Consider the following 112950-nt stretch of genomic DNA (forward strand, 5'->3'; position numbering starts at 1 on the left):
GAGGGCGCAATCGACGCCGTCCGATGTCTCGATTTGCAGTGTTGCGTGGCCGATGCCGAAGCGGCGCTGCAGTTCGCGGCAGGTTTCGGTCAGAAATGCATCGCCGGGATTTCCCGCCGGCATGACCAGATGCGCGGTCAGCGCGGTTTCGGTGGTGCTCATCGGCCAGATATGGAGGTCGTGGATCGACGCAACGCCGGGATGCTCGCCGAGGAAGGTGCGCACGGCGGCCGGATCGATGCCGGAAGGCACCGCCGCCAGCGTCATCGCGGTGCTTTCGCGCAAAAGACCCCACGTGCCCCAGACGATGACGGCGACGATGACGAGACTCATCGCCGGATCGAGCCACAACCATCCCGTCATCATCATCGCCGCGGCGGCGAGAACAACGCCGAGCGAAACGGCGGCATCCGCCATCATGTGCAGGTAGGCACCGCGAATATTGAGGTCGGTCTTGCGGCCCGATGCGAACAGCCATGCTGTGATGCCGTTGATGACGATCCCGATCGCGGCAACCACCATCACCGTCAGGCTTGCGATCGGTTCGGGATGGATCAGCCGCTGGATCGCTTCCAGCAGGATCGCGCCGCATGCAACGAGCAGAAGGATTGCGTTCACGAGCGCGGCCAGGATCGAGGTTTTGCGCAGGCCATACGTCAGGCGTGGCGTCGGCGGGCGCCGCGACAGCACGGCCGCGATCCACGCAACAACCAGTCCGAGCACATCGGACAGATTGTGTCCGGCATCCGCGAGCAGCGCCGTGGAATTCGCGGCGAAGCCATAGCCGGCCTCGACAAGAACGAACGCTGAATTCAGGCCGATCCCGATGAGGAAGGCGCGGCCGAAGTCAGTGGCGTGGGCATGGCCGCAATGACCATGCGCGCCATGATCGTTCCCATGGTGCGCATGATCGTGATCGGAATGGTCGTGATGATGGCTGCCCTGCATATGCCAAGTCTAGAGCCTTTTCGCTTCTGATGGTATCAGAAGCGAGGCTCTATGATTTTTGTTTTGACGCGTTTTCTTGACGTGAACCGGTATCCACTTCGCTCGAAAACGCTTGGCATGCGCCGGGAGTTCTGGCGACGGCGGCAGGCGCGGTCATCGCAGTGATATTTTATGCAGTGATATTTTATAACGTAACGTGCCTATTGGCGCTTGCGCGAGAATAGGCACGTCGCCGCTGCTATCCGAGGTCGGCGATGCCGGGCGGCATCAACCGACGGCGCTCACCGTCAGCGAACGCCATCCGCCGGATGGCGTCTGGAACTCGATGCTCTGTCCCGCGGACAGGCCGATAAGCGCCGCCCCGATGGGCGTGAGGATCGAGATCTTGCCGGCGTCGACGTCGGCGTCTTCCGGGTAAACCAGAGTGACCGTTCGCTGCTGGCCGCTGATGTCGTCGACGAACGTCACTTCGGACTGCATCGTCACGATATCGTGCGCCGGTCGATCGACCGGAATGATTTCGGCGCGATCGATTTCGCGCGCGAGGAATTCCGCCGTCGTCGGATATTTTTCCATCGCAGCTTCGGCAAGAAGGCGCAGGCGGTCGACATCACGCGCACTGATGGCGATGGCGGGAAGGCGGGTCTGCAGATGGTCCAGCATGTTGTTCACCCACGAATTGGCCGTGTCGGATCGATGCGATCACGACCGGGGTGGCACGGCTTGCGACGCGCGACGCATCGCTCAACGTGCCGGGAATATTAAAAGTGTTCGGTTGGGGATGCAGTCGAACTATCCCGGACGGCACGGACGCGCGCGTCCGTCCGGGTCACCGTCCTGCTTGGAGGTGACCTGCGCGCAGCAACAAACGGTTATTGCAAGCGTTCGACATCATCATTCAAAAGTAGGACGATCCGCAGGGATGTCAATGCACGGACCGCGACATCTTGGCGCGAGCAGTGGCGATCTAGGCATCGCTCGCCTTTATCTGATGCCGTTCACGCCGCCCGCGACAGCGGCCGCCGGCGCGCATAATCCTTCCTTGCTCCCGCCGCAATAACGCCGGTCGCTTTGATCAGACCCGAGGCGCCTTCCAGCGCGCCTGCGCGCAGTTCGAGCGCCAGCAGCCGGTCGCGTTCGAACGGGCCGGGCAGGGACAGGCTGCCGGTTCCGAGCGCGGAGAAGCCGAAGCGCGAATAATACGGCGCATCGCCGAGCAGGATAACCGCGCCATGGCCGCGCGTCCGCGCGACACCGAGCGCACGCGTCATCAGCGCTGCGCCGACGCCAAGTCCGCGGCAGGATGCGTCGACCGCGAGCGGCCCGAGCACCAGCGCCGGAGCGCTCCCGGCGTTGATGTGCCACAATCGCACGGTCCCGATCAGCGTGCCCTGACGCGTGGCCGTAAAGGCGAGACCTTCGGCCGGTTTCCGTCCCTCACGCAGGCGCTGACAGGTGCGCGCGTGCCGCCCCTCGCCGAAACTCGCGTCGAGCAGCGCCTCGCGCGCGGCGACGTCCGACGCGCGCTCGGCGCGGACGACGAACGGAGCGGTATCGGTGTGATCGGCGATCCTGGTCAGAACAGCGGCCATGACACGTCAGTCCTCACTCCAGCGGACAGGTGACCGCGGAGTCGTCGGCAAAACGATTGTGACGGGGTGGAAGCCGGCGGCCCGGCTTCCGGTACTCGTTCATCTCCCGCAACGGGCGAGCTTGCGCTCAGATGTGGTACGTCTTCAGCGGCGGGAAGCCGTTGAAGGCCACAGACGAGTAAGTCGACGTATAGGCGCCGGTGCCTTCGATCAGCAGCTTATCGCCGATCTCCAGCGTCACCGGCAGCGGATACGGCTGCTTCTCGTAGAGCACGTCGGCGGAGTCGCAGGTCGGCCCGGCCAGCACGCACGGCGTCATCTCGGCGCCGTCATGCCGCGTCCTGATCGCGTAGCGGATCGACTCGTCCATGGTTTCGGCAAGGCCGCCGAACTTGCCGATGTCGAGATAGACCCAGCGGTTCTCGTCGTCGTCGCTCTTCTTCGAGATCAGAACGACTTCCGCCTCGATCACCCCGGCGTTGCCCACCATGCCGCGGCCCGGCTCGATGATGGTCTCCGGGATCTGATTGCCGAAGTGCTTGCGCAGCGCGCGGAAGATCGACCGACCGTACTGCACGACCGGCGGAACGTCCTTGAGGTACCTGGTCGGGAACCCCCCGCCCATGTTGACCATGGTCAGGTTGATCCCGCGCTCGGCGCAATCGCGGAACACCTGCGAGGCCATCGCGAGCGCGCGGTCCCACGCCTTCACCTTGCGCTGCTGCGAGCCGACATGGAACGAGATGCCGACCGGCTCGAGGTTCAGGCGCTTGGCTGCATCGAGCACGTCGACCGCCATTTCCGGGTCGCAGCCGAACTTGCGCGACAGCGGCCACTCGGCGCCGGCGCAATCATAGAGGATGCGGCAGAACACCTTCGCAGCCGGCGCGGCGCGCGCGATCTTCTCGACCTCGGCGGTGCAGTCGACGGCAAACAGGCGAATGCCGAGCGCGTAGGCGCGCGCGATGTCGCGCTCCTTCTTGATGGTGTTGCCGAACGAGATGCGGTCCGGCGTCGCGCCGGCGGCCAGCGCCATCTCGATCTCCGCGACGGTTGCGGTGTCGAAGCACGAGCCGAGCGAGGCAAGCAGGCTCAGCACCTCGGGCGCCGGGTTGGCCTTCACCGCATAGAACACGCGCGAATCCGGCAACGCCTTCGCGAAGGTCTGGTAGTTGTCGCGCACGACGTCGAGATCGACCACGAGGCAGGGCTCGGTGTCGTTGCCTTTGTTGCGGCGATCGCGCAGGAATTCCTGAATGCGTTCGGTCATAGCACCCTCCAAACGGTCCAGCGACGGACTCGTTCAAAATGATGTCGGTGTGAACGTTCAGGCCGTGCCGCACGATGGAGGCGCGACAGAGCCTTGCGTTCAAACCAACTGTGCTGCCGTGGATTGGTTGGGATGATCCCGCCCGCACACCTGGCAATGAAGGACAAGCCTTTTCAGTAGCCCGCGCCGGCGGTGGAAGGCCGGTAGAGACCAAAAAAGCCCGATCCGTCGTTGCTTTAAGTCGCGTCCCCCGTTGAGAGCGGGGTGCGCCGGTTCGCCTCCGGCTGCCAGTCACGGTTGCAAGGAGCAAAGCGCCTTGACGGCATCCCTGGAGAGAGATGCTGGCCTCTCAGTTCGATCGGATCGGACCGACCTGAGCGACCTCGGCGACTTCACCCTTGGCGGCTGTCCGGCCTCTTGTCCGGATACCTACCGACTGACACACGACCACAGGCACGTGCGAAATTGGGCAGAAGCGGAGATATGTCTTTTGACCCGGCTTCGCAAGAATTTTTTTGCCGCGGAGGCGGGTTTCTCCACGATGCGGTCATCCGGAGCGTAGAGCCGCGCGCCGAAGATGAATGGATGTTTAGATTGTTTAATGAAGCGTAAGGAGCGTGCGCTTGCAGGCGAGCAGGTTAGCCCTGTGCCGCAGCGGTTTCCGTCAACCGCGACGCACGAAGGGTTCGACGCGTTGGGCGGCGCGGATGAAGTTGATCATCACGAACACGCCGATCACGAACAGCACCGCCTGGAGGATGTGTGCCTCCATATCGCTGAGACCGAACAGGATGGCGAGCGCCCAGCCGCCGGCGAACGCGGCGCCGAACACTTCCGCGCCGATCAGAATCGCCGCAGAGATGACGGTGATGACGCTCGGCCAGACGATCTGGCGCGAGGTGGAAGCGGAGGGTTGCGAGCTCATGTCAGGGGTCCCGTTATCGGCGGCAATCTCTCCGAAAATGCCGCCCGCGGCAAGCGCCAATGGACCAAAAAGGTCGCATCGCGTGTTATAGTTCCGATGCCTTGCGGATAGCGGCAAAATGTGCGGCGACGGCAAAGGCAAAAGCAGGAGCTTCATGTCAGACACGTCTCAATCGCCGCCTTCGGCTTCCACCCCGGACAACCCGCTGCTGAAGGCATGGCAGACGCCCTTCCAGACCCCGCCGTTCGGTGAGATCGCGCCCGAACACTTCCTGCCCACTTTCGAGCAGGCGTTCGTCGATCATGCCGCCGAGATCGCCGCCATCACCCACGATCCCTCGGCGCCGGATTTCGCCAACACCGTCACCGCGCTGGAGCGTTCGGGCAAGCTGCTCGCGAAGGTGTCTGCGGTGTTTGACGACCTGGTGTCGGCGCACTCAAATCCGGCGCTGCTCGAGATCGACAAGGACGTCACCCTGCGGATGGCGCGGCACTGGAACCCGATCATGATGAACGCGGTGCTGTTCGGCCGCATCGCGCAGGTTCATCAGAATCGCGTGTCGCTCGGCCTGACGGCGGAGCAGTTGCGACTGCTGGAACGCACCTATATCCGCTTCCACCGCGCCGGCGCCGGCCTCGACGAGGCCGCCAAGACGCGAATGGCCGAGATCAACGAACGTCTCGCGCAGCTTGGCACCACCTTCAGCCACAATCTGCTCGGCGACGAGCAGGCCTGGTTCCTCGAACTCGGCGAGGATGATCTCGACGGCCTGCCCGACAGCTTCGTCGCTGCGGCGCGCGCTGCCGCCGAAGAGCGTGGGCTCGCAGGCAAGGCTGTCGTCACCACCTCGCGTTCGTCCGTCGAACCGTTCCTCAAGAGCTCGCGTCGGCGCGATCTGCGCGAAAAGGTCTACAAGGCCTTCACCGCCCGCGGCGACAACGGCAACGCCCATGACAACAATGCCGTGATCCCGGAAATCCTCGCTCTTCGCGAGGAGCGGGCGAAGCTCCTGGGCTACCCGACTTTCGCTGCATATCGCTTCGAGGACTCCATGGCGGGGACGCCGGAAGCCGCTCGCAACCTCCTGGAGCGGGTCTGGAAGCCGGCGCGCGAACGCGCGCTCGCGGACCGCGATGCCCTGCAAGGCCTGATCGCGGAGGAGGGCGGCAACTTCACCCTCGCGCCGTGGGACTGGCGCTACTACGCCGAGAAGCTGCGGCAGATCCGCGCCGACTTCGACGACGATGCGATCAAGCCGTATCTGACGCTGGAGGGCATGATCGCCGCTGCCTTCGACTGTGCGCATCGGCTGTTCGGCCTTACCTTTTCCGAGCGCAAGGATGTCCCGGTCTGGCATCCGGATGTCCGGGTCTGGGAGGTGAAGAACGCCGCCGGCGAGCATCAGGCGCTGTTCTATGGGGATTATTTCGCGCGGGCTTCGAAGCGGTCCGGCGCGTGGATGACGTCGCTGCGCGACCAGCAGAAGCTCGACGGCGACGTCGCGCCGCTGGTGATCAACGTCTGCAACTTCGCGAAAGGCTCCGAGGGCGAACCTGCGCTGCTGTCGCCGGACGATGCGCGCACCCTGTTCCATGAGTTCGGCCATGGCCTGCACGGCATGCTCTCGAACGTTACCTATCCCTCGCTGTCGGGCACCAGCGTGTTCACCGATTTCGTCGAGTTGCCCTCACAGCTCTACGAACACTGGCAGGAGCAGCCGCAGGTGCTGCGGCAATTCGCCAGGCATTACCAGAACGGCGAACCGTTGCCCGACGATCTGCTCAGGCGTTTTCTCGCCGCGCGGCAATTCAACCAGGGTTTCGCAACCGTGGAATTCGTCGCCTCGGCATTGATGGATCTGGAGTTCCACAGCCAGCCCGCGTCGGCGGTTCGCGATGTCGGGGCTTTCGAGCGTGCGGAACTGGAGAAGATCGGCATGCCGGCGGAAATCGCGATGCGGCATCGTCCGACCCAGTTCGGCCATATCTTCTCCGGCGATCACTATGCCGCGGGTTATTACAGCTACATGTGGTCGGAGGTGATGGATGCCGATGCCTTCGGCGCCTTCGAGGAGGCCGGCGACATCTTCGATCCGGCAACCGCGAGGCGGTTGCACGACGACATCTACTCGTCGGGTGGCTCGCGCGATCCCGAAGAGGCCTATGTCGCATTCCGCGGCCGCAAGCCGGAGGCCGACGCGCTGCTGCGCCGTCGTGGCCTGCTCGAGACACCGCAGGCGGCGTAAGGCAGCGGGTGAGAGCCCAGCCGACGCCGTTAGCCTGCTAGGAAGCCAGTCAGCGCCGGATCAGCGGCAGGAAGAAGATCGCGGTGTTGATCGCAAAGCCGAGGCCCCAGAGGATCGACCGCAGCGTCGGCCGGTCGCCGATATAGGTGAAAACGTAGGCGGCGCGAACGATCAGGAACAGGACCGCCAGTTCGTCGATCAGGTGCTGGGGTGCGGCGCGAAATTCCGCAAGCAGGACGGCCGCCGCGAAAAATGGAAAGGCCTCGATGCCGTTCAGGTGCGCCCCGAGCCCGCGGGAGCGCAGCGGATCGGCGTAGAATCCGGGATCGCGCGGACGGGCGTTGTCGAAGCCGGGAGACCCCAGCGCCTTGAACGGCACGATCGTTACCAGATACAGGACGACCGCTCCGAAAACGCACCATTCGGCGATCGTCATGGCAATTCCCTTCACGCCCAGTTTCGATGACAGTACCGGCAGTTGCGCGGGCTTGACAATAACGGGCAAGCGCGCGAATCCAGTCGGCATGACGGTCGTTATTCCTATCGGAAGGGCCACGAGCGGGGAGGGCACCCCACGGGGACGTGTGGGCGTTCTGCTCGTCAATCTCGGCACGCCCGACACCGCCGACGCCCGCGGCGTGCGCATCTATCTGAAGGAATTTTTGTCCGATCCGCGCGTCATCGAGAAGCAGGGCCTGGTTTGGAAGCTGGTGCTGAACGGCATCATTCTGAATACCCGCCCGCGCCGCAAGGCGCTCGACTACCTGAAGATCTGGGACGCCGAGCGCAACGAGTCGCCGATCAAGATCATCACGCGGGCGCAGTCGGACAAACTCGCGGCGGCTATCGCAGATCACGATCACGTCGTCGTCGACTGGGCGATGCGTTATGGCAATCCCTCGATGCAATTGCGCATCGCGGCGCTGACGGCCCAGGGTTGCGACAGGCTGCTGGTGGTGCCGCTCTATCCGCAATATTCGGCGGCGACTTCCGCCACCGTGTGTGACGAGGCATTCCGCGTGTTGAGCGACATGCGCGCGCAGCCGACGCTGCGGGTGACGCCGCCGTATTACGACGATCCCGACTATATCGATGCGCTCGCGGTTTCGATCGAGAAGCATCTCGCCTCGCTGCCGTTCACGCCCGAAATCATCATGGCCTCGTTCCACGGTATGCCGCAGGCCTATATCGAAAAGGGCGATCCCTACCAGGGACAATGCGTCGCGACCACCGAGGCCCTGCGCAAGCGGATGGGACTCGATGCGTCCAAACTGATGCTGACGTTCCAGTCGCGTTTCGGTTTTGACGAGTGGCTGCAGCCCTACACCGACAAGACCGTCGAGAAGTTGGCGAAGGACGGCGTGAAGCGCCTGGCCGTCGTCACGCCGGGCTTCTCGGCCGATTGTCTGGAGACGCTGGAGGAGATCGCGCAGGAAAATGCGCATATCTTCCGCCAGAACGGAGGCGAGGAGTTCACTGCAATTCCATGCCTGAACGACAGCGATCCCGGCATGGACGTGATCCGGAAGCTGGTGCTGCGCGAGCTTCAGGGCTGGATTTAGAGCAGATTGTCATTCCGGGGCGGTGCGAAGCGCCGAACCCGGAATCCGGCCAGATCGAATGCGTCATTTGATTGCTTGATTGCTGGATTCCGGATAGCGGCTTCCGGAATGACGGTGCTTTGTCACCGCCTCTCCCTTTCCGGCAATCGAACCTTACATCTTCCGGTGGCGACCAACCGGGAGTTTTGCCGCTTTCAATCCGCGCGAGACAGTGCGGCGCGCCTCGCGGCAGGGCGATCCCTGCAGGAGACATTCATGACCGGGTTCGATATTTTCGCGATTGTTTTCGTGGCGCTTGTGGTGCTGACGCTGCTGGCCGGCGTCAAGACTGTGCCGCAGGGCTACGACTGGACCATCGAACGGTTCGGCAAGTACACGCGGACGCTCGATCCCGGCCTCAATCTCATCGTGCCCTATATCGACCGCGTCGGGCGCAAGATGAACATGATGGAGCAGGTGATCGAAATTCCCAAGCAGGAGGTCATCACCAAGGACAACGCGACCGTCACCGTGGACGGTGTCACTTTCTATCAGGTGTTCGATGCCGCCAAGGCGAGCTATGAGGTGGCGAACCTCAACCAGGCGATCGTGACGTTGACCATGACCAACATCCGCTCGGTGATGGGCGCGATGGACCTTGACCAGGTGCTGTCGCATCGCGACGAGATCAACGAGCGGCTGCTGCGGGTGGTGGACGCCGCGGTGTCGCCGTGGGGCCTCAAGGTCAACCGCATCGAGATCAAGGATATCGTGCCGCCGGCCGACCTCGTGCAGGCGATGGGTCGTCAGATGAAGGCCGAGCGCGAAAAGCGCGCCGACATCCTTCAGGCCGAAGGCCAGCGCCAGTCGGCGATCCTCAAGGCCGAGGGCCAGAAGCAGTCGCAGATCCTCGAAGCCGAAGGCCGCAAGGAAGCCGCCTTCCGCGATGCCGAGGCGCGCGAGCGGTCGGCGGAAGCGGAGGCCAAGGCGACGCGGATGGTGAGCGAGGCGATCGCCAAGGGCGACGTGGCGTCGCTGAACTACTTCATCGCTGACAAATACATCAAGGCCTTCGGCCAGCTTGCCAACTCGCCGAACCAGAAGGTGGTGATGCTGCCGCTCGAAGCCACCAGCATGCTGGCCTCACTGGGCGGCATCGGCGAGATTGCCAAAGCGACTTTCGGCGAGAGCGCGGCGACGGCTGCCGCCACACGGCGGAGCGCGGTGCCGAATGCGGGCGCGCCGGCCCAGCCGGTCCCGCCGCAGGGGTAGGATTAGGGAGCGTTTTTTATGGCCGACATGTTTGCCTCACTCGGAACTTGGAACTGGCTCATCTTCGGTCTCATCCTGATGGGACTCGAATTGCTGACACCGGGCGTGTTCCTGTTCTGGCTCGGCCTCGCCGCGTTCCTGGTCGGCGTGCTGTCATTCGCCCTCGATCCGGCGTGGCAGATGCAGATCCTGATGTTCGCGGTGTTCGGCGTTGCGGCAGTGCCGCTGTGGCGGCGCATGGCGCGGGCCAAGCCGGGAGCCGCCGACAGTCCGTTCCTCAACAAGCGCGCCGACGCGCTTGTCGGTCGCGTCTTTACGCTGGAAAAGCCGATCGTTGACGGGACCGGCACGGTGCGCATCGACGATACCGTCTGGCGCGTGGCAGGACCGGATGCGCCGGCGGGCAGCCGGGTGAAGGTCGTGAAGGCTGACGGCGCGCGTCTGACGGTGGCGGCGGCGCAGTAATCCGTCTCGCGACGATTACGCCACGCCGGCGCGCAGCAGGTCGTGCAGATGCACGATGCCGACGGGCTTTTTTTCGTCGGTCACGATCACTGCGGTGATCTTCGACGAGTTGAGGATTTCCAATGTCTCGCCGGCCAGAAGGTCGCGCCCGATCGTCTTCGGATTTCGGGTCATGACGTCGTCGACGCGCGCGGTCATCAGGTCCGGGCGCATGTGACGGCGCAGGTCGCCGTCGGTGACGATGCCGACGAGGTGTCCCTGGTCGTCGACGATGCCGACGCAACCGAACCCCTTCGAGGTCATCTCGACCAGCGCATCGGACATTTTGGTGCCGAGCGGCTTCAGCGGAACGGCGTCGCCGCTGTGCATGAGGTCGCGGGTGTATTTCAGCAGCGCGCCGAGCTTGCCGCCCGGATGCAGCATGCTGAAGTCGACCGAGGTGAAGCCGCGGCCCTCCAGCAACGCGATGGCGAGCGCATCGCCGAGTGCAAGCTGCATCAGCGAGGACGTCGTCGGCGCGAGATTATGCGGGCAGGCTTCGCGCGCCTTGGGCTGCACCAGCACGACATCGGCCGCCTTGCCGAGCGTGGACTCGCGGTCGGCGGTCATCGCGATCAAGGCGATACGAAAGCGATTGGCGTAGGTGATGAGGTTTTTCATCTCCGGCTGCTCGCCGGACCACGACATCGCCAGAATGACGTCGTCGGCGGTAATCATGCCGAGGTCGCCGTGACTGGCTTCCGCCGCATGGACGAAAAAGGCCGGCGTTCCGGTCGAGGCGAAAGTCGCCGCGATCTTGCGGCCGATGTGGCCGGACTTGCCGAGACCGGTGACGATCAGCCGTCCCTTGGCGCTGCGGATCATGTCGGCGGCCGCGGCGAACGCAGGCCCGAGATCGGAGTTCAGGGCTGCGGCAAGCGCAGTCACGCCGCCGGCCTCCGCCTCGAACGTCCGCAACGCGGATTCGATCGCGGCCGTCGCCTGATCGGTCATGGCGGATGTTGCCGGTCGTGATTTTAGCGAAGTCATGCCTGGTTCCGCGATGAGACGGACGAGTGTCGTTGCGATCTGCTTTAGCACGCCGGCGCGTACCATGCGATGCAGCATTCCCGTCTCAACGGCCCATTAACCATAATTGTTTTAACTCCATTAACGATAGTCGCGCCTCACGGCGCGCCTTTGCAAGCATAAGTTCCTGCTGGAGTTTTCGGGTCGTGACTTTGGGTCCAGCGACGGGCCGCCGCCAGCGCGCCTCCCTGTGGCGCGCGGTTTTGGCCTGCCTTGTCCTCATCGGTCCCGGATGCCTGACGGCCGAGGCGCAAACGCTCACCCGCGATCTGATGAATCCGGTCCGTGGCGGATTCTTTCAGCCGCAGGATTCCGATTTGCGCAGGATCAGCGACGCCGGCGCGGACGATGCCGCGCCTGCCTCGTCGACGGCAGCCCCATCGCGCATCGGCCGGATTCCGGATTACGGCGTGTCTGCCGCAGCGGGTGCGGGCGACACCGGTTACGACTCGCTCAATCGACGCCGCAAGAAGCCGAAGCCTTATTCCGGCGCGCCGAAACCGAAGCAGCCGCCGGGGCCGGGCAACTTCATTGCCGTTCCGCCGCCGCCGCCATTGTCGGTGCCGCCGTCATCGACCGCGAACAAGCCTCCCGTCGCGCCGGCGATGGCGGGAAGGGTGGACGGACAACCCGCACGCCGCCGCTTGAAGCGTGATGACGATCCGTTCGGCGCGGTCGGCAATTATGTCGGCGGTTTCCTCGTCAAGTCGGCGGTGGAGTTGTCGGGCGGCTACGACACCAATCCTGGCCGGTTCGACAAGCCGAAGGGGTCGGCGTTCTATATGGTGTCGCCCGAATTCGTGGCGGCATCCGACTGGGAACGCCATTCCCTGCTCGTCGATCTGCGCGGCTCGTTTACGGGTTACGAGAGGACATTTCCTCCGGGATTCGACAATTCCGGTCAGCCGGTCGCGTCGCCGGTGCCGACCAACGTGGATCGGCCGGATTTCACCGGAAAGGCCGATGGACGCCTCGATGTGACGCACGATACCCGCCTCAATTCGGAGCTGCGGTTGCGGATCGGCACCGACAATCCCGGCAGCCCCAACATCCAGGCCGGCCTCGCGCGGTATCCGCTTTATGCGACCACCGGCGGGACGGCCGGCATCGAGCACGACTTCAACCGCCTGCAAGTCTCGCTGAACGGGACCGTGGACCGCACGACGTATCAGGACTCGCGGCTGACTGACGGCACCTCGACGCCCAATGACGACCGCAACTTCAACCAGTACGGCGGCATCGCGCGCGTCAGCTACGATCTGATGCCTGGGGTCAAGCCGTTCGGCGAGGTCGAAGCGGACACGCGCGTCCACGACACGCGGCTCGACCGCAACGGCTTCCAGCGCGATTCCAGCGGCGGCTATGCCAAGGCCGGGACCAGCTTCGAGTTCACGCGGCTGCTGACCGGCGAAGCCTCGATCGGCTACGCCGCGCGGAGCTACGCCGACCCGCGCCTCAACCAGTTGACCGGCCTGCTCACCAGCGCGTCGCTGGTGTGGTCGGCGACGCCGTTGACAACCGCGAAGTTCATCTCCGTCACCTCGGTGGACGAATCCACGCTGGCCGGCGTCTCCGGCGTGCTGACGCGCACCTATACCTTCGAGGTCGATCACGATTTCCGCCGCTGGCTGAGCGCGGTCGGCAGGTTCACCTACGGCACGCAGGACTATCAGGGCTCGACACGCTCCGACGAGATCTACTCGATCTCCGGCGATCTCGTTTACAAGCTGACCCGCGAATTCCAGATCAAGGCGCAGGTGCGCCGCGACATTCTCAGTTCGAACATTCCCGGCGCGGGTTCGGCGTCGACCGTGGTGATGCTCGGCGTCCGGCTGCAGCGGTAGGTGTTGGTGTCCGTCATGCGAGCCGCGACAACGCTTGGCGATGCTCGTGCATTAACAGGAACGCACGATAGCGGCGCTCGAAGAAGTCGCGCGACGCGGGGGTCGGCTGCACGGTGCGGCCGATCCGGGTCATCTCCGCCGCGGCGGCCGTGAGCGACGGATAAAGCCCGCAGCCGGCGGCCGCGACACATGCTGTTCCCGAAAGCACGCCGTCGGGTTGTTCGGGCAGGGATACCGAGACCCCGGCCGCGTCGGCGTAAAGCCGGACCAGCAGCGGGCTCGCGGCGTGGCCGCCGGTCAACCGTATCTGGTCGATGGCGTAGCCGGCGTCGTTCAGGGCATCGATGATATGTCGTGTTCCCAGCGCGATGCCGATCGCGGTCGCGAAATAAAGCCGGGTTAGCGAATCGGCGGAGGCATCGAGGCGCAGACCGTGGATCACGCCGACGGAATCGGGATCGGCGAGCGGGGAGCGGTTGCCGTGAAAGTCCGGCAACACATGCAGGCCCTCGACGAACGCCAGGCCGTTCTCGGCCAGCGCGGCCTCGATCCGTGCCGCCATCACCGCGTGTCGGTCCGCGCCGAGCGATTGTCCCTCGGCGTGGAGGTCGAGGATGTGATCGAGCAGCGAGCCTGTGGCGGACTGGCCGGCCTCGTTCAGCCAGTAGCCCGGCAGCATCGCGTCGTAATAGGGACCCCATACGCCTGGGATTTGCCTCGGATCGGGCGAGGCCGCCATGTGGCATGAGGAGGTGCCGGCGATCATGGCGAGCGTCTCGTTGAGCCCGGCGGCGTCGAGCCCGCCGAGGACACCGATGCCGCCGGCATGCGCATCGATCGCGCCGACGCCGACGATGCAGTCGCCGGGCAGTCCAAGTTCGGCGGCGCTTTGGGCTGTCAGGGGACCCGCGCTCGATCCGATCGATTGCGTCAAGGCGGGAAGCGACGCCCTGTCCTGCAAATCGTCCAGCCCGATGCACGACAGGAAATCGCCTTGCCAGCCGGGTTTCTCGTGGGCGAGATAGGTCCATTTGCACGTCACGGTGCAGGTGGAGATCGCGGCCTGTCCCGTCGCCTTCCATGTCAGGAAGTCGGTAAGGTCGAGCACAAGCCCATAGCGGCTCCACGCATCCGGACAATGCCGCTTCAGCCAGAGCAGCTTGGGAATTTCCATTTCCGGCGACATCACATTGCCGACATGGTCCAGCACGCGATGGCGGGTGGCCGTGATCTGTTCGGCTTCCGCGGTGGCGCGATGGTCGGCCCACATGATGACGTTCCAACGGTCCTCGCCGGTCACCGAAACGGTGACCGGCCGGCCGGCGCGGTCAAGGGCGACGAGCGAGCAGGTGGCGTCGAAGGCGATGCCCTTGACCTCATCCGCGGCGATGTGTCCGACCGCAACGGCTCCGCGCACCGCCTGGCAGACCGCGGTCCAGATTTCGTCCGAACTGTGTTCGGCATGATCGGGCAGAGGGTGTGCGGTCGAAAACGGAGCTTCGGCGCGCGCAAGCAGGACGCCGCGCTTGTCGAACACGCCGGCGCGCGCGCTGCTCGATCCGACGTCCACCGCGATCACGAGACCTCGCATGCAGGCATCTACAGATGAAGCGCCGCGGTCGTGTCAAGAAGGTTGTGCCGCCGGGAGCCTATTTGAAGATCTCGCAGACCGTTGCGCGATCGGGTCGGCGCAGGCTGGCGTTGCGGGCCGATACGAGGCGCCACCACGCATCCAGCGATTCGCGGTCGCAGTGCAATTTGACGGTCATGCCGCCGGCGAACGTGATCCAGTCTGAAAAATGGTGGGCCGGCACCGCGATCACCACCGGAATGTCGGCGCCGAGCGCGTGTGCGATCAGGTGGGCAAGGCCCTTGCCCTCGCGCTCCTGGCGGCCGAAGCGGTTGACGATCAGGATATCTGCGCCTTCGTCGAGGATTCTCGCAATCCGCTCGCCGACGCCGGTCAACTGTCCGACGTCGAGCCGGCACCCCGCCGAAGCGTTCCTGTCCTGAAATAGTTGAAGTTGCTCGCCGGTAGGAACAAGCGTCGCCGACAGGCTCGCATCGGGACAGTAACGGCCGAGTTGAACGATGCCCACGGCCCGGTGGCCGTTGGCGTTCAGACCCGAGGCGAACTCACGCAGGATCGCGTCCGGATCCTGACCTTCCGTATAAACCAGGGCAGCGAGGTCGCATTGGGCGTCGAACATGATTCGCCTCCTCGATCAACGTCGCGGCGGCGCTCGCCGCGATTTTCCGGCCAAGTCCTGACGTTATAGCCAGATATATATCACGTAAGGGAGGATCAGGCCAGCGCGGAACGCTGCCGGCGGTCGACTGTTTGGCTGGGCCTCGCCGGTCGCTCGACGTCGTGGCGCTCCGGATCAACGAGCCCTGGTGTCTTTGTCTCGTTCCACGTTTTTTTTCGGGTGCCGGATGTCGTTCCGCAGCGCCTCGAGTTCCTTGTGGACGGCAGTTGAGGCATCGCGCTCGATCTTGCGATAGCGAGCGACCAGGGAGACCCCGAACGGGGTCAGGACCGCGCCGCCGCCATTCTTGCCGCCGGTCTGCCGCGCGACCGCGGCCTGCCGGCAGATGCGGTTTATTTCATCGACGAGATCCCAGGCGCGCTTATAGGACATGTCCATGGCGCGTCCGGCGGCCGAAATCGAACCGCAAGCCTGTATGCTCTCGAGCAACTCGATTTTGCCCGGTCCAATACGGCCCTTTGGGTCGAGATCGATCCGCAAGCTCAACGAGGGGATTGATTTGTTGGATGAAGCCTGCATGTCACGCCCGATGGTATCTGGAAACAGAAACTATACATCATTCCATGTTGAACGTCAGCTTTCGAATGATGCTATCGAGTGCGCTTGCCCTTCGAGAAGAGCGGGCGGTACTAATCCACGATCACCTTGCCGTGTTGGAAGTGATTCGCGCGCACAGTGGCCACGAGCGCGCTATGGCGCGGCGGACCGTTCGGTTCCGGGCAAGCCTCGTCCGGCCAAGTCTTGTGTCGCCAAGTCTTGTTCGGCCAAGTCTCGTGCGGCCAAGTCTCGTGCGGCCAGGTCTCGTCCGGCCACGTCTCGTCCGGCCAGGTCGCGCACCAGCGCCTCGATGCGGTCCAGATCCCGCACATGCAGATCCCGTTGAGGGTTGGGAAGGTTGATTCCCTCCTTGCGGAAGCGTTTGAGTATCTGGAGCCTGACCTCGTTGGCGGCACCGGCGTCGATGCCGATATGCGCGACGTGAAAGAACACCGTGAACTCCAGGGCGTCGGCGCCGAAATTGCCGAGAACGGCAAACGGCTCGGGTGATTTCAGCGCGCGCGGATGGTGGGCAACGATATCGAGCAGGATTGCGATAACCTTGTCCGGATCGGCATCATAGGAGGTGCCGACCGCCACCGAGAGGCGGGCCGAATAGCTGCCGTGCATCCAGTTGACCACCTGCCCGCTGATCAGGTCCGCGTTCGGCACGATGACCGAGACGTTGTCGTAGGTCGCGATTTCGGTCGCGCGCACGTTGATGCGTTTCACGACGCCCATGCGGGTGCCGACCTCGATGCGGTCTCCGACCTTGATCGGGCGCTCCACGAGGAGAATCAGTCCTGAAACGAAGTTGTTGATAATGGATTGCAGTCCGAAGCCGATGCCGACCGACAGCGCGCCGGCGACGATGGCGACATTTTGCAGGTTGAGGCCGACATAGGACAGCGCGATCAGGGTGGCGAGAATGACGCCGGCATACCCCGCGCCGGTGCCGATCGAACTGCGAACGCCGACATCGAGACTGGTTTCCGGCAGGAAACGCTCCTCAAGCCAGCGCTTGAGCGCGCGCGTGGCTACGACGCCGATGATAAAAACCGCAACCGCGCCGAGAATCACGGACGGCGCGATGGTGATATTGCCGATCTGGATGCTGAAGAACGCCGTGGACATCGACGTGGCGAGGTCGTCGGAACGGATTCCCCAGGTCGTGAGCACAACGAAGGCCGTCAACCCGATCAGCGCCAGTTGAACGAGGCCGCCGAGCACCGCCGCGATCTGGCGGACCGCGCTGCTGCCCAGACCCGCGGTTTGCCGCAAAAAGCGGCCGACCGCGCCATGAAACGCAAAAGTCGCATTGACGAGAACCGCTGCGAAGCGGCTCAGCAGCACGAAGCTCATAAGCGCGGCGATCACCACCACCATTTCGATCGTGATAAACCGGCCCAAGGCGGCATATCCCGCGAGCGGTCCGAGAATGGCGGCCATGGCCATCACCCAGCCGACCGGAATCAGCAGGCGCCACGCCGACTTGTTCACGGCGGTCGACGGGGAGGGGGTGGTTTCGTCGTCGGCTTCGGTTGTGGCCGCGACGCGAAGCGCGCCCATGAAGAGAAGTGCCTTCGCAATGGCGACCACGCTCCGGCTTGCAATCGAAAGTTCGATCGGCGCCCTGATCGCGAGGTTGATGGCGTCCACAACCACGCCGAACGCGATGACCATGGCGAGCAGCACCGCGTAGGATATCAGGCCGTCGGCAGCGGCATTGTCCATTTCGATCAGACGCCAAGTCGGACGTCCCGGCGCCAGCACCGCGATCGTCAGGCGGACGAAGAAGAAGCCGAAGGTGATGCCGATGAACGAGGCGCGAACGATCGGACTCACGTCGTCGGGCAGGACTCCCAGCATCATGAGCGCCTGATAGAGCACGAGCAGCGAGACGGCGGTGAGCGCGGTGTCCGCAAGGACGATGACGGCGGCCGACCCGGTCTTCCGCAGCGGGCTCGGACTGGCGATCTCGGGATCGCGTTTGGTCCAGCGCGACCACCAGCGCCGGCCCGGCGACAGGAAGAACCCGAGCACAACGACGGCAGCGATTGCGAAACCCGACGCCGCGCGAAGCGGTTGTGACGCCAGCACCCGGCCCCATTTGGACAGAAGATCGGTCAAGTGGCCGGCGGCAACCGGAACGGCGGTTGCGGCGGTGATCCAGAACGTGGGATTGACCAGGCTCGCGGAGCGCTGCAGTACCGAATCGTTGAACATCGCGCGCCGTCGATCGGAAATCGCCTCGATCGTCTGCTGAGCCCGCACGTTGATGAGCTTGGCCTGCTGAATGATGCCCTGCCGCGCGGCAACTTCAGCCAGCAACTTGGCGCGCTCGAGTTTCACATCGTCAGATGGCGGAGCGGTCGCGTCGGGACTTGGCGCGAGTTCGGCCGCCCGTGCAGTCGCTGCTTCGAGCGGCGGCGTGATTTCAGAGATCAGGTCGCGCGCTTCACCCTGCGTGGCAGCGGTCCGGTTTCGCAGATTGTTCAACACGGCATCGTCGATCACATGGGCGCCGAGGACAGCTTCGATCTGATCGAGCGTCTGCTTCCAGCCGTCGAGTTTCGACTGCGCTTGAGGAAACTGCGGTGCCGGAACGGACGGCAGATCTTCAGTAGGAGCCGCCGGCGGAGGCGCGGCCGCCGGGCTTGCCGGCTTGGCGGTGCCGCCATTTCCGGGAGCCGGCGTTCCGGCGTGCAACGGCAGCCACGCTAGAAACACGATGAAGAAAATTGCCGCGCGGATTATCTTCATGGCTCTCTTGCCTATCGTAACAGTGCTGAAATTGACGATGCAGCCTTCCGGAACGGAAGGCGAAGCCGGCCATGACGGTTGGTGTCCGGCTATGCGATGCGCGTGAGGCGCGCCATTTTGGTTTGGCGGTACGATAGGCAGAAATCCGCCTATTGTATGTATTTCAGTTCAGCCGCTGGTTGCTTGAATGGCAGGCGCAGCCGCGTCCCGTCAATGCCTGCATCCGTTCGTCGATGCCCGGCTCGATTCGTTGATGCAAATAACCTGAACCGAACCGGTCCTGCTGAGCTGACATGCCCGCGGGCGGTTCGGCGATTTCGCCGGATGGCGCATATACCTTATTGATATTATTTGTATTTATTTGGCTCTGGCCTGAGTGATGAACCTCACGGTCTCCCCGGCACCGATGATCCAGGATGCGCCATCGACAATGGCCGCAGAGTTCATCGCAATCGAGGAGCCAAAGATGACCACCATTCGCACCGGGATTTTCCGTCAGATCGCCGTGACCCTGACTATCGCAGGTTTATTCGTCATGCAGGCCAGCGCGAGCCACGCCTTCACGGCCGAAGCGCAACGGCAGTGCACCGGCGATGCGTTCCGCCTGTGCAGCTCTGAAATTCCGGATATCGGCCGGATCACCGCCTGCATGGTCAAGAATCGCCCCAGCCTCAGTTCGGGCTGCCGCGTCGAGCTCGACAAGGGTTTGGCCGCTGCGAAATCGCACAAGGTCGCCGAGCAGTAAGCGGTCGCGCGTCTTCGCCGGTTGCTATCGGTTGGTGATCCCCGTCATACTCGCCTATGATTGGGCAAGTACCGCAAGGTGTCCGTTGCGCAGCGGACAATGAGGATTACCAGATGGCAGGTATCAGCCCGCCAGCGAATCCGTCGTCAGAACCGGATTACGACGATAACTATGCCGCCATGATGGCGCGAGCACGGGCGCTCGTGCCGCAATTGCGCGAGCGGGCCGCGAGGACGGAAGAGTTGCGGCGGCTGCCACCCGAGACCGAGAAGGATTTTCATGCGGCCGGCTTGTTCAGGATTCTGCAGCCCAGGCGGGTCGGCGGCTCCGAATTCGACTACGTGGCTCTCGTCGACTTCGCGGAAGCGATCGCCATGGCCGACGCATCCGCCGCGTGGACGCTGGCGAACCTTGCGAGCCATCACTGGATGCTCGGCATGTTCGAAAGCCAGGCGCAGGACGCCGTCTGGAGCAAGGATGCGACCGCATTGATCGCTTCATCCTTCGTATTTCCGTCAGGCCGCGCCAGGAAGGTCGAGGGCGGTTACCGGTTGCAGGGCCACTGGCCGTTTTCGTCCGGTGTGGATTGCTGCGACTGGAACATGCTCGCGGGGATCGTCTCATCCGATGATGAAGCCGACGGCATTGAGTACAGGATTTTTCTGCTTCCCCGCGAAGACTACCGCGTTATCGACATGTGGAACGCCGCCGGCCTGAAAGGAACGGGCTCCAACGACGTCGCTGTCGACGACGTTTTCGTCGAAGACTGGAAAACGCTGTCCGTTGCCGAGATTGCCGGTGGTCCGTCGCCCGGCAGCGCCGTCAATCCAAACCCGCTTTATGCGCTGCCGGTATTTGCACTGTTTCCCTTCGTGCTGTCCGGGGTGGCGCTTGGTAACGCCCGGGGCTGCCTCGAAGACTACATCGAGGTCGCACGCCATCGCGCAACCACCTATAGTCGCGCCATGCTCGGCGATCTTCAGTCCACGCAGATCAAGATTGCCGAAGCGTCCGCGAAGATCGACGCCGCGCGGCTCGTCATGCGCTCGATTTGCATCAGGGCGATGCGTGATGCGCGGCGCGGACTGATCCCGGACATGGCGGTCAAGACCGCATGGCGTCGCGACGGCGCCTATGCGGTGAACCTGTGTACCGAGGCGGTGTCGCTGCTGGTTGCAGCGAGCGGGGCGCGCGGGTTGTTCGCCGGCTCGCCGCTGCAGCGGCAGTTCCGCGATGCGAACGCGATCAATTCCCACATCGCGTTCAGCTTCGATGCGGCGGGCACGGATTACGGCCGGGTTGCTCTCGGTCTGCCGTCAAAAAATCTGACGCTGTGAGGTCGTCTGATGACAGGCGGTCCTGACTTCCCCGGCGCGCCGGATCCGGCCAATGAACTCGCGAGCGACCAGTCCTCGCTCGATCCGCGCGACTTCCGCAATGCGCTCGGAACCTATGCGACCGGCGTCACCATCATCACGGCCGCCGACGACGCGGGAAACCCTCACGGGCTGACGTGCAACTCGTTCACATCGGTCTCGCTGAATCCGCCGCTGGTGCTGTGGAGTCTCGTGGTCTATTCGCGGAACATGAGCGTCTTCCAGAACGCCAGCCATTTCGCAGTCAACGTGCTCGGCACCTCGCAGCAGGCACTGGCCGTCAAATTCGCGACGCCGTCGAGTCGCAAGTTCGAAGGGGTCGAATGGACGCCGGGTCTCGGCGGCGCTCCGCTGCTGTCCGGCGGCGTTGCGAATTTTCAATGCCGCACCGTCGATCGCTATTACGGCGGAGACCACGTCATCTTCCTCGGCGCCGTGGAGTCCTACAGCTACAACCGGCACGAAGCGCTGTTGTTCGCCCGCGGCAAATATGGCCGTTTCGTCGGCGAATGATTGGGAGCACATCGATTTGAGAGCACCGTGGCCGATCCGATCCTGATTGCTGGAATTCCCCTCGATTTCGTTCTCTTTGGGTTCATTCTGCTCGGCATCGCGCTGTTTCACCGCCATGCGCTTCCGATCGCCGTGATCGGTCTCGCTGTTATCATCAGCTACAAAGTCGGCTTCACCGGTTTCAAGTCCGGCGCAGGGTGGAGCGGGCTCGGCCGCCACATGGTGCACGAGTGGGTCACGCTGGCGAACCTGTTCCTGCTGCTGATGGGATTTGCCATTCTGTCGCGGCACTTCGAGGAAAGCCGGATACCGGACGAAATGCCGGCGCTCCTGCCCGATGACTGGAAAGGCGGTGCCCTTCTTCTCGTCATCGTTTTTGTACTGTCGAGTTTTCTCGATAATATCGCGGGAGCGCTGATCGGCGGTACGGTCGCGCGCCACGTTTTTCGGGGCAAGGTCCACGTCGGCTATCTCGTCGCGATCGTCGCGGCCTCCAACGCCGGCGGCTCCGGCAGCGTTGTCGGCGATACGACGACGACGATGATGTGGATCGACGGCGTCAGCCCGCTCAGCGTCGTGGAGGCCTATGTCGCGGCCGTGGTGGCGCTCGCGATCTTTGCGGTTCCGGCCGCGATCAGGCAGCATCGCTTTTCGCCGATCGTGAAGAAGTCGCCGAGCGGCTTGCGCGTGGACGGCGCCCGGGTCTTCATCGTGGCAGTCATCCTGATCGCGGCATTGGTCGCAAACGTGACCGCGAACCTGAAATTCCCGGCGCTGCTCGATACGCTTCCCGTGCTTGGGCTTGCAGTCTGGGCCGCGATCCTGCTGACCGCGTTCTTGCGCGCGCCGGACTGGACCATCATGCCCGAAACCTTCAAGGGCACAATCTTTCTTCTGGCGCTCGTGACCGCCGCCTCCGTGATGCCGGTGGAGACGTTGCCGGCAGCATCGTGGCAAACGACGCTCGGCCTCGGCTTTGTGTCGTCGGTGTTCGACAACATCCCGCTTACCGCGCTGGCGCTCAAGCAGGGCGGCTATGACTGGGGATTTCTTGCTTACGCCGTCGGCTTCGGCGGCTCGATGGTCTGGTTCGGCTCCTCCGCCGGCGTGGCGCTGTCGAACATGTTCCCCGAGGCGAAGTCGGTGGGCTCATGGCTCAGGCACGGATGGCCCGTCGCGATCGCTTACGTTGCCGGCTTCTTTGTGATGCTCGCCGTTCTCGGCTGGCATCCCGATCAGCCGCATTGAACGCCAGTCTCAATTCAAACGTGAACGGGAGAATGGACGCGGCCGGCATGTCCGAACACGCGCAGGTAGCGTTCGATCTCCGAGGGCTCGCCGCTCGCCTTCTCAGGATTGTCCGACAGTTTCACGGCGGGACGACCATTGACCGACGTCACCTTGCAGACGATCGAGATCGGGTCGAGGTCGGCGGTGCCGTCAGGCGAACATCCCACGAAGTCGTTGGTCAGGTTGGTGCCCCAGCCGAAACTTAACCGGACACGCCCGGCGAAATGCCGGTGCGTCTCCTCAATTGAATCCACGTCCATGCCGTCGGAAAATACCAGCATCTTCTCCCGGGGATCGCGCCCCTTTTGCTCCCACCACTTGATGATCTGTTCGCCGGCCGCGATCGGCGGAAGGCTGTCCGGGCGGAAGCCGGTCCAGTCCGCCACCCACTCCGGCGCGTCGCGCAGGAAAGCCTTGGTGCCGAAGGCGTCGGGCAGGGCGACCAGCAGGTTGCCCCCATAGGTGTGCCGCCATTGGTCGAGGATGCGATAGGGCGCACGGCGGAGCGCGTCGTCGTCGTCGGCCAGCGCGGCCGCGACCATCGGCAGTTCATGCGCGTTGGTGCCGATGGCCTCCAGATCGCCGTCCATCGCGAGCAGAACGTTCGACGTGCCGGTGAAGGCGGGTCCCAGTGCTTCCTTGGCGGCTTCGACGCACCAGCGCTGCCAGAGAAAGCCGTGACGCCGCCGCGTTCCGAAGTCCGACAGCCGCAGGTCGTCGAGCTTGCGCAATCGTTCGAGTTTGCCCCACAGCTTTGCCTTGGCGCGCGCATACAGCACATCGAGCGCGAAACGACCTTGGCCCCTGGTCACCTGGCGGGACCGCAACTCGTTGAGAATGGCGAGCGCCGGAATCTCCCACATCGTGGTGTGGGTCCACGGCCCGTGGAAATGCAACTCGTACTGGCCGTCGACCTTCCGCAATTCGTATTCTGGAAGCCGGAACGCCGCGAGCCAATTGATGAAGTCCGGCGTGAACATCTGGGTTTCGCCGTAAAACGTGTTGCCCGCGAGCCAGATCAGCTCCTTTTTACTGAAGGCAATGCTGCGGGCATGGTCGAGTTGCGCCCGCAATTCACCTTCGTCGATAACCTCGGCAAGCCGGACATGACGGCTGCGATTGATGACGGAAAAGGTGACATGCTCGTTCGGATAGAATTCCCGGATCATCTGCAGCATGAGCAGCTTGTAGAAATCGGTATCGAGCAGGCTGCGCACGATCGGATCGAGGCGGAAGCCGTGGTTATAGGTTCGCGTCGCGATATCCGTAACGGTCATGCCCTAAACTATAAGGCAGACGCGTGATCGCGAACAGGCCGGTTTGGCGTCGCGCGGGCACGCGAAAGCGCAAACCCGGAAATCTGGTCCGTGGGTCGTCCGGGTTTGCCGATGCGCCGTTGTACATCGGTGATCGCCGCTGAGGCGGCATCCGTTTCGAACCTTGACTAAAATCCGCCTCCCGGAAGGAAACCGTATTCCGGAAGGCGCCGTTGCGCATCCGGAGACAGCAGGTAGAGCGCGAAGCGATACGCAGCGTCCTTGCGGCCCGCGTCCTTGATTGCCGTCAGGATCGTCAGGCCGTAGTTGATGGGCATCGCGAGCGGCGGAGGCACTTCAACCCGCGTCAGCGGCAGATCCGACGGCTTTTCAGTTTCGACGCCGATTTTTGTATGCGAACTGCAGTAACCGATGAAGACATCGGCCTCGTGCCGTGTAAAGAAATAATGCATCGCCGTTTCGCCCGCCGGCAACTTGGGGCTCGCTGGTCCTCCAACCAGTTGATGCGCGTTTCTGATGAGAGTGTCCTTCGCGCCGGCGCGAACCGTCTCTGCTCGATCGAAGAATTGCCAGGCGTAGTCACCGCCCGGATCGGCACCGGGCGTCGACGTGCCGATTTTTACTGACGGCTCAAGCAGTTTGTCGAGCAGGTTTGCTTGAGTGAGGCCAAGCTCCGCGCGGCCGGTCACGCATAGTCGGTTCCTGGCGAAGATGACCGGTCGCGTACCGGCGTCTTCGACGAAAAGGCGCTGCGGATGCTCCATGTTGGCGGAAACGTAAATGTCCGCGCCGCCTTCCTTCTGAATCCTGTTCAGGAGCAGACCTGCCGGGCCGAATGTGAATTCAAACTTCTGGCCCGTCGCCCTGGCATAGTCCTCCGCAATTGCGGGGAGGATGCCTCGCGTGCTTCCCGCCGCGTAAACCCGCAGTGCCGGCGTCTGTTCCTCCGCTTCCGCCCGGCAGACCCATGAGCCGACGATCGTCGTCAGAGCGAGGACGCTAGCATATGTGACCGCGATAGCCCGGCTCTTCATAGTTCAACCTGTAACGACGCGCGGAAAGTCCGCGGCGCGCCCAAAGTGCCGGTCGCTGAACCCGTCGCGTTATACCCATTCTGAGCGGCCGGCGTCACGTTGGCCCAATAATGAGCATCGGTGACATTGAAAGCATCGAATCGGAACGTCACCCGCTTGTCGGCAATGAGTTGCGAATAGCGCATGCCAAGATCGAGCAATGCGTAGCCGGAAACGAATGACGTGTTCGCGTAATCCGTCGGCCGGTTCGTCGCGTAGGTGACGTTCCCGGTGAATGTCAGTCCCTGGACAGTAGGAACATGATATTCGACCAGACAATTCGCGACGAATTGCGACAAGCCCAGAATGCGTTGGCCGTCAGTTTGCGGTGAGCCCGTATTGTAGAGCCGTGGGTCAATGAACGTCATCCCGCTGAATACGGTCCATTCGTCGTTAATGGCGCCTGACGCCATCAGTTCAATGCCACGATTGATCTGCGTCCCTTTCACGGAAAAAACATTGTCCGTCCCGGTGTAGGCATAGGGCCGTTCGATTCTGTAGAGCGCGGCGTTCAGGTTGAAGCGCCCGAAATCGAATTTGACGCCAAGTTCATTTTGATTGCTTCGATAAGGGGCCAGAGTCTGGCCCTGGTTGGCGGTGCCAGCCGGCGCACTGTCGCCTTGCTGCAAACTATCGGCATAGGTGTAGTAGGTGGTTATGTCCTTACGTGGCTTGAACATGATGCTGCCGAGCGGACTCCATCCCGTAGCGCTGGACGCGCTCGTGAGGCTGCCAACCGAATTATAGTTGTGGGTGTCGATCCAACTGTCGCTGATGGCGCCCAACACCGACCATTGATCGTTGAAAGCAACGGTGTCACCCAAGGTGAGCGACTGCTGGAAGGTGTTCACGGATCTGTAGCGGTTTTTGAAATCCGGAAAATTCGGCTCGGGATAGATCGACGGATTGTCGAGGCTGGCGCTTCCAGCCGTGATTGTTCCTCTCTGGAACGGCGTGTAGCGATCCCAGGAGAAACCGTTGGTGGCGAGAACCAGATCGTGCTTGAGCGAACCCGTCTCGAAACGGCCGTTCAGCGCGGCTTGATTGCTGTCCACTGTGTCAAGGCTATAGGTCGTCGTCGCCGCGGTGGTTACGTAATTTCCAGCGTTGTTCGTGATCGTATTTGTCGGAACGGTAGAGGCGCGATCGCTTGTATTGCGGGAGACTCCGGCGGAGAAGCTCCAGTTATCGTTAAAATCGTGCTTGATGCGGCTACTCAAGAATGTTGTCGTGTTGTCGTCTCCTCCCCACGGCTGGCCGTAACCAACCTTTGTCGGGTCGACCGCTGCCGGAAAGAGGACGCCCTTTGCAACGGCGAACGTTCCAGGCAATCCCTCCGTCTTGTAATGATAGATACTCGCATTCGTCTCGAGCACCGTGTCGGGGCTGAAGTGAATATCGCCGCCGAAGCTGGCGAGTTGACGCTGCAGCCGGCTGTTGCGGACGTAGCTTTCGCCATCCTGATCGAGAAGGTTCAGTCTATAGCCGAAGCGATGCTCCGGGTCGGCGAAGCCGCCGAGATCCGCATGCGCGAACCACTGGCCCGTGGAAAGATAGCCTGCCGTCAAACGCTGCAAGGGATCGACGGTCGGGCGCTTCATAACGTAGTTGAAGGTTCCACCCGGTTGAGCCGGGCCAAACAACGCGCCGGCAATCCCGTTCAAGACGTCAATGCGCTGAAATTGTTCGATCGGATATTCGGTCGTGGCGGCGATATTCAGCCCATCGATGCGCGTGTTTTGCACGACGCTCGCCTGAACACCGCGCGTCTGCGGACGGACGTTCTCGCCCTGAACCGAAGGAATGAAGCGGAACGCTTCACGCACGCTTTGGATCTGCTGGTTCTCGGCGAAACCTTCTGAAATCGTATTGACCGAGAAAGGCGTATCAATCAGCGGCTTCTTGCCCAGCGGCCCGAGTTCTACGCGGTTGACCTTGTAATCAGGAGTCACGTCGGAAGTTTGTGACGCATCGCTTCGGACATCGATTGTCGGAAGCATTTCTTGAGCCGATGCGCTTCCACACAGCGCTACCAGGATCGACAATGAAGGAACTCTGCGAAGGCGGTAACGCCTGGGGCGACGGGCAGACGACATCTGGTCTCCTTAGCGGCAAATATTGCTATATTCATACAAATATATCGATGGCGCTGCATAGGATGAAAATGTCACAGTGTCTGACTCCGTGACGAAGACCGGTGGTATGCCTCGAGGCCGTATCGCGGGAGGGGTCCTGCGGCGCATCCGGATGTCCCTGAAACGCATCCGGCGCTATAACCGGCCTTGCCGGTGATCGTTGTTGACGGCAAAAGAATTGACAGGAACGGCGCGGTCACGACATCTGCTAGCATTGCGGTTGCGCGGCCGAAGAGGTCGCGCGGACTTTTCCCTGGAACGCAGACCTGATTGCCGGGCAGGAGAGAGATGATGCGAAAGTTTTTGACGGTGCTGGTGGTGCTCGCCACCTTGAGCCTGACCAATTGCGGCTACAACGCCATCCAGTCGCAGGACGAGCAGATCAAGTCCGACTGGTCCGAGGTAGTCAATCAATACCAGCGCCGCGCCGACCTGGTGCCGAACCTCGTCAACTCGGTGAAGGGCTTCGCACAGCAGGAGAAGGACGTCCTGCTCGGCGTCACCAATGCACGCGCCAAGGTCGGCAGTATCCAGGCGACGCCGGAAGTGCTCAACGATCCGGCCGCGTTCCAGAAATTCCAGGCCGCCCAGGGCGAGCTTTCCAGCGCGCTGTCACGCCTTCTGGTCGTCACCGAGAATTATCCGCAGCTCAAATCCGACACGCTGTTCCGCGACCTGATGAGCCAGCTCGAAGGCACCGAAAACCGCATCACGGTGGCGCGCAACCGCTACATCAAGGCGGTGCAGGACTATAACGTCACCGTCCGTTCGTTCCCCACCAACCTGACCGCCATGGCGCTGGGTTACAAGGCCAAGCCGAACTTCACCGTCGGCAACGAGAAGGAGATATCGACCGCCCCGAAGGTCGATTTCAATCCGGCGCCGGCCGCGCCGGCGAAGTAACCGGCACAGCCGGTGACGGTGATGCGCATCCTGAAGGCGGCGCTGTTGGCGCTGATGCTGTGCTGGATCGGCGCGGCATCCGCCGATGTCGCGGTGCCGCCTTTGACCGGGCGCGTGGTCGATCTGACTGCGACGCTGAACAGCGATCAGAAGGCGTCGCTCGAACAGGAACTGAAGACGTTCGAAGACCGCAAGGGCAGTCAGGTCGCGGTGCTGATCGTGCCGACCACCGCGCCGGAAACGATCGAGCAATATTCGATCCGTGTTGCCGACCAATGGAAGATCGGCCGCAAGAAGATCGACGACGGCGCGATCCTGGTCGTCGCCAAGGACGACCGCAAGCTCCGGATCGAGGTGGGTTACGGCCTTGAGGGCGCACTGACCGATCTCACCTCGAAGCGCATCATCGACGAAGAGATCGTGCCGAAATTCCGCAACGGCGATTTCGCTGGCGGCGTCTCGGCCGGCGTGGATCGCATGTTGCGCGTGATCGACGGTGAGCCGCTGCCCGCGCCAAAACCGCAGGGACAGTTTGCGAACAATTTCAATGTCGATGATCTCTTCAATCCGTTCGTCATTGTCGGCGTGCTCGTCCTCGGCGGAATCTTCCGGAGTGTCCTGGGTCGGCTGATCGGCTCGGTCGCGACCGGCGTTCTTGCCGGCGTCGCGACCTGGATATTCGTCGGCTCGCTGATGGTTGCCGGGATTGCCGCGGTGCTGGCGTTCGTTTTCACAGTCGTGGGCGACACCATTATCTCCAGCGCGGGGCGGGGTGGCGGCACCTGGATCGGCGGCGGTCGGGGAGGTGGGTCGTTCTCCGGCGGCGGCGGCTTCAGCGGTGGCGGCGGCGGCTTCGGTGGCGGCGGCGCATCGGGGAGCTGGTAGGATGGGCATCGGGCGCATCGGCAGGCATCTGATCGGGCATCGCTGGCGGGTGCGAAAGCATTTTCCGCCTGACGTGATGGCCGCGATCGAGCGCGCGATCCGCGCCGGCGAGAGCACCCATTCCGGGCAGGTGGTGTTTGCCGTGGAAGGCGCGCTCGATGGCGTCCCGCTGTTTCGCGATCAGCCGGCGCGCGAGCGGGCGCTCGACGTGTTCGCGCATCTTCGGGTCTGGGATACGAAGCACAATAATGGCGTGCTGATCTATCTGCTGCTCGCCGACCGCGACGTCGAGATCGTCACCGATCGCGGCATTCATGCGAAGGTCGGCGCGGCGGTCTGGAAGGCCATCTGCGCCGCGATGGAGGCCGAGTTCAAGCAAGGCCGTTTCGAGGCCGGAGTCGTGAAAGGCATCGAAGCCGTTTCCCGGCAGCTTGCAGAACAGTTCCCGAAGCAGGGAGCCGGCCCGAACGAACTTCCCGATGCGCCGGTCGTGATCTAATCGGGTCGTGGATGGCCGAACGTCGGCCGCATGGCGCGTCGAAGCCGATTATTCCGGCTTCCCCCTCAGTCGTTCTTGTAGATCACGCCGTCCTTCATGATGAGCCGGAAGTTTCTCTGCGGATCGGCGAGGAGATCGATGTTGCTGAGCGGATCGCCCTCGACGAGGAGAAGGTCGGCGAGAGCGCCGACTTGCACAACGCCGAGCTTGCCGGGATAGGGTGAGCGCGGGCCGCTCAGCGCCAGGAGCTGGGCATTGTCGTAGGTCACCAGCCGGAGAATTTCGGCAGGGGAGAACCACTGCTTCAGCGACAGGATCAGGCGATTCTGTTCGGCGTTGAGTTCCGGCTCGAAGAGGATGTCCGTGCCCCATGCGAGCTTGACGCCGTACTTCTTTGCCAATGGCCAGATGCGGGCGTTGCCTTCCACGATGCTTTTGCGCTTCGCGCGCCGCTCCGCCGTCATGTTCGGCGAATCTGCAATCAGGTTCTGGGCGCTCAGCCAGATGCCTTTCTCAGCCATCAGCTTGACGGTCGGCTCGTCGAGCAATTGCCCGTGCTCGATGCACTTGACGCCCGCCTCCATCGCCCGGCGGACCGCGCGGGGCGTATAGGCGTGGACGGCGACATAGGTATTCCAGTCGGAGGCGGCATCGACCGCGGCCTTCATCTCGTCGAGAGTATATTGCGTGACGTCGATCGGATCGTAGGCCGACGACGTACCGCCGCCGCCCATGATCTTGATCTGGCTTGCGCCCATTCGCAGGTTTTCGCGCGTCGCGGTCAGGACCTCGTCGCGACCGTCGGCGATAAAGGTCGCGCCTTCTTCCTCGGCGCGAGAAGGTTTGCCGAAGAAGCGGCGCGAGCGCTCGTCCGGTGTGCGGAAGTCACCGTGCCCCGAGGTCTGCGAGATGATCGCGCCCGACGGCCAGATCCGCGGTCCCCGCACTTTCCCGCTGTCGATCGCCTTCTTGAGCGGAAAGATCGGGCCGCCCATGTCGCGAACGGCCGTAAAGCCGCGTAGCAGCATCTCGGTCGCCGATTTCGCCGCGGCTGCGCCGAGCTGCTCGGCTGTCGTCTTCGGATCATAGAGATCGCTCAGCAAAACCGCTCCGAACGTCATATGGACATGCACGTCGATCAGCCCCGGCATCAGCGTGCGACCTTTGCCGTCGATGATTTCGGCCTTGGAATCGGCGTCAGCGGATGGTCCGATTGCGGCGATGGTATTACCGCGGATCACGACGCTGGTCGGCGGCCCGAGATGACCCCCGACCACGTCCAGCACGCGCACATTGCGGAAAATCGTTTCGGCGACGGGCTGCTGCGCCGCGGCCGGCACGGGGGACAGTGCGAGAAACGTGGCTACGACCAACGCGGCTCGACAAGAGTGATGGATGCGCGATTTATTCAACATGCCCAATACGCTCCCCGTATGCTTCCCTGTGGCCCTTATATGGCTGCGTCACGAGCGAGCTCGTGGCGCGCTTCGCCGGCCTCGGTTAAACCGTTTTGTCGGTCGGAAAAAATCCTAAAATTTCCGCAATGGTGCCGAAGGTAACGATTCCGCAAGCAATGAAAAGTTACCAAATGGTCAACCTATCATGGAGGTTTCTAACGTGAGCGACCATTCGTCTGATCGGGCCGATAGCGGCCCCCGTGACAAAATTGCCGGGTTGGACATGTCGTCACGCGCCGCGTCTCCGGAGCTTGCGCCGGAGCAGGAATTGTCCGCGCCGCCGCCCGACGACATCGTGGCGCCGAAAGCCGAAGCGTCCGAGCCGGGGCTCGATGCTGAAACCGCGAAGGTAGAGGCATCCCCGGTCGAGCCTGAGCTTGAGGCCAAAGCTCCGGAGGCGGCAGCGCCATTGACCGAGCCGCAGGTTGAGGCAGATGTGCCGATGGCGGAAGCGCCGTTGATGGAGCCGAAGATCGAGTCCGAGGCTCCGAAGATGGATGCCCCGATAATCGAGCCGAAGAACGAAGCCGGGACCGCGAAGGCGGAAGCACCCCCGATCAAGATTGAGCCCGCGGCTCCGAGGGCGGATGCACCCTCGATCGAGTCCAGGCTCGAACGTGAAACTCCGAAGGTGGACGCGACGCGAGAGACCGGCAAGCTGGTGATGGTGCCGCCGTCTCGCAATACGTCATGGGATCGCCCGGCGATGGATCGGGGAGCGGCGGCAGATCGCGGTGCGCAGCGGTCCGGGAAGCGACGCCTCGCGGCGATCGCGGCGACCGCAGTCTTGGCCGCGATCACCGGCGCCATTGGCGGCTCGCTGGCGACATCCGGCCTTCGTCATGGCGTTGCGAGCGAGCAGTCGTCGGCAACGGCTGGTCAGACCCAGGCTCTGGAAGCCACGATCAGGCAGCTCCAGTCCGAGGTTGCCACGCTGAAGACGGGCATCGACCGCTCGGCCAAGGGCGATGCCGGCCAGTTCGCCAGGATCAACGATCGCCTGGACCGGGTTGAAAAGGCGCATGCGGAGTCGGCGGTCAAGCTGACCAGGCTCCACGAGGCACTCGACAAGCAACATGCGGCCGTCGCGCCAGTCGTCTCTCCTGCGACCGCAACGCCAACGGCCGCCGCGACGAACGTGACCGGGTCGATTCCAGCGGCTGCTGCTCAAACTGCCGCCACCGCGCCGGTGCCGTTGCCGGCGCCGAAGCCCGCTGTCGCACGTTTGCCCGCGGTCGAGGGCTGGGTGTTGCGCGATGTCACCAACGGCGGCGCGTTGATCGAAGGGCGCGGCGGTCTCTATGAGGTCTATGCCGGCGATCCGGTGCCAGGGCTGGGCCGCGTCGACGCGATCCGCAAGCAGGACGGCCGCTGGGTCGTGGTCACCAGCCGAGGACTGGTCGTTTCGCACTGACGGGCGGCAGCGGCCTCGCGACCGGATAGGCGCGCCGGAACTATTTCGTCCGTCGCGGTTTGATGCGCAACGATCTATCCGCGGGGCACGCAGTGATGAACGAGCCGGAGCAGAGCGTAAAAGAGCGCAATCGCGAGATTGCTCAGAACGAGCGCGAGCGCACGGCGGATAGTGCCGTGCGCCTCAGTTCGTGGGCAATAGGTGCTGCCGTCATTCTGGGTCTGATCGCGCTCGGGCTCGCGTCGCCGTGGCTGGGCCGTTAGAGCATGATCCCGAAGCGTGGAAACCGGTTTTCGGAAAAAGATCATGCTCAAACAAAAAGATGAGCGACGAGTCTGATTCACCGCAGTTGAAACAGACTCAAGCGAAACTCCCTCGTCATTTCGGGAACGTCGCGAAGCGACGAACCCGGAATCCAGTCGTCTCATGATTCTGGAATTACTGGATTTACAGATAGCCGCCATGCGGCTTCTGGAATGACGACGGAGAACTTCGGTCATCGTTCGGGTAGAACTCGCTCTCGCCACCATCCCCGCCGCACGCAGTGGTTTTGGCGTAGTCGTTGCCCCGATGGATGTCGGCTACCCATCTCCGCTCATCAGCGCGGCGTTGCCGCCGGCTGCGGCGGTATTCACCGTCACGGTCTGTTCGGTCGCGAAGCGCGCGAGATAGTGCGGGCCGCCCGCCTTTGGGCCGGTCCCCGACAGGCCGTGACCGCCGAACGGCTGCACGCCGACCACAGCGCCGATCATGTTGCGGTTGACGTAGATGTTGCCGACTTCGAGACGATCCACGATCGCTTCCACCGTGTCGTCGATGCGCGAGTGGATGCCGAGCGTCAGGCCGTAGCCGGTATCGGCGATCGAGCGCAGAACCGCGTCGAGACCGGACGCGCGATAACGCACGACGTGAAGGATCGGGCCGAACACCTCTTCGGTCAGTTGCCGGGCGTCGGCCAGCTCAAAGATATGCGGCGCGACGAAATTGCCGGACGCGGGCGCTCGCCCGGCGAAATGCACGCGGGCCTCGCGCGTCATGCGCGCGATATGCGCATCGAGCCGCTCCTTTGCCTCGCGGTCGATCACCGGGCCGACATGCGTGGCGGGGTCGGACGGATCTCCGATCTTCAGTTCGCGCGCGGCTCCCGCGATCGTCTCGATCATGCGGTCGGCCACGTCCTCCTGCACGAACAGCAGCCGCAATGCCGAACAGCGCTGACCGGCCGAGCGAAACGCCGAGGTCACGACATCGTCGGCGACCTGCTCGGGCAGCGCGGTGGCGTCGGCGATCATGGCGTTGATGCCGCCGGTCTCGGCGATCAGCGGCACGATGGGGCCGTCCTTGGCGGCGAGTGCGCGATTGATCGACCGCGCCACCTCCGTCGACCCTGTGAAGACGACGCCGGCGATGTCGCGGTGCGCGACAAGCGCTGCGCCTGTCCGTCCATCGCCCTGAACTAGGTGAAGCGCCGCTGGTGGAATGCCGGCCTGGTGCAGCAGGCGCACGGCCTCCGTTGCGATCAGCGGCGTCTGCTCGGCGGGTTTCGCGACCACCGTGTTTCCCGCCATCAGCGCCGCCGTCACTTGTCCGGTAAAGATCGCCAGCGGGAAATTCCACGGCGAGATCGCGGCAAAGACGCCGCGCCCGCGCAGCCGCAGCGTGTTGCGTTCGCCGGTCGGCCCGGGCAACGGCTGTGCATCACTGAACAGCTTGCGACCCTCCGCGGCATAGTAGCGGCAGAAGTCGGCCGCCTCACGCACCTCCGAGACGGAATCGTCCAGCGTCTTGCCGCCCTCCCGCTGCAGCAGCGCGATGAAATGCGCCGAGCGCTGCTCCAGCAAATCGGCTGCTCGTTCCAGCGCGGCTACCCTGGCCGCAGCCGGCGTGCGGCTCCATGCAGCAAAGCCATCGCGCGCCGCTGCAACGGTGCGGCTCACGTCCTCCGGCGCGTTGTGCTTCACCGTGATGGTGGACAATTTTTCCGCCGCGACGTCGGCAACCAGCCGGTTCAGCGCCGCGCGCTCGCCGAATTCGATGCCGCGCGAATTGACGCGTCCGGGCCGGAACAGATCGCGCGGCAGCGGGATCGTCGCATTCGCCGCGTCGTCGGCTTTGCCGACGATCTCGGCGGGCCTGCGAAGCAGCACGTCTGCCGGCACACCGGGATCGGAGGCCATCGCGACGAAGGACGAGTTGGCGCCGTTTTCGAGCAGACGCCGCACCAGATAAGCGAGCAGGTCACGGTGACTGCCGACCGGCGCATAGATGCGGCAGGCAAGACCCGGGCGATCCTTCACGAGTTGCGCGTAAAGCGCCTCGCCCATGCCGTGCAGGCGCTGGAATTCGTATCCCTCGTCGCCCTCGGTCAGTTCAAGAAGCGTGGAGACGGTGAGGGCGTTATGGGTCGCGAATTGCGGAAAAATCCGCGGACGCAGCGCCAGCAGTTGCTTCGCGCAGGCGATGTAGTTCAGATCGGTCATCGCCTTGCGGGTGAACACGGGATAGCCGTCGAGCCCGCGTTCCTGCGCGCGCTTGATCTCGGTGTCCCAGTAAGCGCCTTTCACGAGACGAACCATCATCCGCCGGTTCAGGCGTCGCGCGAGATCGTCGATATAGTCGATCACCGCCGAGGCTCGCTTCTGATAGGCCTGGATGGCGAGGCCGAAGCCGCTCCAGCCGGAGAGCGAGGTCGCCGCGGCGACAGCGGCAATCACGTCGAGCGACAATTCCAGCCGGTCGGCTTCCTCCGCGTCGACCGTGAAGTTGAGATCGCGCGTCTTGGCGCGCGCGGCAAGATCGACGACACGCGGCACCAGTTCCGTCATCACGCGTTGCCGGCTCACCGCCTCGAAGCGGGGATGCAGCGCCGACAGCTTGACGGAGATGCCGGGGCGGTCGGGCAGGGGGTTGTCGCCGGCGCGCTCGCCGATCGCCTGGATCGCGGCGGCGTAGGAGTTGAAATAGCGTTCGGCATCCGCTTTGGTGCGCGCGCCTTCGCCAAGCATGTCGAAGGAGTAGCGGGCGTGATCGGCCGAGTGCGCGTGAGTGCGCGCCAGCGCCGCCTCGATGGTCTCGCCGAGCACGAAATGGTTGCCCATCAGTCGCATCGCCTGTCGCGTCGCTGCTCGTACCGCCGGAACGCCGATCCGCTTGGCGAGCCGACCGATGGTACCCTGCGGCGTCTCGCCCGGCTGGATGACGAGCGCGGACAGCCCGAGCGCCCAGGCGGATGCGTTGACAAGGAATGCGCTGGACCTGGTCTCGTGATGGATGAAGTCGCCTTGTCCGAGCTTGTCCTCGATGAACCGGTCCGCCGTTTCGGCATCGGGCACGCGCAGTAGCGCTTCTGCGAGCACCATCAGCGCGAGGCCTTCCTTGGTCGACAGTGAAAACTCGCGCAGCATGTCTTCGACGCCGCCGAGCGGATCGTCGTTCCGCCGGATGGCGTCGATCAGGCCGCGCGTGGTGCGATCGATCCGCGCCTCCCGTTCAGGCGCGAGCTGCGCCTCGGCCAGCAGCCGCTTCGCCATGGCCCGGTCGTCCGGCGCATAGGGAGCCGAAAACGGCGGTGGAAGCTGGGATGACATCGGCTATTCCTCGGCCTTCCGCAAAACTGCCGTTTGAAAAAGTCATGCTGGTCGTACGCGCGCGACGCGAATCTGACATGCTGTTGCGGCCGCGTGACCCTTTCTCCAAGTGAACAAGCTAAGCTCGATCCGGCATGGAGCCAATGGGGCGACGGTACCCGTGAATGCATGAGGCGTGATGGCAAGCTTTCCGAACCGGCGAACCGACGCACCGCACGCGTGCGGTATTTGGCGTTTGTTGGCGGCGGCGACGATGCTGCTCGCGGCGCAAGCCGTGGATGGTCGTGCGGGGGCGGCTGAACTCAGCCCCGGCATCGCGCAGCTTTACACCTCCGTCTCGATCTATCCGCCTAGCGCGAAATCCATGACGGTCTGCTACGGCTTCGTCTGCCGTCGCCGGGAGTCTCTCGATTTCACGTCTGCCGACCGCGGCGCACTGACACGGATTCTGGCGTCAGGCCGGTCGTCGGCTGCCGCGGAGCGCCGGGCGGTTCAAAAGGCGGTGGTCTGGTTCGATCGCCGCATGGGGCCGGTACTCGGAACGGACAAGCGGGTGGCGCGGGCCGATTTTCGCGCCGGCGACGACAGCCACAACTTCGATTGCTGGGACACCACGCGCAACGTCACCAGCCTGTTGCTGGTCCTGCAGGACTGGGGGCTGCTCAAATTTCATACCGTGGGGAATCCGCATTATCGCGGCAATACGCTCGCGCTGCAGACCCCGCACAATACAGCGGTGCTGGTCGAGCGCGCCACGCATGCGGAATGGGTCGTCGACATGTGGCCACGGGGCTACGCGCAATTGCCCGACGTCATGACCCTGGATCGATGGATCAAGGAAAATTGATCAACGCGATGCCGCGCGGTCGCCAGCTTTGCTGGCCGATCGTCGTCGCCGGCGGATCGAATCTACGGTGGCGTAGACCTGATTGCGTCGGCGGAGCCGGTGTCGTTTGCCGCGGAGTGCGTCCCGTCGTCGGAACGCGACTTACCCGGGAGGATCGCGTCGTCGCGTCAAACCTTGAGGTTTTCGGCAGAGGTTTTGCCGCGGTTGGCAACTTCCTCGAATTCAACCGTCTGACCTTCGTTGAGCGTGGAAAGACCCGCTTTTTCGACGGCCGAAATATGGACAAATACATCCTTGCCGCCACCAGCCGGCTGGATGAATCCATAACCTTTGGTCGGGTTGAACCACTTCACAGTACCCTTAGCCATTCCCAAGTCTCCGCAGGATTGAAAAAGTCGTCGGCCCCCCGGAAACCGGCTTGTCCGACGGCGGACAAGATACGCGGTCTCGGCCCGGCTTGGTAGATCAAACACAAGATTGAACTATCTGAACCAACTCTATCCGCAGACGGTGCAATTTTGCCACAATTCTGGGCATCTCCGCCCTGAGTGGCAAGCCGTGGAGTTTCAACGGGTTTTCCTCCGGCAGACCGAATCGACCGGCGTGCGGTCCTGTGTTGGCCGGTCGTCCGCGACCCGAATGACGACATGGCGTTCAAAGCGGCGGTGAAAGATGCCCTCAGTTTTGCGGGGCTGCGCGCTCTTGCGCGCGGCTCACCGTTGCAGACGGCACGCATTTCCATCGCGCCATGGTCACCGCCAGCCTTCCAGCGCGAGTTTCAGATCGCCCTCGGTTTCGACAATGGCGTCAAGATCGACGTTATGTTTATATTGTGATAACGATCGATTCATGTCGCGACAACCCCGCCGGCCTGTTCAGCCGGGCGGATCGAAGGAAACAGCAAGTCCTTATGGCGCGTCTGATCTTTTTGCCTCTGTTGCTGGTCGGCGCGATCCTGTTTGCCCTCACAATCGGTCGCTATCCGCTCGGGATTGGCGACGTCGCTGCGTTCTTTCAAGCTTCGGCCGGATTGAAGCCGATGGCACCGGATCGCTATCAGCTGCTTCACAACATCATCGTGGAAATCCGCCTGCCGCGGATTCTCGGCGCGGCGCTGGTTGGGGCCGCTCTCGCGTCATCCGGCGCGGCATTTCAAGCGGTGTTTCGTAATCCGCTGGTTTCGCCGGGAATTCTCGGCGTCCTCGGCGGCGCCAGCTTCGGCGCGGCTTTGGGAATCCTGCTGTCAGGCAACTGGGCGTTGATCCAGCTCTCGGCCTTCGCGATGGGACTTGTCGCGGTCGGCGTTGGACTTTTGATCGCCAACATGTTCGGCCAGGGCTCGATGATCATGCTGGTGCTCGGCGGCATGATTTCCGCCGCGCTGTTCACCTCGGCGCTCTCGATCGTCAAATACACCGCCGACCCCTATGAGCAGTTGCCGGCCATCGTGTACTGGCTGATGGGCAGTCTGGGCGGCCTGGACATGACCCAGATCCGCTGGGCTGCAATTCCAGTCGCCGGCGGCCTCATGGTGCTCGCGCTGTTCGGCCGCGCGCTCGATGCGCTATCGATGGGAGACGACGAGGCGCGCGCGCTCGGCGTGCCGGCACAGCAGGTGCGTTATGGCGTGATCGGCGCCGCGACGCTGGTCTCCGCGCTATCGGTGTCGCTCGCCGGCATGATCGGGTGGGTCGGCCTCGTGGTTCCGCATGTGGTGCGCCTCGTGCTCGGGCCGGGCAATGCGCGGCTGCTGCCCGCCAGCGCGTTCGCCGGCGCTATTTTTCTGATCGCCGCCGATTGCCTTTCGCGTAGCATCACGCGATCCGAAATCCCGATCGGGATTCTCACCGAACTGCTCGGCATTCCGGCCCTCATCATCGTGCTGCATCGGGCCCGGAAAGGCTGGACATGATGACGCCCGTGGTCGTCAGCGAATGTATCGAGGCGCGCGGTGTGCATTTCCCGCGCGGCACGCGCATTATTCTGAACGACATCACCATCGGCCTCCGTTCGGGCGAGATCGTCGCGTTGCTCGGAGCCAACGGCGCCGGCAAGAGTACGTTGTTTCGTATCATGCTGGGCTTTCTCAAACCCGAGCGGGGCGAAGTCCGGCTCAACGACAGGCCACTTTCGGAATTTTCTCGCCGGGCGATGGCTCGGCGCATCGCCTATGTGCCGCAGGCGCACGTCGCGCCGTTTCCCTACAAGGTGCGCGATGTGGTGCTGCTCGGTCGCCTTGCCGAGACGGGTATCTTCCGCGCCCCGCAGGCCGCCGACCATCGGGCCGTGGATGAAGTGCTGGAGCGGCTGGCGATCACGCACCTTGCCGCGCGTCCCTATACCGAGATTTCAGGCGGCGAGCGGCAACTGACCCTGATCGCCCGCGCGCTCGCGCAAGGCGCCCGCATCCTCGTCATGGATGAGCCGATGACCGGGCTCGATTATGGCTATCAGGTCCGGCTGCTGCAGCATCTGGTCGACCTCGCTGGCGGCGGCCGCACGATCCTGATGAGCACTCACAATCCGGAACACGCGGTCCAGGCCGCGACGCGCATCGCCGTGCTGCGCGACGGCGCGATCATGGCGGACGGTCCGCCGGCAGACATCATCACACCATCGCTCATTCGCGCGCTCTACGGCGTTGAGGTCTCGACTTTGACGAGCGCCGAAGGCCGGATGGTGATCGTACCGGCAATGGAAGGGGTGCTGCCGCCAAGGGCATGAGCGGACTGGCGCATCAGCATCCTCAGGGGCGGCCGCTGAGGATGTCCTCGATTTGCTGTCTTGTCAGCGGCGTCTTGAAAAACGCCGCGTAGAACGCAGCGACCTCGTCGCGGATATCCCAATCCTTGAACAGGTCGGGGTGGATGAGGTGCGCCGCCCACAACACGGTCAGCGGCTCCTCCACAGTGCGGTTGCCCCACAGGTGCACGCCGGTCGGAATGGCTGCGACACGGCGGTTGCGAATGGCCGAGACGGTGCTGAGGCGCGGGTCGGCGTAGGCTTCGGCAACCTCGGCTGCGCTGCTGAGGATCATCACTTCCGGGTCCCATGCCAGAAGCTGCTCGCGGGTGAAGGTCAGCGCCTCGGTCGAACGTTCGCCGTCCGTAACGCTGCGGCCGCCGGCCCTGGCGATCCACCACTCGGCTATGAGGTGTGGCTGGGTCATGCGTTTGAGGTTGGCATAGAGCACGCGTGGTCGTTGCGCCGGGTGCCGTGCCAGCCGCTCGCCGATGTTGCCAAGCGTGGCATCGAAGTAGTTGCAATAGGCTTGTGCCGCCTCGGCCTTATCGTAGATCCGGCCAAGCAGGCGCATCACCGCCTTCACGTCTTCCGGCTGCCGCCATGCGAGGAATACCGCGGGGGTGTGGGCGCGGGCCATAAGATCGATGGTCTGTCGGTCCATGGTCAGGACGACGTCGGGCTTCGTCTCGACAAGGCCTTCGACAAGCGGGGCGCCGCCGCCGCCCTGCAGCACCGGCAGCCGGGCGATATCGGGATCGACCAGGTATTGCAGGCGCCAGCGCGGACCGGACAGGTTCGGCGGCAGGCCGTTGACGATCGATTTTGCCTCGCCAAGCGCGAACACGAAGCTGTTGAGTACCGGGACCGGACCGATTGTCGCTACCCGCGTCACGCGATCGGCGATGACGACGCTGCGGCCGGCCATGTCCGTGATCGTGCGGTCGGCCCATGCGGACGCCGTCTCGATGAGGAGCGCTGTCACGCACGTGAAAAGTGTAGTCGTTATCCGCGCGGCTATCCTACGTTGAGCCAAAACAGGATCTCCATATCACAAACGAAATTTTTGCAGGCTTAAGCCTGACTTTGCATGGGCGCTGCTTGACGCCGGGAGTTCCATTCTATACGCGATATTTTTATAAACATAACGATTTGAAGTATTCGCATCGCGGTGCTTCAGACCTTCCCGCTTTCCGGTCGGGAGCCGCGTGCTTGGCGCGCGGGAACGGTCGCGTCGGATTGAAATCCGCGGACCGTACCGGGGCGGGTGACTGTACCGGGGGGTACAGCAGCTTTTCACAAATGTTGCGAGCGAAGCGACACATTGCGCGTCGTCGCGCGGAATATGGGGGTAATCGTGAAGAGGATATTGTTCGTCGGTGTCCTGCTCAGCAGCGGGTCGTACGGCACGCTGGCCGTGGCGCAGGATTCACAGAGTTCAAAGAAACTTCCGCCGGTGACCGTGACTGACGACGGCCAACCGAAAAACGTGCGGCAGAACGGGACACGAAATACACGAGGCCGGACCGCGCGACGCTCGCGCCAGGCTGCGCCGCAAAATCAGCAATTTGCGCCGCAGCAGCAACAACAGCCCGTCGGGGTGCTGGCACCGCAAAACCAGATTCTCAGCACCGTGCCCAGGCCGGCCGGCGCCAGCAGCGTGACACAGCAGGGCATCGCCATTCTCGGCGGCCCGGCGCAGACCAGCTTCTATCAGGCGTTGACCATGGTGCCCTCGGTGCTGGTCGAAAGTCCTGATCCCTATGGTCTCAGCCCGACTCGCAATATCAACATTCGCGGCAAGGGCGACTTCCACCTCTCGAAAAATATCGAGGGATTGCCGCTGGCGGGCATCGTCGGCGGCACCGACCTTTACGACCTGGAAAACATCCGCAGGATCGACGTCTATCGCGGCGCGGTGCCATCGGATCAGGGTCTTGGTCTTTCGAATGCGTCCGGCGTCGTCAACCAGCTCATTCTCGGCCCGCAGGACAAGGCCGGGGTCACGGGGCGTCAAGCCTTTGGCTCCGATAACTTCTACAAGACATTCGTCCGCGTCGACACCGGCCTGTTGAAAGAAACCGGGACCAGTGCGTTCGTCTCCGTCTCGAATATCAGCGCCGACAAGTGGAAGGGAGCGGGCGATAACGAGCGCCAGAATCTCACCTTCGGCATCAACCAGGCGATCGGCGAACGGATCACGGTGGACGTCAACGCCGTCTACAACAAGTTCGACGGCAATACCTATCGCGCGCTGAGCTACGCTCAGGCGCAGGATATCGGCCGCAACTACAGGTTCGACTACAACACGGTGCTGACGGGCGTCCCCGCGACCGACGTGAACTACTACAAATTCAACCGCGTCACCGCAGAGGATTTCGCCATCCTGGGCAAGGTGGATTACAATTTTGCGCCCGGCCAGCATCTGTTGATCAAGCCGTATTTCTGGAACAACAACGGTTACAGCTATGGGGCGGCGGGCAATCAGGTGCAGATCTGGCGCCAGCAGAACCAGAATGTCGGCAACGTCTTCGAATATACGGGCAAGTTTGCGACCGGGACCGATGTAGTCGCCGGCTATTGGTGGCAATCGATGCAGCCGCCGCCGCCGCCCACCGACCAGCGCCGTTTTAACGTCAATGCGGGCAACCTGGTTTTCGCCAACTGGCAGAGCCTTGCGAGGATCGACGACTTCACGGTCAACAGTCCGTATTTCCAGGTCTCGCAGAAGTTCGGCGACACCTTCGTGACCGCCGGCGTGCGCTACATGATCCTCGGCGGCCCGAAGATGCAGTATTACAACACGATCGGCATTCCGGACGGCAGCTACGATCAGGCGCTGGCGACCAATCCGGCGCTCTATCCGGACGCAACCGTACAGGCGCGCGACTACACTGCCTGGTTGCCCAACATCGCCATCCGGCAGGATCTGAACTCCGTCCTGAGCGCCAACCTCTCCTACGGCCGCAGGTTCGGACGCCCGGACTGGGGCCCGCAGGCAAGCAATTATATCCAGAATCGCGGCGTGTTCTTTGCCAAGGGCTACACGCTGCAGACGCTGGTGGACAAGGTTCGGCCGGAGATCGCCGACCAGTTCGACGCATCGCTGCGTTACAGCAACAACGGCCTCACCATCGTGCCGGGCGCATTCTACGCCAAGCACCAGAACAAGCAGGTCAAGATCGTCGATCCGTCGATCGGGCCGAACATCGCCTACTATCAAGGCACAGGTTCGAGCACCGAATACGGCGCCGAACTCGAGGCGTCGTATGCACTGAACACTTACCTCGCAGTATTCGGCACCGGGACATGGGCTTCAGAGACGTTCGATTCCGATACGCCGACACTCGGCGGTGGCGCCACGCTGGCGACCAAGGGCAAGCAAATCCCCAACGCGCCGCAGGTCATGGTGAAGGGCGGCGTCACCTACCAGTGGGCCGGTCTCTCCGTCTCCCCGATCGTTCGCTACATCGGTCCGCGCTACGGCGATGCGGCGAATACGCAACGCGTTCCGGGCTACACCGTGGCGGACTTCACGGCGTCCTACGACTTCGGCGCGCATTTCGGCATTGAATCGGTGAAGGCGGGCATCTCGGTGCTCAACATCTTCGACCGCCGCTATGTCTCGGAAATCTCGCCGAACGACACCGACCTCAGCGCCGGCGCCAACTACTACGCCGGCGCGCCGCGGACGGTGGTGGGATCGCTGTCGATGAAATTCTGATAAAAACGGCGCGCCCTGCAGGCCGTGCGGGGCGCGCCGTTTCCACTCCGATACCGGATCAGGCGGTCGCCAGCGCCTTTTCAAGACGCGGGCGCAGCACCGTCCCCATCAGGTTCAGCGAACGCTCAAGCAGCGGCAACGGCAGGAAACCGAAGAACGCGGAGAGCGCATTGAGATAGGTCACGCCGAGTTCGTCGTGCAGCGCCATGAATTTCTCGGCGCAGGTTTCCGGCGAGCCGGCGATCACCATGTCGCGATAGAAATTCTCGGGTTCGAGACGCGCTTCATCGATCACGCCCTCGCGCCTGAACAGTCCGAAGCCCTTCAGCCGTGTGGTCAACTTCTCGACGGTCGGCCACAATTCGTTGCGCGCAGAAGCATCGGTTTCGCTGACGTAGACGAATCGCCCGAACGGAACGCCGGCCGGATCGCCGCCGGCATCGACATAAGCGCGCATCAGCCGACGCTGGTTCGGCATGCTGATGATGCCGTGGCAGATGATCTTGTGGCCGTTCTGCGTCGCCCACGCGGCGGTCTCATCGGTGTTGGTGCCGACATAGATCGGCGGGTGCGGCGTCTGGATCGGCTTCGGCTCGATCGAGTGACTGGCTTCGCCGAATGGAAGCGTGCCGACCGCCCAGGCGCGGGGCAGGAATGTCAGCATATCCTTGAAATGGGCGGCGGTGCCTTCCGGCTTCACGCCGTAGGCGTTGAGATACCGGGGGTTGTTGCCGCGGGAAATGCCGAGGTCGACGCGTCCGTCCGAGATCACATCGAGCGTCGCGATCTCCTCGGCAAGACGGACCGGATTGTGAAGCGCTGCCAGCAGCACGGAAAAGCCGACACGCAACCGCCTGGTGCGCGCCAGCATCGCGGACGCCAGGATCAGCGGGGAGTGGCACCGCCGCCCCTCGACCTCCACGATGCTGCCCTGAAAGTGTTCCTCGTTGAGCCAGACGCCGGTGAAGCCCAGCGCCTCGACCTTCTCGGCCAGATCGAGGATCTGGGAGGTCGAAATCGATTCAAGGCCGCCTCCGCAGCCGGATAGGCCGAGCTTGAAGGATCGTACGGCGTTGCCCGTGTGGGGTACCGGACGAGCGATTTCCGGACCCACGGTTGACGCGTATACGCTGTCAGTCATCAGGATTGTCTCGCATGCGAAATGTTACGCGGCAAATGAGCGCCGTCATATCCAATATATACGCGTATATATAACAGAAGTCACGGCGCGACAACGCGATGAGGTGCGCAATAATGCCGCTTCGCGGCGCAAGGCTGGGAGCAGGCAGGCGTTAATAGTCTACCCGCACCAGATATAGTCCGTCGGGCGGGGCGACGGGACCGCAGGCCTCGCGGCGGCGCGCGGCCAGCGCGCTGGACAGGTCGTCAGCGCTCCAGCGGCCATGCCCGACCCACACCAATGATCCCACCATCGAGCGCACCTGGCTGTGCAGGAACGAGCGCGCCGAGGTGATGATGGTGACGTTGTCGCCGTTCCTGACGACGTCGAGTTGATCGAGTGTTTTCTCCGGCGATTTCGCCTGGCATTCGGTGTCGCGAAACGTCGTGAAGTCATGCTTGCCGATCAGCCGCTGCGCTGCCGCGTGCATCGCCTCCGCGTCGAGCGGCCGGGCCACGCGCCAGACGCGGCCGACATCGATGGCGAGGTTCGCGCGGCGGTTGGCGATGCGATAGACGTAATGTCGCCTGAGCGCCGAGAAGCGCGCCTCGAAGCTGTCGGGTACGATCTCGGCTTCGAGCACCCCGATCGGATGCGGTCGCAGGTGCGCGTTGAGCCCGTCGCGCAGCCGGTTCGGCGCGAAGTGCTTGGCGATATCGCAATGCGCAACCTGCGCCAGCGCATGGACGCCTGCATCGGTGCGGCCCGCGCCATGCACGCGCACGGCGTCGCCGCAGATCGCCTTTACCGCCGCCTCCAGCGCGCCCTGCACCGAGGGACCGTTGTCCTGATACTGCCAGCCGCAGAACGGGCCGCCGTCATATTCGATGGTGAGCTTGTAGCGGGGCATGACTGCCTATGTGAACCGCATGGGCGGCTGAAGCGGCGTGCCGTTCAGAAAGGCATCGGCCTTCATCGGCGGCTTTCCCGCGCGCTGCAATTCAAGAACGCGGATCGCGCCAACCTTGCATGCGATGGTCAGCCGATCGTCAAGCAACTCGCCGGATTCGCCCGCACCCTTTGCCAGTTCGCAGCGCAGGATCTTCACGCGCACCTGTTCGCCGTCGAGCGGCATCTCGCACCATCCACCCGGAAACGGCGACAGGCCGTGGATATGCCGCAACACATCGCGCGCAGGCCTGTTCCAGTCGATCCGCGCTTCGGCCTTGTCGATCTTCGCTGCGTAGGTGACACCTTCATCGCCCTGTTTTTTCAGTTGCAATTCGCCTTGCTCCAGCGAGGCCATCGCACGCACCATCAGGTCAGCCCCAAGCGGCGCCAGCGCGTCATGCAGATCGGACGCCGTCATCGCATCGGTTACCGCGATCCGCTCGACCGTGGCGACGTCGCCGGTGTCGAGGCCGGCGTCCATCTTCATGACCATGACGCCGCTTTCGACGTCGCCGGCCATGATGGCGCGGTTCAGCGGCGCGGCGCCGCGCCAGCGCGGCAGCAGCGAGGCATGCAGATTGTAGCAGCCGTATTTGGGCGCATCGAGGATCGCCTGTGGCAGGATCATGCCATAGGCGACGACCACGGCGGCGTCCGCTCCGTGAGAGCGAAATTCGGCCAGCGCATCCGGCGTTTTCAGCGTCTTCGGCGTCAGCACGGGAATGCCGAGGCGATGCGCTTCTCGCTCAACCGGGCTCGGCTGCAGCTTCATGCCGCGGCCGGCCGGCCTCGCCTCGCGGGTGTAGACGGCGGCGATTTGGTGGCCATGCGCAGCCAGCCGCAGCAGCGTCGGCACCGCGAAATCGGGCGTGCCCATGAAGATCAGGCGAAGCGGCATTTTCTAAATTCGTACGCGGCGATAACCCGCTCTATTTTCCGGCGAGCTTCGCAGCCTTGGTGAACTTCTTCAACACGCGGTCGCGTTTGAGCTTCGAGAGATAATCGACAAACAGCACGCCGTTGAGATGATCGATCTCGTGCTGGATGCAGGTGGCGAAAATACCCTCGGCATCTTCCTCGTGCACCTTGCCGTCGAGGTCGGTGAAGCGGATCCGCACCCGCGCCGGCCGTTCGACCTCCTCGTAATATTCGGGGATCGACAGGCAGCCTTCTTCGTAGACCGAGAGTTCCTCGGACGCCGACAGGATTTCCGGGTTGATGAAGACCCGCGGCCGCGGCGTGAGTTCGCCCTCCTCGTCGCGCCTGGCAAGGTCCATGGTGATGATGCGGACGGGCTGCGCTATCTGGATGCCGGCGAGGCCGATGCCCGGCGCGTCGTACATGGTCTCGAACATGTCGTCGGCGAGCTTGCGGATTTCCGGCGTCACCTTTTCGATCGGGCTGGACACGAGCCGCAACTGCTTGTCCGGCAGAATGATTATTTCGCGAATGGCCATGCCGGGCGATGTAATCCGCCGGTCTGCCGGGGTCAATCCGTGCCGGTCGCGGCCGTCAACGGTTCATTAGCGATAAAAGCCGGCTTTCGTTAACCCATGACGTTCTCTCTTCGTTCGCTCCACGCGCCGAATCGGGTACAAGGGTCCGCATGAACGACATCCTTTTCATTCTGGGCGACGTGCCGGTGCGAACCGGAGCGGTGCTGATCGGTTTCGGCGCGCTGGCGCTTTTGCTGCTGCTGGTGATCGCGATTGTGATCGCAAGGTCGGGCCGCCGGGGAGCCGATACGGCGATGGCGCAAGCGAGCCGCGCCGACGAGCTGGAGGAACGTCTCATCGACATGATGCGCACGCAGGCCGAGATGACCGGTCGGGTCGACGCCATGGGCAAGGCGCTCGCCGGGCGGCAGGCGGAAATGGCGCGGGCGGTCAGTGATCGTCTCGACTCGGTCACTCACCGGGTCGGGCAGTCGATGGAGCAGACCACGCGCAGCACCATGGAAAGCCTGCGGGTGCTGCACGAACGGCTCGGAATCATCGACAACGCGCACCAGAACCTGACCGAACTGACGACGCAGGTGACCACGCTGCGCGATGTGCTCGCCAACAAGCAGTCGCGCGGCGCATTCGGTCAGGCGCGGATGGAAGCGATCGTGCAGGACGGCATGCCGAAGGACTCATTTGCCTTCCAGTACACGCTGTCGAACGGCAAGCGGCCGGACTGTGTGATCTTCCTCCCCGACCAGCGGCCGCTCTGCATCGACGCGAAATTCCCGCTGGAGGCGATGACGGCGCTGCACGACGCCCGCAGCGACGACGAAAGGAAATTCGCGAGCCAGCGGCTGCGTGCCGACGTCATGAAACACGTCGCCGACATCGCCGGCAAATATCTGATCCCGGGCGAGACCCAGGACAACGCGCTGATGTTCGTGCCGTCGGAGTCGGTCTATGCCGAGATCTACGACGCCTTCGACGACGTGATCCAGAAAGCCTATCGAGCCCGGGTCGTGCTGGTGTCGCCATCGCTCCTGATGCTGGCGATCCAGGTGATGCAGCAGCTCCTCAAGGACGCGCGGATGCGCGATGCCGCGGACAAGGTCCGGATCGAGGTCATGAACATGATGGGCGACGTCGAGCGGTTGCGCGACCGCGTCAGCAAGCTCGGCAGCCATTTCGATCAGGTCAGCGAGGACGTCAGGCAGGTGCTGATCTCGGTCGGCAAGATCGACAAGCGCGCGACCAAGATCGAGGAGCTCGATTTCAGCAAGGACGAGGCGGCGGTGGAGACTCATCGGGCCATCAAGTCCGGCGAACCGGAGATGTTTTTCGCCGCAACTCGCCCCGAAAATCCAGGCGGGGGAGTGAGCTTTTCGCGGATTTTCCCATAAGGGAGAGAAGGGAGAAACAGAATCTGCTAACACCGCCGCATGACCGCTCCGGACGCCACCGCCGCCCCTCCGAAAGCATCCGAGGCCGCGCCGCGCGCCTCATGGCGCGAGAGCATTGTGGTCTATCTGCAACCGCGCGTTCTCATCGTGATGCTGCTCGGCTTCTCGTCCGGCCTGCCGCTGGCGCTGTCAGGTTCGACGCTGCAGATCTGGATGAAGGAATCCGGCATAGACCTGCGCGCCATCGGACTGTTCGTTCTGGTCGGTACGCCCTACACGCTGAAGTTCCTGTGGGCTCCGCTGGTCGATGCCCTGCACATTCCGCTTCTGACCCGGCGGTTCGGCCGCCGCCGCGGCTGGCTTGTGTTCTCGCAACTGCTCCTGATCGCGGCGATCCTGCTCCTGGGATCGACCGATCCGATGCAGGCGCCGTGGCTGGTCGCGCTCGGCGCATTGCTCGTGGCGGCGACATCGGCGACGCAGGACATCGTGGTCGATGCCTTCCGCGTCGAGAGTCTGCCGGAAAGCGAGCAGGCCGCCGGCATGGCGGGCTATGTCGCCGCCTATCGCATCGGCATGCTGGTCTCGACCGCCGGCGCTCTCTTTCTCGTCAGCGCGTTCGAAGGGACAGGTCTGGTCCGCGCCTCGGCGTGGACGTGGGGCTATGTCAGCATGGCGGCGATGGTCCTGATCGGAACCGTCACCGCGCTGGCGGCCACCGAGCCCGAGCAATCCGTGCAGGCCGAAGCCTCCACCGCGGCGCAAACCGCGTTGACGCGCGTCATGCAGGCCGCGGTCGGCGCATTTTCGGAATTCCTGAGCCGCAGGGATGCGATCGCCGCACTCGCCTTTATCGTGCTGTTCAAGTTCACCGACGCGTTCTCCGGCAGCATGACCGCGCCGTTCGTCATCGATCTCGGCTTCACCCGCAACGACTACGCCGCCATCGTCAAGGGCGTCGGTCTTGCCGCGACGCTGATCGGCGGTTTCGCCGGGGGCTTCGTGGCGCGGCGCTATTCGCTGGCGGCGAGCCTGTGGATCGGCGGCGTTTTGCAGGCGGTCGCCAACCTGTCGTTCTCCTGGCTGGCGCTGGTCGGCGTCAATCAATGGGCGCTGGCGTTCGCGATCACGGCTGAGAATTTCACCAGCGCCATCGGCACGGTGATCTTCGTCGCCTATCTCTCGGCGCTGTGCCGCAATCCGCTGCATACCGCAACCCAATATGCGCTGCTCACGGCGTTGGCCGCGGTCGGCCGGACTTATCTTTCCGCAAGCGCCGGTTTCGTCGCCGAGGCGACCGGATGGCCGCTGTTCTTCGCGATCTGCGTCGCCGCGGCGGTGCCGAGCCTGATCCTGCTTGGCTGGCTGCAGCGGCGCGGGCATTTTGCCGGATTGCAGATGTGAGTGGCGGCGGGGCATAGGAATATCCAGCTTTGATGAGATCAAAGCCGGCTCCAGGTTTTTGTTTTGACGCGTTTTCCTGACGCGAACCGGTGCCCACTTCGTTCGAAACGCTATTTCCAGATCATGTCCTTCGCCGCGATCAAACCGCCGCCCGCGATCAGCACCGCCGCCCCGGCGAGCGCCGCTGTCGGTTTGGCAAAACCTGCCATTATCAGGAACGTGGTCGACAGCAGCGGCGTCGCATAGGCGGCCGCGCCAAGCACGCGAATGTCGCCGCGCTTCATCCCGATGTCCCAGACATAGAAGGCGAGGCCGACCGGGCCGACGCCGAGCGCGGCGATCGCGAGCCATTGCGCGCCGCTGTCCGGCCACACCGTCGGCTCCGTCAGCACATGCGCGATCGCGGCCAGCGCGGCCGTCGCCAGGCAGAAGCCCGCGACCGCGTCGGTCGGAACCGAGGCCAACCGGCGCGACAGCACCGAATACGCTGCCCAGACAAACGCCGCGATGAACGCGGCCGCAAGGCCCCAGATCTGGGTTCGCTCGAATGCGACCAAAGTGTTGCCGGCGACGAGCAGCACCGTCCCGGCGAGCCCGAGAAGCGCGCCGATCAGATGATGCGGCGCCAGCCGCTCGCCCGGCAGCAACGACGAAAACAGCACGATCAATAGCGGCCAGAGATAATTCAAAAGGCCGGCTTCCGCGGGCGGCGCCAGGCGCAGCGCAATGAAATACAGCGCGTGATAGCCGAACAGTCCGCCGACCCCGACGAGCCACGCGACCGGCGGCTGTCGCAATGCGCGGACGCCTTGGCGCCGAAACAGCCAACTCGCACAGCCGGAAAGGCCGCCGATGGCGAACGTCATCGCCGCCAGTTGAAACGCAGGAATCCGCCCGGTCGCGACCGCCATGACCGCGAGCAGCGACCACATCAGGATGGCGGTGAGGCCGACGAGCGTGGCGGTGCGGGAGGTCATGGACTCTTCCTTCTCCCCTTGCGGGAGAAGGTGGCGCGAACGAAGTCCGCGTCGGATGAGGGGCCGTCTGTCACGCTGACGCTGTCCCTCTCACCCGGCCGCGCTGACGCGCGTCCACCCTAAGAGCGAGTTTCGCTCGTCTCGGCTCCCGCAAGGGGAGAGAGGGAAAAGAAACAGCGTGTCCACACTATGCGCTATTCTTCTTCACGCCAGATATTGCCCGCCATTGATGCTCAATGTCGATCCGGTGATGAAACCGGCGTCGTCGGCGGCGAGGAACACAACCGCGCGTGCGATCTCCTCTGGCTCGCCGAGGCGGCTCGCGGGGATTTGCGGCAGGATGCTTTTCTCGACGACCTCTTTCGGCACCGCCTGCACCATCTCGGTGTTGATGTAGCCCGGGCAGATCGCGTTCACGGTGATTCCGGTCTTGGCATTTTCCAGCGCCAGGGCCTTGGTGAAGCCGATGTCGCCGGCCTTCGCCGCCGAATAGTTCACCTGTCCGAACTGGCCTTTCTGGCCGTTGATCGAGGAGATGTTGATGATGCGGCCGAACTTGCGCGCGCGCATGCCCTCGATCACCGGGCGCGTCATGTTGAACAGCGAACCGAGATTGGTGTTGATGACGGCGCTCCATTGCTCAAGCGTCATCTTGTGGAAGGCGCCGTCCTTGGTGATGCCGGCATTGTTGACGAGCACCTCGACGGGACCGAGTTCCGCCTCGACCTTCCTGACGCCCTCAGTGCAGGCCTCGAAGGAGGCGACGTCCCACTTGTAGACGGGGATGCCGGTCTCGGTCTTGAATTTTTCCGCCGCGGCATCGTTGCCCGCATAACTCGCACCGACCGTATATCCCGCCGCTTTCAGCGCCTTGCTGATCGCGCCGCCGATGCCCCGCGTTCCTCCCGTCACCAGTGCCACTCGTGCCATTGCGTCGTCCTCCCTGAGAGAAACCGGAATCGTCACCGCCGTTGGAAAAGATATTGCAGATAAAAAATGCCCGGCTCGTGACCGGGCATTCCGCTGTCAAAATGAACTGCGGTGACTCGATGTCATCTGAAGCGTCCGCCGCCTCTCAGCCACGCTCGACGCACATGGCAATCCCCATGCCGCCGCCGATGCACAGCGTGGCGAGCCCCTTTTTGGCGTCGCGCTTCTGCATTTCGTGCAGCAGCGTCACCAGCACGCGCGCGCCCGATGCGCCGACCGGATGCCCGATGGCGATGGCGCCGCCGTTGACATTGACCTTCGAGGTATCCCAGCCGAGATCCTTGTTGACCGCGCAGGCCTGGGCCGCAAAGGCCTCGTTGGCCTCGATCAAATCGAGGTCGCCGATGTTCCAGCCGGCCTTCTTCAGCGCGGCGCGCGAGGCCGGGATCGGTCCGGTGCCCATGATCTTCGGGTCGACGCCGGCATGGGCCCAGGAGACGATGCGGGCGAGGGGAGTCTTGCCTTCTTTCGCTGCCTGCCTGGCCGACATCAGCACCAATGCAGCCGCCCCGTCGTTGATGCCGGATGCGTTTGCCGCCGTGACCGTGCCGTCCTTCTCGAAGGCGGGACGCAGCTTGGCGATGGATTCGGCCGTCACCCCGGCCTTGGGATACTCGTCGGTGTCGACGACGATGTCGCCCTTGCGGCTCTTGATCGTGACCGGCACGATCTCGTCCTTGAACCGGCCCGCCTTCTGCGCCGCTTCCGCCTTGTTCTGCGAACCGGCGGCGAACTCGTCCTGCTGTTGGCGGGTGATCTGGTACTGGCGGGCGACGTTCTCGGCGGTGGTTCCCATATGGTAGCCGTTGAACGCATCCCACAGGCCGTCCTTGATCATGGTGTCGATCAGCTCAACGCCGCCCATCTTCACCCCACCGCGCAAATACTGCGCATGCGGCGCCATGCTCATGGATTCCTGCCCGCCGGCGACCACGACGTCGGAGTCGCCGTTGAGGATGGCCTGATAGCCGAGCGCGACCGTGCGCAGCCCCGAACCGCAGAGCTGGTTGACCCCCCAGGCCGGACTTTCCACCGGAATGCCGGCGGCGATCGAGGCCTGCCGCGCCGGGTTCTGGCCCTGCGCCGCGGTCAAAATCTGGCCCATGATGACCTCGGAGACCCGAGCCGGCTCAACCCCCGCCCGTTCCAGCGCCGCCTTGATGGCGATCGCGCCGAGATCATGGGCGGGCGTGGTGGCGAACGCACCGTTGAAACTTCCCACCGGAGTGCGGGCGGCGCTGACGATGACGACATCGTCTGACATGGACATCTCCTGGAGCTTGAGCGACTGGCTGGTTGAATATTTGACGATGGTTGCCGCGCCGGCAACCCGTGGCACACGTTTACCCTGTTGACCTCACGAGAGTGTGTCAATTGCACCAAAGACCGGAAACCGCACCCAGGCATATTCCTGAGCAGTCTCTATGCGTTGGAATTAACTGGTCCTTCATAAAACGGTAGCCGAAGGCCGCTGAAAGTGCTTACTTTGCTGCAATGCGCTTGTTAACCCCATCGTGGACGCCGGCGGGGTTTCTTGTCCTCTGTATGGACGTGTGGGACCTATGGCGAAATCAGAGACACCGACGACCATCAAGAAATATGCAAACCGGAGGCTCTATAATACCGGAACCAGCACCTACGTGACGCTCGAAGATCTCGCGGCGATGGTCAAGCAGGGCGAAGACTTCCTTGTCTTCGATGCCAAGACCGGCGACGACATCACCCGCTCGGTGCTGGCGCAGATCATTTTCGAGCAGGAAAACAAGGCCGGACAGAACCTGCTCCCGACCACGTTTCTGCGGCAACTGATCCGCTTCTATGGCGACAGCATGCAGATGGTGGTGCCGAAATATCTCGAACGATCGATCGACATGCTCACCCAGGAGCAGGAGAAGTTTCGCAAGCAGATGACAAGCACCTTCAGCGGCACCCCTTTCGCGCCGCTCGAGGAGCATGTCCGCCGCAACATGGAATTATTCGAGCGCACCTTTGCGATGTTCAAGCCGTTCGTGCCGCCGCGCGGTGGCGGCGCCGCTCCCGAGCCGGAGAAAACGCCCGAGGCACCGGGCGACGGCGACAATATCGATGATCTTCGCCGTCAGATGAAAGAGATGCAGGAACGCCTCGAACGGATGTCGAAAGAGCCGAAGAAGGAGTAGGCCTCGCGGCGCTTTCGCCCGTTTCGCGCCTGGTTTCATCGGTGCGAGAGTTTTTCCCGACGGGCTCGGGATTTCTTGACGTATCGTCTTTGTCTTTGCGCGAATCTGTCCTCGGTCAGTCCCGAAAACGTCCTTTGCTCGAAAACTAGTCCCTGCTCACGGATTGGTGCGCTCGAACTGGCGCAGCAGTTCGTTGCCGCGCTGCACCGCCTCATCCATGGCGGCCTGCGCGGTTTTCTTGCCGCTGAAGGCCTGTTCGAGTTCGTCTTCGATGACAGCGCGGATCAAAACGAATGAGCCGAGCCGCAATCCTCTCGAATTCTCGGTCGGCGGCTTCAGCGTCATCTGTTCGATCGCGATCGCGGATCCCGGATTGCGATCGTAAAAGCCCTGCGCGCGGGTGAGATCGAACGCCGCGCGGGTGATCGGCAGGTAGCCGGTGTTCTGATGCCAGGCCGCCTGAACCTCAGGCTTTGACAGGTAGGCGAAGAATTTCGCGACGCCCTTGTATTCCTCGCGCGGGCGGTCGCGCAGCACCCACAGCGTGGCGCCGCCGATGATGGTATTCTGCGGCGCGCCTTTGACATCCGGCCAATAAGGCAGCATGCCGTAACCGACCGCGAATTTGCTGTTGGCGATGATATCGGCGCGCGTCGCCGAGGAGCCCATGAAGATGCCGCATTCGCCATGCTGGAAACGAGGCTCGGCGGTTGTCCCCCGGCCGCTGTAGTCGAAGATCTTCGTCTTCTGCCATTCGGCGAGCTGAGCGACGTGACGGACCATCAGCGGATTATTGAAAACGAGAACGGCGTCGAGCCCGTCGAAGCCGTTGCTGCGCGTTGCGATGGGCAGATTGTGCAGGGCGAGGAAGCTCTCGACATTGACCCATGACGGCCACGACGTGGTGAAGCCGCAAGGGACGCCGGCCGCGCGCAGTTTTTTCGCGGCCTCGCCGAGCTCCAGCCACGTCTTCGGCGGCTTCTCGGGATCAAGGCCGGCGGTGCGGAACAGATCCTTGTTGTAATAGAGGATAGGCGTCGAGACATTGAACGGGAACGACAGCAGGTTGCCGCCGACATCGGCGTAGTATCCAGTGATGGCCGGAAGATAGTCCGCCGGGGAAAACGCCTCTTTCTCGTCGTGCATCAGTTCGAAGACCGGATAGGTCGCGCCCTGGGCCGCCATCATGGTGGCGGTGGCGATTTCGTTGACCTGAACGATCGCCGGTTGGCTCCGTGACCGGAACGCGAAGATCGCGGCGTTCACCGTCTCGGTGTAGTTGCCCTTGTAGGTGGGCACGATCCGGTATTCGGATTGCGATTCATTGAATTTGGTTGCGAGCCGCCCGAGTTGCTGGCCAAGCGCGCCGGACATCGCATGCCACCACGCGATCTCGGTGACGGCGTGTGCCGGAGCCGGCATCGCGGCCGTGAATTGCAGCGCACAGAACAGCAGCGCCAGTTTCCATGCTGGTGTCCGCATCGTGTCTATCCTCCGCCCTGCGCGGCAGGGCGGACGGCGCCGCTGCCATGACATCCTGATTAAGACCAACTTGCGAACGCTGCAATTCATGACCGCGTGTCACATGACCCGCATCGAGGCTCCATCGCGTTGAACCTTTTTCCCGCCCGGATGACTCCATCATAGGGAGCGAGTGCCGGTGCCCCGTCGCGCCGCCACGTCCTGGATTTGCCTTGGGCTTGCTCGCATCGACAGACTGAAGCGTCCGGGCCCAGGAGCCTTTTCGCTTATGATAGAAGCGGGCTCCATGATTTTGTTTTGATTCGCTTTCTTCACGCGAACCGGTATCCACTTCGCTTGAAAACGCTATAAATCCTTGTCCGGCAGTTCTTTCAAGCCGCTGTCGCCGGAGCTATGAAGGCATGGCGCGGATTGCAGACTGCAAGCCGCATCGCACGGATCCGCAAGGTAGGATAATTTGGTCCCAGCCGAATCCCAAAACGGCACAGGTGCTGAGGCGCCGGAGCACGAAGGCTTCGCGGCGGAGGGCCGTTCGGGCATCGTGGGCCTGGTTCGCGCGATACCAATCCGTTGGCGCATTCTCTCGATCGCGGCGTTGAATTCGGCGGTGGTGCTGGTGCTGGCGCTTTTGATTTGGAGCGGCGCCAAGACCCTGGGATCGGCGTGGGACGACGTACGTCAGGTCCGGAATTCCGACAAGATCCTCGCGGTTCTCGAGAGCGAGACAGGCCGGCTGCAAAATCTGATCCATCGCTACATCAACCAGCCCAGTCCCGATTTGTTTGCGGAAATCCTGCTGTTGCGCGAGGCCGTGCTCGGGACCTTGAGCACGCGCGCCTCGACCGACCCGATGTTGTCGGGCTCGGTCGACGAACTGGAGCGATCCACCGAACATTTCCTCAGCGGGTTCGGCGAGCTGCGCGCATTGCAGACGAACATCACCAAGACCTATGAGGACCAGATCCTGGCGCCAGCCAAGGACATGGCGGGACTCTATTCGATCATCGAGGGTGCGACCGGCCACCGCGAGGCCGCGATCTGGCCGACGCTCAAGAAGTCCCGCGAGACATTCACCGCAATGCTGGTGACCGCGAATGCCTACTATCTGGCGCCGGCATCGACCAGCGCGGACGAGGTCCGTCGGAATACCGATGCGATCGAGCGTACCATTCCGGCGATGATCGAGTTTTCGGACAACGATCTGCAGCGCGAGGCTCTGAAGAAACTCAAGAGCCGGACGGCGGCGCTGCACGACGGCATCGGAAACCTGTCCGAATTGCTGACCAAGCGGACGGACCTGCTGCGCAACTCCATCGATGCCAGCCAGGCGCAGACCATCGCTGCGATCGACGGTCTGTCGGTCAAGATGCGCGAGCGCGAGCAGGGCGCGCAGATGACCTTCGACAACACGCTTGCGGATATTTCCCGCAAGATGCTGTCGATCGCCGCCGTCTTCCTTGCGATCATCATTGTCGCCGGCGTCGTCATCGCGCTCAGCATCCGACTGCCTTTGCGGCAGATCATGTCGTCGATGCGCGCGATCATGTCCGGTGATTACAACCGCAAGGTCGTGGGCACCGACGCGCGGGACGAGATCGGCGCCATGGCGCGCGCCGTCGAGGTATTCCGCAAGAACGCCATCGCCAAGCGCGATGCCGAGGACGAATTGCGGGCATCGAAGGAACGGGCCGAGAGCGCCCTGCTGGAACTGAATGCGGCGCAGCGGAACCTAATCGACGCGGAGCGGCTCGCCGCGCTTGGCGGGCTGGTCGCAGGCGTCGCTCACGAGGTGAACAACCCGATCGGAATCAGCCTGACGGTGGCGTCAAGTTTCGCGCGGCGCGCCGACATGTTTGATGCCCAACTGCAGTCGGCAGCCCCGTTGAAGCGGTCACAACTCGAGGAATTCGTGCGGACCTGCCGCGATGCCGCTCAGCAACTGGTGGCGAACCTGCACCGCGCGGGGGAACTGATCCAGTCCTTCAAGCAGGTCGCTGTGGACCGGTCCCACGCCGAGCGTCGTCAATTCAATTTGAGCGAATCCACCGACCAGATCGTCGCGAGCCTGCGCCCGGTGCTCAAGCGGTCTCCGATCAGTATCGTGGTCGACGTTCCGGAAGGCCTGATGATCGATGGCTTTCCCGGCTCATACGGGCAGATCTTGACCAATCTCTTTCTCAACGCCGTCAATCATGCGTTTCCGGACGGACGGTCCGGCGCGATTTCCATCACGGCGAAAGCGCGCGCCAATGATGACATCGAGATCATTTTTGCCGACAATGGCGTCGGCATGACGCCGGACGTCCAGCGGCAGGCGTTCGACCCCTTCTTCACCACGCGTCGCAACGAGGGTGGCACCGGTCTTGGACTGCATATCGTCTATAATCTCGTCACCCAGCAGCTCGGCGGTCGAATGACGGTGAAGTCACGGCCGGGACAGGGTACGACTTTTCACATTATCATGCCGAGAGCCGCCGTGGGCGGTGGTGCGGACACGGATGAAACAGACAGCGAGACCAAGCAATGGCCGACCAGGATGACGTCCTCCACCTGATCGACGATTCCGACGCTGACCGCCCGGAAGCCTCGACGGTGCGCAAATGGAAGGTCGCCGTGATCGACGACGACCGGGCCGTGCACGAGGGCACCCGCTTTGCGTTGAGCGACTACAGCCTCAACGGTCAGACCCTGGAGATCCTGTCGGCCTATTCCGCCGCCGAGGGGCGTGAGCTGATGCGCGCCCATCCCGATATCGCCGCGGTGCTGCTCGACGTCATCATGGAGACCGATGCCGCCGGCCTCGACCTCGTCGAGTTCATCCGCAACGAGCTCAAGAACGAAACCGTGCGCATCATCCTGCGCACCGGGCAGCCGGGGCAGGCGCCGGAGCGTCGCGTGATCGTCGACTACGACATCAACGACTACAAGGCAAAAACCGAACTTACCGCGGACAAGCTGTTCACCTCGCTGACCGCGGCGCTGCGCAGCTATCAGCAACTCGAGCGCATGGTGCAGACCCGCCGCGGGCTCGAGATCATCATCGACGCCGCCTCGACGCTCTACGATTTCAAGTCGATGCAGCGTCTCGCCGAAGGCGTGCTGACGCAGATCGCATCGCTGTTGAACGTCGATTGCGCCGGGATTCTGGTGCTGCGCGACGGCGGTGCGGTCAACGATGATTTTTCCGTACTGGCGGGATCGGGCTGCTATAGCGGCCTCATCGGATCCGCGGGGCAGGCATCGCTCGATTCCGATCTCAAGCAGACCGTCGAAGCCGCCTTCAGGCGGCGCAAGCACGAATTCGTCGACCACCGTTCGGTGCTTTATATCCGGACCGGCAGCGGACGAGAGGTCGTGATTCTGCTGCAGGCCGAACGCGATCTGTCGGACACCGACCGTTCGCTGGTCGAAATCTTCGGCAGCCGGCTGTCGATCGCGTTCGACAACGTGATCCTCTACCAGCAATTGCAGGACGCCAACGCCCAGCTCGAAGACCGCGTCGCGCAGCGCACCCGCGCGTTGATGCAGGCCAATCGGAGGCTTTCCGCGCAATGGCTGCGGCTGCAGCGGGCCAACGGATTCAAGAACGAGATTCTCGGCACCGTCGCGCACGATCTGAAAAATCCCCTTGGCGTCATCCTGGGCCGTACCGAAATGCTTGTCGAACTGATCGGCGCGGCTTCGTCCAGGGACACCGTCACCTCGCAGGTGGATCACATCCGGGATGCGACAAGGCGCCTGATTACGATGGTCGACCATCTGATTTCCGATGCCATGGCCGACGCCTTCGATATCACCATCCGTCGCGAGCCGGTCGATGTCGCGGCGCTGGTCGCCGAGGTCTCAGAAGCCAACCGGCCGTCCGCGATCAACAAGCAGCAGACCATCGCGGTCTCGGCGCCCACCGGCCGCTTCACGATGTGCGACCAGGACCGGATGCGCGAGGCGATCGACAATCTCGTCAGCAACGCCATCAAATACAGTCCGGTCGGTGGCAGCATCACGCTGCTGGTCGACTACGACGCGGAGCACACCATCATCCGTGTCACCGACGAGGGCGCCGGCCTGTCGCCGGAGGATCTGGGCCGGCTGTTCGGCCGCTTCCAGCGGCTGTCCGCAAAGCCCACCGCCGGCGAGAGTTCGACCGGCCTCGGCCTGTCGATCGTGAAACGGATCGTCGACATGCATGATGGCCAGATCAACGTCGACAGTGGCGGCCCCGGACAGGGCTCGAGCTTCACCATCATCCTGCCCGCGACAGCCTGACATGAGCCGGAATCCACATATCATTGTCGTCGACGACGAGGCGCCCGCCCGCGAAATGGTCGGCGACTATCTCAAGATGCACGGCTTTGCCGTCACCTTGTGCGACGGCGGCAAGAGCCTGCGCGAGGCCATCGGCGCCGCGACGCCTGATCTGGTCGTGCTCGATCTCAACATGCCCGAAGAAGACGGGCTTTCGATCATTCGTGACCTCAAGGGCCACACCAACGTGCCGGTGATCATGCTGACGGCGACGGCCAGCCCGATCGATCGCGTGGTCGGCCTCGAACTCGGCGCCGACGACTACGTTGCGAAACCCTGTGAACTGCGCGAACTGATGGCGCGCATCCGCTCCGTGCTGCGGCGGAGCGCGCCGAAGACGGAAACGCCGCCGCCGGTCGCCGCCTCCATTAGGCCTGCGGCCGGGCAGCTCGTCCGCTTCGGCATCAAGTGGCTTGACCTCGACGCCCAGGTTCTGCGTGACGACGAAGGCAATGAGCATCCGCTCACCGCGTCGGAATTCAGCCTGCTGAAAGTTTTCGCCGCCAACCCCAAGCGGGTTCTGTCGCGGGAGCGGCTGCTGGAACTGGCCAATGCCCGCGACAGCGAAGCCTTCGATCGCGCGATCGATCTGCGCATCATGCGGATACGGCGCAAGATCGAGCCTGATCCCGCGAAACCCGCGGTGATCCGGACCATCCGCGGAGGGGGCTATCTGTTCTCGCCCTCCGGTGACAAAACATAAGCCGCCGCCGGTGGGCATCCGGCCCTGACGGCCTCGCGAGACCCTGTTGGAACGCTGCAAAGCCGGTCTCTACGGCTAAAGTATAACGACATTCAAATGATTGGGATTTTACCGCCGATTGTTTCGTCGCTGGCGAGGGGATGAAACAATTTTCCTTTTTCGCGAAACCATTTTCCGCTTGTCGTGCAGACGTCCTGAAACCGTGACTGGCTAAAAATCTCCCTAACAAATAAAGGGGAGCCGTCATGCAAAACGTCATTGCGATCAATGCAGCCGCCCGCCAAGGCATTATCGCTGCCCAGGCGACCACAGACGAGATGCTGCTTGAGCAGATCGCCGAGGGTGACCGCACGGCGATGCATACCCTTTATCTTCGCCATAACGTGCGGGTCTACCGTTTCGTGCTGCGCAGCCTCCGGGACGCGACCGCGGCGGAAGACATCGTCAGCCAGGTCTTTTTGGACGTATGGCGTACCGCCGACCAGTTCGAAGGCCGCTCACGGGTCTCGACCTGGCTGCTCTCGATCGCCCGTTTCAAGACGCTGACCGCGATGCGCCAGCGTCGTCACGAAGATATCGACCAGGAGAATGTCCGCGAAATCGCCGACGGCGCCGATACGCCCGAGACCACGCTCGATCGCAGCAACGTCAGCGCCATTCTGCGCGCCTGCATCGCCAAGCTGTCGCCGGCCCATCGCGAGATCATCAACCTCGTCTACTATCATGAAAAAACGGTCGAGGAGGCGGGGGAGATCATCGGTATCCCGCAAAGCACCGTGAAAACGCGCATGTTCTATGCCCGCAAGCAGCTTGCCGAACTTCTGAAAGGCGCGGGGATCGCGACGATCGCAGCCTGACCGGCGATCCCATCCGGATCGCCGGCTCGTCCCTCTGCTGGCAGCAAGGAATACCTTCCGTGCTCCGGCGTTTCGCCCACCGCGGCAGGCGGTCAATTGGACGCGACGAATTGGTTTGCCGCGCGGTGCGATCCGATGGCGCTCGCCGGTATCGCGGCGATGTTTCGTGAAAACTTTAGAATTTCCGTCCGGTGATGCGGTCGCTTGCCATCGCACCGCCGCTGATATTCTATGCGGCATACGATTTGACGGGGACGCTGGCGGCGGGTCATCCGCTGCCGTTCCAGCGACATGCACCGAGGAGAGCAAGCGATGATCGGGTTTCGGGACCTGACCCTGGCGGTTTCTGCTGTGGCCTGTCTGTTGCTTTCGGCGACGCATGGCTTTGCGCAGCAGCAGCGGCCCGACGTTGGCGACGAGCCCGGCCTGGTCGCCGACGATGCGTTCCAGCTCGACCCGGAATACCGCAAGCAGGTGGTGCTCTACCGGACCACCGAGCCGCCCGGCACCATCATCATCCAGACCGCGGAACGTCATCTCTATCTCATTCAGGGCAACGGTCGCGCGATCCGTTACGGCATCGGCGTCGGGCGCGAAGGTTTTCAGTGGCAGGGCATCCTCAACATCACGCGCAAGGCGGAATGGCCGGACTGGACCCCGCCACCGGAAATGATCGTGCGTCAGCCCTACCTGCCGCGCTTCATGGCAGGCGGTCCCGGCAATCCGCTGGGCGCGCGTGCGATGTATCTCGGCACGACGGTGTACCGCATCCATGGCACCAACCGCCCCGACACGATCGGCACCGCGATCTCCTCGGGCTGTTTCCGCCTGGTCAATGCCGATGTCGCCGATCTCTATGACCGTGTTCCGGTCGGCACGCGCGTGATCGTGCGGCAAAAACCCAAGCTTTAATTCATCACCACATCGGCGCCGATTTTTCGATCTTGCGAGGGGGCATCCATGCGGACATTCCGAAGCGGTCTCTTGATAGGGCTCGCCATCGCAACCGCGGTCGCGGTCGTCGCGATCGCCTATGAGCGTTACGACACCAAGACCCTGAAACGGACACTCCGGCGCGACGCCGTGTGGTGCGGCGTCAATACCGGTCTTCCCGGCTTTTCGAATTCGGATGAAAAAGGCAACTGGTCCGGCTTCGACGTGGATTTCTGCCGTGCCGTCGCCGCCGCCATCTTCGACGATCCGACGAAGGTGAAGTTCGTCCCGCTCGACGCCAGCGAACGCTTCAAGGAATTGCAAAGCCGCAAGATCGATATTCTCGCCCGCAACTCGACCTGGAGCATGTCACGCGAGACCAATTACGACCTCTATTTCCCGGCAGTCGCCTATTATGACGGCGAGGGCTTCATGGTCCGCACCTCGCGAAAGGCCGACTCGGCGCTCGACCTCGGCGATACGAAAATCTGCGTGCAGGACGGCACGACCACGAAACTCAACCTCGCCGATTACTTCAAGGCCAACAACCTGAAATACGAGGAGGTCAAATTCGGGAAGCTGGAAGACATGCTGAAGGCCTATGACGAGGCCAAATGCGATGTGGTGACTGCCGACGTGTCCCAGCTCTATGCCTTGCGCCTGCGGCTGACCAAGCCGGGCGAGAGCTTCATCCTGCCTGACGTGATCTCGAAGGAGCCGCTGGCGCCGGTTGTCCGTCAGCGCGACGACGACTGGATGATGATCGTCAAATGGACGCTCTACGCGATGATCAATGCCGAGGAACTCGGTGTCACCTCGAAAAACATCGACGAGGCGATGAAGTCGACGAAGCCCGACGTAATGCGCCTGGTCGGTACCGAAGGGGAATACGGCGAGGATCTCGGGCTGACCAAGGACTGGGCGGCCCGCATCATCCGCCATGTCGGCAACTACGGCGAGGTCTACGACCGCAACGTCGGCGCCGACTCCAAGCTGAAGATTCCGCGCGGCCTTAACCAGCTCTGGAATGCCGGTGGCATCATGTACGCTCCGCCGCTGCGGTAAGCCACGCGCAAGGGGCCGATTGCAGCGACATCATGGACGGCCTTGATCCGCTCTGATGCCTCCACAAATAAACAATAAGAAGGTGCCGGGCCGAGCCCGGTGAAGGCTTGAGCTACGGAGGTGTGCCATGCCCGATGCGTCGATTCCCGTCGCCGCTGCCACCCGGATCGGGCACGTCCATCTCAAGGTCGCCGACCTCGAACGCGCGCTCGGCTTTTATTGCGGCGTGCTCGGCTTCGAATTGATGCAACGCGACGGCGATCAGGTCGCGTTCATTTCCGCCGGCGGCTATCATCATCACATCGGACTGAATACGTGGGAAAGCAAGGGCGGCTCGCCGCCCGCTCCCGGCACGACCGGGCTGTTTCACACCGCGATCCTGTATCCGACGCGCGCCGCGCTGGCCGATGCACTGCACCGGGTTCGCAGCGCAGGTATTCCGCTCGATGGCGCCAGCGATCACGGCGTCAGCGAGGCGCTGTACCTGCGCGATCCCGACCAGAACGGCGTCGAGCTTTATTGGGACCGGCCGCAAGCACAATGGCCGCGCGACGCAGCCGGCGGCCTTGCGATGTTCACGCGCCGGCTCGATCTAGACGACCTGCTTCGCCAACGTGAGGCATAGACCGTCCGTTTGCAATGTACGGACTCGTTGGCCGACGCGGATGAAATGTCATCCTGCATCTCGTTCGAACACCAGAATCAGATTGTTGGCGGGCATCTCGACGACGTCGAGGAGTTTCAAGCCGTTGCGCTGCGCCAGCGCCGCCACCTCGTCGACATCGCGCACGCCCCATTCGGGATCGTTGTCGCGCAGGCTGACGTCGAAGGCCGCGTTGCTCGGCGCGGTGTGCCGGTCACCGCGCTTGAACGGCCCATAGAGAAACAGCCGCCCGTCCGGGCGCAAATAGCGTGCCGCGCCCGCGATCAGGCCCTCGGCGACGCGCCACGGCGCGATATGGATCACATTGGCGCAGAACACCGCGAGCAGGGCGCCGGGTCCGGGGCCGTCGCTCGCCTCAGTGAACCACTCCGGGCTCGACAGGTCGATCCGCAGCGGTTGGCGGACGTTGGCGAGTTGTCCATGAGCGGTCCAGGCAGCGATGCTGCGAAGATGGTTGTCGTTGAGATCGCTCGGCCACCAGGTGATGCCGGGCGTTTGCCGCGCGAAGAAAACCACATGCTGCCCGGTGCCGCTGCCGGCCTCGACCACGTCTCCCGTTTTGTCGTGCAGGAATTTTTCCAGCACCGCCCAGATCGCTTCATGGTTGCGATGAAACGCAGCCGCGTCGAGACGGTCGTCGGAACCCGCTTGGCGGCCGCGCTTGCCGAATTCGACGGTGTAGTCGGGCATGGAAGAACATCCTTCATTCCGGGGGGCCCCGCCAACGATGCGACAGGCGCTGCCGGGTGGCAATGCCCGTTGAAGATGGCTTCACCGGGACCGAACCGGGGGCTGGTATGGCCGCAAAGCCATCCAGAAGCCTTGTACAAAGGCCGGGGATATGAAAATGAGTGCGCGGCAGACCCGTGCGAGACGCGGTGGCCGAATAACGAAGCGATCAACAGAACCGCAGGAACCGCCTTTGACGAAAACTCCTTTGACGAAGCCCGTCGCTTTGTCGGCGGTGGCGGCCTCGCTGCTGCTCGCTGTCGCCGTCACCGTCGCGCCTTTTCCCGCTCGGGCGCAGACTGCCGCCGACGAAGGGCAGAAGCTCGCATTCGATCGCAACAAGGGCAACTGCCTGACCTGCCACGAGATCAAGGGCGGCAGCCAGGCTGGCGACATCGGGCCGGCCCTTGCCGGCATCAAGAGCAAATATCCGAACCGCGCCGACCTCGTCGCGATCGTCACTGACGAAACCAAGCGAAATCCGCTCACGGTGATGCCGCCGTTCGGCCGGAACCACATCCTGACCGACAAGGAAATCGACGCGGTCGTCGACTTCCTGCAAACGCTGTGACAGCCGCGCGCAAAGGAGACCACACATGATCCATTCATCGCCCGGCAGCGTTGATGCGACGCGGCGGTTGGTCCTGAAAGGTGCGGCGGTCGTTGCGCTGGCAGGCGTCGCCGGCATTCGCTTCGGCCTTGCGCCCGCGCTCGCCGCTGCCAACGACGCCTATCCGGAGGCCGCTTTCAAGGTCAAGGGAGCCGACGGCGCGATCCAGGCGCTCTACGGCAAGACCGCGGAAAAATCCGACAAGGTCAGTATGGACGCGCCGGAGATCGCCGAGAACGGCGCGGTCGTTCCGGTTTCCGTCACCACGAGCCTGCCCGACGTGACCTCGATCGCGATCCTGGTTGCGGAAAATCCGAATGCGCTGGCGGCGTCATATCGCATTCCGGCCGGCACCGTGCCGAGCGTCGCCAACCGCCTGAAGATGGCGAAGACCAGCAATGTCATCGCGGTCGTGGAAGCCGGCGGCAAGCTTTATAGCGCCAGCAAGGAAATCAAGGTCACCATCGGCGGCTGCGGCGGCTAGAGCATGATCCCGAAAAGTGGGAACCGGTTTTCGGATAGGATCATGCCCAATCAAGGAATAAGGCTGGGGTCTGATTCAACGAAATTGGATCAGACTCCGATGAAAGCGAAACGTTAAGGGAAGAAATTCATGGCATCGACAATCCGCATTCGCGCAACGTCGAGCGGCGACATGACCGAGGTTCAGGCGCTGATCCAGCATCCGATGGATTCGGGTTTCGTCAAGAATTCCGCCGGCGAAGTGATCCCGGCGCACTTCATTCAGCAACTGACTTTCGAACACGGCGGAAAGCCGGTCTTCATCGCCGACTGGGGTCCGGCGGTGTCAAAGGACCCTTATGTGAAATTCAGCTTCAAGGGCGGCAGGAAGGGCGACGACCTCAAGATCAGTTGGGTCGACAACAAGGGCGCTTCTGACTCCTCCACGGCTAAGATTCAGTAATGGCGGCGCGCGGCAGTCGGAGAACAGACATGCGATTGAGCTTCCGCTCGGCGGCAATGGGAGTGGTGCTGGCGACATTGACGTCCGCCTCCGTGCAGACATCTCACGCGACTGAGAAGACCAATCCGCCCGCCGACCTCAAGGCGTTCCAGAAATATTTCACCGACAAGTTTCCCAAGCTGAAGCTGAAGGATTTCGTCAACGGGCCGTATTCGATGGATAAGGGCCTATACAAGCAGTGGAAGGAGAAGGAGGAGTTTCCTCCTTACGAATTCGCGCTCGCCGCCGGCAAGGAGATGTTCGAGAAACCGTTCAAGAACGGCAGGACCTTCGCGGACTGTTTCCCCCACAAGGGCGTCGGCATCCGGCAGAACTATCCCTATTTCGACGAGAAGCAGGGCAAGGTCGTCACGCTCGAACTCGCCGTCAATCAGTGTCTGGAAAGCAACGGCGAAAAGCCCTTGTCCTATACCAAGGACGAGATGGCCTCGGTGACGGCCTATATGGCGTTCACCTCGCGCGGCAAGCCGTTCGACATCAAGATCCCGAAAGACCCGCGGGCGCTCGCGGCTTACGAAAACGGCAAGCGCTATTTCTACACGCGGCGTGGCCAGCTCAATTTCTCCTGCGCCACCTGCCATGTGCAGACGCCGGGCAACCACATCCGGGCCGAGGTTCTTGCGCCGGCGCTCGGTATTCTCAACGCGATGCCGATCTACCGCTCCGCATGGGGCGGCATGGGCACGACCAGCCGCCGCTTCACCACCTGCAACAGCCAGGTACGTGCGGTGCCGCTGACGCCGCAGGACGACGAATACCGCGATCTCGAATATTATCTGTCTTACGTCAGCAACGGGCTGCCGATTTCGGGACCGGGAGCGCGGCCATGAAAAGCAGCATGACGCGTCTTCCCGCCCTTGTGGCGCTTTCGATGCTCATGGCCGCGAGCGTGACATCGGTCCGCGCCGCGAGCAGCGAAGACGATTACAAGGCGGCTTATGCCACCGCCGAAGCGGCCAACAACGAAGCCGGCAAGCTGCGCAACCAGTGGACCACGGCAGTCGAGGCGCTGAAAGCCGCCAAGACCGCCGCCGCGGCTGGCGATTTCGACAAGGCGGTCGCGGAATCCAGGAAATCCGAAGCGCTGTCGAAGGCTGCGATCTTCCAGTCCAACGAGCAGAAGGACGCCTGGAGGAAGATGGAGATCCGCTGAACGGCGTGATCGGATCAAGGCGTCATTGCGAGCTCGCCGCAAAATTGGCTCGTGCCAATTTTGCGCTGAGTGAAGCAATCCAGCGGCTACAGGGAGAACTGGATTGCTTCGTCGCTTCGCTCCTCGCAATGACGAACCGGGTGATGTCGTAATGGCGAGGCTCGTTATATGACCCTCCGCCGCCGCGACCTCCTCAGAACCGCCGGCGCCGCTTGCCTCTCCAGCGCGCTGCCACGCATTGCCCGGGCAGCCAGCGATTCCGCGGTGTACGAGCTTGCAGGCTTTGGCAATGCGCGCATCCTGCACATGACGGACACCCACGCGCAATTGCTGCCGGTGTTCTTCCGCGAGCCCAGCGTCAATCTGGGCATCGGTGCGATGCGCGGACAGCCGCCGCACCTGGTCGGCCGCGCCTTCCTCGATCGTTTCGGGATCAGGGCCGGCAGCGCCGACGCCTATGCCTTCACCTGTCTCGACTTCGATAAATCGGCCGCGCGCTTCGGCAGGCTCGGCGGCTTTGCCCATCTCAAGACCCTGATCGACCGGCTGCGCGGCGAGGCCGGTCCGAACAATTCGCTGCTGCTCGACGGCGGCGATCTGTGGCAGGGCTCGGGCCTCGCCAACGTCATGCACGGCGCCGACATGGTGGACGCCGCCAACCTGCTCGGCATCGACGCGATGACCGGGCACTGGGAGTTCACCTACGGCGAGAAAACGCTGCGCGACAATCTCTCCCGCTTCAAGGGCGAATTCCTGGCGCAGAACGTTTTCCTCACCGAGGAGGCCGCGTTCAACGATGCGCCGGCCTTCGATGCCGCCTCGAAGCGCGTGTTCAAGCCGGCGACGATCAGGGAGATCGGCGGTCACCGCATCGCCGTGATCGGCCAGGCCTTCCCCTATGTGCCGGTCGCCCATCCGAGGCGTTTCACGCCGGACTGGACCTTCGGCATTCGCGAGGAGGAGCTGCAGAAACTGGTGCGGTCGCTGCGCGATGCCGACAAGGTCGATGCGGTCATTCTGCTGTCGCACAATGGCATGGACGTCGACCTCAAGCTCGCAAGCCGCGTCAGCGGCATCGACGTCATCCTCGGCGGCCATACCCACGATGCCGTGCCGCAGCCCGTCCCTGTCGGCAATGCCGGCGGCAGGACGCTTGTCACCAATGCCGGCTCGAACGGAAAATTCCTCGGCGTGCTCGACCTCGATCTTGCCAAAGGCAAGGTCCGCGACATACGCTATCGGCTGTTGCCGGTGTTCTCCGAACTGATCAGGGCCGATCCTGCGATGGAAGCTCTGATCGAGAAGGTGCGCGCGCCTCATGCTGCGGCCTATGCCGAGAAGATCGCGACCACGGACCGCCTGCTTTATCGCCGCGGCAATTTCAACGGCACCATGGACAGCCTGATCTGCGACGCGCTGCGTGCGGCGTTCGATGCCGAGATCGCCTTGTCGCCGGGCTTCCGCTGGGGCACCAGCGTGCTGCCCGGACAGGTGACGATGGACGACGTGTTCGCGGAAACCGCCTGCACCTATCCCGAGACCTACGTGCAGACCATGACCGGCCGCCAGATCAAGGATATTCTGGAAGACGTCTGCGACAATCTCTTCAATCCGGATCCCTACTATCAGCAGGGCGGCGACATGGTTCGTGTCGGCGGCCTCTCATATGCCTGCGCGCCTGCGGAGAGCGCCGGCCATCGCATCTCGGACCTGAAACTGGGGGATGGGCGCTCCCTCGAAGCCGGCAAGAGCTATAAAGTCGCCGGCTGGGCCTCGGTCAACAAGCAGGACGGCGCGCCGGTCTGGGACGTTTTCGCCCGTCATCTGCGTAACGGCATGACAAGCGGCGTCCGCCGCGATAGCGTGACGCTGAAAGGCGTCGACGGCAATCCAGGCCTCGCAGGATGACCGACATGCTGACACGAAGGGGTGCGGTCGCAGCCGTTGCGGTTACGCTGGCGCTGCCGCCGGTCACGTTACTGGCGGAGCCTGCGCCGCTGCCCGGCAAACCCTTCGCCGAGCATCGCATCGTCCTGCAATTGTCCGATGGCGATGCGAAGAAGCAGAGCCTTGTGCTCAGCGTCGCCAACAACCTGATCAAGGCCTACGATCCAGACAAGATAGCCATCGAAGTCGTCGCCTTCGGTCCGGGCATCGACCTGCTGCGGACGGAAAACGCCAGCCGGGCCCGCGTCGAAAGCCTGATCGCCCAGGGCGTCAGGTTCGACGTCTGCGTGAATACGCTCGACACCATCGAGCGCGAGACCGGCAAGCGGCCGGCCATCATCCCCTCCGCAACGCCGGTTCAGGTCGGCGTCGGACACATCCTGTCGCTCACGGAAAACGGTTACACGCTGGTCAGACCATAGGGAGTTGTTATGCGCCGATTTCTTTGCCTTTTCGTCGCCGCCGGTGGCCTGTTGCTCGCACTCATCGGACACAGTTTCGCCGACGAAGCGAAGCACCACCTCGTGATCCAGGTCGACACCAACGATCGACATACCATGGACTTCGCGTTGACCAACGCCACCGACGTGATCCGGTACTATCAGGGCGTGAACCAGGCGGCAGTCGTCGAGATCATGGCATGCGGGCCGGGCCTCCACATGCTGCGCGAAGATACCTCGCCGGTGAAGGAGCGCATCAAAAACCTCAGCAAGATCCCACCCCCCAGCAAAATCCAGTTCTCGGCTTGCAACAACACCAAGGAGAGCATGGAGAAGAAGGAAGGCCGTCCGCTTGAGTTGCTGCCGGGAACGACGGTCGTGCCGCTGGGCATGGTGCGGCTGATGGAGTTGCAGGAGCAGGGCTGGAGCTATGTGCGGCCGTAACTCGCCTCATACCTGACGTCGCTCCCGCGAACGCAGGGACCCATACGTGGAGGACTCGCGGTTTGACAAAACGGCCGACGCAGCACACCCACAAAAATGCCAGGGAGTACGGGTCGCGTGCGCGGGGACAGCTCGGCATGAGAGCCACCGCTGCTGGAGTGATCGCGCTCGTCATGCTCCTTCCTGTTGCCGCCCATGCCGGCGACGATGCGCTCGTCACCTACAAGTCGCTGACCCCGGACGTCGCGCTGGAAGCCGCGCAAAGCGCCATGAAGAAGTGTCGCGACGACGGATATCAGGTTGCCGTGGCCGTGCTCGACCGCTTCGGCCAGCCGCAGGTGCTGCTGCGCGACCGTTATGCCGGCCTGCCGGCGGCCGACGTCGCCACCGCCAAGGCCTATACGGCGCTGAGTTTTCGCCGCGACACATCTGAACTGGCCAGGATGGTGCGCGACGGCCAAATGGATGCCGGTCTGGCGCGATTGCCGCGTATTGCGATGCTGGCCGGCGCGCTGGTGATCGAGACCGGCGGGACGCTTGTGGGCGGCATCGGCGTGGCCGGCGCGCCCGGCGGCGACAAGGACGAGGCCTGCGCGCGAGCCGGGCTCGATGCGATCCGCGACAAACTTGATTTCTGACTGGTTGTATTCGCGCGCCGGCAGCATAAATTGCTACGATACCGCCCGGACAAGGAAAATTTGTACCGGCATTCAGGGTCGTGCGATCATGATTTTCCGCCAACTCTTCGACAGTGTTTCCGGAACCTACAGCTATCTGATGGCAAGCCGCGCCGGCGGAGAGGCGCTGATCATTGATCCGGTGCTGGAGAAGGTCGACCGTTATTGCCAGTTGCTGCGCGAACTGGACCTCAAGCTCGTGAAGGCTGTCGACACCCATCTTCACGCCGATCACGTCACCGGCCTCGGCGAACTGCGCGACCGCACCCATTGCGTCACTGTGATGGGCGAGCAGACCAGGGCCGACGTGGTCTCGATGCGCGTCGGCGACGGCGACAAGATCACGGTCGAGGGCATCGGCCTCGACGTGATGTACACGCCGGGGCACACCGACGATTCCTATAGCTACATGATGGGCGACAGGGTCTTCACCGGCGATACGCTGCTGATCCGCGGCACCGGCCGCACCGATTTCCAGAACGGCAGCGCGCGCGCGCAGTACGATTCCATCTTCAACCGGCTTTTGAAACTGCCCGAGGAGACCATGGTGTTTCCCGCGCACGACTACAAGGGCGATACGGTCTCCACCATCGGCGAGGAGAAACGCCACAACCCGCGGCTTCAGGTTCGCTCGATCGACGAATACGTCGAACTGATGAACAACCTGAAACTGCCCAACCCCAAGCTGATGGACGTGGTGATCCCCGCCAACATGCATGTCGGCCTCAGGCAGGACGATCTGGCGAAACAGGGGCTCGCGCTGACGCCGCGTGAGGCGATCGCCCGGCTCGGCCAACCCGACATCCTCCTGGTCGATCTCCGCGAAACTCATGAGCGCGCCAAGAACGGCACGCTGGCCGGCGCATTGCATGCGCCGTATCCCGATATCGCCGACAGCCTGAAGCCCGGCGGCATGCTGCGGGAAGTCGCCGCCGCGACCGGGCGCCGCATCGTATTCTTCTGCGCATTCGGAGAGCGCTCGGCCATGGCCGTTACCGAGGCAAAGGAGGCTGGTCTTGCCAATGCCGCGCATATCGAAGGCGGGATCGACGCCTGGAAAAAAGCCGGCGGACCGGTGGTCGCGGTCTGAACGATCGGACACGCCAGGGCGAATGGAACCTGGTCGTGAGGCAGATTGCTCACAAGTGACGTTCTGGTTCGGATCACGGAGCCTCGCAGCCACAGGCGAAGGGGTGGCGCTCCACTCGTATCCGGCATTATCCGGCGAGACCGTTTCGATTGCCGGAAAGGATATTGAGTTCGAGGCGCAGGCCGTCCGGGTCTGACAGCTCCTTTTCGATCTCTGCATGAATATGCAGCCAGACCGGCACAGCCTTGGCCAGAACTGTCCGACCAGCCGGCGTCAGACGCAGCAAGCGCGCGCGCGCATCGGTCGGATCAGCCGCCCTCTTGATGAGGCGGCGGCGCTCCAGCGGCTTGAGATTGGCGGTCAGCGTCGTCCTGTCCATCGCCAGCAGCGCCGCCACGCTGCTGAGCTTCGGCGGCTCCGGCCGGTTGAGCGACATGAGCAGGGAAAACTGCCCGCTGGTGATGCCTGCCGGCTTCAATGCGAGATCGAAGCGGCGTGCGATCGCCCGCGCCGCTCGCTGTGCATGAAGGCACAGGCAGGTGTCGCGCACCAGCAGCGTGGTTTCGAAAGGAACTGGCATCTGTCGGGTTGACATTCATTCTCCGGCCACATTACGTTGATATCAACTTATGCTTGGGGTCGTCAATCAACGTCTGTGCGAGCCGGGACCTCTGGATTAAAGGAGATATCATGAAGATCGTGACCAGCCTCAGCTTCCATGGGCAGTGCCGCGAGGCATTCGAATTCTACGCCAAGGTCCTCGGCGGGAAAATCAAGGCGGCCATACCCTATAGCGATGCGCCGCCGGGCATGCCGATCGCGGACGAATACAAGACCTGGCTGATGCACTGCTGGCTTGACGTCGGCGATCAATCGCTGATGGGCGCCGACATGGACGTCAAATGGGCGTCCAACATCGACAAGCCCAAGAACGGTTTCGACGTCACCCTGCACACCAAGGAGATGACCGAGGCGCGGCGCTGGTTCGATCAACTATCCGAAGGCGGCAAGGCCGTTATGCCGTTCAACGAGACCTTCTGGTCGCCCGGCTTCGGCACCCTGATAGACAAATTCGGCGTCCCCTGGATGATCAATGTCATCCCGTCGGCGGACTGGAAACCTAAGCAGGGCTGAACGCATCCCCGGGAGCGTCGGGCCAATCGCATGAACAGTCTCTATCGCTGGGTGATCGTCGCGGCGGGCGGCCTTCTGGGTTGCGTCGCGATCGGCGCCATGTTCTCGCTGCCTGTGTTCCTGCGGCCGATGTCGCAGGAAACCGGGTGGTCCGTCACCGGCATATCCACGACCATGACGATCGGTTTCCTCGCCATGGCGGTCGCCAGCATGGTGTGGGGCAACCTCTCCGACCGGTTCGGACCGCGCCCGGTGGTGCTCGCGGGCTCGATCGTATTGGCGGCGAGCCTCGCGCTCGCCAGCCGGGCGGAATCGCTGATCGCGTTTCAGTTTCAATTCGGCCTTTTGGTCGGCGCGTCGACCGCCGCTATCCTCGCGCCCATGATGGCCTGCGTGACCGGCTGGTTCGATACGCAGCGCGGTCTTGCCGTCTCGCTGGTCTCTGCGGGCATGGGCATGGCGCCGATGACCATGGCGCCGCTCGCGGCCTGGCTGATCTCGATCCACGACTGGCGCAGTTCGATGTTGATCATCGCCGCTCTCGCCGCGGGGCTGATGGTTCCGGCGGCGCTGCTCGTGCGCCGTCCGCCGGCGCTGGAGGACGGCGGCTCGGCGATGGCTGCGGGCGAGCCGCAATCGGATCTGACCGTCAGGCAGGCGGTCCGTTCGCCGCAGTTCATCATCCTGATGCTGGCGAACTTCTTCTGCTGTGCCACCCATTCCGGTCCGATCTTCCACACCGTGAGCTATGCGGTGACCTGCGGAATACCGATGATCGCCGCGGTCTCGATCTACAGCGTCGAGGGTTTCTCCGGCATGCTCGGCCGTATCGGATTCGGCGTCGCCGGAGACCGGTTCGGCGCACAACGCGTTCTGGTGATCGGACTCCTGGCGCAGGCCTTCGGCGTGCTCGCCTATGCTTTCGTCAGCGATCTCGATGGCTTCTATGCCGTGGCGGTGGTGGTCGGCTTCCTCTACGCCGGTACGATGCCGCTTTACGCCTTGATTATCCGCGAGAATTTTCCGCTGCGGATGATGGGTACGATCATCGGCGGCACGGCGATGGCCGGCAGCCTGGGAATGTCGATCGGCCCGCTGCTGGGCGGGCTGGTCTATGACCATTTCGGCAGCTATGCGCTGATGTATGTCGGCTCATGGGGCATGGGGCTGGTGGCCATGCTGATCCTGATGGCGTTCAGGCCGTTTCCGGGAAGGCGGCCGGAGATCGCTGTCGCGTAAAGTCCGATGTGCAGGCGAACCGGTACCCATCCTCGGGTCAAGCCCGAGGACATGCTTCGCTCGAAAACGCTATAGAGTTGGGGCCGTCGCCGAACGCCATTGAAATCAATCGGCCGGTGGCGTCGCCAGCGGCTGCACGGTTTTCAGCATCGCCACGAGCTGACCTTGCTTGCGGGCGCCGGTCTTGCGGAAGATGCGCTCGAGATATGTGCGCGCGGTTTTGGTCGTTACGCCGTTCCTGCTTGCGGACTCGGTAAGCGTCAGTCCGCTGGCGAGGTCCGTCGCCAGCCGCGCCTCCGTCGGTGTCAGATCGAACAGGGCATTGAGAAGACTGGCGGAGGGCACCAGCGCGGTGGGAGTGATCGGAGTGGCGATAATGAGCGTATCGGCGCCGCCGAAAATATCGTGCGCGGCCCGCCGCAGCGGCAGCAGGTGAACGACGAACGCGGCCTTGCCGCCGATAGCCGGCACCGGGATGGAGCCGACCGCCGTTTCCTGATGTATTCGCGTCACCGCGTCCTGAAACAGCCGGTTGGCGTCGCGGTCGGCGATCGCCAGTCCGCCATGTGCAACCGGCAGAAGCGCCGCGTCCATCCGTTCGAGGTAGGAATTCGCCGCTATCACCCGTCCGGTGGTTGAAAGCACCGCGGCCGGAAGTCCCATCAGTTCAAGCGCAGATGTGGTTGCCTCGGCCCGCTCGAGATGCAGCCGCCCGGCGACCAGGCTGGCGCGGGCCAGATGCGGCCGCAATGCATCGAGTTGCGCGATCTCTTTCTGGCGGTACGTGCCGTCCTTCATCCATTTCTGAAACACGAAGGTGGCAAGCTCGCCGGTCGGCATGGCGATGGCCGAGCAAAGATGCGCGCCGATACCGAACTCGCGCAACATGACTCGTGCCGGATCGCGCGCGATTTCCTCCGCGCTCATGTAGTCGTCGACCTGAATGAAGCTCGCAGGCTGGAGAGCGCACGTCTTCTGCACGCTGTCGGAAAACTTCCACATGTCGCCAGCGATGAACTTGTCGAACAAGGCCCGCATATTCTCCAGCGTCATGCCGCGCGGCGGAGTGGTTTCGTTGAAGAAAAACAGTTGTGCGCTGGCAGAAGCGGACAGGTCGCATGCCTTCTGAAGTACGAAGTGCCAGCGACTCGGCACGAATGCCGCCTCGTAGATCAGGTCGACAAGGTCGATCATGGCTGACGTCGGCGGCTCAATGCGTGCGGAGGGGGCGGAGCAACCTCCGCCACGGACAGAGGCCACTATCCGATGGCTGCCGATAATCTCAAGTTGGCTCATTGCCGCACGTCCTTGTCTCGCGGACTCGAGACCTTTCCGGGGTCACCGATGATCACAAGCTTCCCTGTATGGCGCTCATGCAGGCGACGCGGCAGACGGTGGTCAGCGCGCGCGGCAACGATGCAGAGCCTGTTGTGCTCCAGTCACAGCAGCGAAAAACCGGATTCGAACCATTGGGATATTTGCCGATCAGTCGTCATTTGACGACTGGCCACGGCCGGCCGTACGGCGGCAATCTGCTGCACGGGAGCAGAAAAGTAAGGAATAATCATGTCCATTTTATTGAAAGCATTTCGGCTGGCGGCAATTTCAGGATTTCTGGCGGGATCGATCATTGCGACAGCCCCGTCGGCTTCAGCCTTCAGCCTCAATCCTGTCAAAGCCGCAAAAAGCATCGGGAAGGTGGCCGGGAGTGCCGCAAAAGGCGTCGGGAAGGTGGCCGGGAGTGCCGCGAAGGGCGTCGGGAAGGCTGCGGGTGGAGTAGCCAAGGGCGTGGGCAAAGTTGCAGGCGGCGCGGTGAAAGTTGTCGGGCACGTCGCCGCCAACACAAGCGGAAAGATTGCCATGGGTGCAATCCGCACCGGCCAGAAGACCGTCAAGGTCACCGGCAGAGCCGTCGTTTCCGGGGGCAAGACTTTGGGGAAAGGTGTCAAGACGGTAGCGAACAGCGCCAAGAAGCCTCTCGGGGTGATTGGGCAGAACGCGTTGCTGGCGACGCCGGCAGCTCCGGCGATCATGGCCAAGCGAGCGGCCGACACCGCTAGGCACGGGCCGCGCCCCAGCAGTTTCATACCGACGCCGATCAGGCGATAGAGGCGTAAATCGACCCCTCATTTTCACTTCTGGATCGAATCCGGAGAAGTCCCATGAAGAGAAACGTCAAACGGGCCGCCGCGATCGTCGTGGCGGGCTTGTTCGGAGTATCCCTTGCCGCCACGACGGCTTTCGCCGAAGTCCAGAACCGCATCAATGCGAGGCCTGTCGCGCAAATGCAAAACGGCAAGGCATTCGTGAAGCCGGCGGGCACGCTGCAAGGCATGCGATTGCAGCTCAGGCGCAATGACGCAGCCAAGGCGCTGAACCCGCAGCCTCTGCCGCCGGGTCCGGACGCCATGATGCGTGCCGGGGCGAGGCAAAAGGCGCTCAATCCTCAGCCGCTGCCGCCCGGTCCGGACAAAGCGAGCGTTAGATCGGCTGCACAGGCGGTGAGTTCGCAAGTCAACAAGCTTCAATCGATGCAGCGGCAGATCAACAGCAACGCCAGCAAGGCGCTCAATCCTCAACCCCTGCCGCCGGGGCCAGACAAAACGCGCACAAGCGCGGCTGCGCAGAACAGGCAGGCGGTGAGTTCGCAAGTCAACAAGCTTCAATCGATGCAGCGGCAGATCAACAGCAACGCCAGCAAGGCGCTCAATCCTCAACCCCTGCCGCCGGGGCCAGACAAAACGCGCACAAGCGCGGCTGCGCAGAACAGGCAGGCGGTGAGTTCGCAAGTCAACAAGCTTCAATCGATGCAACGGCAGATCAACAGCAATGTACTCAAAAGCAACATGATAGGTCGCTGAGCGGAAGAGGCGCTCGCGACTGGATTGAATGGGGCGGGGAATGAAACGTTGGAAAGCATGCGACGGCCGCCGGTCGGCGCGGTCGGCCTGGTGCACGTCGGTTGCTGTTTGGGGCGTATTCTGGCTGGTGCAATTCGATTCGGTGGCGCGGGCGGCCGATATGCCGCTAAAAGCGCCGCCGGCCGAGGAGGTCCAGAGCTATCCCGCCTATGGCTGGGCGGGATGTTATGTCGGCGCCGGGATGGGGATCGCGTTTTCGCGTTCCGATTGGGTTTATCGCAACAGCAATCCCTACACTGCCACCGGTAATCTTGATCCGCAGTTGATCGACGGCGCCGCTTTCAGGGATCGCCGCGGCGTCGTCGGCGCACAGGTCGGCTGCAATACGATGGTCTCGGGTCCGTGGCTTGTCGGCGCCGAGCTGTCCTGGATAGGCAATCCGCTTCGCCGGGAGAAGAACAACAATTTCGATCCGGCGCAGGGCCAGGCCTTTGTCCCGCTGGAGACCTTCGTCACGACCGACATTCAATCCGTCTTCAACCTGACGGCGCGGCTCGGCTATGCCGTCAACGACAACTGGCTGTTGTATGTGAAGGGCGGTTACGCGCTTGGCCAGATCCAGACGTCGGGATATCTCACGCCGAATTTCGGGACTTTCGACTGGAGCAACACGCGCTGGCACAACGGATGGACGGTCGGGGCAGGTCTCGAATACCGGCTGTTCCGCAATGTCACGGTCGGCGCCGAATATGCTTACACCAAGTTCGAGAGCAAGGATCATGTCGGCCGCCACGAGGTTATCGACACCACCCTCAATGAGCCCGCCAACCCGGTCATTCACGGCGTGAGCGCCGACATGCACACCGTGATGGCGCGGGTCAATTTCGGCCTGGGCGATCCCGTGGGGACGCTGGAAAGCCCGCAGCAGGATCCGGGCCTTCCGGGTACGTGGTCGGCCTTCATGAGCACCGGTCCGCACTATTCGGCCTGGACCGGCACGCGCGGCGTGAACGTGTTCGCGCCCGATCGCGGCAAGGGTTATCAGGTTTACACGCCGACGCTGGTCGGTATCGACTACGACGATCCCTCGTCAATGAAACTAGAAACCCGTTTCAAGGGCGGTCATGTCTACGCGCGACACGAAACGGCGGGACAGCAGGCGACCTACAACGGTCCGATCGATTCCGAGGCATCGGTTACTGCAACGCTCCAGAACTTCGAAACGTTTCAGCCGACGTTCGGCGTCGCCCTCAATATCCCGACCGGTACCGCGTATCTTCCGAACAACCAGCGTTTCGCGCGCATGGATCCCGACCTCGTCGACATCGGAAGTTATGGCGCCGGCTTCAACGTCAATCCGACGGCCGGGCTGGTTTTCGGGCTGAATGAAAATACTGCACTGTCGGTTTCGGGCGGTTATGCCTGGCAGGGCAGTTTCATGAGGGAAGGAATAGATCCGTCCGCCGCGACGGGGTTCGGCGTTTTCAACCTCAAGAACCAGATCGATCCAGGCAGCGTCTTTACAGCCAATGCCAACCTGAAGACGCAGATCAACAGCCTCGCGCTTGAGGGAACCGTTGCGTACATGTCGGAAACCGTCGTGAAGGTCGATGGCGTCGCCAACGGCAAGGCCGGCGATCGCTTTGTGAGCAACCTCGTCGCGCAATATCAGTTCGATCCGCAATGGGCGCTGGTCATGAGCGTGTCGCATACATTCCAGGAAAAGAACCAGATTCCCGGGATCTTCGGTCCTCTTGTGGTGGAGCGGCGCAATTCCAACAGCCATCTCGTGATCGGCTCGGTCGAGCCGTCCTTCCTGATCACCGAACAGCTGAAGCTGGCGGCGAATTACAGCTTCCTCTACCGCTCGGATAATTTTTACGATCAGATCAACGCCGAATTCATTCCGGCAAAAACCAAGCACTCGGTTGGCGCAAGTGCGACCTATACGGTATCGCCGCACGCCTCGGTCGAGTTGAAGGGAGGCTATTCCTGGGTGCGTCAGGACACCGGCGCGTTCCTCGAAACCTCGACCGTTCCGGCGGAAGTGCGAGAATATCTTCCGCCACAGCTAAGCTACCGCGCCTGGACCACGTCGCTTACAGCGAACCTGCAATTCTGAGAGGATAGAAATATGCGCTATGCGATCGCTATCGCCTCGGCGGCATGTGGGGGACTGATGTGGGCGTTCACTGTGGGCGCCTTTGCGAAACCCGCACAACCCGCGGCCGCTTCGCCCCAGAGGGTCGTCCAGGCGCCAAAACCGCCCCAACGCTGCCTGCGGGCGCTCGACGGAAGCTGCACCAACCTGGCGGTCGTCGACTCCGTGCGGCGGCGTGCGGTTATTTTCTCGACGTTACGCGTTTCCTATTACGGCACCCCGGCGGGCACGATACCGGGAGGTATCGGTATCGAGCGCTTCTTCCGCGACGATCCGGTTCTGTTCGGGTTGCCGACCGTCGTTTACGGTCCGGGACCCTGCTGTATTCTGAGGACCAAATGATCACGTCCCGACGTCAGTTTGCAACCGGGCGGCGCATGTGTGGCTTCGCCGCCTTTTGAAATCGTCAACGCGTCCGCACACGTCCGACTCGTGCGTGGCTTTTCAGCCAAGGCTTGCTTGCGCGGTCGTCTGCCCAGGAACTTTGCCGGACCGTCGCGTCGTTCCGTGCCATCGGCATCGGTATGTCGGTTCGTCGCAGGACCGCCGAAGTCAGCGGCGGCTGATCCAACCCGGTCTCAAGTCTGCGGAGACAAGCTCTCTGCTCTCGTCCCTGGCCGACGGTTCAGTGCGACCGCGCCAGGCAGAACGCCACGACCTGCTCCAGCGCGCTCTTCATCGGCGACGGCGGAAACAGCGCCAGCGCATCCACCGCCATCGCGCCGTAGTGCTGGGCGCGGTTGAGGGTATCCTCCAGCGCGCGATGCTTGGTCATCAATCCGATGGCGTGATTGAGATCGTTGTCGCCGATCTCGCCTTCCTCGAGCGCTCGCACCCAGAATTCGCGCTCGGTATCGTTGCCGCGGCGGAACGCCAGCACCACCGGCAGCGTGATCTTGCCCTCGCGGAAATCGTCGCCGACGTTCTTGCCGAGCTTGGCCGACTTGCCGCCGTAATCGAGCACGTCGTCGACGAGCTGGAAGGCGATCCCGAGGTTCATGCCGAAGGAGGCCGCCGCCGTCTCTTCGGCTTTCGGACGTCCGCCGAGCACCGGGCCCACTTCGCAGGCGGCGGCGAACAGCTCGGCGGTCTTGCCGCGGATGACTGCGAGGTATTCGTCTTCGGTGGTGGCGGTATTCTTCGCCGCCGCGAGCTGCATGACTTCGCCTTCCGCGATGGTGGCGGCCGCCGACGACAGGATGTCGAGCGCGCGCAGCGAGCCGACTTCGACCATCATGCGAAACGCCTGCCCGAGCAGGAAGTCGCCGACCAGGACGCTGGCCTCGTTGCCCCACACCATGCGCGCCGACAGCTTGCCGCGACGCAGTTCGCTCTCGTCGACCACGTCGTCGTGCAGCAGGGTCGCGGTGTGCATGAATTCCACGGAGGCCGCGAGCTTGACGTGACCCTCACCTGAATAGCCGGCGAGATGGGCCATCGCCAGCGTCAGCATCGGACGCAGCCGCTTGCCGCCGGACGAGATCAGGTGGTTCGCGACTTCCGGGATCATCGTGACTTCCGACCCGGTCCGCGACAGGATGGTGGCGTTGACGCGTTCCATGTCGGCGGCGACGAGCTCGACCAGCTGGTCAACGGAGCCTGTCGAGTGGCTTTCGAATGGGACAATGACCGCCAAGCTGGGGATCTCCGAATTGTTCTGTCCGCGCCATTTGCGGCTGTTACAATAGAAAGTGGCGGTTGGCGCGGCAAGCGCAGGTAGTTGTTGACATGGAGCGGTTGACATGGGCCACGGGGCCGTGAAGCTGCGCATGGCGCGGGAGAATGCGGGATTGCGCGAATTGGTCCGAACCAACGACGTGGTGCTGGTGTCGGCGATCGGCGCGCTGCTGGACGGCGCCGACATCTACCATCTGGTGCTGGATCAGAACATGAGCGTGATCGAGGGATCGCTCGGTATCCTGCCGCGCCGCATTCTGGTGCATGACGAGGACAACGCCGAGGCACGCCGGCTTCTCATCGAAGCCGGGCTGGGTCACGAATTGCGACCCGACGACGCTGGACGATGACTGGCGCACGACCTGAAGTGCGCGAGGATGCATTTCTTGGCGGTCGGCTGCGGCTGTATCAACCCCTGTCCGGCCATCGCGCCGGCCATGACGCGATGCTGCTCGCCGCCGTGACGCCGGGCAAACGCGGCGACCGTATCGTTGATTTCGGAGCGGGCGTCGGCGCAGCCGGGCTCGCGGTGGCGACGCGCCTTGCCGGCATCGATCTGACGCTGGTCGAACGCGACGAAGTCCTCGCCGATCTGGCGCGCCGCAACGCGGTTCTCAACGGGATCGCGGCGCGGGTCCGTACCTTCGATATCACGGCCGGAGCGGAGGCTTTCGCAGGCGTCGGTCTCGGTCCCGACAGCGCCGACGGGGTGCTGATGAATCCTCCGTTCAACGATTCGGAGCGGCATCGGCCATCGCCCGATGAGAACCGTCGCGCGGCCCATGTCGCGGAGCCTGCCACGCTCGACAGGTGGGTCCATGCGTCGCGGCGTGTGCTGAGATCCGGTGGCGTGCTTTGCCTGATCTGGCGCAGCGACGGTCTGGCCGAGGTGCTGGCCGCGCTCGGTCGCGGTTTCGGTGGCATCGCGATCCGTCCGGTGCATCCGGATGCGGACAAGCCCGCGATCCGCATCCTGGTTCGTGCCGTCAAGGGCAGCCGCGCCCCACTCCGGCTTTGTCCGGGTCTGATGCTGGCCGACGAGACCGGCCTGCCGAGCAAAGAGAGCTGTAAGATTCTGTCCGGCGGACAGGTTATTTCGCTGTGATGGCAGATGAGTCCTGCACGCAGCGCACCGCATGACTCCTCCTTTGCCGCCGCCTGGAGCAGATGTGAAGTAAAAGGCATTGAGAAGACTACCGATATTCGCACCAGCGCTTACATCCCTGTGTAACTCCGGCACTTGCATGATGCGAAATCGCCGAAGCACAGGGGAGACGGCATGCGAGCAGCGCTGATGAAACTGGTTCCTACGCGATGGCGTCCCGGCACGACGGTCGTGCCGGTGGTGCGATTGTCCGGCGTGATTGGCGCCGTCACGCCGCTCAGGCCAGGCATGACGCTTGCGGGTGTCGCCAAAACGCTGGAGCGGGCGTTCGCTGTAAACGATGCCAAGGCGGTGGCGCTGGTGATCAATTCGCCGGGCGGCTCGCCGGTGCAGTCGCGCCAGATCTACCTGCGCATCCGGCAACTCGCGCAGGAGAAAAACCTTCCGGTGCTGGTATTCGTCGAGGATGTCGCAGCTTCCGGCGGTTACATGATCGCCTGCGCGGGCGACGAGATTTTCTGCGATCCTTCCTCGATCCTGGGTTCGATCGGCGTGGTCGGCAGCAGTTTCGGCTTTACCGAGTTGATCAAGAAGATCGGCGTCGAACGCAGGCTGTATACATCGGGTGAGCACAAGGCGACGCTCGATCCGTTCCTCCCCGAAAATCCCGACGACGTGGCGCGCCTGAAGGCGATCCAGCGCGAGATTCACGGCACCTTCATCGAACTGGTCAGGGCAAGCCGGGGGGCGCGGCTCAAGGGGGCGGACGATCTTCTGTTCACGGGCGAATACTGGGCGGGCGAGCGCGCGGTCGCGCTCGGCCTTGCGGATTCGATCGGCGATCTCCGTTCGACGCTGCGGGCGCGCTTCGGCGACAAGGTCGTGACTCCGCTGATCGCGCCATCGAGCGGTTTTCTGGCGGGGCTGCTCGGCCGCAAGCCGGGAGCGGGAACCCTGGCCGCGCTCGATGGAATCGCGGGGATGCCGGATGACCTGATTTCCGCGCTTGAAACCCGGGCGATTTGGGCCAAATTCGGCTTTTAGAGCCCGCCACGCCGAAATTCGGCGCTATTTGGTCTCGAAACAGCGATTGCGGGAACGATCAGGTTGGGCGAGAATATAGCCAAATGGGGGTCCGACAACGAAGGAAGAGGATCGACCGATGCCGCCGCTGATTGCACTTGCAGCTACCCTCGGTGGACTAGTCGCGTTCCGCTGGCTCTACAACACCGCCAAGCGGATCAATCAGGAGCTTGAGGAGGCGCGGATGGCCCGTGTTGCAGAGCCGGCGCGCCGCGATATTCCGACCCTGCGGCGCGATTCCCGCACCGGCGCCTACCGGCCCGACTAACCCGACTGAGACGGGCGCGCGGAACGGTCTTGCCGTTCGCGTGCCCCCGTTATGAATAGCGGGCACCCATGCCCCTCCGGTCCACCGGTTAATCCCGGGACCGAGTTGTGCTGTCATGCGCCGTCATTTGCTGGAATGCCGGCCATTTTCGCTGACCGTTGTCCCGCCATCGCTTGATTTGGGTTTCCCCGGCCGATACGGTCGCCGCGCTTTCACCCGAATCTCCGACAAGTCCGATGGATTCCCTGCCTCCGCACATGCGCCCGGAACGCTCGTTCCAGGGCTTGATCCTGACCCTGCAACGCTATTGGGCCGACTATGGCTGCGTCATTTTGCAGCCCTATGACATGGAGGTGGGGGCGGGCACCTTTCATCCGGCGACCACGCTACGCGCGCTGGGGCCGAAACGCTGGAACGCGGCCTATGTGCAGCCCTCGCGACGTCCCAAGGACGGTCGCTACGGCGAGAATCCCAACCGCCTGCAGCACTACTATCAGTTTCAGGTGATCCTCAAGCCGTCGCCGTCCGACATCCAGGACCTCTATCTGAAATCGCTGGCTGCGATCGGCGTTGACAGCGTGCTGCACGACATCCGTTTCGTCGAGGACGACTGGGAAAGCCCGACGCTGGGGGCGTGGGGTTTGGGGTGGGAATGCTGGTGCGACGGCATGGAAGTCAGCCAGTTCACCTATTTCCAGCAGGTGGCGGGCGTCGAATGCGCGCCGGTGGCGGGCGAACTCACCTACGGGCTGGAGCGGCTGGCGATGTTCGTGCAGGGCGTCGACCGCGTCTACGATCTCAATTTCAACGGCCGCGAGGGCGCCGACAAGGTGAGCTACGGCGATGTGTTCCTGCAGGCCGAGCAGGAATATTCGCGGCATAACTTCGAGCACTCCGACACCGCGATGCTGTTCGAGCAGTTCAGGATGGCCGAAAGCGCGTGCAAAACATATCTCGACGCCGGCTGGCAGGACGATCCGAAGCAGCCCGGCAAGCACGCGGCGCACCTGATGGCACTGCCGGCCTACGACCAATGCATCAAGGCGAGCCACGTCTTCAATCTGCTCGACGCGCGCGGCGTGATCTCCGTGACCGAGCGGCAAAGCTACATCCTGCGCGTGCGCGATCTGGCGAAGGCCTGCGGCGAGGCGTGGCTGCATACTGACGCGGGCGGCGCCTGAGCGATGCCCGATCTTCTGTTCGAACTGTTCTCCGAGGAAATTCCCGCGCGCATGCAGGCGAAGGCGGCGGACGACCTGCGCAGGATGGTTACCGACAAGCTGGTCGCCGAGGGTCTTGTTTATGAGGGCGCGAAAGCCTTCGTCACGCCGCGCCGCCTCGCGCTCACGGTGCACGGCGTTCCGGTGCGTCAACCCGATCTCAAGGATGAGCGCAAGGGACCGAAGGTTGGCGCGCCCGACGCCGCGGTGCAGGGATTCCTAAAGGCGGCGGGATTGAAATCGCTGGATGAGGCCAAGATCCAGCGCGATCCGAAGAAGGGCGATTTCTACGTCGCGCTGATCGAGAAGCCCGGCCGTCCGGCGATCGACGTGCTGGCTGAATTCCTGCCCGTGGTCGTGCGCACCTTCCCGTGGCCGAAGCAGATGCGCTGGGGCGAACGCTCGGCGCAGCCCGGCGCGCTGACCTGGGTGCGGCCGCTGCATTCGATCATCGCGACGTTCGGCCTCGAGACCGAGGACCCTGACGTTGTGCGCTTCGACGTCGCAGGCATCAAAGCAGGGCAGGTCACGCGCGGTCACAGGTTCATGGCGCCGGAAGAACTCAGCGTGCGGCGCTTCGAGGATTACGAGGCGAAGCTGCACGACGCGAAAGTCGTGCTTGATCCGCAGCGACGCAAGGACATCATTCTCGCCGATGCGAAAGAACTGGCGTTTGCGCAAGGCTACGAGCTGATCGAGGATCAGGCGCTGCTCGACGAGGTCGCGGGCCTCGTCGAATGGCCGGTGGTGCTGATGGGTTCGTTCGATGCAGAATTTTTGTCGATACCGGGCGAAGTGATCCGCGCCACCATCCGCAACAACCAGAAGTGCTTTGTGGTCGACGATCCTAAGACAGGCAAGCTCGCCCCCAAATTCATCCTTGTCGCCAACATCGAGGCGAGCGATGGCGGCAAGGCGATCGTCGCCGGCAATGAGCGCGTGATCCGCGCGCGATTGTCCGATGCGAAGTTCTTTTATGAAACCGATCTCAAGACCAAGCTGGAAGACCGGCTGCCGAAATTCGAGCAGATCGTGTTTCACGAAAAGCTCGGCACACAGGCCGAGCGCATCGCGCGCATCGAACGCCTGGCTGCCGAGATCGCTCCGCTGGTCGGTGCGGATGTCGAGAAGGCGAAGCGTGCGGCGCGACTGTGCAAGGCTGATTTGTTGACCGAAGTCGTCGGCGAATTCCCCGAGCTGCAAGGCCTGATGGGGAAATATTATGCACTCGCGCAAGGCGAGGATGCGTCCGTCGCTGCAGCCTGCGAGGAGCATTACAAGCCGCAGGGGCCGAACGACCGCGTGCCGAGCGATCCCGTTTCGATCGCGGTGGCGCTGGCCGACAAGATCGATACGCTGGTCGGCTTCTGGGCGATTGATGAAAAGCCGACGGGTAGCAAGGACCCTTATGCGTTGCGAAGGGCAGCGTTGGGGGTGATCAGGTTGGTGTTGGAGAATGAAATTCGCTGCAACTTAACTTCTATAATTGACATGGCGACCGTGTTGGTTCGCACGCAAAAAATCAGTCGATTGATAAGTCAATTTGGCGGAGTCGCAAACGTCAGTTTCGTTCAAAGAGGAGTTATGATCGGCAGTTTTTCAGTGGTGTCTGGAAATCTGATGGAAAGTCTGAACATTGGCCCCGATGCTGCCGTTAATCAGGAGCGGCTTCACGATTTGACGCTGGGCATTACAGTAAGCTCCTTAGTCGAACAGGAGAGACCGGACGGTGAATTCTACTATGTACCCGGGACCTATGATGCGCATGCAGTAGAAGTTTTTTCAATCTCCGCTAATCTCCTCTCCTTCTTCGCCGACCGCCTGAAAGTCCAACTCCGCGAGCAGGGCGCGCGGCACGATCTTGTCGATGCCGTGTTTGCGCTGTCTTCCACCTCCTCCTTGAGGGGGGAGGTCGCGGCGCGCAGCGCCGCGGGAGGGGGTGGCTCCTCGCAGAAAGATCACCCCACCCCATCGCTGCGCGATGACCCTCCCCCTCAAGGGGAGGGTGGAATGCAGGACGATCTCCTGATGATCGTCCGCCGCGTTGAGGCGCTCGGAAAATTCCTCGACACTGACGACGGCAGGAATCTGCTCGCCGGCACCAAGCGCGCGTCGAACATCCTCGCCATCGAGGAGAAGAAGGACAAGCGCAGCTTCGATGGCGTACCGGATGCCTCGCTCTACAGGCTCGACGAAGAGAAAGCGCTTGCTAAGGCCATCGATCAGGCAAAGGTTGAAGCAAGCGCTGCTGTCGCCAAGGAAGACTTCGCGAGCGCCATGGCTGCGATGGCGAAACTGCGGCCGGCGGTCGATGCCTTCTTCGACAAGGTGAAGGTCAACGACGACGATCCGAAGATCCGCGAAAACCGCCTGAAGCTGCTCAACGAGATTCGCGCCGCGACACGCACGGTCGCGGATTTTTCCAGGATTCAGGATTGATGATGCAGCGGTTTCCGCGCCTCTCGCGGTAAACCGGAAACCCCGTCCCTGGAGGTGACGGGACGGGGCTCCGGCTGCCCGCGTGGCGGCGGCTCCGATCGTGCCGCTGTTGTCACGCGAACTGACCTTGAAAACCGAACGCGCCCTTCGCACGTGGCGGACCGGGCACGGATGCTCAGTCGACCACCTGCATGATGCGGCGCGTGCGCGGCTCGATCAGAACGGTTTCGCCATTTACGACGGTGTAGCGATAGGGCGTCGCGCCGAAACGCTGCGGCACGTCGTAAAGCGTTACGCCTTCGTCAGCCAGGACCGCGCCGATGACGATGTTTTGCGAAACGGTGTATGAGGGGATGCGCTCGGTCACGACGTATTCGCGAAACGCCGGAAGCTGCTCGTTGACAATCCCGCCATTGGCATCGACTTCGACCGGCTGGGTGACGACCATCTCGGTCGACGGAGCAGCGCCGACCGTGACGCCTTGCGCGTGAGCAGCGAGCGTGGTGCCAAGGGTCGTGCCAAGTACAGTCGCAAATGCGGCAACAGCCGCAGCCGTATGTCTCATGATCGACCTCATTTCTTTATAGTGCCGAATGTGCGCAAGCGAGGCGCACAGTCGGGCTGTCATGCCAATTCATCCGACCTGCCAACGTTCCCGCCTCCAGCTTGGCATTTCTGCGGCGTTTTTCGGCAATGTCACAAATGAGGCGGAACAGCAGATCGACCGCGGCCGCTATCATGAAGCCGGCGCGGCGGATAAAGTTTTCCGCGATTCGCAAATCGCATCAGTGGAGATTTCTCAATGGTCATCACGGCAGCGCATATCCAGCCCATCGTGGCACTGATCGCAGGCATCCTGATCCTGTTGATGCCGCGCTTCCTCAATTTCGTCATCGCCATCTATCTCATCTTCGTCGGCCTTCAGGGTCTCGGCGTGTTGAAGATGCTTCACCTCTGATGCTTGCGATGGCCGCACGCACGATTTAGCGGAGCGCGCCTCTAGGGACGCGCAGGCGGGGTTGCGCGTCCGGTCAGGTTGCGCCGCTGACCGTGATGACGATCGTGACGGGCGGCCGAATGTCGCTTGCCTTCCGACCTGAACAGGTATTCAGTCCTTCAGGTGCCGGTGCCGGTGCCGGTGCCGGCGGCGGTCTGCCAGAGCATGATTCCGAAAAGCGGAAACGGTTTCGGATAGGATCATGCTCAACCGGCGGGATAGATTTAGCCTCCGATTCAACGCGGTTGAACCGGATGCTAAGGACATGAAACGCGCATGGTGTATCGGCGGACCCAACAGGTCGTGAAGCGCCTCGCCGCGCGTCGCCGCGCCATTTTGACGGCGGCGCGGGATACGGCCAGCAGCGGCGGCATGGCGGCGGTGCAGATCGCTCCCGTCGCGGTTCGCGCCAACGTCGCCGCCGGCACGGTCTATCGTTATTTTCCCTCCAAGGCGGATCTGATCTCCGAACTGATAAAGGAAGTTTCGCGCGACGAACTGGCCGCGATAAGCGCCGCCGCCGAGGCGGCGCCGGGGCCGTCCTCGGCGCTGGCTGCCGCCCTCGCGACCGTTGCCGTGCACATGGTGTCGCACCGGAAACTGGCGTGGGGCATTCTGGCGGAGCCGATCGATGTCGATGTGGCGGTAACGCGTCTGGCGAGCCGCCGCGAGATCGCCGGCGAGATCGAGAAGCGTATCATCGCTGCCGTGCGTGCCGGACATCTGCCGGCGCAGGATACGTCGCTGGCTGCGACTGCGCTGCTTGGCGCGCTGCAGGAATCACTTGTTGGTCCGCTGACACCGGATAATCTCGATGATCCGGCGAGGCTGCGCGACGTGGTGCAGACCGCCACCTTGCTGGCGTTGCGCGCGGTCGGCGTGACCGATGCGCGCGCCCGTGGCCTTGTGGTGCAGGCTGCCCTGCCGACCATGATGCCGGCAGGGGAGCGCGTGGGCTAGAGTCAATGGAGCCCTTCTGATGAAATCAGAAACCAGGCTCCATGATTTTGTTTTGACGCGTTTTCTTGATGCGAACCGGTGATGCGAACCGGTATGCATCCTCAGGTCAAGCCCGAGGACATGCTTCGCTCGAAACGCTACAGGGCGTTACTTGACCTTGCCGTCCTTGTCGAACTGCGAGACGTAGGCCCAGAGATTGTCGAGTTCGCTCTGCTTGGTAATGCCGGCGAACACCATTTTGATGCCCGGAATCTTGGCCTTGGGGTTCTTGATGTATTCCTCGAACTCCTTCTGATTCCAGGTAATGCCGGAATTCTTCATGGCGTCCGAATAGGCATAGCCTGCTTCGGTGCCGGCCTTGCGTCCGTCCAGGCCATTGAGGTCAGGTCCGACCTTGTTCGTAGCGCCCGGGCCGATGGCATGACAGGCCATGCACTTGTTGAAGGCAGACTTCCCGGCTTCTACGTCCGCCGCGGACGAACTGCCTACGCTAGCAAGCGCGAAACCGAGGACGGTCAATGCGGAGATGGCGAACGTTTTCATGGAGACCTCTGAGTTCCTAGTGGTGGCTTCAGGCTGAAGCGGTTGGGATTTACCTCTCCTGAGAGGAAAGGTCGGTGTCTGGATTCTGTAGCACGCAGGTCGTGCGACAACCTTGGATGCGAACCGCAGAATCGAAGGATACCACCGATCTTAGAATGATTCGAGTGTGATTTAGGCGCAAAAAAGGCCATCTGGCGGGCTCGCCGGGTGCGCGGCAGCCGTTTCATATTTTGGCCAGTCGCGCTGCGGCCGCGACTTTATCGCGCAACCCTAGCATTCGGCCGAAACGCGAACAATCCTATTTAACTAAAGGCCGGCGATGCCTACACAAGACGTACGAAGTGTGGTTGATCCGGCTGGTTTTGTTGCGACCGCCGCGATCAGATCGCAACGCCGGAGCATCTGCCATATGCCCATTGTGATGCCCGCATCGGATCAGGCGGTGCTCGATCGCCGCGATGCCATCGTCGCGGACCTGAGCGCGATCGTGCCGGGCGAAGGCGTGATCTCCAGCGCCGCGGAAATGCTGCCGTATGAATCGGACGCCCTGACCGCCTATCGTCAGCCGCCCATGGTGGTGGTGTTGCCGGAAACCACGGAGCAGGTGTCGCGCGTTCTGAAATATTGCTTCGAGAACGGCATCAAGGTGGTGCCGCGCGGCTCCGGCACCTCGCTGTCGGGGGGAGCATTGCCGCTGGAGGATGCGGTGCTGCTGGGGCTGGGCAAATTCAAGCGCATCCGCGAGATCGATTTCGACAACCGCGTCGTCGTCACCGAGCCCGGCGTCACCAATCTCGCCATCAGCCAGGCGGTGGCCCATGCGGGCTTCTACTACGCGCCCGATCCGTCATCGCAGATCGCCTGCTCGATCGGCGGCAACATCGCGGAAAATTCCGGCGGCATTCACTGCCTGAAATACGGCATGACCACCAACAACGTGCTCGGCTGCGAGCTCGTGCTGATGTCGGGTGAAATCCTGCGGATCGGCGGCAAGGCGCCCGAGAGCGCGGGTTACGACCTTATGGGAATTATCACCGGCTCCGAAGGGCTGCTCGGCGTCGTCACCGAGGTCACGGTTCGTATCCTGAGAAAGCCGGAAACCGCGCGGGCGTTGATGGTCGGCTTCGCGCAAGTCGAGGCGGCAGGTGCGTGCGTCGCGAAGATCATCGGCGCCGGCATCATTCCCGGCGGCATGGAGATGATGGACAAGCCCGCGATCCACGCCGCGGAAGCCTTCGTTCATGCCGGCTATCCGCTCGATGTCGAGGCGTTGCTGATCATCGAGCTTGACGGTTCTTCAATCGAGGTCGACGAACTCATCAAGCGGGTCGAGGCCATCGCGCTGGGTTGCGGATCGACCACCTGCCGGATTTCCGGTTCGGAAGCCGAGCGCGACCTGTTCTGGGCTGGCCGCAAGGCGGCGTTTCCGGCGGTCGGCCGCATCTCGCCGGACTATCTCTGCATGGATGGCACCATTCCGCGCGGCGCGCTGCCGCGGGCGCTGGCGCGCATCCGCGAACTCGGCGAGAAATACGGCCTCGGCGTCGCCAACGTATTCCATGCCGGCGACGGCAATCTTCACCCGCTTATTCTTTACGATGCCAACAAGCCGGGGGAGATGGACAAGGCGGAAGCGTTCGGCGCGGAGATACTGCGCTGCTGCGTCGAACTCGGCGGGGTTCTGACCGGCGAGCACGGCGTCGGGATCGAGAAGCGCGACCTGATGCCTCATATGTTCAGCGAGGTCGATCTCGACCAGCAGCAGCGGCTGAAATGCGCGTTCGATCCGCAGGGGCTGCTCAATCCGGGAAAGATGTTTCCGACGCTGCACCGCTGCGCCGAACTCGGCCGCGTCCATGTGCATGGCGGCAAGCTGGCGTTTCCGGATCTGCCGAGGTTTTGAGTCCGTGGTTGAGATAGAAGATCGATGAGAAAACTCGGCATCGCGTTCGGGCACGAATTGCTCTCTCCCCTTTTGTGGAGGAGAGGTGGAGAGGGGAGTAACCCCGGCTCCGGATTTCGTTGCTTGCCCCCCTCGCTAACCCTCCCCCACAAGGGGGGAGGGAACACAGCAGTCTGCGGGCAGCCGTGACTGTCCTGCGCATCCGGGACGCCGCCGACGTGGAAGCCGCCGTGCGCGCCGCGATCGCCGGTGAGCAGCCGCTCGAGATCATCGGCCACGGTTCGAAGCGGCCCATCGGGCATGCGATGGCGACCAATGCGGTGCTCGACGTCTCGGCGCTGAATGCGGTGACCTCCTATGAGCCGAACGAACTCATCATCACGGTGCAGGCCGGCGCTGCGCTCGATGACGTGCTGTCGCTGATCGATTCAAGGAACCAGCAGTTCGCGTTCGAGCCGATGGACACCGCCGCATTGCTCGACGCTCGCTCGGGCCGCGGCACCATCGGCGGCATGATCGGGGCCGGGCTCGCCGGCCCGCGCCGCATCAAGGCCGGCGGCGTGCGCGATCATCTGCTCGGCGTTCACGCCGTCTCCGGCTTCGGCGACAGTTTCAAGGCCGGCGGCCGGGTGGTGAAGAACGTCACCGGCTACGATCTCTGCAAGCTGCTGGCGGGATCGTGGGGCACGCTCGCGGTCATGACCGAGGTGACGCTCAAGGTGATGCCCAAGGCCGAGGCGGAACGCTCGCTGGTGCTGCGCGGGCTCGACGACGTCACCGCCAATCGCGCGCTGACGGCGGCGCTGGGCTCGCCGTACGACGTCTCGGGGGCGGCGCATGTGCCGGGCACGGCTCGCGGGGCCGCGCAGGGCGCGCTTGCCGGCCTTGCAACGGCAGGAAAGGCAGTAACGGTGTTGCGGCTGGAAGGCATCGCCGCTTCGGTCGCTCACCGCGCGTCGGCGCTCGCTGCGGACCTTGCCTCGTTCGGAACGGCCGAACTCGTCGAGGACGCGCAGTCGGCTGCCCTGTGGCGCGATATCCGCGACGTCATTCCGTTCGCGGCCGGCGGGGCGTTCGGCGCGTATCCGGTGTGGCGGATCGTCTGCCCGCCGGCGCGAGGCGGTGCGTTCGGTCAGGCGGTGGCGCGCGAGACCGGCGGCGAGGTGATCTACGACTGGGGCGGCGGATTGATCTGGGCGGCGCTGCCGCCCTCGGCCGATGCCCATGCCGCGCCGCTGCGCCGGCGGCTCGCCGGCATCGGCGGCCATGCGACCCTGCTGCGGGCCGACGAGGGAACGCGACGCGCGGTCGATGTGTTTCATCCGCAGGCGAAGGGCGTCGCCGCATTGTCCGAGAGGGTGCGGCAGAGCTTCGATCCGAAAAGCATTCTCAATCGCGGCAGGCTGGCCCGGACCCCGATCTCATGAAGACCGAATTCACGCCTGCTCAACTGGCCGATCCGGACATCGCCGAGGCCGACAAGATCCTCCGCAAGTGCGTGCATTGCGGGTTCTGCACGGCGACGTGCCCGACCTATGTGCTGCTCGGCGACGAACTCGACAGCCCGCGCGGCCGGATCTACCTGATCAAGCAGATGCTCGAAAAGAACGAGCCGCCGACCACCGAGGTCGTGAAGCATATCGACCGCTGCCTGTCCTGCCTCGCCTGCATGACGACGTGCCCCTCGGGGGTCAACTACATGCATCTGGTCGATCAGGCGCGGGTCAGGATCGCGAAGGAGTACCAGCGACCGCTTCCCGAACGGCTGCTTCGAATGGTTCTCGCCTATGTGCTGCCGCGGCCGAAACTGTTTCGGGCCAGCATGATCCTGGCGCGTCTTGGCCGCCCCGTCGCGGCGCTGCTGCCGGGATCAAAAGCGGGCGCGACGACGCCGACGTTCCTGCGCCGAATCAAGGCGATGCTGGCGCTCGCGCCGGCGTCGCTGCCCTCTCCCGGGGCGGCCGCCGGCAGTGTGTTCCCGGCGAAGGGTTTGAGGCGCGGCCGCGTCGCGCTGCTGCAGGGCTGCGCCCAGCAGGTGCTGGCGCCGCGCATCAACGAGGCCGCCATCAGCCTGTTGACCCGCCACGGCGTCGAGGTGGTGCTGGTCGCGGACGAGCAGTGTTGCGGCGCGCTGACGCATCACATGGGCGACGACCGCGATGCGTTGGCGCGGGCGCGGGCCAACATCACGGCCTGGCTCACCGAGGCGGAACGCGGCGGGCTCGACGCCATCGTGGTGACGGCGTCGGGCTGCGGCACCGTCATCAAGGACTACGGTTACCTGTTGCGGGAGGACCGCGATTACGCCGCCCCGGCCGCGAGGGTCTCGGGCCTCGCCAAGGACATCACCGAGTACGTCGCGAGCCTCGATCTGCCTGCGCCGCAGAGGCGCAGCGATCTTGTCATCGCCTATCATTCCGCCTGTTCGCTTCAGCACGGGCAGAAAATCACGCGACTTCCGAAAGATTTGCTTTCCAAGAATGGATTCGTGGTGAAAGATATACCCGAGAGTCATTTGTGTTGCGGTTCGGCGGGGACGTACAACATTCTCCAGCCTGACATTGCGAACAGTTTGCGCGACCGGAAGGTCGCCAATATCGCAAGCGTCAAGCCAGACATGATCGCTACCGGCAATATCGGGTGCATGGTCCAGATTGCTGGTGGAACGTCGGTCCCTGTTGTTCACACGATTGAACTTCTCGACTGGGCGACAGGCGGCCCCCGGCCAGGATTGAATTGATCGCCGGCAACAGGAGGACCACGATGGCTAAGAAATCCAGGAAGGCGAAGAGCGTCAAGGCCAAGAAGAGCAAGAAGAAGGCCGTAGCGACGAAGAGGAAATCGGCGAAGAAGTCGGTGAAGACGTCTTCGAAAAAGAAGGCGGCGAAGAAATCTGCGAAGAAAACCGCAAAAAAAGCCGCCAAGAAATCCGCAAAGAAAGCCGGCAAGAAATCAGCAAAGAAATCGGCCCGGAAGTCTCCGAAGAAAACCGCCAGCAAATCGTCCGGAGCATCCGCGAGCAAGCCGGCGGCCAAACGGCGGGCTTCGACGAAGAAGGCCGCAGCCAAGCGAGCCGCGCCGCGGCCTGCGTCCACCGCTTCCACGCTGACCTCGAGTTGGGCCATGCCCGAGCCCGCTGCTCCGTCCCATGGTCATACGGATCATGCGACGGATCATACCCATGGGTCGGGTTCGACGGGTGAGGGCAACTAGAACCCTGCTTCCAACTCCGTGAGGAAGCGGGGAGGCGCCATCCTCGGGTCGGGCCGAGGACATGCTTCGCTCGAAAGCTGGAGCGTCCCGATTCCGATGTTCGCATGCCGCACGGTGATCTTTGGTGCGAACTTCGGAATCTAAGGGAACACTGGCAAGTCTGACCTGAGCCGGGTCGCAGCGTCACCGCTGCGGCCCTTTATTTTTGTAAAAAGTCAGTTTCGGAACCCTGGCCGATCGATCGTCAACGCGACACGACCTGCGCACGCGGCGGCGCTCGCTCTGCGAAATCCTGCGATCGAGAGCGTTGCGACACACTCAGGCGATCTGCGACACACCGGCGAACAATGTGTTGCAAGCACGCCCGGACGCACAAATAGGCGGCAAATGCTCGCTATTTCGGCTTTCCGGCTTTCAGCGTCGGCTTCATTCTTGGTTAAGGAAAAGGAAATCGGTTTCGGTCAATTTCCCTTCGCGGCCTCTGTGACTTGTTCGCGGCTTCAACGCGTGGGGGCTTTTGGGGAGGGGTTCGTCATGAAGACAATGATTCTGGCGGCAGCGGCGCTGGCGATGACGGCAAGCTCGGCGCTGGCGGCGGACATGGCGGTGAAGGCCCACAAGGCGCCGCCTCCGGTCGCATTCGATCCGTGGGACATCGCCTTCGGCGCCGGCGTGGTGAGCGACTACGTGTTCCGCGGCGTGACGCAGTCGAACCACAAGCCGTCGGTGACCGCTTACTTCGAGCCTCGCTATAACGTCACCAAGGACTTGCAGCTTTACGTCGGCTCGGCGGTCGAGAGCATTTCCTTCGCCAACCGCGCGGCGGCCGAAGTCGATGTCTACGGCGGCATCCGACCGACTTTCGGCGCCTTTGCCTTTGACTTCGGCGTCTGGGGTTACCTGTATCCCGGCGGCACCTGCTACTACGGCGCTCCCACGGACACCGCAGGCCGTCTGCTGAGCGCGGAATGCGCGAACAACGTCCTCCTCAACGGCAACGTCATGAAGAAGGACGTGAGCTTCTTCGAAGGCTTCGCCAAGGTGAACTACACCGTCAGCGACAACTGGGCCGTCGGCCTGAACGAAAACTACTCCCCGAACTTCCTGAACACCGGCGCGTGGGGCAACTACGCGTCGATCACCGCCAAGTACACCGCGCCCGCCGCAGTGTTCGGAGCCAGCGGCGTCGGCATGTACGTGTCGGGTGAGTTCGGCCGCCAGTGGCTCGGAACGTCGGACTCGTTTTACGGCACCGGCATTGCCGCGGCGGGCTTCGCCGGTCCGTTTCCGAACGGCATCAAGTATGCCGATTACAACACCTGGAACATCGGCGTCGGCCTCACCTACAAGGTGTTTACGCTGGATCTGCGCTACTCCGACAGCGATCTGTCGAAGGGGGACTGCAACGCATTCACATCCGACTTCACCGCGCCGCTCAATGGCAGCTTTACGAGCATCAATCCGGGCGGCGCCGGTTCCAACTGGTGCGGCGCGACTTTCATCGCCAAGCTGTCGGCTGACCTGACCGCGATGACCAGCCTGAAATAGCAGGTGCTCTTTCCCCGAGGGCGATGCGTGGCGGAAGCGATGGTGATGCTGCGGGTGCAATCACGTCCGATCGGCAGGCTTCACGTCGGCTGGTCCGCGCTGTAGAACGGCGCATAGCGATCACCATTCAACGAGGGCAGATGGCAGCAAGGTTCGGCTTCCGGTCCGGCGTCATCGCGGCTGTGGTCGCGATCGCAAGCGTCGGTGTAGGGCCGGCTTCGGCGCAGGACGGGTTTCCGTTCGGCCTGGAGATGACGCTCGATGCGCCGCCCCAGCCCGGCTCCAAGCGGGTGCCGTCGCTGGACGTCGGCGACAGCGGCGAGGCCAGGCTTGAGTTGTGGTGCAAGGGCGGCAAAGGTCAGTTCTCGGTCGCCGGCAACACGATCATCTTCGCGGCCGGCCCGCTGGAGGACCGCGCCTGTCCGCCGGAGACAGCCAAGGCCGATGACGATCTGCTCGCGGCGCTTTCTGCTGTAACCACCTGGACGCGGCAGGGCGACGAAATCTCGTTCGTCGGTCCGACGACGCTGCGTTTTCATCTCAATACGAACTAAGAGCGGAGGCTGCACTCAATCGCAGCGAACGACTTTTCACCCCTCCCGCTTGCGGGGGAGGTCGACCGGCGAAGCCGGGCGGGTGGGGTATTCTTCACTAATGCTGCTTCCTTGAGTGCCCCCACCCCAACCCTTTCAGAGCGAGCTTTGCTCGTCTCGACCCGCAAGCGGGAGAGGGAGCCGGCTGTGCACTAATGATGCGTTTCGCTCTGGATATGACTCCGCGCACGGATCGCAATCCTGTGCCGCGGAGAGAAGGGCCTTATTTCCAGGCCGATTTGTCGGCGTTCCAGCGCTGCGCCTTGAAGTGCTTTGCCAGCGCGTCCACAGCACCGCTGTCGTCGGTTTCGACGTCCTCGTCTTCTCCCGAGGACTGGTCGTCGGCCAGGTTGAGCTTCGGCCCATCGCTTTCGTCCGCGGTGGTCGTCGAGGGGACGCCGATCCAGAGCATCATGTGATCGGATCCGCCGGGCTTGTCGGAGGCGGGCAACGCGGCCACCTCGATGGTATCGGTCAGTCCAAGCGCAGGAACGACCTCGCTCGGGCGCTTGAAGGTAAGAGTAAGCTTGCCGGTGTCATCACTCCATTTTGTCGACACCGGCTTTGCGTCCAGGGCTTTTTCCAGCACGCCGGAAATGGCGGTCGCGAGCTTGTCGCGATTGAGCTTGCCGTTGTCGCGCCATTCCGCGGCCGGGAAGCGGATGGTGCGGTCCATGTCGAACAGTCCGGAACTCCAGCCGGCGGCGATCACGCCCGGCAATGCCTTCAACCGGGCGATGAGGGAGGGCGCGCGCTCCGGATCGACGTTGATGTCGATGACCTGCGCGCCGGCCCGCAGCGCCTCGCAGGTCACCTCGAGACTGTTCAGCGCCACTTCGACGTTTTGTCCTCGCAGTCCCTTGAGCAGATCGGCGGCTGCGTCGAGTTTGACTTTCACGGCGATTGCCTCGGGAGACACCTCGGTGAAATCCTTCGGCGTGGCTGTGATGCCGTCGTCGGTTGTCCGGCTCTCGTTGAACTCGGCCTCGCTGAGATCGGAATTGTCGGTCGACGTCACCTTGGTGACGGTCTGACCGACGCTGACCCGGCCGTCGAACTCGAACGTATCGCCGGTGGGCTTGCGGGTGAGCGTCACCGTGACCGGCAGCTTGTCGCCGATGCTTTGGGTCGTGCCGGTCAGGGTCGAGCCGTTCACCGCAAGGTTGACGACGAAGCGGTCCTTGCGATCGGAGCCCTTTTCCGCGGGGTAACACGCATCGAGAACGGCGCCGGTGACGGTCTTGCCCTGGCGGGTTTCCTTGAGAATGATGTCGGCGTTGCCTTCCATCAGCCCGTCGATGGAGGTGAAGTATCGCACCTCGGCGCCGCCCGGCGGTTTGGGAAGCGGCCTGTCCTGCGCGAACAGCAGGCTCGGTGAGATCACCATCAGGCCGCCCAGGCACCACAGCAGCGTGCGCATAAGGAATCCCCGTTTGTCGAATCGACTGACACCCTAAAACCCGCTTCGCCAAAAAAGAAGGCCGCCCGGAGGCAGCCTTCTGGCGAAGTCGTGCAGTCGGAAGGGCTCAGAAATCCATGCCGCCCATTCCTCCGCCGCCGGGCATGGCCGGCGCGGCGTCTTCCTTCGGCAGTTCGGCCACCATGGCTTCGGTGGTCACGAGCAGGCCCGCGACCGACGAGGCATCCTGCAACGCGGTGCGCACGACCTTGGCGGGATCGATGATGCCCTTGGCGACCATGTCGACATACTCTTCCTTCTGGGCGTCGAAGCCGAAGGTCTCGGTCTTGTTTTCGAGAACCTTGCCGACAACGATGGATGGCTCCATACCGGCGTTTTCCGCGATCTGGCGGATCGGGGCTTCCAGCGCCTTCAGCACGATGTTGATGCCGGCCTGCACGTCCGGATTGTCGTTGACGATGCGGCCGACCGCTTTCCTGGCGCGCAGCAGGGCGGTACCGCCGCCCGGCACGATGCCTTCCTGCACGGCCGCGCGGGTGGCGTTGAGCGCATCCTCGACGCGATCCTTCTTCTCCTTGACCTCGACCTCGGTCGCGCCGCCGACGCGGATCACCGCGACGCCGCCGGCGAGCTTGGCCAGACGCTCCTGCAGCTTCTCACGGTCGTAGTCCGAGGTGGTCTCCTCGATCTGCGCCTTGATCTGCCCGACCCGGGCCTCGATATCCTTCTTCTTGCCGGCGCCGTTGACGATGGTGGTGTTCTCCTTGTCGATCAGCACTTTCTTGGCGCGGCCGAGCATGTTCAAGCTGACATTCTCGAGCTTCATGCCGAGATCGTCGGAGATGAGCTGGCCATTGGTCAGGATCGCGATGTCCTCCAGCATGGCCTTGCGCCGGTCGCCGAAGCCCGGCGCTTTCACCGCGGCCACTTTCAGGCCGCCGCGCAGACGGTTGACCACGAGCGCCGCCAGCGCCTCGCCCTCGACATCCTCCGCGACGATCAGAAGCGGCCTGCCCGACTTCACCACCGCCTCGAGCACCGGCAGCAAGGCCTGAAGGCCGGACAGCTTCTTCTCGTGCAGCAGGATATAGGCGTCGTCGAGTTCGGCGGTCATCTTCTCGGCATTGGTGATGAAATAGGGCGAGAGATAGCCGCGGTCGAACTTCATGCCCTCGACGATATCGACGTCGGTTTCGAGCGACTTGTTCTCCTCGACGGTGATGACGCCCTCGTTGCCGACTTTCTGCATCGCCTGCGCGATCATCTTGCCGATCGAGGTGTCGCCGTTGGACGAGATAGTGCCGACCTGCGCGACTTCGGCCGAGGAGGCGACCGGCTTGGCGCGCTTCTCGATGTCCTTGACCACGGCCGCGACCGCGATGTCGATGCCGCGCTTCAGATCCATCGGGTTCATGCCGGCGGCGACCGCCTTGGCGCCCTCGCGGACGATGGACTGCGCCAGCACGGTGGCGGTGGTGGTGCCGTCGCCCGCGGTGTCGTTGGTCTTTGAGGCGACCTCGCGCACCATCTGTGCGCCCATGTTCTCGAACCTGTCTTCGAGCTGGATCTCCTTGGCGACGGTGACGCCGTCCTTGGTGATGCGGGGAGCGCCGAAGCTCTTCTCGATCAGGACGTTGCGTCCCTTCGGGCCGAGGGTCACCTTCACCGCGTTGGCGAGGATATCGACGCCACGCAACATGCGCTCGCGCGCCTCGCCGGAAAACCTGACGTCTTTTGCGGCCATTGATGTTACTCCTTTAAGGAAAGGCTCCTGTTGTCGTCATGGCCGGACTGGTTCCGGTGATCCACGTCTTGTTTTTCCGGTTGAAGGGAAGAAGACGTGGATCACCGGGACAAGTGCGGTGATGACGCTCGGTGCAAGAAGCCGGATCGTGCTTAGCTCAAAACGCCCATGATGTCGGATTCCTTCATGATGAGGAGGTCCTGGCCGTCGAGCTTGATCTCGGTACCCGACCACTTGCCGAACAGCACCTTGTCCCCGACCTTGATGTCGATGGGAACCAGCTTGCCGGCCTCGTCGCGTCCGCCCGGACCGACGGCCACGACTTCGCCCTGCGAGGGCTTTTCCCTGGCGGTGTCGGGAATGATGATGCCGCCCTTGGTTTTTTCATCGGCATCGAGGCGTTTGACCACAACACGGTCATGCAGCGGACGAAATTTGGTTTTAGCCATGGCGGCTCCTCCGGGGGTTCGCAGGTCTCTGAATTGCCATCGACGGATTGCATGCGCCGAGATCCGCAGCGCGCGAGCGATTCGTATCTTTGGCAATCATGTTCCGAGAGTGCTAGTCGTTGGCGGGGAATATGGCTTGGCAGCCATGCTGTCAAGCAAACGCCCTTAAGCCGTTGGTGAGGGGCGTGTAGGATAGTGCTAACCAAGTCGTGGCGTCTCTGCGATCGCGGGGTATGGATCGCCGCGGCCACATTTTCAGGGTCTGGCTGTCGGCGTGGCGGTCGGGGAATTCGGTCGGGGAATAGACGATGGTCAGATCAGACGGCGCGCGCGCGGCTTTGAACCTTGGGGCGGCTGCGGCCCTTGCGATGTTTGTCGGCGGATGCGGGTCGATCGGATCGATCGGACTGTCGACCCAGCCGGCGCAGCCACCGCAGCCAGCCGTCGAGCCCGAAATTCCGGCAACGATCCGCGCTGACGAACTCGTCGGACGTTGGGGTCTTGCATCCTACCAGAATCCGAACGACCGGGCGCGGACCGAAGCCGCAGCCAAGGCGCAATGCCGCAATCCCTACGTGATCGGCGCCGGCGGCAACGGTGGCGTGATCATGCATCTCGCCGACGAGGCGACGCCGCAGGAATTGCGGCTGAAGGGCAGCCAGAGCGGCAAGAACTATATCGGACCGGAGGGGCCGGCGGGCGGCGCGAAAGATCGCGAGATCGTTTCTTTCGACGGCCGCGTCCTCATCACCCGCTTCATCGATCCCGATGCGGCGACCCGCTACGGCAACATGGTGTATGTCCGCTGCGCGCCGCAGCGTTGATCGCCGGGTGCGATTTCAGGGACATGGCCCGAGTCCGCCAATCTGCTATCGGCCAGGGCGTTTTCAAGCGAAGTGGTTCGCGTCAAGACAGCGCGTCAAAATAAAATCATGGAGCTTCGCTTCTGATTCCATCAGAAGCGAGATGCTCTAGCCGAACAACGCGTCGATATCGTCCTGAGAGGCGTGCCCCTCGTCGCCGTCGAGTTTCGGACCGTTCAGAAGCTTGGCATCGCCGACGCGATCATCGATGATCGGCGGAGCATGAGCGCGGATGGCGTCGACGCCGCCCCAGATGTCCATCATGACGTTGATGTGATGTTCGATGAACTTCATGGTGCTCATCACCTTGGCGATGCGCTGGCCGGTTAGATCCTGGAAGTTGCAGGCCTCGAAAATCGCGATCACGCGTTCCTGGATTTCCTCGCTCTGCAACTGTGTCTGTTCCGGAGACGCAGACTTCGACAGGGCGCTGGCTGACTGGTCGATCGCCTCGGCCGCCTCCAGAATCCGTTGCGTCGCCTGCTCGGTGCCGCCCACCACGGCGCCAAGTTCGTCGGTCACCTTCGACATCTCGTCGCCGCTGAAGCTCTTGCCGTGAAGAACCGCGATTTCCTGCTTGGTGCGGGTGATGGCGTCGTAGATCAGATCGAGCTCGGTTTTCAGCTTTTCGCACTGTTCGATCTGTGCGCGGTAGGTCTGCAGCACGGCCTGCGCATCGGCGACCTCGCGGCTGACCTCGGTGTCGGCAGCGACCGCTTCGCCGGCACCATTGCGGCGCGAAGCTCCCATCTGTTGGCGGATGGCCTGCAGCTCCGCCATGATCTCGCGATGTACCGGCATTGGTGTCTCCCCATGTTCGGCGGCTGCGATAACGGGCGCGCCTGCATTCAAAATCTCTTCGACGCGGAAGCGCTTGCGTTGAACAGCCATCAGATTCCCCAGCTTCACTCAAATCCATCACGCTATATCCATGCGTTGTATACCGACGTGGTTTAACGACGGGTTCACGCCGGGAACCGGCGTCAATCTGTTGCTTGCGGCCGGCGATTAACCACGTCGGATGCCGTTCACCGAAAATAAACGCTACCGCACAAAACCGCGTCGCATTAAGGACGTGGTGAATCGAAACGCCGGTTCTGTTTACCAAACCGATGCGGTTTTGATTTTAATTTGCTCGCGTGCAAGACGCGTTATCGGGCGCTCCCACGGCCCGCCCGCCCACGGCGAAACAGTACAGAGTACGTCGATGTTCAAAAAACTATCCCTCGCGCTCCTCGCGGGCGTGTCGCTTGCTGGCCTTGGCGTTCAGCAAACCTTTGCGAGAGAACCGCAAGCCAGGTTTTTTACCGAGCCTGTCGTGGTTTATGCCGATCAGCCCACGTCGCAGCCGGCCGAGCAGCAGGTGGCCGGGCAGCAGGTGGCCTATGCCGAGCGGTCCAACATGGGCAGCAACATGGGCGGCGGGTTCATCGAGTTCCTGTTCGGCGACGGACAGCAGCAAGGATTGCGTTACCAGCAGCAGCCTTATGATACGCGCCCGCTCTATGCGCCGCAGCCGCAGGCGATGCAGCCGCAGCTCATGCCGGAGCAGGACGCAAGCGAGGCCGCGCATCCCGCGTTCGATCCGAAATTCGAGAAGCAGCTTGTCGATTATCACGGCAAGGAAGCCGCCGGCACCATCGTTATCGATACGTCGAGCAAGTTTCTCTATCTCGTGCAAGGCGACGGCAGGGCGCTACGCTACGGGGTCGGCGTCGGCAAGCCGGGCTTCCTCTGGGCCGGCGTCAAGACAATCACGGCCAAGAAGGAATGGCCGGACTGGACGCCGCCGGCAGAAATGCTCAAGCGTCGCCCCGATCTGCCGCGCCACATGGAGGGCGGGCCGCAGAATCCGCTCGGTGCCCGCGCCATGTATCTCGGCTCCTCGCTCTACCGCATCCACGGCTCCAACGAGCCCTGGACCATCGGCACCAACGTGTCGTCCGGCTGCATCCGGATGCGCAACGAGGACGTGATCGATCTTTACGGCCGCGTTCATGTCGGCGCCAGGGTGGTCGTGATCTGACGCTTGTTGAACGGAATCAGACTGCCGTCATTGCGAGGCGCTTCGCGCCGAAGTCTGAATGCCCTGAGACGGAAACGGCCGCCCGATCGGCGGCCGTTTTGTCGTCGCGAAATTCGGAGACCTCAGGCGTAATCGTCGCCGTCGCCGTCGTCGTCGTCGAAATCGTCGGAGTCCATGTCCATCTCGTCGTTATCGTCGTCGTCCTGGTCCTGATCCTGGTCCTGATCGGCATCCGCCTGGGCCTGATCGAACGGCCTGGATTGCGACGCGTCGCCGTGTTGTGACCCGATGTCACCGACGCCGGCGTCGCGCGCCAGATTGCTTCCCGACTGGTCGCCGCCGCCCCATGGGCTGCGCGAGCCCAGCCCGCCTGCGTCTCCGAAACTGCTGGCATGGGCGGGCCCACCCATCATGGAGCGGATGCTGTTCAGAAGCAGGCCGCCGCCCACCGCACCCGCAGCGGCCGCCGCCGCCGTTCCGAGAAACGAACCGCCGCCGCCCGGCTGCGGCGGGGGCGTGCCATAGGGCTGACCGGCAGGTCCCTGATTGTAGCGTCCGGGCGGTTCGGTCTGCTGCAGCACCTGTCCGGTGTTCCAGGCTGGCTGGCTCGACGGCGTGGGCGAAGGCTGTACGTTCGGAACCGAACCGCGCGATTTGCCGAAGACGGTATCGCGCATCTGATCCAGGAATCCGCCTGAAGCGGCCTGATCGGAGGCTCCGCCGCCCTCCAGTTGCTGGATGCGGTCGTTGGCGCGCTTGAGGGCTTCATCCTGAACCAGAACCGTCTGGACCAGCGTATATAACGCATTGGGCGCCCGCCGCAGGCCCTCGGCGATGGCAGCGGCGGCGGCCTGATCGCGCGGCGTGTCCTCGACGCTGGCGAGGCGGGTGAAGAGGTCGTCAACCAACTGGCGTTCTTGCGGCGTCATGGCGCTCTCCCGATAAGGTGGCCGATGGGATGTAGGCGCGCTTTTTGTCGCAAACAGTGTCGCGGCCGATTAAATTTCAGTGTGCGGCAATTAAGGCAGGCCCCGCGCTTCGCTGGTCAACCCAGCGCCACCCGATTCGCCGTCAGCATGTCGCGGAAGCCGTCGCCGGAGAGGAACGCATATTCCCGCTCCCGCTGGCCGGTAACGGGATCGAGCGCGATCAGCGTGTCGTCGACAAAGCCGGGATGGCACATGATCAGGCCGCCGTCCGGCGAGCCGTCGAGAAAGTCCTGCATCAGCGCGCCGAAGTCGGGCTTTGTGAAATCATAGACGCCGGCGAATGCCGGATTGTAGCGGATGCCGGCGCGCGCGGCCTGGCGGCGAAAGCCGGCGCTCAAGAGGTCCAAAAGCAGCGCCTTCGGCGTGCCGAGCCGCCCGGCCGGCGGGCGGCGGCGGCGGCCGCACTGGCGCACCCACGCGGCCGGCGCGGCGCTCTTGACCGCCGACAGGAAGGCGCCGCGCACCTGCGGGAAAATCTGCACGTGCTGATGGCCGTCGACGTAATCGGGGGCGCGGCCGAACCGCTCGGCAAACGCTGCGATCTGCGCCCTGACCTCGTCGAAAATCATCTCGGGCTCGAGCCGGCGCGACAGGCTCGCGCGCAGCATCTTCGAAAGCGGCGGAAACAGTCCGCCCTGAAGCGGCCGGTAATGCAGGGTGAGCGGATGAAACGGCGCGGTGAGGGTGGTGTGCAGGCCGACGACGCAATGCGGGTTGCGGTCGACTGCCGTCTCCAGCGCCTGGACGTCTTCGCGTCCGGCGGCGGGGCCGACCACCATCACCGATGTCGCGTTGATGCGCTCCCGCTCGATCAGATCGCGGATCGCCTGATTGACTCCGGGGCTGATGCCGTAATCGTCAGCGCACAACATAATCCGGCGCTGCGGTTGGTTGCCGCTCATTCGGCGGCGGTCCGGTGCGGGTCACCGGCGGACGTTTCGCTGTCGGCCTGCTTCACGCTGTGCTCGGCGACGAAGTAAATCGGCCGCGCTTTCAGTTCGGAGAGGATCTTGCCGATGTATTCGCCCATGATGCCGATCATGAGGAGTTGCACGCCGCCGAGGGTCATCAGGCCGACCACCAGCGACGGATAGCCGGGGACCGTTTCGCCATCGACCCAGGTTTCCCACAGGATCGAGAGGCCGAACAGGAAGGCGGCAAGCGCCAGCAGCAGGCCGAGCAGGCTGGCCAGCCGCAGCGGCGCCACCGAAAACGACGTCAGCCCCTCGATCGACAGGCCGAGAAGCCGCGCCGCATTGAACGTGGACATGCCGTGGGCGCGGACGTCGGGCTCGTAGTCGATGCGGAACTGGCGAAAGCCGATCCAGCTCGCAAGCCCCTTGAAGAAACGGTTGCGCTCGGGCATCTGGCGCAGCGCGGCGGCGGCGCGGGGCGACAGCAGGCGGAAGTCGCCGGCGTCCTCGGGAATTCGCTGGCGCGCGCCCCAGTTGATGATCGCGTAGAAGCTGTGCACGCCGATCCGCCGCAGCAGCGACTCATTCGTCCGATGCGCCTTCGCCGTGTAGATGACATCGTAGCCGCCGTTGATCCATTGATCCACCAGCCGCTCCACGAGGTCGGGGGAATGCTGGCCGTCGCCGTCCATGAACAGCAGCGCGCCGCGCCGTGCGTGATCGAGGCCCGCCATCAAGGCGGCTTCCTTGCCGAAGTTGCGCGACAGCGACAACACCTGCACGTCCAGCGCGTCGGCGGGGAGCGCGCGGGCGAGGCTCAGCGTGTCGTCGGTCGAGCCGTCGTCGATATAGACCACCTCGCAGGCGAGGCCGAAGCGCTGCCGCAAGTTCGCTGCCAGCGCGCCGAGACGGTCATGAAGCTGCTGGAGCCCGGCGGCCTCGTTGTAAATGGGAATCACGATCGACAGACCCTGCGCGACCGCTGCGGCCGCATCTGCAGGCAGACCGGGAAGGCTCGGCGTTGACGTCATCGGTCGGGTCCGGCTGATCAATCTTCCTATGGTAGTGAGTGCGGTCGCGCGCTTCAACGGGCGGCCGCACGGTTCTACTTCCGCAGGAACGCTTCCAGTTTTGCGAATAGCGGGTTCTCGCGATCGAAGACATAGTCCAGCGATGCAATCGACACCGTTTCGGCGCCGTGCTGACGCAGAAAGCTGCCGAGCGCATAAAGCCGGTCGGGCGGGCAGTGCAGCGTGATCATGCCGGAAGAGGTCGGTCCGCCGAACGGCGAGACTGCGCCGAAGCGATGCTGCGCCTCGGTGAGCAGCGCCGCATCGCAGCCTGTGAAGCGGGTCCGCACCTCGCGATACTGGCTGGCGCGGGCGCGTGCCGCGATGTGGTCGAGAATGATCCGCGCCGTTTCGCGCGCGCCGTTCGACCAGTCGGCGTCGCGCGAGGCGACCAGGTTGGCCTGGCTGCGCAGGATGACGCCGTCGTCCAGCACCTTCAGGCCGTTGGCGGCGAGCGTCGCCCCGGTCGTCGTGATATCGACGATCATCTCGGCGGTGCCGACGGCGGGGGCGCCTTCCGTGGCGCCTGCGCTCTCGACGATGCGGTAATCGACCACGCCGTGCGAGGCGAAGAACGCGCGGGTGAGGTTGATGTATTTGGTCGCGACCCGCATCCGCCGGTTGTGCTGCGCGCGAAATCCGGTCGTCACGTCGTCGAGGTCGGCCATGGTGCGCACGTCGATCCACGACTGCGGCACCGCGACCACGACGTCGGCGCTGCCGAAGCCGAGACCGTTGATCAGCGCCACGCGCCTGTCGGCATCGGTGATGCTTTCGCGGATCAGGTCTTCGCCGGTGACGCCGAGATGCACCGAGCCACGCGCGAGTTGCGCGGCGATCTCGCTCGCGGAGAGATAGGCGATCTCGACGGTGTCGAGCTGGACGATGGTGCCGCGATAGTCGCGCACGCCGCCGGGTTTGGCGAGCGTCAGCCCGGCGCGGGCAAAGAAGGCTTCGGCGTTTTCCTGCAGGCGGCCCTTCGACGGCACGGCCAGAACGAGGGGTGCGGTCATGACGCGCTCCCGCCGGTTCGCCTCGTCGAGGTCTCGCCCGCGCACTTCGTTACCGCCTCGATCCAGATCGAGAAGCCGACCGCGGGGATCGGCGCGGATGCGCCCAGTTGCGTCATCAGCCCGTCGTAGCGGCCGCCGGCAATCAGCGGCTCGTCGCCGCCGCCCTTGCGCTGCAGTTCAAATTCGAAGCCCGTATAGTAGTCGACGCCGCGGCCGAACGAGGTGGCGAAGCTGATCCTGCGGGGCTCGACGCCGCGCGCGGCCACGAAGCCGGTGCGGCTTTCGACCTGATCGATCGCAGCGTGGATATCGAGCTTGGCGTCGGAGGCGAGCGCGCGCAACTGTCCGAGCGCATCGTCGGGATCGCCAGATATCGCGAGAAAACGCTTGATGATGGTCAGCGCGTCGCGCGGCAGCGCGCCGCTCTTCAGCGTGGATTGTTCGAGGAAGCGGTCGGCGATCTCGTCGAGGCTGCGGCCGCCGACAATGGTCGCGCCCGCGATCGACATCATGTCAGTCACCAGCGCCAGCGCCGCCTTGCGATCGGACCCCGCCAGCGCGGCAAGCACGCCTTCGTATTCGTTGTGGCCGGGACCGGTCGCAAGCGTCAGCCGCTCGATATCCTGCGCAAGGTTGATCCTGCGATTGAAGTCCTTCATCAGCCGCCGCCGCCAGACCGGATAAAGATCGAGCGCATCGATCAGCGCGGTGAACAGCGCGACGTCGCCGGTGCGGATCTCCACATCGGTGATCCCGAAAGCCGCGGCCGCTTCCAGGCCGAGCGCGAGCATTTCGGCGTCGGCGGCGGCGCGATCCTGCCGGCCGAATGATTCGATTCCGGCTTGCAGGAACTCGCTCGGCCGCCCCGCGCGATAGCGGAACACGGGCCCGAGATAGCAGAACCCGGCCGGCTGGCCGGCCCTTTCGGAGGCGAGGTAGTCCCGCGCCACCGGGATGGTCAGGTCGGGGCGCAGGCAGAGGTCCTCGCCGCCCGCGTCCGAGGTCAGATAGAGGCTTTTGCGGATGTCCTCGCCCGACAGGTCCAGAAACGGCTCGGCCGGTTGCAGGATCGCTGGCTCCGCCTTGACGTAGCCGGCCTGGGCGAACGACGACAGCAGCCCGTCCGCCCAGGGGGGCGATCGGGTTGCAGGAGTTTCCGCGTTGCCGCTCATATCGAAGGCCATGGATTCCAAGGTGTTTTCCGGGCAAGCCCTTATAGCGTTTTCGAGCGAAGAGGATACCGGTTCGCGTCAAGAAAACGCGTCAAATCAAAATCATAGAGCTCGCTTCTGATTCCGTCAGAAGCGGAAAGGCTCTAGTGGAGTGAATTTGACGTTCGCTACCCACTTTGCAGCAAACCCGTCAGGCGAACGTCAAATTCAAAACTCCACTAGAAACCTAGTGGAGCTAGTGGTCCTTTGATTCTAACATTTGCAAGAACTCCCTGCCGCAACGGGATGCAAATGTTAGAATCGGACCACTAGCATGGCCGTATGACCGTTTCGACCATGATTCGGGAAGTGGCTTAACGAGTTGCGTGTTTTTCGGACTGCGTCCAGTCGCCCAGTACGGTCTGGACCAGGGCAAGAACCGCGACCGCGGCGGTATCGGCGCGCAGGATCCGCGGGCCGAGCGATAGCCGCAGCGTAAGGGGCTGGCCGAGCAGATTTGTCCGCTCGTCCTCGGCGAAACCGCCTTCGGGCCCGACCAGCACATCGACGCCCCGTGCGGCGCTGCCCATCGGCGCAAGCGCCGCCGCCGGATTGGCGACCGGCGCGGCCTCGTCGCAGAAGACCAGCAGGCGTTCCGGCGCGCGCCCGCCGAGCCAACGCTCGAGGGTGACCGGTTCCTCGACCCTGGCCAGGCTGAGGATGCCGCATTGCTCGGCGGCCTCGATGACATTGGCACGCATCCGCTCGCCATTGACCCGGGTCACCTGGGTGAAGCGGGTCAGGACCGGCTGCAGCGTACAAACCCCCATTTCGACGGCCTTCTGGACCATGTAATCGAGCCGGGCGTGTTTCAGTGGCGCGAAGACGTAGCGCAGGTCGGGCAGGCGGTCCTGAGCCCTGGTCTCGGCGACGATATCCAGGTGTTCCGGACGCTTGCGACCGGCGATCGCCGCCAGCCACTCGCCATCGCGGCCGTTGAAGACCAGCACCTTCGCGCCCGATCCGAGGCGCAGCACATTGCCGAGATAATTGGCCTGGTCGCGGTCGAGCGGAACCCTGCCGCCTGCGGCGAGCGGTGCGTCGACGTAGAGCCGGGGACTGCGAAAGTCCGTGTCGGGCATGACTAAACGGGCATGACTAACAGTGAAATCCTGCGGGAACTGCCTTCTACGGCGGTTTCTTCATGCGAACCGGGTACCTCGTCGCTCGAAAACCCTATAGACCAACACAATCGGGCTCTCAAACTGTGAGGGCGGAAATCAGTCCGGGTGTTCCGATTTTCGATCGGCGCGGCCATGTTTGGATTGGCGCGGCCATGCGTCGCGCTGTTGCCCGATTCGTCGGGTTGTTAGGAATCGTCTGCAATCGTAAAAGTGTGGGAATCATGGAAGGTGGTTCGTTGCATTCGTCGCGAAAGACGTCGCGGATAGTTGACCCTGCCGGAGAACTGCTGTGATCGCCCCACGCCTGATCGTTCCATTGACACTTGCGGTGCTTGCCATCGGCGTCACCGACGCGCCGGGCCAGACCGCGTTTCCGGCACCATTGCCCAACAGTGCGACCGGAACAGTCAATGACCCGGCGTTCCCGCCCGTCAATGGTGCGCCTGCGCAACGGCTCTCCGCGCCGGCCCAGGATTCCGCGTTTCCCCCGGTCAATGGCGCCACGTCGGCGACGGTCGGCGCGCCTTCTGCGTTTCCCTCCGCTGGCGCTGCTCCGGTGGGTGGATTCGGGGCTCCGCGCCAGCAGGCGGGTCCGCCCGGTGCCGCCGACTGCATGAAGGAATTCATGCCGCTGCGCGAAGCGGCCGAGAAACGCGGCAAGCTGATCCAGGCTGCCGGCGCCCGTCATGCGCCGCCCGATGAAGCCTGCAAGCTGATCGGGCAATATGCGCAGGCGGAAGTCAAAATGCTCAAATTCGTCGACAAGAATTCCCAGAAGTGCGGAATTCCCGACAACGTCGGAGCGCAGATGCGCGCCAACCACAAGGCCACGGAAACCATGCATCAGAAGGTTTGCGATGTGGCCAAGCAGGCGAAAATGCGTGGTCCCTCCGGGCCGAGCCTGAGCGAGGTTCTGGGTTCGGCCTCGGGCGGATTGCCGGAAGCCACCACGCCGAAGAAGGGCGGCAGCACGTTCGACACCTTGAACGGCAACGTTCTCACCCGATGACGAGCCTCTGATGAGCGACGCGGCGGCACGCGTCGCGGACTCGGCCGGCAACTGGGTCGACACGCGCGCGCCGCTGTGGGCGCGTCCCTATCTGAGACTGTCGCGGCTCGACCGGCCGATCGGCTCCTGGCTGCTGCTGCTGCCATGCTGGTGGTCGGCCGCGCTGGCGGCGGGCGTCGCCCGTGACGTGAACCGGCTGCCTCTGACCATCGTGCTGTTTTTTATCGGCGCGTTCGCGATGCGCGGCGCGGGCTGCACCTGGAACGATATCACCGATCGCGATCTTGACGCGCGCGTTGAGCGGACGCGGTCGCGCCCGATTCCTGCGGGGCAGGTGACGGTGGCGCATGCCATGGTTTTTCTCGTGGCGCAGGCGCTTGCGGGATTCGCGGTGCTGCTCCAGTTCAACCGCTTCGCCATCGCGACCGGAATCGCTTCGCTGGTCATTGTTGCGGCCTATCCCTTCATGAAGCGCATTACCTACTGGCCGCAGGTCGTGCTCGGCCTCGCCTTTTCATGGGGCGCGCTGATGGGTTTCGCGGTGCTGCTGGGCCGCATCGATGCGGCCGCGCTGGCGCTGTATGCGGGCTCGATCGCATGGGTGATCGGCTATGACACGATCTATGCCCATCAGGACGCGGAAGACGACGCGCTGATCGGCATCAAGTCGACGGCGTTGCTGTTCGGTGAACGCACGCGGCCGGCGCTTGCGATCTTCTACGGGCTTGCCGTCGCTCTCATCGGCGTCGCATTGCATTTGGCCGCCGCGCGATGGCCGGCATGGATCGGCCTTGCGGCCTTTGCCGCGCATCTCGCCTGGCAGGTCGCACGAATCGACATCGGCGATTCCCGTCTCTGCCTGCGGATTTTCAAATCCAACCGCGATGCCGGGCTGTTGCTGTTCGCGGGTCTATTGGCGAGCGCGTTGCTGGTGGCGGTGGCCTGACTAATTCCGCGCGATGATCTCGCGTTCGCCCCGATAGATGGCCGCCGGGTTGAGCAGATAGCCGTTGCGCCGCCGCACCAGGAAACTCGGACGCCGTGCATTGATGGCGTTGCTCCGTCGTCTGCGCGGCGTCGGATCGCGCCTGTCGTCGGCGAGTTGCGGAAGCGCGAGAATCTCGCTCCAGGCCTGCCACGCGGCGTCGCGCTCGGCGGCATCATCGGTCACCAGAAGGGGAATGGCGAGCGACGGATCGCGGTGAAGCAGAACAAGCGCCCGTCCGTCGGCGGTGTCGCGCACGGTCACACCGGCGAATTCGCTGACGCGCACGCTGATGGTCATCTGCATGCCGTGGACGGCGCGATGCAGCGTCACGCGTTCGCGATGAAGTTCGATCTGGCGGATGCCGCCGTCGGCGCGGCTGTCGCGCGCGGCGAAACTGACGGGCAGTGAGAGCGGGTCGAGCCGCAGAGCGCGGCTCGACCCGGCGGAATCCGGTCCGCCTGTTGATGTTTGACGCCTCACGGCTTTGTCTCCCCGCCGGGATTATGTTCCCGGTCGATGGGCGAGAGCATGCCAGCGCGCGATCCGGATTTGCTTAAAAAGGCTGGTTAATCGAAGGTACCTTGGGCCTCATCCGCGCGCATGATTGACAGACCCTTCGCCGACATGCTTGACGGGTCCTTGCCGGGGCGCTGATAATCTTCGATACCCGCTGCATGTCACGCTTGAAGTCCGCATAAAATAAGCACATCTCATGACGGGACCGCTTGCGCGCCGGTCTCCTCGAATTCCCGGGATTTTGTTCGTGATCTCTTCACCAAACACATCATTACCGAAATCCGCCGAATCCGAACTCTTCGATCAATCCGCGCTCAGTGAACTCGCCGAACGGCTGGTCGAGGCTGCGAAGCGCGCGGGCGCGGATGCTGCGGATGCGGTCGCGGTGCGCGGCATCTCGCAAGGCGTCGAGGTTCGCGACGGCCGCGTCGAGGAATCGGAGCGCTCGGAGAGCGACGACGTCGGACTGCGCGTGCTGGTCGGACGGCGACAGGCCACGGTCTCGACCAACGATGTCGGCGGCGACAATGTCGCGAAACTCGCCGAACGCGCGGTCGCGATGGCGCGGGTCGCGCCCGACGATCAATATGTCGGCCTGGCCGATCCTGCATTGCTGGCGCGGAATTTTCCCGATCTCGATCTGCTCGATCGGGGTACGCCAACGACGGCGGAACTCGAGCGCCGCGCGGTCGAGGCAGAGGCGGCGGCTCTGGCGGTCAAGGGCGTCACCAAATCCGGCGGCGCCTCGGCGTCGGCCGGCATCGCCGGCATGGTGCTGGCGACGAGCACCGGCTTCCGCGGATCGTATCTTCGTTCGAGCCATGGCATCTCGATGATGGCGATCGTCGGCGACGGCACTGCCATGGAGCGCGATTACGATTTTTCCTCCGCGCTTCATGGCTCCGATCTCATGTCTCCGGCCAGCATCGGCCG

Annotated in this window: 108 protein-coding genes (2 of these 108 cut by a window edge); 63 read left to right on the forward strand and 45 right to left on the reverse strand. The window is 63.3% G+C overall.

What is annotated here, in order from left to right; all coding sequences use genetic code 11:
* The 5 genes from ACS3WA_RS03280 to ACS3WA_RS03300 form a co-directional block, all read right to left on the reverse strand.
* Positions 1 to 948, reverse strand: the 5' portion of a protein-coding gene (locus tag ACS3WA_RS03280; protein ID WP_438277137.1) for a cation diffusion facilitator family transporter. 21 nt of this gene lie to the left of the window's left edge; the window shows 948 of its 969 coding nt (coding positions 1-948); it begins with the start codon at positions 946 to 948; the stop codon falls past the left edge of the window.
* Positions 949 to 1215: 267 nt separating this feature from the next.
* Entirely contained in the window at positions 1216 to 1611 is a 396-nt protein-coding gene (gene rnk, locus ACS3WA_RS03285; protein WP_438277138.1) for a nucleoside diphosphate kinase regulator, read from the reverse strand.
* Between the two features lie 335 nt (positions 1612 to 1946).
* Positions 1947 to 2540: a GNAT family N-acetyltransferase gene (locus ACS3WA_RS03290; protein ID WP_438277139.1), complete on the reverse strand. Its 594-nt coding sequence runs from the start codon at positions 2538 to 2540 to the stop codon at positions 1947 to 1949.
* Between the two features lie 127 nt (positions 2541 to 2667).
* Positions 2668 to 3810 (reverse strand): type III PLP-dependent enzyme, encoded by a 1143-nt coding sequence (locus tag ACS3WA_RS03295; protein WP_438277140.1) that lies wholly within the window; start codon positions 3808 to 3810, stop codon positions 2668 to 2670.
* 664 nt (positions 3811 to 4474) lie between these two features.
* Positions 4475 to 4735, reverse strand: a complete 261-nt coding sequence (locus ACS3WA_RS03300; RefSeq protein ID WP_438277389.1) for a hypothetical protein — start codon at positions 4733 to 4735, stop codon at positions 4475 to 4477.
* Positions 4736 to 4889: 154 nt separating this feature from the next.
* Here ACS3WA_RS03300 and ACS3WA_RS03305 point away from each other — a divergent pair, with 154 nt between their 5' ends.
* Positions 4890 to 6980: a M3 family metallopeptidase gene (locus ACS3WA_RS03305; RefSeq protein WP_438277141.1), complete on the forward strand. Its 2091-nt coding sequence runs from the start codon at positions 4890 to 4892 to the stop codon at positions 6978 to 6980.
* A gap of 49 nt (positions 6981 to 7029) precedes the next feature.
* Here ACS3WA_RS03305 and ACS3WA_RS03310 read toward each other — a convergent pair whose 3' ends face one another.
* Positions 7030 to 7416, reverse strand: coding sequence for an MAPEG family protein (locus ACS3WA_RS03310; protein ID WP_438277390.1), 387 nt, complete (start codon positions 7414 to 7416; stop codon positions 7030 to 7032).
* An 88-nt stretch (positions 7417 to 7504) separates the two neighbouring features.
* On the opposite strand from ACS3WA_RS03310, the gene hemH reads away from it, so the two are divergent.
* The 3 genes from hemH (at position 7505) to ACS3WA_RS03325 (ending at position 10258) form a co-directional block, all read left to right on the forward strand.
* Entirely contained in the window at positions 7505 to 8542 is a 1038-nt protein-coding gene (gene hemH, locus ACS3WA_RS03315; protein ID WP_438277142.1) for a ferrochelatase, read from the forward strand.
* 255 nt (positions 8543 to 8797) lie between these two features.
* Positions 8798 to 9793, forward strand: a complete 996-nt coding sequence (locus ACS3WA_RS03320) for an SPFH domain-containing protein (RefSeq protein WP_438277143.1) — start codon at positions 8798 to 8800, stop codon at positions 9791 to 9793.
* Between the two features lie 18 nt (positions 9794 to 9811).
* On the forward strand, positions 9812 to 10258 hold the full coding sequence (locus ACS3WA_RS03325) for an NfeD family protein (protein ID WP_438277144.1): 447 nt from the start codon (positions 9812 to 9814) through the stop codon (positions 10256 to 10258).
* A 15-nt stretch (positions 10259 to 10273) separates the two neighbouring features.
* On the opposite strand, the gene ACS3WA_RS03330 is transcribed toward ACS3WA_RS03325, so the two are convergent.
* Complete coding sequence (locus tag ACS3WA_RS03330) at positions 10274 to 11287, reverse strand: KpsF/GutQ family sugar-phosphate isomerase (protein WP_438277145.1); 1014 nt, start codon at positions 11285 to 11287, stop codon at positions 10274 to 10276.
* Positions 11288 to 11472: 185 nt separating this feature from the next.
* Between ACS3WA_RS03330 and ACS3WA_RS03335 the strand changes: the two genes are divergently transcribed.
* Complete coding sequence (locus tag ACS3WA_RS03335; RefSeq protein WP_438277146.1) at positions 11473 to 13170, forward strand: outer membrane beta-barrel protein; 1698 nt, start codon at positions 11473 to 11475, stop codon at positions 13168 to 13170.
* A 13-nt stretch (positions 13171 to 13183) separates the two neighbouring features.
* Here ACS3WA_RS03335 and ACS3WA_RS03340 read toward each other — a convergent pair whose 3' ends face one another.
* The 4 genes from ACS3WA_RS03340 to ACS3WA_RS03355 form a co-directional block, all read right to left on the reverse strand.
* On the reverse strand, positions 13184 to 14761 hold the full coding sequence (locus tag ACS3WA_RS03340) for an FGGY-family carbohydrate kinase (protein ID WP_438277147.1): 1578 nt from the start codon (positions 14759 to 14761) through the stop codon (positions 13184 to 13186).
* A 58-nt stretch (positions 14762 to 14819) separates the two neighbouring features.
* Entirely contained in the window at positions 14820 to 15380 is a 561-nt protein-coding gene (locus ACS3WA_RS03345; protein ID WP_438277148.1) for a DUF2478 domain-containing protein, read from the reverse strand.
* A gap of 174 nt (positions 15381 to 15554) precedes the next feature.
* Positions 15555 to 15959, reverse strand: coding sequence for a winged helix-turn-helix domain-containing protein (locus ACS3WA_RS03350; protein ID WP_412774807.1), 405 nt, complete (start codon positions 15957 to 15959; stop codon positions 15555 to 15557).
* Between the two features lie 171 nt (positions 15960 to 16130).
* Positions 16131 to 18740 carry a DUF3772 domain-containing protein gene (locus tag ACS3WA_RS03355; RefSeq protein WP_438277149.1) on the reverse strand — a complete coding sequence of 870 codons (2610 nt, stop codon included), beginning with the start codon at positions 18738 to 18740 and terminating at the stop codon, positions 16131 to 16133.
* Between the two features lie 466 nt (positions 18741 to 19206).
* Here ACS3WA_RS03355 and ACS3WA_RS03360 point away from each other — a divergent pair, with 466 nt between their 5' ends.
* From ACS3WA_RS03360 to ACS3WA_RS03375, 4 genes are all read left to right on the forward strand, one after another.
* On the forward strand, positions 19207 to 19485 hold the full coding sequence (locus ACS3WA_RS03360; protein ID WP_438277150.1) for a hypothetical protein: 279 nt from the start codon (positions 19207 to 19209) through the stop codon (positions 19483 to 19485).
* A gap of 113 nt (positions 19486 to 19598) precedes the next feature.
* Positions 19599 to 20822, forward strand: a complete 1224-nt coding sequence (locus tag ACS3WA_RS03365) for an acyl-CoA dehydrogenase family protein (protein ID WP_438277151.1) — start codon at positions 19599 to 19601, stop codon at positions 20820 to 20822.
* A gap of 9 nt (positions 20823 to 20831) precedes the next feature.
* Entirely contained in the window at positions 20832 to 21374 is a 543-nt protein-coding gene (locus tag ACS3WA_RS03370) for a flavin reductase family protein (RefSeq protein WP_438277152.1), read from the forward strand.
* A 27-nt stretch (positions 21375 to 21401) separates the two neighbouring features.
* Positions 21402 to 22622 carry a citrate transporter gene (locus tag ACS3WA_RS03375; protein WP_438277153.1) on the forward strand — a complete coding sequence of 407 codons (1221 nt, stop codon included), beginning with the start codon at positions 21402 to 21404 and terminating at the stop codon, positions 22620 to 22622.
* Between the two features lie 14 nt (positions 22623 to 22636).
* Here the strand turns inward: ACS3WA_RS03375 and pncB are convergent, their stop codons facing one another.
* From pncB to ACS3WA_RS03390, 3 genes are all read right to left on the reverse strand, one after another.
* Entirely contained in the window at positions 22637 to 23941 is a 1305-nt protein-coding gene (gene pncB, locus ACS3WA_RS03380; RefSeq protein ID WP_438277154.1) for a nicotinate phosphoribosyltransferase, read from the reverse strand.
* A gap of 167 nt (positions 23942 to 24108) precedes the next feature.
* Positions 24109 to 24975 carry an extracellular solute-binding protein gene (locus tag ACS3WA_RS03385; RefSeq protein ID WP_438277155.1) on the reverse strand — a complete coding sequence of 289 codons (867 nt, stop codon included), beginning with the start codon at positions 24973 to 24975 and terminating at the stop codon, positions 24109 to 24111.
* On the reverse strand, positions 24972 to 27059 hold the full coding sequence (locus tag ACS3WA_RS03390; RefSeq protein WP_438277156.1) for a TonB-dependent receptor: 2088 nt from the start codon (positions 27057 to 27059) through the stop codon (positions 24972 to 24974). The genes ACS3WA_RS03385 and ACS3WA_RS03390 overlap by 4 nt, the downstream gene beginning before the upstream one ends.
* A 381-nt stretch (positions 27060 to 27440) precedes the next feature.
* Here ACS3WA_RS03390 and ACS3WA_RS03395 point away from each other — a divergent pair, with 381 nt between their 5' ends.
* The 3 genes from ACS3WA_RS03395 to ACS3WA_RS03405 are packed head-to-tail and all read left to right on the forward strand — an operon-like array spanning position 27441 to position 29436.
* A complete protein-coding gene (locus tag ACS3WA_RS03395; RefSeq protein WP_438277157.1) occupies positions 27441 to 28052 on the forward strand; it encodes a LemA family protein in 612 nt (203 codons plus the stop codon).
* A gap of 21 nt (positions 28053 to 28073) precedes the next feature.
* Complete coding sequence (locus ACS3WA_RS03400) at positions 28074 to 28937, forward strand: TPM domain-containing protein (protein ID WP_438277158.1); 864 nt, start codon at positions 28074 to 28076, stop codon at positions 28935 to 28937.
* Between the two features lies 1 nt (position 28938).
* On the forward strand, positions 28939 to 29436 hold the full coding sequence (locus ACS3WA_RS03405; protein ID WP_438277159.1) for a TPM domain-containing protein: 498 nt from the start codon (positions 28939 to 28941) through the stop codon (positions 29434 to 29436).
* Positions 29437 to 29501: 65 nt separating this feature from the next.
* Here ACS3WA_RS03405 and ACS3WA_RS03410 read toward each other — a convergent pair whose 3' ends face one another.
* Positions 29502 to 30809 (reverse strand): amidohydrolase family protein, encoded by a 1308-nt coding sequence (locus ACS3WA_RS03410; RefSeq protein ID WP_438277160.1) that lies wholly within the window; start codon positions 30807 to 30809, stop codon positions 29502 to 29504.
* A 307-nt stretch (positions 30810 to 31116) separates the two neighbouring features.
* Here ACS3WA_RS03410 and ACS3WA_RS03415 point away from each other — a divergent pair, with 307 nt between their 5' ends.
* Positions 31117 to 32307: a hypothetical protein gene (locus tag ACS3WA_RS03415; RefSeq protein ID WP_438277161.1), complete on the forward strand. Its 1191-nt coding sequence runs from the start codon at positions 31117 to 31119 to the stop codon at positions 32305 to 32307.
* A 92-nt stretch (positions 32308 to 32399) separates the two neighbouring features.
* Complete coding sequence (locus ACS3WA_RS03420; protein WP_438277403.1) at positions 32400 to 32570, forward strand: hypothetical protein; 171 nt, start codon at positions 32400 to 32402, stop codon at positions 32568 to 32570.
* 318 nt (positions 32571 to 32888) lie between these two features.
* Here the strand turns inward: ACS3WA_RS03420 and putA are convergent, their stop codons facing one another.
* On the reverse strand, positions 32889 to 35894 hold the full coding sequence (putA, locus tag ACS3WA_RS03425; protein WP_438277162.1) for a bifunctional proline dehydrogenase/L-glutamate gamma-semialdehyde dehydrogenase PutA: 3006 nt from the start codon (positions 35892 to 35894) through the stop codon (positions 32889 to 32891).
* 253 nt (positions 35895 to 36147) lie between these two features.
* On the opposite strand from putA, the gene ACS3WA_RS03430 reads away from it, so the two are divergent.
* Positions 36148 to 36741 (forward strand): hypothetical protein, encoded by a 594-nt coding sequence (locus tag ACS3WA_RS03430; protein WP_438277163.1) that lies wholly within the window; start codon positions 36148 to 36150, stop codon positions 36739 to 36741.
* A 167-nt stretch (positions 36742 to 36908) separates the two neighbouring features.
* Here the strand turns inward: ACS3WA_RS03430 and ACS3WA_RS03435 are convergent, their stop codons facing one another.
* Entirely contained in the window at positions 36909 to 37109 is a 201-nt protein-coding gene (locus ACS3WA_RS03435; RefSeq protein WP_011511778.1) for a cold-shock protein, read from the reverse strand.
* 279 nt (positions 37110 to 37388) lie between these two features.
* On the opposite strand from ACS3WA_RS03435, the gene ACS3WA_RS03440 reads away from it, so the two are divergent.
* From ACS3WA_RS03440 to ACS3WA_RS03450, 3 genes are all read left to right on the forward strand, one after another.
* Positions 37389 to 37577 carry a hypothetical protein gene (locus ACS3WA_RS03440; protein ID WP_438277164.1) on the forward strand — a complete coding sequence of 63 codons (189 nt, stop codon included), beginning with the start codon at positions 37389 to 37391 and terminating at the stop codon, positions 37575 to 37577.
* A gap of 74 nt (positions 37578 to 37651) precedes the next feature.
* On the forward strand, positions 37652 to 38653 hold the full coding sequence (locus ACS3WA_RS03445) for a FecCD family ABC transporter permease (protein ID WP_438277165.1): 1002 nt from the start codon (positions 37652 to 37654) through the stop codon (positions 38651 to 38653).
* Positions 38650 to 39465, forward strand: a complete 816-nt coding sequence (locus ACS3WA_RS03450; protein WP_438277166.1) for an ABC transporter ATP-binding protein — start codon at positions 38650 to 38652, stop codon at positions 39463 to 39465. Before ACS3WA_RS03445 ends, ACS3WA_RS03450 begins: the two co-directional genes overlap by 4 nt.
* Positions 39466 to 39487: 22 nt before the next feature.
* Here ACS3WA_RS03450 and ACS3WA_RS03455 read toward each other — a convergent pair whose 3' ends face one another.
* Positions 39488 to 40468, reverse strand: a complete 981-nt coding sequence (locus tag ACS3WA_RS03455; protein WP_438277167.1) for an ABC transporter substrate-binding protein — start codon at positions 40466 to 40468, stop codon at positions 39488 to 39490.
* Between the two features lie 372 nt (positions 40469 to 40840).
* Here ACS3WA_RS03455 and ACS3WA_RS03460 point away from each other — a divergent pair, with 372 nt between their 5' ends.
* The gene (locus ACS3WA_RS03460; RefSeq protein ID WP_438277168.1) at positions 40841 to 43207 is read left to right on the forward strand and encodes a TonB-dependent receptor; all 2367 of its coding nucleotides are present in this window, start codon (positions 40841 to 40843) and stop codon (positions 43205 to 43207) included.
* A 58-nt stretch (positions 43208 to 43265) separates the two neighbouring features.
* Here ACS3WA_RS03460 and ACS3WA_RS03465 read toward each other — a convergent pair whose 3' ends face one another.
* The 4 genes from ACS3WA_RS03465 to def all read right to left on the reverse strand — a co-directional run bounded on the left by ACS3WA_RS03465 (position 43266) and on the right by def (position 46735).
* The gene (locus ACS3WA_RS03465; RefSeq protein WP_438277169.1) at positions 43266 to 44348 is read right to left on the reverse strand and encodes an LLM class flavin-dependent oxidoreductase; all 1083 of its coding nucleotides are present in this window, start codon (positions 44346 to 44348) and stop codon (positions 43266 to 43268) included.
* A 151-nt stretch (positions 44349 to 44499) separates the two neighbouring features.
* On the reverse strand, positions 44500 to 45237 hold the full coding sequence (gene truA / locus ACS3WA_RS03470) for a tRNA pseudouridine(38-40) synthase TruA (RefSeq protein ID WP_438277170.1): 738 nt from the start codon (positions 45235 to 45237) through the stop codon (positions 44500 to 44502).
* A gap of 6 nt (positions 45238 to 45243) precedes the next feature.
* Entirely contained in the window at positions 45244 to 46176 is a 933-nt protein-coding gene (gene fmt, locus ACS3WA_RS03475; protein WP_438277171.1) for a methionyl-tRNA formyltransferase, read from the reverse strand.
* Positions 46177 to 46207: 31 nt separating this feature from the next.
* On the reverse strand, positions 46208 to 46735 hold the full coding sequence (gene def, locus ACS3WA_RS03480; RefSeq protein WP_438277172.1) for a peptide deformylase: 528 nt from the start codon (positions 46733 to 46735) through the stop codon (positions 46208 to 46210).
* 149 nt (positions 46736 to 46884) lie between these two features.
* Between def and ACS3WA_RS03485 the strand changes: the two genes are divergently transcribed.
* Both ACS3WA_RS03485 and ACS3WA_RS03490 read left to right on the forward strand, forming a co-directional pair.
* The gene (locus tag ACS3WA_RS03485) at positions 46885 to 48123 is read left to right on the forward strand and encodes a DNA recombination protein RmuC (RefSeq protein ID WP_438277173.1); all 1239 of its coding nucleotides are present in this window, start codon (positions 46885 to 46887) and stop codon (positions 48121 to 48123) included.
* Positions 48124 to 48162: 39 nt separating this feature from the next.
* Positions 48163 to 49527 carry an AmpG family muropeptide MFS transporter gene (locus ACS3WA_RS03490; protein ID WP_438277174.1) on the forward strand — a complete coding sequence of 455 codons (1365 nt, stop codon included), beginning with the start codon at positions 48163 to 48165 and terminating at the stop codon, positions 49525 to 49527.
* A 110-nt stretch (positions 49528 to 49637) separates the two neighbouring features.
* Here the strand turns inward: ACS3WA_RS03490 and yddG are convergent, their stop codons facing one another.
* From yddG to ACS3WA_RS03505, 3 genes are all read right to left on the reverse strand, one after another.
* Complete coding sequence (yddG, locus tag ACS3WA_RS03495; RefSeq protein WP_438277175.1) at positions 49638 to 50504, reverse strand: aromatic amino acid exporter YddG; 867 nt, start codon at positions 50502 to 50504, stop codon at positions 49638 to 49640.
* Between the two features lie 204 nt (positions 50505 to 50708).
* Entirely contained in the window at positions 50709 to 51434 is a 726-nt protein-coding gene (gene phbB / locus ACS3WA_RS03500; protein ID WP_438277176.1) for an acetoacetyl-CoA reductase, read from the reverse strand.
* A gap of 145 nt (positions 51435 to 51579) precedes the next feature.
* Positions 51580 to 52758: an acetyl-CoA C-acetyltransferase gene (locus tag ACS3WA_RS03505; protein ID WP_438277177.1), complete on the reverse strand. Its 1179-nt coding sequence runs from the start codon at positions 52756 to 52758 to the stop codon at positions 51580 to 51582.
* 298 nt (positions 52759 to 53056) lie between these two features.
* Between ACS3WA_RS03505 and phaR the strand changes: the two genes are divergently transcribed.
* Complete coding sequence (phaR, locus tag ACS3WA_RS03510; protein WP_438277178.1) at positions 53057 to 53653, forward strand: polyhydroxyalkanoate synthesis repressor PhaR; 597 nt, start codon at positions 53057 to 53059, stop codon at positions 53651 to 53653.
* Positions 53654 to 53809: 156 nt separating this feature from the next.
* Here the strand turns inward: phaR and ugpB are convergent, their stop codons facing one another.
* Complete coding sequence (gene ugpB / locus ACS3WA_RS03515; protein ID WP_438277391.1) at positions 53810 to 55075, reverse strand: sn-glycerol-3-phosphate ABC transporter substrate-binding protein UgpB; 1266 nt, start codon at positions 55073 to 55075, stop codon at positions 53810 to 53812.
* Positions 55076 to 55676: 601 nt separating this feature from the next.
* Between ugpB and ACS3WA_RS03520 the strand changes: the two genes are divergently transcribed.
* From ACS3WA_RS03520 to ACS3WA_RS03550, 7 genes are all read left to right on the forward strand, one after another.
* On the forward strand, positions 55677 to 57689 hold the full coding sequence (locus ACS3WA_RS03520; protein WP_438277392.1) for a sensor histidine kinase: 2013 nt from the start codon (positions 55677 to 55679) through the stop codon (positions 57687 to 57689).
* Positions 57659 to 59401 (forward strand): ATP-binding response regulator, encoded by a 1743-nt coding sequence (locus tag ACS3WA_RS03525; protein ID WP_438277179.1) that lies wholly within the window; start codon positions 57659 to 57661, stop codon positions 59399 to 59401. The genes ACS3WA_RS03520 and ACS3WA_RS03525 overlap by 31 nt, the downstream gene beginning before the upstream one ends.
* A 1-nt stretch (position 59402) precedes the next feature.
* Positions 59403 to 60143: a response regulator gene (locus ACS3WA_RS03530; protein ID WP_438277180.1), complete on the forward strand. Its 741-nt coding sequence runs from the start codon at positions 59403 to 59405 to the stop codon at positions 60141 to 60143.
* Between the two features lie 245 nt (positions 60144 to 60388).
* Positions 60389 to 61000: a sigma-70 family RNA polymerase sigma factor gene (locus ACS3WA_RS03535; protein ID WP_438277181.1), complete on the forward strand. Its 612-nt coding sequence runs from the start codon at positions 60389 to 60391 to the stop codon at positions 60998 to 61000.
* 312 nt (positions 61001 to 61312) lie between these two features.
* Positions 61313 to 61912, forward strand: coding sequence for a L,D-transpeptidase (locus ACS3WA_RS03540; protein WP_438277182.1), 600 nt, complete (start codon positions 61313 to 61315; stop codon positions 61910 to 61912).
* 48 nt (positions 61913 to 61960) lie between these two features.
* Positions 61961 to 62998 (forward strand): amino acid ABC transporter substrate-binding protein, encoded by a 1038-nt coding sequence (locus ACS3WA_RS03545; protein WP_438277183.1) that lies wholly within the window; start codon positions 61961 to 61963, stop codon positions 62996 to 62998.
* Between the two features lie 127 nt (positions 62999 to 63125).
* Positions 63126 to 63623 carry a VOC family protein gene (locus ACS3WA_RS03550; protein ID WP_438277184.1) on the forward strand — a complete coding sequence of 166 codons (498 nt, stop codon included), beginning with the start codon at positions 63126 to 63128 and terminating at the stop codon, positions 63621 to 63623.
* Positions 63624 to 63671: 48 nt separating this feature from the next.
* On the opposite strand, the gene ACS3WA_RS03555 is transcribed toward ACS3WA_RS03550, so the two are convergent.
* Positions 63672 to 64352 carry a DUF938 domain-containing protein gene (locus ACS3WA_RS03555; RefSeq protein ID WP_438277185.1) on the reverse strand — a complete coding sequence of 227 codons (681 nt, stop codon included), beginning with the start codon at positions 64350 to 64352 and terminating at the stop codon, positions 63672 to 63674.
* 265 nt (positions 64353 to 64617) lie between these two features.
* On the opposite strand from ACS3WA_RS03555, the gene soxX reads away from it, so the two are divergent.
* The 10 genes from soxX to ACS3WA_RS03605 all read left to right on the forward strand — a co-directional run bounded on the left by soxX (position 64618) and on the right by ACS3WA_RS03605 (position 71737).
* Positions 64618 to 64962: a sulfur oxidation c-type cytochrome SoxX gene (soxX, locus tag ACS3WA_RS03560; RefSeq protein ID WP_438277393.1), complete on the forward strand. Its 345-nt coding sequence runs from the start codon at positions 64618 to 64620 to the stop codon at positions 64960 to 64962.
* Between the two features lie 25 nt (positions 64963 to 64987).
* Positions 64988 to 65485 carry a thiosulfate oxidation carrier protein SoxY gene (gene soxY, locus ACS3WA_RS03565; protein ID WP_438277186.1) on the forward strand — a complete coding sequence of 166 codons (498 nt, stop codon included), beginning with the start codon at positions 64988 to 64990 and terminating at the stop codon, positions 65483 to 65485.
* A gap of 129 nt (positions 65486 to 65614) precedes the next feature.
* Positions 65615 to 65926 carry a thiosulfate oxidation carrier complex protein SoxZ gene (gene soxZ / locus ACS3WA_RS03570; RefSeq protein ID WP_438277187.1) on the forward strand — a complete coding sequence of 104 codons (312 nt, stop codon included), beginning with the start codon at positions 65615 to 65617 and terminating at the stop codon, positions 65924 to 65926.
* A gap of 29 nt (positions 65927 to 65955) precedes the next feature.
* Complete coding sequence (soxA, locus tag ACS3WA_RS03575) at positions 65956 to 66816, forward strand: sulfur oxidation c-type cytochrome SoxA (RefSeq protein ID WP_438277188.1); 861 nt, start codon at positions 65956 to 65958, stop codon at positions 66814 to 66816.
* Positions 66813 to 67139 (forward strand): hypothetical protein, encoded by a 327-nt coding sequence (locus tag ACS3WA_RS03580; protein WP_438277189.1) that lies wholly within the window; start codon positions 66813 to 66815, stop codon positions 67137 to 67139. Before soxA ends, ACS3WA_RS03580 begins: the two co-directional genes overlap by 4 nt.
* Before the next feature lie 168 nt (positions 67140 to 67307).
* A complete protein-coding gene (soxB, locus tag ACS3WA_RS03585; protein ID WP_438277190.1) occupies positions 67308 to 69047 on the forward strand; it encodes a thiosulfohydrolase SoxB in 1740 nt (579 codons plus the stop codon).
* Between the two features lie 8 nt (positions 69048 to 69055).
* Complete coding sequence (locus tag ACS3WA_RS03590; protein ID WP_438277394.1) at positions 69056 to 69508, forward strand: DsrE family protein; 453 nt, start codon at positions 69056 to 69058, stop codon at positions 69506 to 69508.
* A gap of 9 nt (positions 69509 to 69517) precedes the next feature.
* Complete coding sequence (locus tag ACS3WA_RS03595; RefSeq protein WP_438277191.1) at positions 69518 to 69970, forward strand: DsrE family protein; 453 nt, start codon at positions 69518 to 69520, stop codon at positions 69968 to 69970.
* A gap of 173 nt (positions 69971 to 70143) precedes the next feature.
* Positions 70144 to 70608, forward strand: coding sequence for a GlcG/HbpS family heme-binding protein (locus ACS3WA_RS03600; protein WP_438277395.1), 465 nt, complete (start codon positions 70144 to 70146; stop codon positions 70606 to 70608).
* An 88-nt stretch (positions 70609 to 70696) separates the two neighbouring features.
* Complete coding sequence (locus ACS3WA_RS03605; protein WP_438277192.1) at positions 70697 to 71737, forward strand: MBL fold metallo-hydrolase; 1041 nt, start codon at positions 70697 to 70699, stop codon at positions 71735 to 71737.
* Positions 71738 to 71864: 127 nt separating this feature from the next.
* On the opposite strand, the gene ACS3WA_RS03610 is transcribed toward ACS3WA_RS03605, so the two are convergent.
* Positions 71865 to 72332: a MarR family winged helix-turn-helix transcriptional regulator gene (locus ACS3WA_RS03610; RefSeq protein ID WP_438277193.1), complete on the reverse strand. Its 468-nt coding sequence runs from the start codon at positions 72330 to 72332 to the stop codon at positions 71865 to 71867.
* Between the two features lie 95 nt (positions 72333 to 72427).
* On the opposite strand from ACS3WA_RS03610, the gene ACS3WA_RS03615 reads away from it, so the two are divergent.
* Positions 72428 to 72871 carry a VOC family protein gene (locus ACS3WA_RS03615; RefSeq protein WP_438277194.1) on the forward strand — a complete coding sequence of 148 codons (444 nt, stop codon included), beginning with the start codon at positions 72428 to 72430 and terminating at the stop codon, positions 72869 to 72871.
* 30 nt (positions 72872 to 72901) lie between these two features.
* Complete coding sequence (locus ACS3WA_RS03620) at positions 72902 to 74110, forward strand: MFS transporter (protein WP_438277195.1); 1209 nt, start codon at positions 72902 to 72904, stop codon at positions 74108 to 74110.
* A gap of 105 nt (positions 74111 to 74215) precedes the next feature.
* Here ACS3WA_RS03620 and ACS3WA_RS03625 read toward each other — a convergent pair whose 3' ends face one another.
* Positions 74216 to 75304, reverse strand: a complete 1089-nt coding sequence (locus tag ACS3WA_RS03625) for a helix-turn-helix transcriptional regulator (RefSeq protein WP_438277196.1) — start codon at positions 75302 to 75304, stop codon at positions 74216 to 74218.
* A gap of 245 nt (positions 75305 to 75549) precedes the next feature.
* Positions 75550 to 75972 carry a hypothetical protein gene (locus tag ACS3WA_RS03630; RefSeq protein ID WP_438277197.1) on the reverse strand — a complete coding sequence of 141 codons (423 nt, stop codon included), beginning with the start codon at positions 75970 to 75972 and terminating at the stop codon, positions 75550 to 75552.
* Between ACS3WA_RS03630 and ACS3WA_RS03635 the strand changes: the two genes are divergently transcribed.
* From ACS3WA_RS03635 to ACS3WA_RS03650, 4 genes are read left to right on the forward strand one after another with little or no spacing between them, the layout of a single operon-like run.
* Positions 75971 to 76219 carry a hypothetical protein gene (locus ACS3WA_RS03635; protein ID WP_438277198.1) on the forward strand — a complete coding sequence of 83 codons (249 nt, stop codon included), beginning with the start codon at positions 75971 to 75973 and terminating at the stop codon, positions 76217 to 76219. The genes ACS3WA_RS03630 and ACS3WA_RS03635 overlap by 2 nt on opposite strands.
* A gap of 53 nt (positions 76220 to 76272) precedes the next feature.
* On the forward strand, positions 76273 to 76971 hold the full coding sequence (locus ACS3WA_RS03640; protein WP_438277199.1) for a hypothetical protein: 699 nt from the start codon (positions 76273 to 76275) through the stop codon (positions 76969 to 76971).
* A 40-nt stretch (positions 76972 to 77011) separates the two neighbouring features.
* Positions 77012 to 79093 carry an outer membrane beta-barrel protein gene (locus ACS3WA_RS03645; RefSeq protein WP_438277200.1) on the forward strand — a complete coding sequence of 694 codons (2082 nt, stop codon included), beginning with the start codon at positions 77012 to 77014 and terminating at the stop codon, positions 79091 to 79093.
* A gap of 12 nt (positions 79094 to 79105) precedes the next feature.
* A complete protein-coding gene (locus ACS3WA_RS03650) occupies positions 79106 to 79474 on the forward strand; it encodes a hypothetical protein (protein ID WP_438277201.1) in 369 nt (122 codons plus the stop codon).
* 283 nt (positions 79475 to 79757) lie between these two features.
* Here the strand turns inward: ACS3WA_RS03650 and ACS3WA_RS03655 are convergent, their stop codons facing one another.
* Entirely contained in the window at positions 79758 to 80768 is a 1011-nt protein-coding gene (locus tag ACS3WA_RS03655; RefSeq protein WP_438277202.1) for a polyprenyl synthetase family protein, read from the reverse strand.
* Between the two features lie 154 nt (positions 80769 to 80922).
* On the opposite strand from ACS3WA_RS03655, the gene ACS3WA_RS03660 reads away from it, so the two are divergent.
* The 6 genes from ACS3WA_RS03660 (at position 80923) to glyS (ending at position 86924) form a co-directional block, all read left to right on the forward strand.
* On the forward strand, positions 80923 to 81159 hold the full coding sequence (locus ACS3WA_RS03660; RefSeq protein WP_438277396.1) for a putative signal transducing protein: 237 nt from the start codon (positions 80923 to 80925) through the stop codon (positions 81157 to 81159).
* Positions 81156 to 81914: a tRNA1(Val) (adenine(37)-N6)-methyltransferase gene (locus ACS3WA_RS03665; protein ID WP_438277203.1), complete on the forward strand. Its 759-nt coding sequence runs from the start codon at positions 81156 to 81158 to the stop codon at positions 81912 to 81914. Before ACS3WA_RS03660 ends, ACS3WA_RS03665 begins: the two co-directional genes overlap by 4 nt.
* 174 nt (positions 81915 to 82088) lie before the next feature.
* Complete coding sequence (locus ACS3WA_RS03670; RefSeq protein ID WP_438277204.1) at positions 82089 to 82958, forward strand: S49 family peptidase; 870 nt, start codon at positions 82089 to 82091, stop codon at positions 82956 to 82958.
* A gap of 118 nt (positions 82959 to 83076) precedes the next feature.
* Positions 83077 to 83265, forward strand: coding sequence for a hypothetical protein (locus ACS3WA_RS03675; protein ID WP_319796722.1), 189 nt, complete (start codon positions 83077 to 83079; stop codon positions 83263 to 83265).
* 236 nt (positions 83266 to 83501) lie between these two features.
* Complete coding sequence (locus ACS3WA_RS03680) at positions 83502 to 84446, forward strand: glycine--tRNA ligase subunit alpha (RefSeq protein ID WP_438277205.1); 945 nt, start codon at positions 83502 to 83504, stop codon at positions 84444 to 84446.
* A gap of 3 nt (positions 84447 to 84449) precedes the next feature.
* Entirely contained in the window at positions 84450 to 86924 is a 2475-nt protein-coding gene (gene glyS, locus ACS3WA_RS03685; protein WP_438277206.1) for a glycine--tRNA ligase subunit beta, read from the forward strand.
* A gap of 175 nt (positions 86925 to 87099) precedes the next feature.
* Here glyS and ACS3WA_RS03690 read toward each other — a convergent pair whose 3' ends face one another.
* Positions 87100 to 87489: a DUF1236 domain-containing protein gene (locus tag ACS3WA_RS03690; RefSeq protein WP_438277207.1), complete on the reverse strand. Its 390-nt coding sequence runs from the start codon at positions 87487 to 87489 to the stop codon at positions 87100 to 87102.
* Between the two features lie 237 nt (positions 87490 to 87726).
* Between ACS3WA_RS03690 and ACS3WA_RS03695 the strand changes: the two genes are divergently transcribed.
* Together ACS3WA_RS03695 and ACS3WA_RS03700 are read left to right on the forward strand one after the other, a co-directional pair.
* Positions 87727 to 87882: a DUF3096 domain-containing protein gene (locus ACS3WA_RS03695; RefSeq protein WP_292620409.1), complete on the forward strand. Its 156-nt coding sequence runs from the start codon at positions 87727 to 87729 to the stop codon at positions 87880 to 87882.
* Positions 87883 to 88197: 315 nt separating this feature from the next.
* Positions 88198 to 88881 carry a TetR/AcrR family transcriptional regulator gene (locus ACS3WA_RS03700; protein WP_438277208.1) on the forward strand — a complete coding sequence of 228 codons (684 nt, stop codon included), beginning with the start codon at positions 88198 to 88200 and terminating at the stop codon, positions 88879 to 88881.
* Between the two features lie 147 nt (positions 88882 to 89028).
* Here ACS3WA_RS03700 and ACS3WA_RS03705 read toward each other — a convergent pair whose 3' ends face one another.
* Complete coding sequence (locus tag ACS3WA_RS03705; protein ID WP_438277209.1) at positions 89029 to 89424, reverse strand: c-type cytochrome; 396 nt, start codon at positions 89422 to 89424, stop codon at positions 89029 to 89031.
* A 409-nt stretch (positions 89425 to 89833) separates the two neighbouring features.
* On the opposite strand from ACS3WA_RS03705, the gene ACS3WA_RS03710 reads away from it, so the two are divergent.
* From ACS3WA_RS03710 to glcF, 3 genes are all read left to right on the forward strand, one after another.
* The gene (locus ACS3WA_RS03710) at positions 89834 to 91327 is read left to right on the forward strand and encodes an FAD-linked oxidase C-terminal domain-containing protein (protein WP_438277210.1); all 1494 of its coding nucleotides are present in this window, start codon (positions 89834 to 89836) and stop codon (positions 91325 to 91327) included.
* A 185-nt stretch (positions 91328 to 91512) separates the two neighbouring features.
* Positions 91513 to 92754, forward strand: coding sequence for an FAD-binding protein (locus ACS3WA_RS03715; RefSeq protein WP_438277211.1), 1242 nt, complete (start codon positions 91513 to 91515; stop codon positions 92752 to 92754).
* Positions 92751 to 94067: a glycolate oxidase subunit GlcF gene (gene glcF / locus ACS3WA_RS03720; protein WP_438277212.1), complete on the forward strand. Its 1317-nt coding sequence runs from the start codon at positions 92751 to 92753 to the stop codon at positions 94065 to 94067. Before ACS3WA_RS03715 ends, glcF begins: the two co-directional genes overlap by 4 nt.
* Here the strand turns inward: glcF and ACS3WA_RS03725 are convergent.
* A complete protein-coding gene (locus ACS3WA_RS03725; protein ID WP_438277213.1) occupies positions 93952 to 94452 on the reverse strand; it encodes a hypothetical protein in 501 nt (166 codons plus the stop codon). The two genes, glcF and ACS3WA_RS03725, sit on opposite strands and share 116 nt — an antisense overlap.
* A gap of 622 nt (positions 94453 to 95074) precedes the next feature.
* Between ACS3WA_RS03725 and ACS3WA_RS03730 the strand changes: the two genes are divergently transcribed.
* Positions 95075 to 96088 (forward strand): TorF family putative porin, encoded by a 1014-nt coding sequence (locus ACS3WA_RS03730; protein WP_438277214.1) that lies wholly within the window; start codon positions 95075 to 95077, stop codon positions 96086 to 96088.
* A 140-nt stretch (positions 96089 to 96228) separates the two neighbouring features.
* A complete protein-coding gene (locus ACS3WA_RS03735; RefSeq protein ID WP_438277215.1) occupies positions 96229 to 96642 on the forward strand; it encodes an META domain-containing protein in 414 nt (137 codons plus the stop codon).
* A gap of 262 nt (positions 96643 to 96904) precedes the next feature.
* Here the strand turns inward: ACS3WA_RS03735 and ACS3WA_RS03740 are convergent, their stop codons facing one another.
* The 3 genes from ACS3WA_RS03740 to ACS3WA_RS03750 all read right to left on the reverse strand — a co-directional run bounded on the left by ACS3WA_RS03740 (position 96905) and on the right by ACS3WA_RS03750 (position 100294).
* Positions 96905 to 98101 carry a hypothetical protein gene (locus ACS3WA_RS03740; RefSeq protein WP_438277216.1) on the reverse strand — a complete coding sequence of 399 codons (1197 nt, stop codon included), beginning with the start codon at positions 98099 to 98101 and terminating at the stop codon, positions 96905 to 96907.
* Between the two features lie 106 nt (positions 98102 to 98207).
* Complete coding sequence (gene groL, locus ACS3WA_RS03745) at positions 98208 to 99845, reverse strand: chaperonin GroEL (protein WP_438277217.1); 1638 nt, start codon at positions 99843 to 99845, stop codon at positions 98208 to 98210.
* A gap of 152 nt (positions 99846 to 99997) precedes the next feature.
* Positions 99998 to 100294 carry a co-chaperone GroES gene (locus ACS3WA_RS03750; protein WP_438277218.1) on the reverse strand — a complete coding sequence of 99 codons (297 nt, stop codon included), beginning with the start codon at positions 100292 to 100294 and terminating at the stop codon, positions 99998 to 100000.
* A 308-nt stretch (positions 100295 to 100602) separates the two neighbouring features.
* On the opposite strand from ACS3WA_RS03750, the gene ACS3WA_RS03755 reads away from it, so the two are divergent.
* On the forward strand, positions 100603 to 101118 hold the full coding sequence (locus ACS3WA_RS03755; protein WP_438277219.1) for a hypothetical protein: 516 nt from the start codon (positions 100603 to 100605) through the stop codon (positions 101116 to 101118).
* Between the two features lie 147 nt (positions 101119 to 101265).
* Here the strand turns inward: ACS3WA_RS03755 and ACS3WA_RS03760 are convergent, their stop codons facing one another.
* Positions 101266 to 102048: a protein phosphatase CheZ gene (locus tag ACS3WA_RS03760; RefSeq protein WP_438277220.1), complete on the reverse strand. Its 783-nt coding sequence runs from the start codon at positions 102046 to 102048 to the stop codon at positions 101266 to 101268.
* 316 nt (positions 102049 to 102364) lie between these two features.
* On the opposite strand from ACS3WA_RS03760, the gene ACS3WA_RS03765 reads away from it, so the two are divergent.
* Entirely contained in the window at positions 102365 to 103183 is an 819-nt protein-coding gene (locus ACS3WA_RS03765; RefSeq protein ID WP_438277221.1) for a L,D-transpeptidase, read from the forward strand.
* A gap of 122 nt (positions 103184 to 103305) precedes the next feature.
* Here the strand turns inward: ACS3WA_RS03765 and ACS3WA_RS03770 are convergent, their stop codons facing one another.
* From ACS3WA_RS03770 to ACS3WA_RS03795, 6 genes are all read right to left on the reverse strand, one after another.
* The gene (locus ACS3WA_RS03770; protein ID WP_438277222.1) at positions 103306 to 104112 is read right to left on the reverse strand and encodes a DUF2076 domain-containing protein; all 807 of its coding nucleotides are present in this window, start codon (positions 104110 to 104112) and stop codon (positions 103306 to 103308) included.
* A gap of 116 nt (positions 104113 to 104228) precedes the next feature.
* Positions 104229 to 105074 carry a ChbG/HpnK family deacetylase gene (locus tag ACS3WA_RS03775; protein WP_438277223.1) on the reverse strand — a complete coding sequence of 282 codons (846 nt, stop codon included), beginning with the start codon at positions 105072 to 105074 and terminating at the stop codon, positions 104229 to 104231.
* The gene (locus tag ACS3WA_RS03780) at positions 105071 to 106117 is read right to left on the reverse strand and encodes a glycosyltransferase family 2 protein (protein WP_438277224.1); all 1047 of its coding nucleotides are present in this window, start codon (positions 106115 to 106117) and stop codon (positions 105071 to 105073) included. Before ACS3WA_RS03780 ends, ACS3WA_RS03775 begins: the two co-directional genes overlap by 4 nt.
* A 74-nt stretch (positions 106118 to 106191) precedes the next feature.
* On the reverse strand, positions 106192 to 107169 hold the full coding sequence (gene hisG, locus ACS3WA_RS03785) for an ATP phosphoribosyltransferase (RefSeq protein ID WP_438277225.1): 978 nt from the start codon (positions 107167 to 107169) through the stop codon (positions 106192 to 106194).
* Entirely contained in the window at positions 107166 to 108353 is a 1188-nt protein-coding gene (locus ACS3WA_RS03790) for an ATP phosphoribosyltransferase regulatory subunit (protein WP_438277226.1), read from the reverse strand. The genes hisG and ACS3WA_RS03790 overlap by 4 nt, the downstream gene beginning before the upstream one ends.
* Before the next feature lie 341 nt (positions 108354 to 108694).
* Positions 108695 to 109462: a 16S rRNA (uracil(1498)-N(3))-methyltransferase gene (locus tag ACS3WA_RS03795; RefSeq protein WP_438277227.1), complete on the reverse strand. Its 768-nt coding sequence runs from the start codon at positions 109460 to 109462 to the stop codon at positions 108695 to 108697.
* A 331-nt stretch (positions 109463 to 109793) separates the two neighbouring features.
* Here ACS3WA_RS03795 and ACS3WA_RS03800 point away from each other — a divergent pair, with 331 nt between their 5' ends.
* Both ACS3WA_RS03800 and ubiA read left to right on the forward strand, forming a co-directional pair.
* Positions 109794 to 110513, forward strand: a complete 720-nt coding sequence (locus ACS3WA_RS03800) for a hypothetical protein (RefSeq protein WP_438277228.1) — start codon at positions 109794 to 109796, stop codon at positions 110511 to 110513.
* 10 nt (positions 110514 to 110523) lie between these two features.
* On the forward strand, positions 110524 to 111459 hold the full coding sequence (gene ubiA / locus ACS3WA_RS03805; RefSeq protein WP_438277229.1) for a 4-hydroxybenzoate octaprenyltransferase: 936 nt from the start codon (positions 110524 to 110526) through the stop codon (positions 111457 to 111459).
* Here the strand turns inward: ubiA and ACS3WA_RS03810 are convergent, their stop codons facing one another.
* A complete protein-coding gene (locus ACS3WA_RS03810; RefSeq protein WP_438277230.1) occupies positions 111460 to 111981 on the reverse strand; it encodes a DUF6101 family protein in 522 nt (173 codons plus the stop codon).
* Positions 111982 to 112264: 283 nt separating this feature from the next.
* Here ACS3WA_RS03810 and ACS3WA_RS03815 point away from each other — a divergent pair, with 283 nt between their 5' ends.
* A protein-coding gene (locus ACS3WA_RS03815) for a TldD/PmbA family protein (RefSeq protein ID WP_438277231.1) crosses the window boundary here: on the forward strand, positions 112265 to 112950 show its start. 706 nt of this gene lie beyond the right edge of the window; 686 of the gene's 1392 nt are visible here — the first part of the coding sequence; it begins with the start codon at positions 112265 to 112267; the stop codon falls past the right edge of the window.

It is taken from the genome of Nitrobacter sp. (genome assembly GCF_051535235.1).
GTDB lineage: Bacteria > Pseudomonadota > Alphaproteobacteria > Rhizobiales > Xanthobacteraceae > Nitrobacter.

Excerpts from the sequence above, each read along its gene's own strand:
- rnk (WP_438277138.1), bottom strand. The coding sequence starts at position 1,611 with ATGCTGGACCATCTGCAGACCCGCCTTCCCGCCATCGCCATCAGTGCG.
- ACS3WA_RS03290 (WP_438277139.1), bottom strand. The coding sequence starts at position 2,540 with ATGGCCGCTGTTCTGACCAGGATCGCCGATCACACCGATACCGCTCCG.
- ACS3WA_RS03295 (WP_438277140.1), bottom strand. The coding sequence starts at position 3,810 with ATGACCGAACGCATTCAGGAATTCCTGCGCGATCGCCGCAACAAAGGC.
- ACS3WA_RS03300 (WP_438277389.1), bottom strand. The coding sequence starts at position 4,735 with ATGAGCTCGCAACCCTCCGCTTCCACCTCGCGCCAGATCGTCTGGCCG.
- ACS3WA_RS03305 (WP_438277141.1), top strand. The coding sequence starts at position 4,890 with ATGTCAGACACGTCTCAATCGCCGCCTTCGGCTTCCACCCCGGACAAC.
- ACS3WA_RS03310 (WP_438277390.1), bottom strand. The coding sequence starts at position 7,416 with ATGACGATCGCCGAATGGTGCGTTTTCGGAGCGGTCGTCCTGTATCTG.
- hemH (WP_438277142.1), top strand. The coding sequence starts at position 7,505 with ATGACGGTCGTTATTCCTATCGGAAGGGCCACGAGCGGGGAGGGCACC.
- ACS3WA_RS03320 (WP_438277143.1), top strand. The coding sequence starts at position 8,798 with ATGACCGGGTTCGATATTTTCGCGATTGTTTTCGTGGCGCTTGTGGTG.
- ACS3WA_RS03325 (WP_438277144.1), top strand. The coding sequence starts at position 9,812 with ATGGCCGACATGTTTGCCTCACTCGGAACTTGGAACTGGCTCATCTTC.
- ACS3WA_RS03330 (WP_438277145.1), bottom strand. The coding sequence starts at position 11,287 with ATGACTTCGCTAAAATCACGACCGGCAACATCCGCCATGACCGATCAG.
- ACS3WA_RS03340 (WP_438277147.1), bottom strand. The coding sequence starts at position 14,761 with ATGCGAGGTCTCGTGATCGCGGTGGACGTCGGATCGAGCAGCGCGCGC.
- ACS3WA_RS03345 (WP_438277148.1), bottom strand. The coding sequence starts at position 15,380 with ATGTTCGACGCCCAATGCGACCTCGCTGCCCTGGTTTATACGGAAGGT.
- ACS3WA_RS03350 (WP_412774807.1), bottom strand. The coding sequence starts at position 15,959 with ATGCAGGCTTCATCCAACAAATCAATCCCCTCGTTGAGCTTGCGGATC.
- ACS3WA_RS03355 (WP_438277149.1), bottom strand. The coding sequence starts at position 18,740 with ATGAAGATAATCCGCGCGGCAATTTTCTTCATCGTGTTTCTAGCGTGG.
- ACS3WA_RS03360 (WP_438277150.1), top strand. The coding sequence starts at position 19,207 with ATGACCACCATTCGCACCGGGATTTTCCGTCAGATCGCCGTGACCCTG.
- ACS3WA_RS03365 (WP_438277151.1), top strand. The coding sequence starts at position 19,599 with ATGGCAGGTATCAGCCCGCCAGCGAATCCGTCGTCAGAACCGGATTAC.
- ACS3WA_RS03370 (WP_438277152.1), top strand. The coding sequence starts at position 20,832 with ATGACAGGCGGTCCTGACTTCCCCGGCGCGCCGGATCCGGCCAATGAA.
- pncB (WP_438277154.1), bottom strand. The coding sequence starts at position 23,941 with ATGACCGTTACGGATATCGCGACGCGAACCTATAACCACGGCTTCCGC.
- ACS3WA_RS03385 (WP_438277155.1), bottom strand. The coding sequence starts at position 24,975 with ATGAAGAGCCGGGCTATCGCGGTCACATATGCTAGCGTCCTCGCTCTG.
- ACS3WA_RS03395 (WP_438277157.1), top strand. The coding sequence starts at position 27,441 with ATGCGAAAGTTTTTGACGGTGCTGGTGGTGCTCGCCACCTTGAGCCTG.
- ACS3WA_RS03400 (WP_438277158.1), top strand. The coding sequence starts at position 28,074 with ATGCGCATCCTGAAGGCGGCGCTGTTGGCGCTGATGCTGTGCTGGATC.
- ACS3WA_RS03405 (WP_438277159.1), top strand. The coding sequence starts at position 28,939 with ATGGGCATCGGGCGCATCGGCAGGCATCTGATCGGGCATCGCTGGCGG.
- ACS3WA_RS03415 (WP_438277161.1), top strand. The coding sequence starts at position 31,117 with ATGTCGTCACGCGCCGCGTCTCCGGAGCTTGCGCCGGAGCAGGAATTG.
- putA (WP_438277162.1), bottom strand. The coding sequence starts at position 35,894 with ATGTCATCCCAGCTTCCACCGCCGTTTTCGGCTCCCTATGCGCCGGAC.
- ACS3WA_RS03430 (WP_438277163.1), top strand. The coding sequence starts at position 36,148 with ATGCTGCTCGCGGCGCAAGCCGTGGATGGTCGTGCGGGGGCGGCTGAA.
- ACS3WA_RS03435 (WP_011511778.1), bottom strand. The coding sequence starts at position 37,109 with ATGGCTAAGGGTACTGTGAAGTGGTTCAACCCGACCAAAGGTTATGGA.
- ACS3WA_RS03440 (WP_438277164.1), top strand. The coding sequence starts at position 37,389 with ATGGCGTTCAAAGCGGCGGTGAAAGATGCCCTCAGTTTTGCGGGGCTG.
- ACS3WA_RS03445 (WP_438277165.1), top strand. The coding sequence starts at position 37,652 with ATGGCGCGTCTGATCTTTTTGCCTCTGTTGCTGGTCGGCGCGATCCTG.
- ACS3WA_RS03450 (WP_438277166.1), top strand. The coding sequence starts at position 38,650 with ATGATGACGCCCGTGGTCGTCAGCGAATGTATCGAGGCGCGCGGTGTG.
- ACS3WA_RS03465 (WP_438277169.1), bottom strand. The coding sequence starts at position 44,348 with ATGACTGACAGCGTATACGCGTCAACCGTGGGTCCGGAAATCGCTCGT.
- truA (WP_438277170.1), bottom strand. The coding sequence starts at position 45,237 with ATGCCCCGCTACAAGCTCACCATCGAATATGACGGCGGCCCGTTCTGC.
- fmt (WP_438277171.1), bottom strand. The coding sequence starts at position 46,176 with ATGCCGCTTCGCCTGATCTTCATGGGCACGCCCGATTTCGCGGTGCCG.
- def (WP_438277172.1), bottom strand. The coding sequence starts at position 46,735 with ATGGCCATTCGCGAAATAATCATTCTGCCGGACAAGCAGTTGCGGCTC.
- ACS3WA_RS03485 (WP_438277173.1), top strand. The coding sequence starts at position 46,885 with ATGAACGACATCCTTTTCATTCTGGGCGACGTGCCGGTGCGAACCGGA.
- ACS3WA_RS03490 (WP_438277174.1), top strand. The coding sequence starts at position 48,163 with ATGACCGCTCCGGACGCCACCGCCGCCCCTCCGAAAGCATCCGAGGCC.
- yddG (WP_438277175.1), bottom strand. The coding sequence starts at position 50,504 with ATGACCTCCCGCACCGCCACGCTCGTCGGCCTCACCGCCATCCTGATG.
- phbB (WP_438277176.1), bottom strand. The coding sequence starts at position 51,434 with ATGGCACGAGTGGCACTGGTGACGGGAGGAACGCGGGGCATCGGCGGC.
- ACS3WA_RS03505 (WP_438277177.1), bottom strand. The coding sequence starts at position 52,758 with ATGTCAGACGATGTCGTCATCGTCAGCGCCGCCCGCACTCCGGTGGGA.
- phaR (WP_438277178.1), top strand. The coding sequence starts at position 53,057 with ATGGCGAAATCAGAGACACCGACGACCATCAAGAAATATGCAAACCGG.
- ugpB (WP_438277391.1), bottom strand. The coding sequence starts at position 55,075 with ATGCCGGCTCCGGCACACGCCGTCACCGAGATCGCGTGGTGGCATGCG.
- ACS3WA_RS03525 (WP_438277179.1), top strand. The coding sequence starts at position 57,659 with ATGGCCGACCAGGATGACGTCCTCCACCTGATCGACGATTCCGACGCT.
- ACS3WA_RS03530 (WP_438277180.1), top strand. The coding sequence starts at position 59,403 with ATGAGCCGGAATCCACATATCATTGTCGTCGACGACGAGGCGCCCGCC.
- ACS3WA_RS03535 (WP_438277181.1), top strand. The coding sequence starts at position 60,389 with ATGCAAAACGTCATTGCGATCAATGCAGCCGCCCGCCAAGGCATTATC.
- ACS3WA_RS03540 (WP_438277182.1), top strand. The coding sequence starts at position 61,313 with ATGATCGGGTTTCGGGACCTGACCCTGGCGGTTTCTGCTGTGGCCTGT.
- ACS3WA_RS03545 (WP_438277183.1), top strand. The coding sequence starts at position 61,961 with ATGCGGACATTCCGAAGCGGTCTCTTGATAGGGCTCGCCATCGCAACC.
- ACS3WA_RS03550 (WP_438277184.1), top strand. The coding sequence starts at position 63,126 with ATGCCCGATGCGTCGATTCCCGTCGCCGCTGCCACCCGGATCGGGCAC.
- ACS3WA_RS03555 (WP_438277185.1), bottom strand. The coding sequence starts at position 64,352 with ATGCCCGACTACACCGTCGAATTCGGCAAGCGCGGCCGCCAAGCGGGT.
- soxY (WP_438277186.1), top strand. The coding sequence starts at position 64,988 with ATGATCCATTCATCGCCCGGCAGCGTTGATGCGACGCGGCGGTTGGTC.
- soxZ (WP_438277187.1), top strand. The coding sequence starts at position 65,615 with ATGGCATCGACAATCCGCATTCGCGCAACGTCGAGCGGCGACATGACC.
- soxA (WP_438277188.1), top strand. The coding sequence starts at position 65,956 with ATGCGATTGAGCTTCCGCTCGGCGGCAATGGGAGTGGTGCTGGCGACA.
- ACS3WA_RS03580 (WP_438277189.1), top strand. The coding sequence starts at position 66,813 with ATGAAAAGCAGCATGACGCGTCTTCCCGCCCTTGTGGCGCTTTCGATG.
- soxB (WP_438277190.1), top strand. The coding sequence starts at position 67,308 with ATGACCCTCCGCCGCCGCGACCTCCTCAGAACCGCCGGCGCCGCTTGC.
- ACS3WA_RS03595 (WP_438277191.1), top strand. The coding sequence starts at position 69,518 with ATGCGCCGATTTCTTTGCCTTTTCGTCGCCGCCGGTGGCCTGTTGCTC.
- ACS3WA_RS03600 (WP_438277395.1), top strand. The coding sequence starts at position 70,144 with ATGCTCCTTCCTGTTGCCGCCCATGCCGGCGACGATGCGCTCGTCACC.
- ACS3WA_RS03605 (WP_438277192.1), top strand. The coding sequence starts at position 70,697 with ATGATTTTCCGCCAACTCTTCGACAGTGTTTCCGGAACCTACAGCTAT.
- ACS3WA_RS03610 (WP_438277193.1), bottom strand. The coding sequence starts at position 72,332 with ATGTCAACCCGACAGATGCCAGTTCCTTTCGAAACCACGCTGCTGGTG.
- ACS3WA_RS03615 (WP_438277194.1), top strand. The coding sequence starts at position 72,428 with ATGAAGATCGTGACCAGCCTCAGCTTCCATGGGCAGTGCCGCGAGGCA.
- ACS3WA_RS03620 (WP_438277195.1), top strand. The coding sequence starts at position 72,902 with ATGAACAGTCTCTATCGCTGGGTGATCGTCGCGGCGGGCGGCCTTCTG.
- ACS3WA_RS03625 (WP_438277196.1), bottom strand. The coding sequence starts at position 75,304 with ATGATCGACCTTGTCGACCTGATCTACGAGGCGGCATTCGTGCCGAGT.
- ACS3WA_RS03635 (WP_438277198.1), top strand. The coding sequence starts at position 75,971 with ATGGGTGCAATCCGCACCGGCCAGAAGACCGTCAAGGTCACCGGCAGA.
- ACS3WA_RS03630 (WP_438277197.1), bottom strand. The coding sequence starts at position 75,972 with ATGGCAATCTTTCCGCTTGTGTTGGCGGCGACGTGCCCGACAACTTTC.
- ACS3WA_RS03640 (WP_438277199.1), top strand. The coding sequence starts at position 76,273 with ATGAAGAGAAACGTCAAACGGGCCGCCGCGATCGTCGTGGCGGGCTTG.
- ACS3WA_RS03645 (WP_438277200.1), top strand. The coding sequence starts at position 77,012 with ATGAAACGTTGGAAAGCATGCGACGGCCGCCGGTCGGCGCGGTCGGCC.
- ACS3WA_RS03650 (WP_438277201.1), top strand. The coding sequence starts at position 79,106 with ATGCGCTATGCGATCGCTATCGCCTCGGCGGCATGTGGGGGACTGATG.
- ACS3WA_RS03665 (WP_438277203.1), top strand. The coding sequence starts at position 81,156 with ATGACTGGCGCACGACCTGAAGTGCGCGAGGATGCATTTCTTGGCGGT.
- ACS3WA_RS03670 (WP_438277204.1), top strand. The coding sequence starts at position 82,089 with ATGCGAGCAGCGCTGATGAAACTGGTTCCTACGCGATGGCGTCCCGGC.
- ACS3WA_RS03675 (WP_319796722.1), top strand. The coding sequence starts at position 83,077 with ATGCCGCCGCTGATTGCACTTGCAGCTACCCTCGGTGGACTAGTCGCG.
- ACS3WA_RS03680 (WP_438277205.1), top strand. The coding sequence starts at position 83,502 with ATGGATTCCCTGCCTCCGCACATGCGCCCGGAACGCTCGTTCCAGGGC.
- glyS (WP_438277206.1), top strand. The coding sequence starts at position 84,450 with ATGCCCGATCTTCTGTTCGAACTGTTCTCCGAGGAAATTCCCGCGCGC.
- ACS3WA_RS03690 (WP_438277207.1), bottom strand. The coding sequence starts at position 87,489 with ATGAGACATACGGCTGCGGCTGTTGCCGCATTTGCGACTGTACTTGGC.
- ACS3WA_RS03695 (WP_292620409.1), top strand. The coding sequence starts at position 87,727 with ATGGTCATCACGGCAGCGCATATCCAGCCCATCGTGGCACTGATCGCA.
- ACS3WA_RS03700 (WP_438277208.1), top strand. The coding sequence starts at position 88,198 with ATGGTGTATCGGCGGACCCAACAGGTCGTGAAGCGCCTCGCCGCGCGT.
- ACS3WA_RS03705 (WP_438277209.1), bottom strand. The coding sequence starts at position 89,424 with ATGAAAACGTTCGCCATCTCCGCATTGACCGTCCTCGGTTTCGCGCTT.
- ACS3WA_RS03710 (WP_438277210.1), top strand. The coding sequence starts at position 89,834 with ATGCCCATTGTGATGCCCGCATCGGATCAGGCGGTGCTCGATCGCCGC.
- glcF (WP_438277212.1), top strand. The coding sequence starts at position 92,751 with ATGAAGACCGAATTCACGCCTGCTCAACTGGCCGATCCGGACATCGCC.
- ACS3WA_RS03725 (WP_438277213.1), bottom strand. The coding sequence starts at position 94,452 with ATGGCCCAACTCGAGGTCAGCGTGGAAGCGGTGGACGCAGGCCGCGGC.
- ACS3WA_RS03730 (WP_438277214.1), top strand. The coding sequence starts at position 95,075 with ATGAAGACAATGATTCTGGCGGCAGCGGCGCTGGCGATGACGGCAAGC.
- ACS3WA_RS03735 (WP_438277215.1), top strand. The coding sequence starts at position 96,229 with ATGGCAGCAAGGTTCGGCTTCCGGTCCGGCGTCATCGCGGCTGTGGTC.
- ACS3WA_RS03740 (WP_438277216.1), bottom strand. The coding sequence starts at position 98,101 with ATGCGCACGCTGCTGTGGTGCCTGGGCGGCCTGATGGTGATCTCACCG.
- groL (WP_438277217.1), bottom strand. The coding sequence starts at position 99,845 with ATGGCCGCAAAAGACGTCAGGTTTTCCGGCGAGGCGCGCGAGCGCATG.
- ACS3WA_RS03750 (WP_438277218.1), bottom strand. The coding sequence starts at position 100,294 with ATGGCTAAAACCAAATTTCGTCCGCTGCATGACCGTGTTGTGGTCAAA.
- ACS3WA_RS03755 (WP_438277219.1), top strand. The coding sequence starts at position 100,603 with ATGGTCAGATCAGACGGCGCGCGCGCGGCTTTGAACCTTGGGGCGGCT.
- ACS3WA_RS03760 (WP_438277220.1), bottom strand. The coding sequence starts at position 102,048 with ATGGCTGTTCAACGCAAGCGCTTCCGCGTCGAAGAGATTTTGAATGCA.
- ACS3WA_RS03765 (WP_438277221.1), top strand. The coding sequence starts at position 102,365 with ATGTTCAAAAAACTATCCCTCGCGCTCCTCGCGGGCGTGTCGCTTGCT.
- ACS3WA_RS03770 (WP_438277222.1), bottom strand. The coding sequence starts at position 104,112 with ATGACGCCGCAAGAACGCCAGTTGGTTGACGACCTCTTCACCCGCCTC.
- ACS3WA_RS03775 (WP_438277223.1), bottom strand. The coding sequence starts at position 105,074 with ATGAGCGGCAACCAACCGCAGCGCCGGATTATGTTGTGCGCTGACGAT.
- ACS3WA_RS03780 (WP_438277224.1), bottom strand. The coding sequence starts at position 106,117 with ATGACGTCAACGCCGAGCCTTCCCGGTCTGCCTGCAGATGCGGCCGCA.
- hisG (WP_438277225.1), bottom strand. The coding sequence starts at position 107,169 with ATGACCGCACCCCTCGTTCTGGCCGTGCCGTCGAAGGGCCGCCTGCAG.
- ACS3WA_RS03790 (WP_438277226.1), bottom strand. The coding sequence starts at position 108,353 with ATGGCCTTCGATATGAGCGGCAACGCGGAAACTCCTGCAACCCGATCG.
- ACS3WA_RS03795 (WP_438277227.1), bottom strand. The coding sequence starts at position 109,462 with ATGCCCGACACGGACTTTCGCAGTCCCCGGCTCTACGTCGACGCACCG.
- ubiA (WP_438277229.1), top strand. The coding sequence starts at position 110,524 with ATGAGCGACGCGGCGGCACGCGTCGCGGACTCGGCCGGCAACTGGGTC.